Source organism: Pelomonas sp. Root405 (genome assembly GCF_001425165.1).
In the GTDB taxonomy this organism is placed as follows: domain Bacteria; phylum Pseudomonadota; class Gammaproteobacteria; order Burkholderiales; family Burkholderiaceae_C; genus Pelomonas.
In genome coordinates this window covers 273,659-386,704 of sequence record NZ_LMDU01000012.1, presented here as the reverse complement: position 1 = coordinate 386,704, position 113,046 = coordinate 273,659, and the positions used below count along the sequence as shown (strand labels likewise).

Below are 113,046 nucleotides of genomic sequence, written 5' to 3'. Positions count from 1 at the left end.
TCAGCAATCCGCCGCTCGGTCAATGATGAAGGCGCGCTGCCGATCACTGTCGTGAAGGTTGACGACCTGCGTCAGCAAGGCGTCACGAGCGTTGAAGGCATCATGGAACTGCTGTCCGCCAGTCAGTCCAGCACGCCCGGCACCAACTCCATCGGTTCGAGCACTGGCGGTGCTGCCTATGCCAATCTGCGTGGCCTGGGTAGCAACAAGACCCTGGTCCTGCTGAATGGCCGCCGCATGACGTCGTTCGCGTTCGATGCCAACGCAGTCGATCTGAACTCCATTCCTTTCGCCGTCATCGAACGCGTCGAAGTGCTCCGTGACGGGGCGTCCGCTGTGTACGGCACCGATGCGATCGGCGGTGTCATCAACTTCATTACCAAGTCCAACTTCCGCGGCGGCCAGATCGTGGCCGAGATGACCAAGCCCAAGAAGGAAGGCGGGCAGAAGGAAGGCGGCTCAGTCACCGTGGGATTCGGCGACCTGGAGAAGGACAGATTCAACTTCTGGGGCTCTTTCGACAGTCGTCGCCAGTCGCGCGTGCGCGCCCTGGACCGTGACTTCGCCCGGACCGGCATCATCCCAAGCCGAGGCGTGAACGGCAACTCGGGCACGACGTTTCCGGGCAATTTCACTGGTGACTTCGCGGTGCCGGTGTCGGCGAACTTCCCCAACGGCCGCGAGACGCGCGCTTTCAACCCGACCGCACCGAACTGCGCTGCGCCGCTGTCGCTGGTGAACCCGACGAACCCGAACGCCTGCGTGTTCGACTTCAGTTCGACCATCGACATCATTCCGGACACCAAGCAGAACACCATCTCCGGCCGCCTCGGCCTCAAGCTTGCTGACGACCATGTGCTGACGCTGGAAGGCCTTGCAACTGAGAACCGCAACGTCTCGCGCGTCGCGCCCGACCCGGTGAGCGGCATCACGATCAACCCGGGCAATCCGGCATATCCGACCGGGATCCCGGATCTCATCACCACCCGTCCGATCAACGTCGGTTGGCGCATGGTGCCCGCAGGTCCACGTACCAACGAGTCGAACTCAGCCGCCAAGCGCGTGGTGGCCGACCTGAGCGGCGTCCTTGCCAGCTGGGACTACCGTGTGGGCGCGATGCTGTCCCGCAGCACCGGCAATGACGCCGCTGTCGACGGCTATGTCAGCGCTCCTTTCGTTCGCCAGCAAGTAGCTGCCGGTAACCTGAACCCCTTCCGCGATGCGACCGCAGCGGAGCAGGCCGTCATCCAGCAGGCGAAGCGCAAGGGCGTGTTTGGCTTTGCCGTCGGCGAGACGCGCAGCATCGACATACGCGGCAGCCGTGACCTGTTCGCTCTTCCGGGCGGCACTGCAGCGGTCGCGCTGGCAGCCGAGTTCCGCAAGGAAGAGTACCGTTTCGACACCAACGACGATGTCGTCACCAGCATTCCATCGGCCGGCCGTTCGCCCAACCACAAAGGCGGCGACCGTGACGTGAAGGCCTACGGCGCGGAGCTGCTGCTGCCGGTCTGGAAGAACGTTGAAGTCCAGCTTGCCATCCGCACCGACGACTACTCGGACGCCGGCAAGTCAACCAACCCGAAGATCGGCATCCGCTTCCAGCCGATCAAGGAAATCGTGCTGCGCGGTTCCTACAACACGGGCTTCCGCGCGCCTGGCCTGGATGACCTTTACGCCCCGCAAACCGTGACCTTCTCGGCTGGCGCCAAGAACGACCCGCTGCTGTGCGACGCCGCTGGCAAGGCCATCGGCTCTCTCGGTGGCGTCCAGAGCCGTGACTGCGGTCTGCAGCCGCAGGTTCAACTCGGGGGCAGCACTACGCTCAAGCCCGAGAAGTCGAAAACCTTCACCATCGGTGCGGCTTTCGAGCCGATCAAGGACCTGACATTCTCGGTCGACTACTGGAACATCAAGCTGCGTGACCAGATCAATGTGCTGCCGATCGACACGATCATCGCGAACTCCGCTCGCTACGCGGCCAATTTCGTGCGCTGCAATGCCTTGCCCGTTGCGGTTCAAAACACGCTGAACCGCTGCGCCGGCCTGGACAACAACAGCCCGGCTATCGGCTACATCATCCAAACCAACGACAACATCGGCAAGATCCACACCAACGGCTTCGACCTGACTGCGGGCTACAACATGAAGCTCGGCGGGTGGGGTGGTTTGTCGCTCGCGTATGACGGGACGTATGTTCGTGGCTACCAGTACCAAACGAACCCGAGCGATCCGTTCAAGGAGAACGTTGGCATCTACAGCGACGGCAGTCCCGTCTTCAAGTGGAAGCACAACCTGAGCGCTGCGTGGGCTCTGGACAAGCTTGGCGTGCGCGCCAGCATGCGTCACCAGAGCGGCTACCGCGACCAGAACGACCCGTCTACGGTCGTTGGCGGCGCGTCCTTCTATGGCGATGTCGAGGCATACACCTTGGTAGACGTGTCGGCGACCTACAAGTTCAACAAACTGTCCTCCCTGACGGTCGGCGTCAAGAACTTGTTCGATAAAGACCCGTCGTTCTCCAATCAGTCGAATCGCTCACAGCGTGGCTATGACCCGCGGTACAGCGACCCATTGGGCCGCGCATTGTTCATTCGCGCAGCCTACGGCTTCTAAATCGGCGTAAGCGTCCGAAGCCGGTCAGTTTTTACTGACCGGCTTTTTTCTTGCGATTAACTGCGCAAGCTCGGCTCTTGAATGGTTTCCGACAGGTTTGCGTTTACGCGAACCATCTGTTCGTCGCATGGCAACAACAACGGCTCCCCCGAAGCAGGCGGCTTGAGCAAGCAAAAACCCTCGGCGAAGCAGTGGTTGAACGCGGTTTTCCAGCCAGCGGCGGCTCAATTGGGGGGAACCCCCAACGATCCCTAGAAAACTTTCCTCACACTCTGCTTTCTCTGCTACGCGTTTTTGCGTGGGCTTGGGCTTCACAGGGCCGCCTTCCCGGGCGGCCTTCCAATTTGTTCCGCGAGGAGTTTCCGGATGTTCAAACACAATGTGATCAACGTGGCAGTCTTGGCTGCTCTAAGCGCAACCGCGCTGTCAGCGACTGCCCAGCAAGCTCTGGAGCGCGTCGAGATCACCGGTTCCAGCATCAAGCGCGTTGCAAGCGAAGGCGCTTTGCCGGTGCAAACCATTTCTGCCGAGCAGATTCGGGCCACGGGCGCCACCAACGTGGCTGATGTGATCCAGCGCCTGCCGTCCATGCAGGGCTTCCAGATCGCCGACATTGCCATCGGTTCCAACTCCGGCGGCATCGTGACCGCCTCAATTCACGACATCGGTGCGGCTTACACGCTGGTGCTGTTGAACGGCCGCCGCATCGCACCGACCGGTTCTGGCTCGACGATCAACCTGAACGCCATCCCGATGAGCGCGATCGAGCGCGTCGAAATCCTGACCGACGGCGCTTCTGCGCTGTACGGCTCGGACGCTATTGCAGGCGTCGTGAACTTTGTGCTCAAGCGCAACAAGCAGGGTGGTGAGATCACGCTTCAGGCAGATGTGCCGCTCGAAGGCGGCGGCGAATCGGCCAATGCCAGCGTCACCTATGGTTTTGGCGACATCGAGCGTGACCGTTTCAGCGTCGTGGCCACCTATCGTCGTGACGAGCAAAAACAGATGAAGTCGGGCGACCGGGAGTTTGCCAAGAGCGCCTATGTTCCGTTCAGCTTCGCTGGCCGCAACTACATCTATGACCGCACCAGCACGTCTGCCATCCCGGCGAACGCGACGGTCCGCTTCACCACGCCGGCCGGCACAACGGCGCTGCCGACCTACGGCTTCAACCCCTATCGCAAGGCAAACGGCCAGTGCGGCCCCAACAACGTCTACAGCCTGAACAACACCGCTACTGCAACCGCAGTCAACGAGCTGTGCGCGTTCGACTTCGTCAGCACCATCGACATCTATCCCGAATCCACCCGCGACTCGGTTTACCTGTCCGGCGAGCTGAAGGTGGCAGAGTCCGCCAAGCTGTTCGCAGACGTGGCGTACTCGCGCTATGACCTCATCGCGCGCATTGCGCCGAACCCCGTGCCGGTGGCGATTTCGGTCGCGTCGCCGCTGTACAGCACCTACGTCCTGCCCTACCTGACGCCGCAGCAAGCCTCGCGCGTGCGTGACGTGACGGCCAACTATCGCGCCTCCGACTTCGGCACGCGGGATTCGCAAACCATCACCGATTCGAAGCACATCGTGATCGGCGGTGACATCGATATCGGCGCCAGCTGGAACGTCAACGGTGCGGTGACTTGGTCGCAGAACGCCATCGACGAGAAGTACGTCGGCGGCTACATGAAGGACGCCGAGTTCCGCTCGATGATCGCGACCAACGCTTTCGACCCCTTCAAGAAGGCCGGCGAACAAAGTGCTGCGGCGCAACAGCTGATCGCCAATGCGATCTTCAACGGCACGGTCCGGACCTCGTCCACGACGATGAAGGGCGCGGACGTCCGCATGTCTGGCGACCTGTTCAAGTTCGGCTCCCGCACGGTGTCCGGCGGTTTTGGTGCCGACTTCCGTACCTACAACTACAAGCAGACGCCGTCGGCCGCCGCACTGGCCGGCCAGATCTACAACTACGCTGCCGTTGCGCCGTACAACATGGAACGCGACAACGCCGGCGTATTCGGCGAGGTGCTGTTCCCTGTCCTCAAGGATCTTGAGGTGACCGCCGCCCTGCGCTACGACACGATCAAGCCGATCAAGGATCTGATCAACAAGCGCGACTTCGGTACGGAAGAAAGCGCCACGACCTACAAGCTGTCTGGCCGCTACCAGGCGACCAAGGCGCTGCTCCTGCGCGGCTCGATCGGCACCGGTTTCAAGGCACCGTCGATGCTGGACATCGCGCAGCCCGTGGTGCCGGCCGGCGTGACTGCGGCCAGCTACGACTGCCCCACCGCGCTGCCCGGCTTCGATGCCGACCTTTGCAAGCCGGGCCGCGCTCAATACAGCGTGCTGTCGGGCGGCAACGAGGCGCTAAAGCCGGAAAAATCCAAGCAGGCGAGCCTGGGCGTGGCTTTTGAGCCCACCAGCAACATGACCATGACGCTTGACTACTGGCAGGTCAACATTCGCGACGCGGTCAGCGCCGTGTCTGCCAACCAGGCTTTCGCAAATCCGGTGAAGTACGCGAATCTGTTCGCCGTGTACCGCACGCCGGCCGAGACGCAGGACTTCTACGCCTTCAAGTCGTCGTCGACCAACATCGGCCGCACGATCAACCGTGGCGTGGACTGGGACCTGACGGCTCGTTTCAATGTGGGCATCGGCCGACTGACGACCGGCCTGACGGGCACCTACATGATCCGGTCGTCTTACACGCGCCCTGGCACGGATAGCGACTTCACCGACAGCATGGGCCGCTACGGCGAAAACGCTGCGGTGACCTTCCGCAACATCTTCCGCGCGACTGCCAAGCTGGAAACCGGTGCCTTCAGCAACACGCTGACGATGAACTATCGCTCCCACTACAAGGACATCACCGTCAACGTGCGCGACGTGGTCACCAATGTCAACGTGCCCGTCTCGGTCAATGTGCCCGAGTACTTCACGTTCGACTGGCAAGGCACCTACCAGTGGAACAAGTCCTTGGACCTGCGCGCTGGTTTGAAGAACATCTTCAACAAGGCGCCTCCGTTCACGCTGCGTGACTCTTCTGGTCACCAAGTGGGTTACGACCCGCGTTACGCGGATCCGAAGCTGCGCACCCTGCAGCTGACCGGTACCTACAAGTTCTGATTTCGATCAGCAAACTGTGAAGGGGCTGCTTGCAGCCCCTTTTTCATGGCGCCAAGGCTTCCTGACGGGTCACAACAGGCAAACCCGCTACCGCGACATGGGTAGCTGAGGCGCTACACCCGTGTGCGGCGCTCGTGAACCTGTCTCTTTCCTGTCACACATTGGACGCCTTCGCAAAGCTTCACTCGCCTTTCCTTCGGCGCTGTTGAAGTTAGGGGGTGCCAAAAATCACAGCTGCAACAGCTACTTAGCAAACCAGGGATGCACGGGGCCGTCTGTTTTGCGGAGCGATCGCAGCGGGCTGGCGAGATTCCCCAGACTTTCCCTGACTGCCCGCTTCGACGCCCCCTTCTGACAATCCCACCCAGCTCCCTTTTTGGGAAGGCATGCAGGCGCCCAACGCGGGCGTCGGCGTGAAACAAGACCTATCGGTCAATTTGGAGTTTTCATGCATAAACGAACACTGCTCTCCTCGGCGGCCATCGCTGCCATGGGGCTCATGGCCCAGTCTGCCTTCGCGCAGGCACAGGCTCCTGCCCAGCAACTCGAACGCATCGAGATCACCGGCTCCGCCATCAAGCGCATCGACGCTGAAACGGCTGTCCCGGTGACCATCATCAAGATCGAAGACCTGAAGTCCCAGGGCGTGACTTCGGTGGAGCAGATCCTTGGCCTGCTGTCGTCCGTTCAAGCCACCCAGAACATGGCCTCGGCCATCGGTTCCGGCACCGGCGGCGTGACCTACGCCAACATGCGCGGCATCGGCGCTGACAAGACGTTGGTGCTGCTCAACGGCCAGCGGATCGCCAACAGCGCCACCGGCTCCGCAGCACCCGACATGAACATGATCCCGTTCTCGGCGATCAACCGCGTTGAAGTGCTGCGCGATGGCGCCTCGGCTCTGTACGGTACGGATGCCATCGGCGGCGTGATCAACTTCATCACCCGCAACGACTTCACCGGCGGCACGATCAGCGTCGGCTACGACGCCCCGCAGAAGGCAGGCGGCACCACCAACAGCGCCAGCATCGGTTACGGCATCGGCAACCTGGGCAAGGACGGCTGGAACGTCTACGGCACGCTCAGCTTCAAGAACCGCGACTTCATCAACGGCGACCAACGCGGATACAACAAGCGCATCGTCGGCGGCCTCTCCAACAGCACCTTCCCGGCCAACTACCAAGTGGCCAATGGCGGCGCCTACTACAGCCCGCTGGCTCCGACCTGCAATGCCCCCAACCTGATTCCGAACGCCGCGTCCAACGCGCCGGGTTGCCGCATCGTCACCCCACCCTTCGTCAGCCTCAGCCCCGCCAGCGAGACCGTTTCGGGCCTGCTCAAGGGCACGTTCGACGTGAACCCCGACCTTCGTCTCGGCGCCGAGGTGTTCTACGCCAAGAACGCGGTCGAAACCAAGATCGCACCCGTTCCCTATGGCGGCTACTGGATCAATCCGGGCACCACTTATTTCCCGACCGCTGCGCTGACCAAGCCCGGCTACAGCGCCACCTTCGACCCGTACGACTTGAATGGCCAGGCGTTCAACAACCCGTCGACCCAGTTCGCCAATCCCGTCAACCTGCAACAGGGTGGCGTGCTGGTCTGGTGGCGCGATCTGATCAACGGCCCACGTTCGGACAAGTCCACCGGCGAACAGTACCGCGGCATGCTGACCGCCCAAGGTACGGCCGCCAGCTGGGACTACAAGGTCGCCCTGGCCTACAACCACACGCAGAATGATCGCGAGCTGACCGGTGGCTACGCCAACGGCGATGTGATCGGCGAAGGCCTGATCCGCGGCATCATCAACCCGTTCGGCGACCAGACGCCCGCGGGCCTGGCGCTGATCCAGGGCGCTGCGCTGAAAGGCCTGCTGAGCACGAGCATCGGCAAGGTCACCAGCCTCACCGTCAATGCCGGCCGTGAACTGGGCGACTGGTTCGGCGCCACGCGCCCCGTGCAGATCGCACTGGGTGGCGAGTACCGCAGCGAGGACTACCGCGATTTCAACCATCGTGAATTCGCGATCGCGGTGTCCTCCAGCACGGGTGTGGACCCGGATGCCAGTTCGGCCGGCACGCGCAAGGTTTCGGCGGTCTACACCGAGCTGAACGTGCCGCTGACCAAACAGCTGGAAATCACGGCCTCTGCGCGTTACGACAAGTACAGCGACTTCGGCAACACCACCAACCCCAAGCTCAGCTTCCGTTATCAGCCGAGCAAGGAACTGCTGCTGCGCGGTTCGGCTTCGACCGGCTTCCGCGCGCCTTCGCTGTATGAGCTGAACGCCAGCACCGGCTTCACCAACACGGGCAGCGGCTTCAACAATCCGCTGAACTGCCCGGACGGCGTGCCCGTCGATCCCAACACCGCCGGTGCGAACTGCGATGCGCAGTTCCAGGCCTATTTCGGCGGCAACAAGGACCTGCAACCCGAGGAGTCCAAGAGCTTCACGCTGGGCTTGGTGTTCGAACCCATCAAGGGCCTCAGCACCAGCATCGACTTCTGGGCGATCAAGGTGGACAACCTGATCGGTTCGATCGCGGAAGAAACGCTGTTCGACGCCAAGAACTTCCCGGTCTTCCAGCAGTACTTCAAGTTCCTGCAGCCGGGCAACATCCTGCCGCTGAACACGCGTGCCTGCCAGGACGGCCCCACCTCGCCGACCTGCGGCTACGTCGACGAGCGCACCCAGAATCTGGGCGGCATCAAGACCAGTGGTATCGACCTGGGCGCGCAGTACCAGCTGAACACGTCGGTCGGCCGTCTGGGCTTCGAGTACCAGTCCACCTTCGTCAGCAAGTACGACTACCAGGACTACAAGAACGGCCCCTGGAACAAGAACGTCGGCATTTACTCGGGTAGCGGTCCGGTCTTTAAGTGGCAGCACAACCTGAGCGGAAGCTGGTCCAAGGATGGCTGGGGCGCCGGTCTGGCCGTGCACTACAAGTCGGGCTACAAGGACATGCTGCCTGGCAACAACGTGAAGGCCTACACCACGGCCGATGCCTATGTCAGCTTTGCTCCGCTGAAGGCCGTCTCCATGGTCCTGGGCGTGCGCAACCTGACGGACCGCGACCCGCCGTTCTCGAACCAATCCGCCCTGTTCCAGGGTGGTGGTTGGGACTCGCGCTTCTATGACGCGACTGGCCGCACCGTCTACGTGCGCGGCACCGTCAACTTCTGACGAGCGGCGCGTAGCCAAGCAAAGCGGGGGGCGCAAGCCCCCCGTTTTTTTTCGTCCGTCCGTCAGCAGGCGCAGCTGAGCCGTTCGGTGCGCCGGCCTACTTAGAATCGCGCGCGCTCCTTCATGTCATCTTGAACACCCTGACCGCCCCTTCCCCAGCACCGGCTTCCCGCTGCGACGTTTTGATCATCGGTGCCGGCCCTGCTGGCAGCGCCTGCGCGCGCATGCTGGCGCGTTCGGGCGTCGACGTCCTGCTGACCGACCAACACCCCCCCGGCCGCGACAAGACCTGTGGCGACGGGCTCATTCCGGACGCGCACCGTGCACTGGCCCGGCTGGGGCTGCTGGACGACGTGATGCGCCGCGCCCAGCCTGTCGCCCATGTCGGCTGCATCGGCCCGCACGGCGGTCGCATCGATGTACCGGGTTCGCTGGCGGTGCTGCCGCGGCGCGAGCTGGATGCGCTGATGCTGCGCGCCGCCCAGGATGCCGGCGCGCGCTTCGAGCAGGCGCGTTTCGAGGCGCCGTTGGAGGCCAACGGCCGCGTGGTCGGTGCGCGGCTCAAGCGGGGCGACGACATCGTCGAAGTGCACGCACGCTGGGTCGTGCTGGCCACCGGCGCGGTTCCCAAGGCGCTCACCGCTGCCGGCATGTGCGAACGCCACACGCCCAGCGGCGTCGCGTTGCGGGGCTATGTGAAGGCGCCGCAGATGGTCGGCAAGATCAAGGCGCTGGAAGTCGTCTGGGACAAGGCGGTGCGACCGGGCTACGGCTGGATATTCCCGGCGCCGGACGGCCACTTCAACATCGGCGTCGGCGTGACCGACTCGCACAAGGACCTTGGCGGCGGCAAAGGCGTCAAGAAGGACGTTAATCTGCGCGCCATCTTCGACGCCTTCGTCGACAAGTACCCCCCGGCAGCCGAGCTGATGCGCGTCGGTGAACTGGTCGGCGAGCTCAAGGGCGCGCCGCTACGCTGCACGCTGACGGGGGCGAAGTGGTCACGCCCGGGCCTTCTCGTCACTGGCGAGGCCGCAGGCTCGACCTACTCCTTCACCGGCGAGGGCATTGGCAAGGCGATGGAGACCGGCATGCTCGCCGCCGAAGCCATCCTGGCTCACACCGACGACGGCGAGGCGCGCGCCGCCTACGAGGCGGCACTGACGGCGCTCAAACCCAAGTTCGACCTTTACGAGCGGGCCAACCGCGTCAACGCCCATCCCTGGCTGGCCGACCTGCTGATCTGGCGAGCCAAGAAGAGCCCGCGCTTGCTCAGGCGCATGAGCGGCGTGCTCAACGAGACCAGCAACCCCGGCAACCTGGTCAGCTTCAAGGGCCTCTCCAGGCTGTTTTTCGAGTAAGGCGGTCCGACATCTATGCGGGCCGAGCGCCGGGCCGCTCCCAAGCCGGCCCGCCTTGGCCGATGTGCTTGTGGCTGAATGCCGCAAGCATCGCCGTCACCTCGGGGGACCGGCCAAGGTACGCCTTGGACGAGGGGCTTCAAACCCGCTCGACGATGAGCGCGATGCCCTGCCCAACGCCGATGCACATCGTGCAGAGCGCGTAGCGGCCATTCGTCACTTCGAGCTGGTTGATCGCCGTCGTCACCAGGCGCGCGCCGCTGGCGCCGAGCGGGTGACCCAGCGCAATCGCGCCGCCGTTCGGGTTCACGCGCGCGTCGTCGTCCGCCAGGCCCAGATCGCGCAGCACGGCCAGGCCCTGGGCCGCGAAGGCCTCGTTCAATTCGATGACATCCATCTGCGCCAAGCTGAGGCCCGTCAGCGCCAGCACCTTGCGCGTGGCCGGCGCCGGGCCGATGCCCATGATGCGCGGCGCGACGCCTGCTGTTGCCATGCCGACGACGCGAGCGCGCGGCTTCAGGCCGTGGCGTGCAGCCTCGGCCTCGCTGGCCAGCAGCAGCGCGCAGGCGCCGTCGTTGACGCCACTGGCATTGCCCGCGGTCACCGAGCCATCCGGCTTGACGACGCCCTTGAGCTTGGCCAACGCCTCGATGCTGGTCTCGCGCGGGTGCTCATCCAGCAGCACGCGCAGCGGTTCGCCCTTCTTCTGCGGCACCTCCACCGGCACGATCTCGCGCTCGAAGAAACCCCGCTTCTGCGCGGCGATGGCCTTCATCTGCGATGCCATCGCCATGCGGTCCTGGGCCTCACGCTCGATGCCGAAATCGGCGGCGACGTTCTCGGCCGTCTCGGGCATGGCATCCACGCCGTACTGCGCCTTCATCGCCTTGTTGATGAAGCGCCAGCCAATCGTCGTGTCGTATACGGCGTTCGTGCGGCTGAAGGCCGACTCGGCCTTGGGCATCACGAAGGGCGCGCGGCTCATGCTCTCCACGCCGCCCGCGATCATCAGCCCGACCTCGCCCGCGCGGATGGCGCGCGCCGCGGTGCCGATGGCGTCCATGCCCGAGCCACACAGGCGATTCACCGTGCTGCCGGGCACGTCCACCGGCAGGCCCGCCAGCAGCGCGGCCATGCGCGCAACGTTGCGGTTGTCCTCGCCGGCCTGGTTGGCGCAGCCGTAGATGACATCGGCGACCTGCGCCCAGTCGACGTTCGCATTGCGCGCCATCAGCGCCTTGATCGGCAGCGCGCCGAGGTCGTCGGTGCGGATGGAAGACAGCGCGCCGCCGTAGCGGCCGAAGGGCGTGCGGATGGCGTCGCAGATGAAGGCTTCAGTGCTCATTTGAGGTAAGGGCTCACGCGGTAGCGCTCGCCTCGGTAGTGTTGGTCGAGTCGGTCCAGCAACGTGATGACGGGCTCGGCGCCCCAGAAGGCGAGCCACTCGAACGGCCCGGCCGGGTAGTTGACGCCCAGCTTCATCGCCGCGTCGGCGCCGGCTTCGTCGCAGACGCCCTGGCCCACGGCGTCGGCGGCCTCGTTGATCAGCATCGCAATCGTGCGCGCGACGACCAGGCCCGGCAGGTCGGCGACGGCGCGCGGCACCAGGCCCAGCCGCGTCAGCCAGGCGGCCGTGGCCGCGTCGCCGGCAAAGGCGATGTCGCCCGCGGGAGCCAGCGGCAGGTCGAAGACCGCCGCGCCGGGGCCGAACTCGCGCGCGCAGCGTCCGTCGGTCAGGCGCAGCTGGCGGCCTTCGACGGCCAGGCCCACCCAGTCGCTGTCCAGCTCGCGCACGCCCTCCGGCACATTGGCCGCAAAGCGCTCGGCCAGCGCGCCGCGGCCATGCACCACCAGCCGCGAGGCCCGCGGCGGGCTGGTGTCGGCGGCCGGCAGCGCCGGTGCGCCCTCGGGATAGCGGTAGAAGCCGCGCCCGCTCTTGCGGCCGAGGAAACCGGCGTCGACGAGCTCCTGCTGCACCAGGGACGGCGTGAAGCGGCGGTCGAAGAAGTTGGCCGCGAACACCGAGTTGGTCACCGCGAAATTGGTGTCGTGGCCGATCAGGTCCATCAGCTCGCACGGCCCCATGCGGAAGCCCGCGGCGCGCAGGCAGGCGTCGATCAGCTCCGGCGCCGCCGCACGGTCCTGCAGCAGCATCAGCGTCTCGGCGTAATAGGGCCGGGCAATGCGATTGACGATGAAGCCGGGGGTGGAGCGCGTGTGCACAGCGGTCTTTCCCCAACGGCCGGCGAGGTCGAAGACCGCCTGTGCGATCTCGGGCGAGGTGCCCAGGCCGGACACCACCTCGACCAGCTTCATCAGCGGCACGGGGTTGAAGAAATGCATGCCGACGAGGCGACCAGGCTGCTTCATGCCGCGCGCCAGCGCCGTCACGGAGATGGACGAAGTGTTGGTGGCGATGACCGCCTCGGCCGGCAGCAGTGCCTCCAACTCGGCGAAGAGCGCGCGCTTGATATCCAGGTTCTCGACGATGGCCTCGATGACCAGATCGACCGGGACGAGCGCGGCCACCGGCTGGATGCGCGCCAGCGTGTCCTGTGCGGCTTCCAGCGTCAGCTTGCCTTTGGCCGCCAGGCCTTCCAGCGTCTGCGCCAGCTTGGCCTTGGCCGCCGTGGCGGCGCCGTCGCGGGCATCGAAAAGCAGCACGTCGTGACCGGCTTGCGCGGCCACCTGGGCGATGCCGGCGCCCATCAGGCCGGCGCCGACGACGAGGATGCGGGAGTCGTTCAGGTTCATTCGGGAGCGGTCCAGTTGGGCTTGCGTTTGCCAAGGAAGGCGTCGAAACCCTCGCGCGCCTCGGGCGTTGTGCGCACGCGGGCAATCGTCTGCGCGGTCAGCTCGCGCACATCGGCCGTAACCGGGCCGGGTGCGAGCTGCGCATAGAGCTGCTTGATCTCGGCCTGGGCTTGCGGGCCGCAGGCGAGCAGGTCGGCGACGAGGGCATCGACGGCCGTGTCCAGCCTGTCGGCCGGCACGACCCGCTGCACGAGGCCGACGCGCAGCGCCTCGTCCGCGCCGATGCGCGCGGCCGTCAGCGCCAGCCGCCGCGCCTCGCGCAGCCCGACGGCATTGACCAGGTGCGGGCCGATGACCGCAGGCAGGATGCCCATGCGCGCCTCGCTGACGGAAAAGCTCGCCGCCTCGGACGCAACGGCCATGTCGCAGGCCGCCACCAGCCCGACGCCACCGCCCAACGCCGCGCCCTGCACGCGCGCAATGGTCGGTTTGGGGCACCCAGCGATGCGCGCCAGCATGGCCGAGAAGCGGCGCGCATCGGCGAGGTTGTCGTCCTGCGAAGCGGCAGCGGCGCGCTGCATCCACTGCAGGTCGGCGCCGGCGCTGAAATGCTTGCCCGCGCCGGCCAGCACGATGACGCGCACGGCGGCGTCGCTGCCCAGCTGCGCGAAGGCGGCGTCCAGCTCGGCGATCAGGGTTTCGTCAAAGGCGTTGAACACGGCGGGCCGGTTCATCGTCAGGACGGCCACACCGTCGGCCAGGCGCTGCAGGTCGAGGGAGGTCCAGGACGGCATGGCCAGCATTTTGCACTTTCCCGACCGCTCGGTCGGGAAAACCGTTCATGCGGATAGAACTGCCATTCGCCGCACTGGGCCGCACGCTGCAACTGCGCCTCCTAGACTGCGCCCATGCCCCGCCTCGACGACTACGCTCAATGGTTCTACCCCGGCTCACGCCGCGTCTTCACACCCGAGGAAATGGCGCGCGGCGGCACTCAGCTTTGGCCGTCGGGCATCGACCAGTACGTCTTCGTCAACGTCGTGCTGCTGCTGGCCGCGTTCTCGCATCAGATGTCCACGGGCACACGGCCCGTGGCGTGGTTCCTGTCGCTGGTCATCACGTCCATTGCGCTGGCCGTGGCGCGCGGGCTGTGGCGCAACCCGAGTCGGCGCTGGCTCAACGTCGCCTGCTATGGCATGGCGACCGTCGTCGCAGCGGCTTTCGTCGTGCTGATCAAGACGGGTTGGCGCGAGGTCGCCATCGACCACGCGGCCCTGGCAGTGGTGGTGATGACGGCCATCCTGTCGGCCTGGTGGGGGCTGACCGTCTACCGGGTGGACCAGATCGAGGCCCGGCTGCGCGAGCTGGCCGATCAGGAGGCCGCGCTGCAACTGCAGACCCGCCTGGCCGCGGCGCAGATCCAGCCGCACTTCCTGTTCAACACACTGGCTTCGCTGCAGCACTGGGTGGACACCGGCGACGCCCGCGCCGCGCCGCTGTTGCGCGATTTCACGGCCTATCTAAGGGCCACGCTGCCGATGTTCGAGCGCGAGCTGCAGCCGCTGGCCGACGAGATCGAGATGGTGCGCCGCTATCTGGCCATCATGCAGGCGCGGCTGGGCGCGCGGCTGGCCTTCAGCATCGACGTGCCCGGCAGCCTTGACGCGCAGCTGCCGCCCGGCCTCTTGCTCACGCTGGTGGAGAACGCCATTGCCCATGGCATCGAGCCCCAGCTGCGCGGCGGCCATGTCGACGTCACGGCCCGCCGCGACGAGGAGCACCTGGTGCTGACGGTGCGGGACGATGGCCCTGGCCTCACGCCGGGCTGGACCGAAAGCGTCGGCCTGTCCAACACACGCCGCCGGCTCTTGAGCGCCTGCCCCACCGCCACGCTGACCCTGGCCGACGCCACGCCCGGCTGTATCGCCACACTCACCCTGCCCACGCCATGAACCTGACCGCCCTGATCGCCGACGACGAAGAAGCCCCTCGCGAGCAGCTGCGCGCCGCGCTGACCCGCCTGTGGCCCGAGCTGGCCATCGTGGCCGCCAGCACCAATGGCGTCGAGGCCTGGGACGAGTGCCTGGCCCATGAACCCGCCATCGCCTTTCTCGACATTCGCATGCCGGGCCTGACCGGCCTGGAGGTGGCGCGCCGCTTGTCAGCCCTGGCCGCGCCCCCGCTGATCGTCTTCGTGACGGCTTTTGACGACCATGCGCTCGCCGCCTTCGATGCGGGCGCCGTCGACTACGTGCTCAAGCCCGTCGACGACGAGCGCCTGGCGCAGACGCTGGCCCGACTGCGCGCGCGGCTCACCCAGCCGGCGCCGGACACGACGGCCCTGCAGCGCCTGCTGGCCGGCCTGGCAGCGCCCCGGCCCGCGCCACGCCCCATCCAGGCCAGCGTGGGCCGTGAGGTGCAGCTGATCCCGCCGGACGAGATCATCTATTTCGAGGCCGACCAGCGCTACACCCGCGTCGTCCACCAGGGCGGCGATGCGCTGATCCGCACGCCGCTGCGTGAGCTGCTGGCCCAGTTCGACCCCGACCAGTTCTGGCAGATCCACCGCAGCGTGCTCGTCAACAGCCGCTGCATCGCGCGGGCCATCCGCGTGGACGAGGGGACGATGGTCGTCGCGCTGCGCGGCCGTGATGAAAAGCTGCCGGTGTCGCGCCAGTTCCAGGCCCTGTTCAAGGGCCAATGAGCACGGGCAAACCCCTGGCCGCCGCGCCTGGGTCCGTTCAGACAATCCGCGCCACCAGAGAGGCCCCTGGTTCTTGGGCGCCTCCGCTCAAAGGACAAGCTCCCTCATGCCCACCCAGTTGCCCAATCCGCGCTTCGATCACTTCTACCGTTATGACGAGCTGACGGCCCTGCTGTTCGCCTATGCCGAGGCGCGCCCCAACCTCGTCTCCGTGCGCAGCATCGGCAAGAGCTATGAAGGCCGCGACATCTGGGTGGTCGTGGTGACCAACCTGGCCAGCGGCATGGACATCGACAAGCCGGCGCTGTGGGTGGACGGCAATATCCACGCGGCCGAACTGACGGCGTCGACGACCTGCATCTATTACCTGCACCAGCTGGTCAGCCAGCATGGCGGCAGCAGCGCCGAGGCGCAGCAGATCAACCGCCTGCTGGACACGCGCACCGTCTACCTGGTGCCGCGGCTGAATCCCGACGGCGCCGAGCTGGCCCTGGCCGACCGGCCGCGCCACATCCGCAGCTCAACGCGCCCCTACCCCTACACGGAAGAGGCCGTCGACGGCCTGACCGCGGAGGACATCGACGGCGACGGTCGCATCCTGACGATGCGCGTGCCCGACCCACATGGCGGCTACAAGAAGCATGTCGCCGACCCGCGCCTGATGGTGGCGCGCGAGCCGGGCGAGTTCGGCGGCGAGTACTACCGCCTGATTCCCGAGGGCTTCATCAAGAACCACGATGGGCTGACCGTCAAGGTCAACGCTGACCGGGAGGGGCTGGACCTGAACCGCAACTTCCCCGGCGAATGGCGCCAGGAGTTCCAGCAGCTCGGCGCCGGCCCCTACCCGACCAGCGAGCCCGAGGTGCGGGCCATGGTGGACTTCATCACCCAGCATCCCAACATCGGCGCCGCCGTCAGCTTCCACACACACAGCGGCGTCATCCTGCGCCCCTGCGGCACGCGCTCAGACAAGGACATGACGCCTGAGGACCTGTGGCTGTTCCAGAACTTCTCGGCGCTGGGCGAGAAGCACACGGGCTACCCGGCCATCAGCATCTACGAGGAATTCCGCTACCACCCCAAGGACGTCATCACCGGCACGCAGGACTGGGTCTACGAGCACCTGGGCGCGCTGTTCTGGGTCGTCGAGCTGTGGTCGCCGAACAAGGAGGCCGGCGTCGAGGCCAAGAAGTGGATCGACTGGTACCGCGAGCATCCCGTCGAGGACGACCTCAAGCTCTTGAAGTGGAGCGACGAACAGTGCGACGGCAAGGCCCATGTCGCCTGGACGCCCTTCCAGCATCCGCAGCTCGGCGCCGTGGAGATCGGCGGCTGGGACAAGATGAACTACTGGCGCAATCCGCCACCTGCCTTGCGCGAGCGCGAGGCGGCGCGCTTCCCAGGCTGGCTGTCGCAGATCGCGATGAGCCTGCCGCAGCTGGAACTGATCCGCACCGAGGTGCGTGCGCTCGGCCCCGACATGTGGCGCGTGCGCCTGGCCGTGGCCAATGCCGGCTACCTGCCGGCCTATGTGACCCAGCGTGCGCTGGAGCGCAAGACGGTGCGTGGCGTCATGTTCGAGATCCACCTGCCCAGCGGCGACCCGACCATCAGCCTGGTCAGCGGCAAGGAGCGCATGGAAGGCCCGCAGCTTGAAGGCCATGCGCCCAAGCAGAGCCAGCTCGCCTTCCTGTTCAACAAGCACCCGACCGGTGATCGCGCCGTGGCGGAGTGGGTCGTGCGCGCGCCGGTGGGCACGCGGCTGGCGTTGTCGGCGAGTGCTGAGCGGGCGGGGGTGATCCGTACCGAGGTCGTGCTCGACTAAGTCGCTCGAACGACGAGCTCGGTCGGCATGATCTCGCTGGCCGCAGCCTGGCCGGCGATCAGGTCCAGCACCTTGCGCGCCAGCAACACGCCGCCGTGGTGCCAGTCCTGGCGCACGCTGGTCAGCGGCGGCGCAAAGCTCTGGGCGGCGGGCGAGTCGTCGTAGCCGATCACCGACACCTGGTCGGGCACGGCCAGGCCGGCATCGGTGAAGGCGCGCACGGCCCCCATGGCGAGCAGGTCGCTGGCAGCAAACAGGCCGTCGGGCGCCCTGCCACCCTTGGCCAGATGCGCTTGCACCGCCGTGAAGCCGGCGCCGAAGGTGAAGGCCGCTGGTGTCAGCGTCTGCGCCTTCAGGTTGCCCTTCTTCAGCGCCTTGACGAAGCCCTGCTGGCGGTCGCGGATCTCGGCATGCCGCACATCGCCGAGAAAAAACAGTTCACGGCGCCCAAGCGCAATGAGGCGCTCGGCCGCGCAGGCGCCGCCATGGGCGTTGTCGCCGCCGACGACGACCGCATCCCCGCGGCCATGCTCGGCGCCCCAGACCACCATCGGCAGGCCCATTGCCCCAGCAGACTTCACCGCCGAACCATTGGCGCCCTGGCCGAGCAGGATGACGCCGTCCGCCGACGCGGCCATGCCCTGGCCGGGGCTCTGCATGGCCGACAGCAGCACGCTGTAGCCGCGCGAGGTCAGCTCCTGCGTGATGCCGCCCAACAGCTGCAGTGGATAGGCATCGGTCATCGGCCGGTCAGTGTCGGGCTGCATCTCCAGCATGACCGCGACCATGTGGCTGCGGCGCAGGCGCAGATTGCGCGCGTGGTGGTTGAAGCGGTAGCCCGCGGCCTCGGCCAGCGTCTTGATGCGCTCACGCGTGGCCGGGGTGACCGAGGCGCTGTCGCGCAGCGCGCGGGACACCGTGATGGTCGACACGCCAGCCAGCGCCGCGATCTGCTCCATCGTGACCGGCTTGGACTCCGTCGTCACTGGTGCACCCTTCGGCCTGCGGCCTTGCCTGGCCGACAGCGCGTCCAGGCGTTCGTCAGGCATGGGATGCCCACTGGGCATCCCAAGTCCGGGCTCACTCCCGCCTGGCGGGAGCGAGCTTGCTTGGGGCGGCCCGGCGCGGCGCTCATGCCACTTTCTGTTCCAGCACGAAGTTCGCGCCGTCGTACTGCCCAAGCTTTTCCACCAGCAGCGGCAGGCATTCGGCCAGCTCGTCGTGCAGCGTGTACGGCGGATTGACGACCAGCATGCCGCTGCCCAGCATGCCGAAGCCGTTCACGTCAGGCTGGGCGACCGTCAGGCGCACATGCAGCCAGCCCTTCTTGGCCATCGAATCTGCACTGGCCTTCAGGCGCGGCACCATCTGGGCAGACTCCAGCAGCACCAGCTGCGGGTACCAGATCATCACGACCGTGTCGGCCGCACGCTCCAGCGCCTCGCGCAGCGCGGCGAGCACCTTGCCGTAGTCGGTCTTGATTTCGTAGGACGGGTCCATCAGCAACGCGGCGCGGCGCGTGGGCGAGGGCAGCTCGGCCTTGATGGCGGCAAAGCCATCGGTGTCGCGCACCTGGGTCTGCGGGCGGCTTTCGAGATAGCTGGCCAGGATACGGTGGTCGGTGGAATGCAGTTCGTAGACGCGCAGCCGGTCGGTCTCGCGCAGCAGCAGGTTGGCAAGAGCCGGCGAGCCCGGGTACTGGCGCAGCTGGCCGTCGGGGTTGAAGGCCCGCACCAGGTCCATGTAGTCGGCCAGCGGCGCGGGCAGGTCCCCTTTGACGGCCATGTCATAGAGCTTGGCCACGCCTTCGCCGTACTCGCCCTTCTTCTGCGCATAGCGGCCCTCGACCGAGTAGCCGCCGGCGCCGGCATGGGTGTCGATCAGCGTGAAGGGCTTGTCCTTCTCGCACATGTAGCGCAGCACGCGGGTCAGCACCAGGTGCTTGAGGACGTCGGCATGGTTGCCGGCATGGAAGGCGTGACGGTAGGCGAGCATGGCGTGATTGTCGCTAACACAACCCCGATCAACCCCGCCGAACCAGGGAAAGCAAGCCAGGACTAGCCTTGCAGCCATCAAATCTGCCCCTATCTCCAAACCATGCCTACCCTTTTCGACCCCGCCCGCTTCGGCGACATCGCGCTTGCCAACCGCGTCGTCATGGCGCCGCTGACGCGCAACCGTGCCCGCCAGCAGACCCCGCACGACCTGCATGTCGAGTACTACCGCCAGCGCGCCGGCGCCGGCCTGCTGATCACTGAGGCGACGCAGATCCGCCCCGATGGCCAGGGCTATTTCGACACGCCCGGCATCCACACACCCGAGCAGATCGCGGCCTGGAAGCAGGTGACCGATGCGGTGCACGCCGAAGGTGGCAAGATCGTCGTGCAGCTCTGGCACGTGGGGCGCATCTCGCTGAACCGCCTGCAGCCGGGCGGCCAGGCGCCGGTGTCATCGACCAACCGCGCCGCCAAGACCAAGACCTACGCCGCCCATGGCGAACTGGTGCCGACCGACGTGCCGCGCGCGCTGGCCACGCACGAGATCCCGCAGCTGATTGCGGACTATGTGCAGGCGGCCAAGAACGCGATGGCCGCGGGTTTCGACGGCGTCGAGATCCACGGCGCCAATGGCTATCTGCTCGACCAGTTCCTGCGCGACAGCGCCAATGACCGGACGGACGAGTACGGCGGCTCCATCGAGAACCGCGCGCGGCTGCTGATCGAAGTGATGTCGGCGGTGGCCGGCACCATCGGCGCCGGCCGCACGGCGCTGCGCCTGAGCCCGGTGACGCCCAGCAACGACATCGGCCAGGACAGCAATCCGCAGGCGCTTTTCAACCATGTCGCCGAGCAGCTCGCGCCTTTGAAGCTGGCCTTCCTGGAAGTGGTGGAAGGCGCGACCGGCGGTGCACGTGACGTGGCGCCGTTCGACTACGCCGAGATGCGACGCCGTTTCAACGGGCCCTGGATCGTCAACAACGGCTACGACCGCGCGATGGCGCTGGACGCGGTCGCCAGCGGCCACGCCGACGCGGTGGCCATCGGCCGGCCCTTCATCGCCAACCCTGACCTCGTCGAGCGGCTGCGCGACGACCTGCCCTTGAACACGCCGCAGAAGGAGACCTTCTACGGCGGTGGCGCCGAGGGCTACACCGACTACCCGACCGCTAGGGCCGCCTAACCCTGAAACGCGCCGGGGTGCCGCGCCGGTCCGCTGAGGGCGGCGCTGGTGTGCGGGTGGTGGTACTCGCGTGAAGGACTCAGGCGCAGGCCTTCGGCCTCGCCCATGTCCTGCGCCTTGCCACGCAACGGCGAGCCGGGTGCGAGGCGGAAGTCATCGCGCGCGGCGCGCACGAATTCATGCCAGTCGGCGTTGAAGTTGGCCTTGCGTGTCCAGTAGCCATCGGCTGCCAGCTTGGGCGTGCCGACGAGCAGGTTGTTGGCCAGCATGACCTCGGTCTGCGCCGGCGTCACGCGCAGCCATATGCCGCCGCTGACCTTCTGGTCCACCAGCGTGTTGTGGACGAGCACGAGGCGCTGCCGCGGCCATTTGGCGCCCTCGACGCCGAAGGAGATCACGTGCGGGTTCTCCGTCGTCGAACTCTGCATGATGAGATTGCCCATGACGATGGCGACACCGCCGTTGGGGAACTCCAGCTCATAGCTGGCGCGGCCGCCGAACTCGTCGGACAGGCGGTTGTAGAGGATGTGGTTGAGCGCGGCGCGGCTCTTGAGCAGGTGGCCGTGCACGCCATGGTGGAAGTGGCTGCCGCTGACGGCCAGGCGCTTGATGGCGCCAGCGTAGAGGTTGTGGGTCTTGCCCTCCCGCGGCAGGATGGCGCCGAAATCGCAGTCGACGATGTCCAGCTCGATGCTGTCGTCATTGGCGGTCAGCACACCGTTTTCGTTGTCGCGGAAGGCGCAGTCCACCAAGGTCAGCGAGCCGGCCTCCAGCCGGATGCCGGCACCATTGCGGTCGGGCACCGCAGCGCCGATGAAGTCGAAGCCCTCGATGCGCTGGCGCCTTCCCGCTGTCACGAACAGGCCCTTGCCCTGCGTGTGGGCACCGGCAGCGATCAGGCGCACACGGCCGCCCACAGCACGCAGGGTCAGGTCTTGCTGCGGCCAGGCTGCGGCGTCGGCCATGTAGTCACCGGCGTCGACCTCGATCAGCGTGCCGTCCCGCGCCTGCCGCGCCGCCGCGGCCAGCGACTTGACGGCGCGCGTCGGGCCGACCTGCAGCACCGGCCCGGCGTGAGCGCACCAAGGCAACAGCGCCGCGGCGGTGAGCAGTTCGCGGCGCCGTGTCATCGCTGTTTCTTCATCTTGGCCTTGAACAGCTCGACGACGCCCACTTCACGCGGCCCCGGCAACAGCTCGAAGGCTTCACCGGCGGCGATCGTGCCCTCGCGCTTCACGGCCAGATAGAAACCGCAGTAACCGCTCTGGGCCATCAGCTTGGCGGCCTGGTTGAAACCCATGTGGGCATTGAACTTGAAGCAGGGATAGCGCGGCTCGGAGACGATGAGCTCGCAATCCGGAAAGCACAGCACATCGCCCAGCCAGACCTTGTTCTCCAGCAGGCCGGTGAGGGTCAGGTTCTCGCCGCAATCGCCTGGCTGAAGGTCGCCATTGACCTTGGCTTGGCCGCGGACCGTCTGCCAGAAGACGTAGTGCTCCTGCGGGTAGGCGTAGACGGCCTTGCTGAGGCCGCCATGCACGCTGGGGTCGGCCTGCTCGTCGCCTTCCAGGCCCAGCGGCCCGACGGCGACGCGGCCGTTGCGTGAGCGCTTGCGGATGGCCGAGTCGAGAGCCTGGCCCGAAATGGCGACGAAATGTTCGACGCGGGCGGTGTTGACGCTGAGGAGGTGCATGCCCCCATTCTGCGAGAGAGGGGATGCCGCAATTTGGCGTCTTCGCCTACAAGGCGACAGGCGAGGCGCATCTAGGCTTCGGGCCCAAAACTTTGAAGGGAGAGCGCATGACTGCACTCGACAGCGGCGCCAGGGTGTGGGCCGGTCTGGCCGTCACCCCACCCAGCGAACTGATGTTCATCGTGGGCGTGCTGTTGGCCGGCGCACTGGCCGGCGAGTTCATTGCCGCGACGACGCGGCTGCCGCGCGTGGTCGGCTACACGTTGGCGGGCTGCCTGGCGGCCGCCTTTGGCCATGGCGTGGCCATGCCGCTGAACGGCGCGGCGCAGACCGTCACGGACCTGGCGCTGGGCCTGCTGCTGTTCGAGATCGGCAGCCGTGTGCACCTGCGCTGGCTGCGCCGCAACCCCGGGCTGCTCGCCACCAGCCTGGCCGAGGCGCTGCTGAGCGCATTGGCTGTTGCGCTGGTGCTGCGCCTGTTCGGCGTTGGCTGGCAGACAACCGTGGCCTGTGCCATCCTGGCGATGCCGGCACCGGCCGCCGTGTCGGGCCGCGTGGCCATGGAGTTGGGCGCCGCGGGGCAGGTCACGCAGCGGGCCTCGCTGCTGACGGCGCTGAATACGCTGTATGCCGTCGTCGCGCTGATCCTGATGCGCACCTGGTGGGCCGCCGACGATGGCGGCAGCCTGCCGCAGGCCCTGGCCGGCTTGGCCATCTCGCTGTTGACGACGCTCGGCGTGGCCGCGCTGCTGGCGGGCGCGACCTATCTGGCCGCGCGGCGGCTGGACCTGCGAAACGAGAGCGCCGCGCTGCTGCTGTTCGGCTTGGTCGCGTTCGCCATCGTGGCGGCCAGGTCCATCGGCGTGTCGACCCTGTTGATGCCTTTACTTGCCGGCCTGCTGTTGCGCAACACCAGCGACAGGCCGTGGGTGTGGCCGCGTCACTTCGGCACCTCGGGCGGCGCGCTGGTACTGATGCTTTTCGTCATCGTCGGCTCGGCCTGGTCCCCCAAGATCCTGGTGGCCGGCGGCTTTGCGGCGCTGGCGCTGCTGGTGGCGCGCTTCATCGCCAAGACCATCGCCATCGTGGCGCTGGCGCCGATGGCCAAGGCGAGCTGGCGCCAGGGGCTGGCGCTGTCGATCACGATGACGCCGCTGTCGGCCACGGCCCTGGTCATGCTCAGCGAACTGATGCGGGCCGAGCCCGAACTGGCAGCGGGTGCTGTGCCCATCATCTTGGCCAGCATCGCCGTGCTGGAGTTGATCGGCCCCATCGCCGTGCAGTTCGCGCTGCGCCTGGCCGGCGAACTCCCCCCTGCAACTAAGCGCGAACGCAAGAAGGAGACGACGGAATGAGCCTCGGCGTTTTCTCCAAATCGCAGCCGCTGACGCTGGGCGTCGAGCTGGAGCTGCAGATCGTCAACAGCGACGACTACGACCTCGCGCCCGTGTCGGGCGACCTGCTGCGCCTGGTGAAGAAACGCAGCATCCCCGGCAACGTGACCCCCGAGATCACCAGCAGCATGATCGAGCTGTCGACCGGCGTGTGCACCGGCTTCAGCCAGGTGCTGTCGGAGCTCGGCCAGATCCGCGATGCACTGGTGGACTGTGCCGAACAGCTGGACGTGAGCCTGTGCGGCGGCGGCACCCACCCCTTCCAGCACTGGAAGCGCCAGCGCATCTTCGAGACGCCGCGCTTTCACGAGCTGTCGTCGCTGTACGGCTACCTGTCCAAGCAGTTCACCATCTTTGGCCAGCACGTGCACATCGGCTGCCCGAGCGCCGACGAGGCGCTGGTGCTGCTGCACGGCATGAGCCGCTTCATCCCGCACCTGATCGCGCTCGCCGCGTCGTCGCCGTTCGTACAGGGTGAGGACACCGGCTTCAACTCGGCACGGCTGAACTCGGTGTTCGCCTTCCCGCTGTCGGGCCGCGCGCCCTTCGTGCAGAACTGGGGCGACTTCGAAACCTACTTCACCAAGATGACCCGCACCGGCGTCGTCTCGGGCATGAAGGACTTTTACTGGGACATCCGCCCCAAGCCCGAGTTCGGCACCATCGAGGTCCGCGTGCTGGACACGCCGCTGACCATCGAGAAGGCCGCGGCCATCGCCGGCTTCATCCAGTGCCTGGCGCGCTGGATCACCGTCGAGAAGCCGTTCACGCTCAGCGAGGACGACTACCTGCCCTACACCTTCAACCGCTTCCAGGCCTGTCGTTTCGGCCTGGACGGCACTTTCGTCGACCCCGAAAGCGGTGAACACCGCGTGCTGCGCGACGACCTCAGCGTGGTGCTGTCACGCCTTGACAGCCACGCGGGCGACCTGCGCGCGGAGCCCGCGCTGCAATACCTGCGGCGCGAGATCAACGGCATCGGCAACGACGCGGCCTGGCTGCGCGGCGTCGAGGAAGAAAACCACCTGCTGCCCGAAATGGTGCGCCGCGCCGCCAAGCGCTGGCACGGCCGCTGACGACGCGCCGCGCGGGCGCAGCGCTCAGCCGAGGTGGCGCCGGCGCGCCCGCACGCACACCACGCCGAGGCCAGCCAGCAACAGGCTGTAGATGCCCGGCTCCGGCACGGCGGTGATGGAGACGTCCAGCACCGTGTCGCGCACGGCATTGCCGGTGGCTACCAAGCGATAGGTGCCCGGGCCGATGGGCCCGTCGAAGGTCGACACGGCAAAGCCAGCGAGCACGCCGGCGAAGGCGTCGCTGAGGACGAGGTTGTTGCCCGCGTCGAAGATGTCGATGTTGACGCCGACCAGCCGCGGGCCCGGCCCGGTGGCGGTGGAGATTTCCCATGCGGCACGCCCGGTGAGCGCGGTGACACCCGCGCCCAGCGTGAAGGTGATGCTCTGCGACAACGGGCCGGTTTCCTGCGTCACCGTGGTGTCGAGCAGCAACGTGTCGCCCGAGGCGAACGGCGTGGGCAGCATCGCTGTGGCATTGAGCACGTTGAACTCGACCACCTTGGTCACCGCGTGCGCCGGTAGCGCCAGCGCAGCGACCAATGTCGCAGCCGTTGCCAGTGTTGCCGTCTTGATCCCTGCAATCCGAGTCATCACGATCTCCTGTTGAGGACTGGCGCATGGCTCCTTGCCGTGCACCACCAGCAAACATAGGCAACGCCGTTGCGCGGGCAACTTCTCACCTAGGGATGCGGACTGTGGCACGACCGTAACTATTTTTCTCGGATTACATGCGAGTCTAGCGTAAACCCTATGTTCCAGTTCGGCGCCCGCGGCAGCACCTTCTCCCATGTCAGCATGGGTTTATTCCGGTTTTGCATGGCCCCACCGATCCCGGCGGTTACCGCGTGATTACATTGGATTCGACAATCCGCCTCCCGGCTGAGTGTGCTTGGGCCAGCTTGAAGGCTGCCCCAAACACATTCCCATGATTGGAGCTTTCACCATGAACCAACCTGCCATGCAGGGGCTGCGGCTGAACCTGCCCGCCTATGTCAAGAACGCCAAGCTGATCGCCTGGGTGGCCGAGATCGCGGCCCTGACCGAGGTGGCCGACGTCTACTGGTGTGACGGCAGCGCCGACGAGTACCAGCGCCTGTGCGGACAGCTGGTCGCCGCCGGGACCTTCAAGAAGCTCAACCCGGTGCTGCGCCCTGGCAGCTATCTGGCCAGTTCCGACCCCAGCGACGTCGCCCGCGTCGAGGACCGCACCTTCATCTGCAGCGCCAACAAGGAAGACGCCGGCCCGACCAACAACTGGATGGCGCCGGATGAGATGCGCGACCTGCTGCAGACCGGCGACAAGGCACTGTTCAAGGGTTGCATGCGCGGCCGCACGCTGTATGTCGTCCCCTTCAGCATGGGCCCGCTGGGTTCACCCATCGCCCACATCGGCGTGGAGCTGAGCGACAGCCCCTATGTGGCCGTCAACATGCGAACGATGACGCGCATGGGCCGCGCCGTCATCGAACTGCTGGGCACGGACGGCGATTTCGTCCCCTGCGTGCACACCGTCGGCGCGCCGCTGGAAGCAGGCCAAGCCGACGTCTCGTGGCCCTGCAACAAGACCAAGTACATCGTCCATTTCCCCGAAACGCGCGAGATCTGGTCGTACGGCTCGGGCTACGGCGGCAACGCGCTGCTGGGCAAGAAGTGCTTTGCACTGCGTATCGCGTCCACCATGGGCCGCGACCAGGGCTGGCTGGCTGAGCACATGCTGGTGCTGGGGGTGGAGAACCCCGCCGGCAAGAAGTACCACGTCGCCGCCGCCTTCCCCAGCGCCTGCGGCAAGACCAACTTCGCCATGCTGATCCCGCCCGCCGCATTCGCCGGCTGGAAGATCACCACCATCGGCGACGACATCGCCTGGATCAAGCCGGGCGCCGACGGCCGCCTGTACGCGATCAACCCCGAGGCCGGCTATTTCGGCGTCGCACCGGGTACCAATTCGCACACCAATCCCAATTGCATGGACAGCCTGCAGCGCGACGTGATCTTCACGAACGTGGCGCTGACCGATGACGGTGACGTCTGGTGGGAAGGCATGACGGACGCGCCGCCCGCCCACTGCATCGACTGGCAGGGCAAGGACTGGACACCGGCCATCGCCAAGGAAACCGGCGCCAAGGCCGCCCACCCGAACGCCCGCTTCACGGTCGCTGCCACCAACAACCCGGCGCTGGACGACAACTGGGACAACCCTGCCGGCGTCGCCATCGACGCCTTCATCTTCGGCGGGCGCCGCTCCACCACCGTACCGCTGGTGACCGAGGCGCGCGACTGGACCGAGGGCGTTTACATGGCCGCGACGATGGGCAGCGAGACCACGGCCGCCGCCGCCGGCCAGCAGGGCGTCGTGCGCCGCGACCCGTTCGCGATGCTGCCCTTCATGGGCTACAACATGGCCGACTATTTCCAGCACTGGCTGGACCTGGGCGCCAAGCTCGAAGCCTCCGGCGCCAAGCTGCCCGCCATCTACTGTGTCAACTGGTTCCGCAAGGGCGCCGATGGCAAGTTCGTCTGGCCTGGCTATGGCGAGAACATGCGCGTGCTGAAGTGGATGCTGGACCGTCTGGAAGGCAACGGCGGCGGCAGCGAGCACGTCTTCGGTGTGTCGCCAGGCTATGCCGACCTGAACTGGGACGGCCTCAACTTCTCGCAGGAGCAGTTCGACACCGTCACCCGCATCGACGCCGCCGAATGGCAGGCCGAGATGAAGCTGCACGACGAACTGTTCGCCCAGCTCGCCTTCCACCTGCCGGCCGAACTGCCGGCCGTCAAGGCTCGGATCGAGAAGCGCTTGGTTAAAGCGGCTGGCTGAGAGTTTTCTTCACCTGTCCGGTGAACCTTCAACGGGCGCCTTCGGGCGCCCGCTTTTTTTGACGCTCAGCGGCGGCTGCCGAACACCAGCAGCAGGCCGCCGATGGCGATGGCGCCGACGCCCAGCCAGACCGGCACATTGACCTGCTCCTTCTCCTTGGCGGAGACCTCCAGCGGGCCGAGCTTCACGACGGTGGTGTCCTTGGTGTAGCTGAAACCGCCGAACGCCAGGCTGGCCGCGCCAGCAACCAGCAGGACGATGGCGATGATCTTGGTGGCACCCATGGCGTTCTCCTTGTTTGAGGTGCGCTCAGCCTAGGGGTGCTGGCATGTGACAAACAGTGTCCGACAACGCGGCCCGCTGTCAGACAAAGCCGACAACGAGTCGTTTCACGGATAGGCCTTGAGCGTCGCCGTGTTGCTGCCGTCCTTGCAGCGCGCCGGGTCGCCTGCGTCGTTGATGACGCGCTCGATGCTGCCTTTGTCCACCAGGCAGACGGTGATCATGTGATGGAAACGCACGCCGGGCTTCGTGGGCACCTCGATGGCCCGGTCCAGCACGACGTCGGGCTTCAGGAAGACGCTGTAGACCCCCAGGCCCCAGGCTTCGTGCCGCGTCACGGTGTCGGCCACCTTGTAGGCCGCATAGCCCCGGCCTCCGGCCGCATTCGTCCACTCCGGCTGTGTGGGCGGGTCGTAGGGGATCTCGGACTGGTAGAAGTAGACGCGCCCGCCATTGCCTTGCCAGACGACCTGCTCCTTCTGGAAGTGCTCGGCAAACAGGCCGTAGATGGTCACGTCCTCGCCGTTGACCCACAGACCGTGGGCGGACGGGTTGCTCGTCCAGCTGACGCCCTCGCCATGGTCGGCGCGCCACAGCCAGGTGTGGTCGACGATGGTGTCGTGGGCGTTGATGCGCAACGCCGTGTCGACCTGGCCTGCCGCCGCGCCGCCGATGCGGAAGAACAGGTCGTGCAACACGATGGGCTCCGCCCTGTGACGTTTCCTGGCGCCCACCGGCGCCACTTCCATCAGCACGCCCGAGTCCTGCTTGCCGGCGTCGAGGAACAACCCGGCCACCGTCAGCCCATCCACATCCGCCGTCTTCACCAGCGGCTGGCCGTTGTCCGAGCGCAGGGTCGGAAAGCCGATGCCCAGCACGACCGTGCCGGCGCGGCGGACCTGCAAGGTCTCGGTCAGCAGGTACTCACCCGGCGTCAGCAGCAGGTGTTTGCCGGCTGCCAGCTGCGCGTTCATCGTCGCCGCCGTGTCGCCCGGCCTGGCAATGAAGAACTTGTCGATCGGCACGGTGTTGCCCGGAGTCAGGGCGCCGTTGGCCCAAGAGATGCCCACGCTGTCGCGCCGCAGCGCCGGGACGCGCACGGCATAGCGACCTTTTGCATCGATGAAGAGATAAGGCTTCTCGCGCACCAGCGGTGTCTTGGCGATCTTGGTGAAGCGCTGGCCCGGTGTCGGGAATTCGCCAGCCGGCGCGCCCTTCACGCCGACGAAGACCATGTTCCAGTTGGAGCCGGTCCAGCTGCCCCACTGGCTGTTGCGCGACAGCCATTGCTGCTGCGTGGCCGAGTTGACCTGGCCATCCACCAGTACGTCCGAGAACCAGCCACCGCTGGCCCAGCCCTTGTCCTTGTTCAGCCGGATGTTGCCGCGCACATGCATGCGTCGGAACGGGATGGCCTGCGACACGGCCCACTGCATGGTGTTGTCGCCAATGCCCAAGGTGGGTGTGACGGAAAAGTTTTCGGCGCCGCGCCAGAAGTTCTGCGTCGCGTTGTCGCTGTCGAGGAAGGGCGTGGAGCGCAGGTCACCGATGACGTGCACATCGTCCGGATTTGCGCCGAGGCCGAGCACATGGGTGTAGAAGCCGACGGGGATGCGCAGATCCCGGTAGGTGCCGGGCTTGAGCAGGATGGCGTCGCGCCGCGGGCCGAAGTGGTTGGGCTGCTGCGCGGCATAGATCTCGTCGATGCGTTGCTGCATCCCCGGCGTCGTGGGGTCGAAGATATGGACATTGGGGCCGAAGTCCGGCACCTCGGCGGCCATGGCCGAAGCCGTCAAACCGGCGGCGAGCACGCCACCCGCCATCACACGCGCCGCCACGCCGCCGAGGCGGCCGGGTTTTGTCTTGCACTGCATGTCTCGTCCTCGCCGGGCATCCGGTTGTCGTCATTGGAATCGGTTCCAGTTCTGCTATTGGAGCACGGCCGACGGACCGCTTGATTCAGGGTTATCGCGGCGGCCGGCGGGCACAATGGCCTCACTTGAGCAGCCTGAACCAGGCGAGGAGGCCCGATGAGCCAAGGCTTCGGTCATGAAATGCCGTCCCGGCACAACCAGCAGGAGCACCGCCAGGTGTCCCGCTATCTGGTCGTTATCGATTCGAGTGGCGGCGCGGTCGCCAAGCTCTTTTTGGACAGCCGCGAGCAGGTCGGTGAGTTCGACGCCAGCACCGAAGAAGTCGCCGTCATGACGCGGAACGCGTCGGCATCGTCGGGCGCCACCGGCGCCGAGTGGGACAAGGCCCTGGCGGGCCACAGCACCCAGGAACGGGCCGCGGCCACCGTCTACCAGCTTGACGTCTAGAAGCTCGACCCCGGCTGCTTGAGAAACTCCACTTCCTCGGCCGTCGATGCCCGGCCGAGGATGGCGTTGCGGTGCGGATAGCGCCCAAAGCGGTCGATGATGGCCTTGTGCTTGAGCTCGAAGTCGTAGGTGCCGCGCGCGGCGCGCTCCTTCATCAGCGGCTCGCCCGCCGCGTGAATGGCCGCGGACTCGCTGTGCATGTAGGGCATGTAGAGGAAGGCCCGTTGCTCGATGGGCAATGCCAGGTCGGCTCCGTCACTGACGGCCTCTTGCGCGAGGGCCAGCGCCAGCGGGTCGGCCGCAAACGCCCCGGGCGTGCCGCGGTGGATGTTGCGGGCGAACTGGTCCAACACAATGACCTCGGCGAGCCGGCCTTCGGGCGTCGCCCGCCAATTGAAAAGCTCGCAGCACCGAGCCTGCTCGTGCAGCGCGCCAAAGCGGCTGCGGACGAGTTCGTCAAAGGCCGGGTCGACCTTCCACCACTGGGCGGGCTGGATCTCGTCGAACCAGAAACGCAGGATGTCGCTGGCCTGGGCCATCACTTGCGCCCGCCGAACACCAGCAGCAGGCCGCCCACCGCAATCGCCCCCACGCCCAGCCACACCGGCAGGTTCACTTCTTCCTTCTGCTTGGCCGACAACTCCAGCGGCCCCAGCTTCACGACGGTGCTGTCCTTGGTATAGCTGAAGCCCCCCGTGGCGAGGCTGGCGGCACCGGCGATGAGCAGCAACACGCCGACGATCTTGATGATGTTCATAGCTGCAGGTTCATGAAGTGAAGACCTGCAGCTTAGAGCCTCACCACGCGTAGCTCGCCCCCAGCAACCCGTAGTTCGCCCCCTCCCCGTTGGGTCCCCGGCTGCGGCCGATGCCCGGCGTCAGCGTCCAGCCGGCACCGGCGGCAATGGCGGCCTTCATCTGCACGCTGCGCAGGTTGCCGCCGTGGTGCAAGCGGTCCTGCATCAGTTCGCCGTTCAAGGCCACGCGCTCGCTGGCGCGCCAGGTCGCGCCCAGCTGCGCGCTGCGGTCGAACGCTGCCTCGTCACGGTTGATGGCCGTGACACGCTGGCCCAGCAGCGGCACGCCGGCCAACAGGCCACCCCCGCCGCCCGCGTTGCCCGTCGCCTGCGGCGTGGTCGTCCTGTAGCGGTTGCGCATGGCGGCGCCGTAGACGCTGACGCGCGGGGTCACCGCCACCGCGGCACGCAGGCCGACGCCATGGCCCCTGACGCGCTGTTCGATCGGTGTGGTTGCGCCAGCTGAAGACGCCAACGTGCCGCGCGCCCGGGCCTGGCGCCTGAGCGCATCCACGCCGATGCTGACGCCGTCCATCGGCCGCCAGTCCGCCGCGGCCGCCCAGTCAGTCTGGCGCAGGCGCTCGCCGTCGCGGCGCTGGCTGGCGTTCAGGCTGGCCTGCCAGGCCTTGCCCGCCACGCCACCACCGACCGACAGCTGCCCAGGCTTGTAGCGCTCGCCGCTGACCGCGTCGCGGCTGCGCGACTGGCCGGCGCCCACCTGAACCCAGGCGGCCCGGCCCACCGGCAGGCTCACCGCGGCTGCGGCGCTCTGGTTATGCCGGCCATCGCGCTGCACGGCGAGGTTGAGGGCGCGCTTGTCGGCATTGGCCGCGGTGTCATCCGCCTGTGCGGTGGTGACGGCCAGCAGGGCAGCGGCGATGAGACGGGGTGTGAGCAGGTTCATGGGTCGGTTCCGCGAGGCCGGCAGACCCGACCTCTTCAAGCCGACAACGCCCGCCGCCCGTCAGGACTTCCACCGCGGTTGTAAGCAAGCGCAGCGCACGCCGTCCTACAAGCCCACAGGGCTTCGTCTGCCGAGCGTCGCTCGCAGCGCTGCATAAATTGCCGTCTGGCGGTGCGCAAGGGGCGCTACCGCATCCGCTTGAGAAGGAACTGCCATGAAGATTTCCAAACTCGCTTCCCTCGTCATCGTCGGCGCCCTGGTCACTCCACTCGCCAGCTTTGCCGCTGACAACAAGCCCGAGGGCAGCACCCGTACCTGGGTCAAGGACTCGGTCGTGACGACCAAGATCAAGGCCCAGTTGGCCGCCGACAAGATGTCCACGCTGTCCACCGTCAACGTGGACACCGACGCCAACGGCTGGGTGCAGCTGACCGGCAAGGTCGCCACGCAGGCCGAGAAGGACCGCGCCGAGGCCGTGGCCAAGGCGACGGAAGGCGTGAAGTCGGTCGACAACAAGCTGACCGTCACTCCCAAGTAAGCCGGCCTTCCCGGTCGCGCTGCCCGCCAGGTCCGCCTGGCGGGCAGTTTCGTTTTTGCCGCCAGCCCATCCGTCGCGCTCGCCGTCCGCCGCTGCGGCTGTCGATTCGTCGCCCCGCCGCTGACGGCAACCACGCTGCTGGCCAAACTGCGTCCATCGCATCCAAGGAGAGACCGATGAGCACGCTAGACCAAGAACTCGCCCTGTTCCGTCAACGCCGCTTCCTGGCCATGCCGCTGGCCGGCACCCTCGCGTGGGGCGCGGTCGCCATCGCAGGCACGCTGTTGCCGCCGCAAGCCGCCTATATGGCGCTGTTCATCTGCACCGGCTGCATCGTCTACCTGGGCATGGCGCTGTCCAAGCTGACCGGCGAGAACTTCATGGACAAGTCCCGCCCAAAGAACCGCTTCGACAGCCTGTTCATGACCGGTGTCGCCCAGGCCGTGCTGGTCTATGCGATCGCGCTGCCCTTCTATGCGCTGGACCGCAGCTCGCTGCCGCTGACCGTCGGCATCCTGACCGGGCTGATGTGGCTGCCCTTCGGCTGGATCATCGGCAGCTGGGTGCCAGCCGCCCATACCGTCGTGCGCACCGTCGCCATCCTCGCGGTCTGGCTGGCCTTCCCGGCCCAGCGCATGGTGCTCGTGCCCCTGGTCATCATCGCCGCCTACCTGCCGACCATGTGGTGGCTGGAGCGCCGCTGGCGCGGTGCTGCCAAGACCACGCCGGTTCTGGCGACGGCCTGAACCCAGCGAGTCTGCGGGGCTTGCGCCGCTAGAATCCGCGCCGTCCGAAGTCGCGGGCCTGCCACGTGCAGGCCCGTTCTTTTTGCCCCATGTCCACGCCATCCCGCCTGCCGCACATCGACGCCCTGAAGGCCTTCGCCGCTCAGGTCATCGTGCTGCACCATCTCGTCAGCTACGGCCCCATCGCGCAGGCCGCGCACGACGCCCTGCCGCTGCTGGCGGGCCTGATGCACGACTACGGTCGCATGGCGGTGCAGATCTTTCTTGTCGCCGGCGGCTACCTCAGCGCACGCGCCCTGTCGCCGCGCGGCGGCAGCTTGAAAGCCGGCGTGCCGGCGCTGCTGTGGCGGCGCTATCTGCGCCTGGTCCTGCCCTTTCTGGCCGCACTGGCGCTGACGCTGTTTGCCTGCGGCCTGATCGCCTCATCCCTGCCCGAGCTGCTGCCTGCCAGCATCAGCGCCGCACAGCTGCTGGCGCATGCGCTGCTGCTGCACGATGTGCTCGGCTTCGAGGCGCTGACGGTAGGCGCCTGGTACGTGGCCATCGACCTGCAGCTATTCGCCTTGCTCACCGGCCTGCTGTGGCTGGCACGCGGTCTGCCGGGCGGCGGCCTCGCCGGGCCGTTGGCAGTCGCTGCCTTCACGCTCGCCTCGGCCTTTGCCTTCAACCTCGACCCGGCGCTCGACGACTGGGCGCCGTACTTCTTTGCGGCCTATGGCCTGGGCGCGCTGGTGCACTGGCTGGGCCTGTGGCGCCATCGCCGCGCCGGCCTGGCCCTGCTGGCCGTGGCCCTGATCGCCGCGTTGACTCTGGAGTGGCGCGACCGCCTCGCGCTGGCCGCGCTGACGGCGCTGTGGCTGGCCTGGGCCGATGGCCGCCGCGCAGCCGGCCGGCCGGCCCTCCCCGCGGCCTGGGCACCGGCGCTCGCCGCCTGGGCCACGCCGTCCTATGCCGTCTTCCTGCTGCACTTTCCGGTGCTGCTGCTGACGAATGCGTTGCTGGCGAATGCCGACGTCGCCACGCCGCAGCTCGGCTTGCTGATGTTCGTGGTCACCTGGGCCCTGGCGAACTGGCTGGCCTTGCCGTTCCACCGCTGGGTCGAGGTGCCGGCCGCGCGCTGGGACCCGCTGGCCCGGCTGCCCCGCCTTCACCGCGCCTGAAGCACCCAGAAAACCACAAGGCGCCCGGCCCTGGCTGCGTGCTAATGTCGATCACGGCTTCCCAGTCCGAGGACGCGCTTCCATGACGACCCCTGCCCAGGCCGCGCCACCGAGCCGAGAACAACTGCTGCACAGCCTCTACGAGGCCGCCGAGCTGGAGCACAACCTGATGTGCACCTATCTCTATGCGGCCTTCAGCCTCAGGCAGGGCGAGGCCGAGGGCCTGGGCTCCGCCGAGGCCGACGCCGTCGAGCGCTGGCGGCGCGAGATCGTCGCCGTGGCCGTGGAGGAGATGGGCCACCTCGTGGCGGTCTGGAACATCACGGCGGCGCTGGGCGGCGCGCCGCGCATCGGCCGCGGCAACTTTCCGCTCGACCCCGGCAACCTGCCGGCGCGCGTGGTCGTCAAGCTGGCGCCCTTCAACGACGCGACGCTGCAGCACTTCATTTACCTGGAGCGGCCCGACGGCAGCGCCGAGCAGGACGGCGACGGCTTTGCCGCCGAGCGCCTCTTCAAGCGTGGCACCAGCGTGCCGCGGGTCACGCCGATGGCGCGCGACTACGACACGGTCGGCCACTTCTACGCCACGCTGAGCGCCGACCTGCGCGCCTTTGTCGATGCGCATGGCGAGGCCGAGGCCTTCTGCGGCAACCGTTGGCTGCAGCTCGGGCCGGACGAGCTCAACCTCGGCGGCGCCCGCCATGTGCTGTGCAGCAAGACGGCGCTGGCCGCCTTCGACGCCATCGTGCGTCAGGGCGAGGGCGCGCAAAGCGACAGCGACACGTCCCACTACCACCGCTTTGCCGCCATCCGCACCGAGCTGGCCGCGCTGCGCAACGCCAACGCCGGCTTCGCGCCCGCCTGGCCGGCGGCGACCAACCCGGTGCTGCGCCGGCCGCCGCGGCCCGAAGGCCGGGTCTGGCTGGAGAACGAGGTGGCCGCTGCGACCGTGGACGTCGCCAATGCCAGCTACGGCCTGATGCTGCGACTGCTGGCACAAAGCTATCTGCTGCCCGGCCCCTCGGCCGAGAAAAGCCTGCACATCGACCTGGCGCTGGGCCTGATGCGCGCCTTCACGCCGCTGGCCGAGCAGGCGGCGCGCCTGCCGGCCGGGCCGACCCACCCGGGCTGCAACGCCGGCGTCAGCTTCACGGCGCTGCGCGACGCCGCGGCCATGCCGCCGGGTGCCGCCGCGCGCCGCTTCGTCGTCGAGCGCCTGGCCGAGCTGGCCGACGCGGCTGCCGGGCTGCATGCCGCGTTGAACGCCGAGCGCACCGAGCGCGCCGCACGCCAGCTGCAGGCGCTGCGTGAGCGAGCCGACCGCGGGCTGGACCTGGACGCAGTGGCTGCCGCGCCAGCCCCTGCCGTGGCCGCGCCCCCGCCCCCGCCCCCGCCCGCTCCAGCACCGGCACCGCTCACCGAGACCATTGACGGCATGGAGGTCGTGCAGGGCGACAAGCTGGCGCTGACCTTCGAGGCCCGGCGCTGCATCCACGCGCGCTTTTGCGTGACGGGTGCGCCCAAAGTCTTCCTCGCCAATGTGCAGGGCCCCTGGTTGCACCCGGATGCGATGCCGGTCGAGCGGCTGGTCGAAATCGCCCACGCCTGCCCGTCGGGCGCCATCCAGTACCGCCGCAAGGACGGCGAGGCGGATGAGGCGCCGCCGCCGGTCAACCTCCTGTCGGTGCGCGAGTCGGGCCCCTATGCCATCCGCGGCGCGCTGACCCTGCGCGGCCAGGCCATCGGCATGCGTGCCACGCTGTGCCGCTGCGGCGCCAGCAAGAACAAACCCTTCTGCGACGGCAGCCACCATGACATCCAGTTCTCCGCCACCGGCGAGCCCGCAACCGGCCTGCTCGGTTTTTCCACCGACATGCCGGCCGTGCGCGACGGCGCCGTCGCCATCGAGCCCGAACCCAATGGCCCACTGCAGGTCCGCGGCCAACTCGAAGTGCTGAGCGGCACCGGGCGCATGGTCTGCCGCGTCACGCAGGCGCGGCTGTGCCGCTGCGGCGGCAGCCAGACCAAACCCTTTTGCGACGGCACGCACACACGCAATGGCTTCAGTGCCGACTGACGCCGCCACCACCCGGGGCGCGCTGCAGCAGATGGCGGCGCGCACGCTGATCTGGATCGTCGGCGTCGTCGGCGCCGTGGCCGCGCTGATCGGCGTCAGCGAAAGCGCCCTCGGCCTGCGCGCCATCTGGGGCAGCCAGCGCTTCAACGTCGGCCTGGCGCTGATGGCCGTCGCGGCCGTCGGCTGGCTGCTGTGCCGCGCCGGCCGCGCACGCGTGGCGACGACGGTCATCCTCGGCGGCACGCTGCTCGCGCTGGTGGCCCATGCCGCCCACATCGGCCTGGGCGTGCACACCGTCATCCTGGCGACCGGCGCCCTCGTCATCGCGCTGGGCGGTGGCGTGGCCGGCAATGCGGCGGCGGTGGTGCTGACCGTGCTGTACCTCTGCGCCATCGGCATGCTTGCGACGATGGAGGCCCAGGGCCTGCTGCTGGGCCTGAGCGCGCCGAGGCAGCCGCAGCTGCTGGACCGCCTTGTCGCGCATTTCCTGATCGCCACCAGCGGCCTGGCCTCGGCGCTGCTGCTCAACCGCATCCTCGGCGCGGCCCTGACCCGCTCCATTGAAGAGGAGGCCCGGCTGGCCCACCTCGTGCACGCCGCCTACAACTGGGCCTGGGAGGCCGACGCCAAGTTCCGCGTGACCATGCTGTCCGACGAGTTCGAGGCGCTGTCGGGCCACAAGCGCGAAGACTTCCTGCGCATGGGCGAGCCCGGCGGCGCCGTGCTCGTGCGCGACGCCGACTACCCGGCCCTGCTCGAGGACATCCGCGCCAAGCGCGCCTACCGCGACCGCATCAACGGTTTCCGCGTGCCCGATGGCCGCCTGCTGTGGACGCTCAGCTCCGGCGAGCCCGTCTTCGACGCGGCCGGCCAGCACATCGGCTGGCGCGGCGTCAGCCACAACATCACCGGCGAGCGCCTGGCCCTGCAAACGCACCAGCGCACCGCCAGCATGCTGGACCGCGTGCTGCGCGCCAGCCCCGACGCCATCTGCGTGGCGCACATCGAAGACGGTCGCATCCGGTTTGCGAATTCGGGCTTCTGCAAGCTGGTGGGCCTGAGCCGCGAAGAGCTGATGGGCCGCTCGGGCCGCGAGCTGGGCCTGTGGCCCGACAGCCATGAGCCCAGGCGACTGGCCGCCGAGCTGGCCGAGACCGGCCTGGTGCGCGACTTCCGCTCAGCCATCCTCGTGGGCGAGCAATGGCGCGACCTGCTGGTGTCGGCCACGTCGCTCGACTGGGACGGCGAGCCGGCGACCATGCTCATCGCCCGCGACATCACCGACCGCGAACGTGCCCGCATCGAGGCCGAGGCCATCCTGGAGCACGCCAGCGTCGGCATCGCACTGACCCGCGGCGAGGGCTTCGAGCGCGTCAACCGCCATTGGCAGGAGATCTTCGGTGGCACCGAACCCGAGCTGGCTGCGGGCGCGCCTGGCCTGCCCGCAGCCCAGCAGGTGGCCAGCGCCGCGCTGGCCTTCGAGCGCGACTGCATCCGCCCCGACGGCAGGCGCGTCACCGTGCAGTTCAATGCCCGCGGCCTGCCGGCCACGCTGGCGGGCCGCAGCAACACGCAGGCCGAGCGTGCCACGCTGTGGGTGGCCGAAGACGTCACCGAGCGCCGCCGCCAGGAGCGCGAGCTGCAGGCCGCCAAGCTGCAGGCCGAAGGCGCCAGCCACGCCAAGAGCGCCTTCCTCGCCACCATGAGCCACGAGATCCGCACGCCGCTCAACGGCGTGCTCGGCCTGGCGCGGCTGCTGCAGCAGGCTGGTCCCGACGAACGCCGCCCGCAGTACCTGGCCCATCTCGTGGCGGCGGCCGAGTCGCTCAACGAGATCGTCTCCAACGTGCTGGACCTGTCCAAGATTGAGGCGGGTCACCTGGAGCTGGAGAAGATCGAGTTCGACCTGCACGCGCTGGCGCAGGCCAGCTTCGAGGGCTGCGCGGCACTCGGCCGCGAGCGCGGCCTGGACATGCAGATCGAGCTGGCCCCCGGCCTGCCCCGCCTCGTCATCGGCGACCCGCTGCGGGTGCGCCAGATCATGGCCAACTTCCTCGTCAACGCGCTGAAGTTCACCGAGCGCGGGCACATCCGGCTGAAGCTGGCCGTGGCCGACCACGACCGCGTGCGCATCGTCGTTGCCGACACCGGCATCGGCGTGTCGGCCGCCCTGCAGGACCGGCTCTTCCGCCCCTTCGCCCAGGCCGACGACTCGACGACGCGGCGCTTTGGCGGCACCGGCCTGGGCCTGTCCATCTGCCGCGAGCTGGCAATGCGCATGGACGGCCGCGTCGGCGTGCAGAGCGACGGCCACAGCGGCTCCAATTTCTGGGCCGAGCTGGCGCTGCCGACGGCACTGACCATCGACGACACCGCCCAGCGCAAGCGCATCACGCTGCGGCCGCGCGAACCGCTGGCCGGCCAGCGCCTGCTCGTCGCCGAGGACAACCCGGTCAACCGCCTCATCATCACGGCGCTGTTGCAGCGCCTGGGCGCCGAGGTCGTCGAGGCCGAGGACGGCGAGCAAGCCGTGCGCCTGGCCCGCGAGCAGGCCGGGCGCCTGGACGGCGTGCTGATGGACCTGCACATGCCCAAGGTCGACGGCCTGGAGGCCACGGCCCTTCTGCGCGCCGACCCGGCCACGGCCGCGCTCCCCATCCACGCCTTCACCGCCGCGGTGCTCGACCAGGAACGGCAGGCGGCGATGGCGGCAGGCATGAACGGCTTCATCGCCAAACCGGTGGCAGAGGACGAGGTCATCCGCGTGCTGGGCCGCCGCTGACCGACGCGCTGGCAGGCGCGGCGATTGCCGCGCTGGTCTCCCCTCTCGACCAAGGAGACCGCCATGTCCAAGCAACTCGATCAGGCCTGCATCGAAGCCTGCAACGCCTGCGCCGCCGCCTGCGACCACTGCGCCACCGCCTGCCTGCAGGAGACCGACGTCAAACCGATGGCGCGCTGCATCGCGCTGGACATCGACTGCGCCGCCTACTGCCGGCTGGCCGCCGCCGCCCTGGCCCGCGGCAGCGAGTTCGCCAAGCGCATCTGCAACCTGTGTGTGCTGCTTTGCGAAGCTTGCGGCGAAGAATGCGGCAAGCACCAGCACGACCATTGCCAGGCCTGCGCGCAAGCCTGCGCGCGGTGCGCCGAGGCTTGCCGCCAGATGGCGGCGGTGTAGCGCCTACAACGCGGCCTGGCGGCTTCTCGGGCCGAGCGCCGGGCCGCCCCAAGCCGGCCCGGCGGGCGATGTGCTTGCGGCCTGATGCCGCAAGCATCGCCGTCGCCTCGGGGGACCTGCCAGGATTGCCGGCGTCCAGCGCGGCGAGCCTGGAGGAGCCTCATTTCACGCGCCGCCGCACTCCTGCGCTTCACGCTGCCGGTTCATGTCCGCCAGCGTCTTGCCTGGCTCGTCGCGGAAACCATCCAGCGTCTCCAGCGTCTCAACGCGGTCGACGCGGAAGCTGCGGAAGTCCTCGCGCAGTTCGCACCAGGCTGACAGCGTCCAGACCGGGCCCCAGAACAGGCAGGCCAGCGGGCGCACGATGCGTTCGCTGCGCACGCCGCCCAGGTCCAGATAACCCACCTTCAGCTTGCGGCGCGCCTCGGTGGCCTCGCGCATGGTCGTCAGGTGGGCGCTGGTCTGCGGGTCCAGCGCCGGCAGCGGCGCGTAAAGGGCCAGGCTCTCGGCAGCGGCGCGGGCGTCCAGCGGTAGCACGGCGAGGATCTTGGACAGCGCGTTCTCGGCCTGGCGGGCCAGCACGGCGTCCAGGCGCGACTCGGCCAGGCGCACGGTCGCGACCAGGGCCTGGGCTTCCTGCTTGCTGAACATCAGCGGCGGCAGGTCGAAGCCGGCCCGCATGCGATAGCCCACGCCGGCCTCGCCCTCGATCGGCACGCCCTGCTGGCCGAGCGCGGCGATGTCGCGGTAGACGGTGCGCATCGACACCTCAAGCCGGTGCGCGAGGTAGTCGGCCGTCGTGAGGCGACGGCCGCGGATGAGCTGGACGATCTGGAAAAGGCGGTCGGCGCGGCGCATAGGCGGGCATTGTGAAGCCCAGATGCGGTGGCCGGGCTCGGCGGGCACGGCCCTTGCGAAAGGAGGCAGTCCACGACAACGACGTCGAACATCATCATGGCCATCTACGCCTCCTTCCAGGCCCGCGGCACCCGCGGCGCCGAACTGGCCACGCTGGGCGCCATCAGCGCCCCGCTGGCCTCTCTGGCTCAGGATCAGCTCTTCACCGCGCGCGCCGCCACAGGGCAGCGGCGCCCTGGCAAAGGGCAGACTCAACCCATCGCCGTGCAAAGCTCCACCAGCGTGCCGTCCGGGCAGCGCACATAGGCGACCGTCTGGCCCCAGGGCTTGGTGAGGGGCGCGGCCAGCGCACGGGCGCCGGCGGCGATGGCCCGGTCGTAGGCCGCCTGCACATCGGTCACGGTGAAGCCGATCTCCATGCCCAGCGGCTGCGGGCTGGCGTCGGCCGCCACGTAGTCGTGCTGGACGCTGTCGCGCGCGGTCGCGTGGTCGACGAAGGCGAGCTTCACGCCGCCCGTGCCGGTATCGACCTCACCGTAGGCGCCGCTCTCGTGCAGGAAGCGAGGCTTCAGGCCAAAGGCCTTGTCGAAGAAGGCGAGTGACGCGGCAACGTCCGCGACATAGACGAGGGTGTAGGCGAAATTCATGCGGTCTCCCGGTTGGCAATGCCCGCATGCTGCGCCGTCCCGGCTGTCAGCGCGTGTCAGTAGCGGCGGGCGAAAATGACCCGCGATGCAAGCCTTCCTGATTGCCACAGGCCTGGTGGCCCTCGCCGAGATCGGCGACAAGACCCAACTCCTTGCCTTCATGCTCGCGGCCCGCTTTCAGCGGCCATGGCCCATCGTGGCTGGCATCTTCGTCGCCACCGTGTTGAATCACGCAGCCGCGGGCGCCCTGGGGGCATGGCTGACCAGCCTCATCAGCCCGACGGCGCTGCGCTGGGGCCTGGGACTGTCCTTCATCGCGATGGCGGGCTGGATGCTGATTCCCGACCAGCTCGACGAGGACGACACGCCCAAATCGGGCCACGGCGTCTTTGTGACGACGCTGATCGCCTTCTTCCTGGCCGAGATGGGCGACAAGACACAGATCGCCACCGTGGCGCTGGCAGCGCGCTTCCCGGCGGATTTCATCGGCGTGGTGGCCGGCACGACGGCCGGGATGATGGCGGCCAATGTGCCGGCCGTGCTGGTGGGCGGCAAGCTGGCGCAGAGGCTGCCGGTGACGCTGGTGCACCGCGTGGCGGCAGGGATTTTTGCGGTGCTGGGGGTGGCGACACTGGTGGCCGGAGACGGCTTGTTGGCCTGAGGCTCAAACCTCAGCCACGACCGACAGCAGGGCCGCCAGCAGACAACCTGCGGCCAGCGTCGCCCAGACTAGGAAGACGGTGTTCAGCGAGCCCACCTTGCGGCGAAAGGACTTTTGCCGTTCACGCTGCTCCCATAGCGGCAGGCCGCCCAGACTTTCGCCTCGGACCGCCGCCTCGATCTCGTAAGGCACGTTGCGCGATGGCCCGCGCATGCGCCACGCGTCCAACGCCAGGCCCACGAAAACGGCGGCAACCAGCAGGAGGAGCCAGAAGCGCATGCTCATTCCGCCAGCACCTGCCGCACCGCCCTGTCCCACTGCGCCAGCCTTGCTCCCGCCTCGTCGCGCGACATGCGCGGCTCGAAGGCGCGGTCGAGTTGCCAGATGGCGCCGATCTCTTCCGCGGACGCGTAGAGGCCGCATCCCAGACCGGCCAGCAGCGCCGCCCCCAACGCCGTCGTCTCGATGACCTTGGGACGCAGCACCGGGATGCCGAGCAGGTCGGCCTGAAACTGCATCAAGAGGTCGTTCGCTGACGCGCCGCCGTCCACGCGCAGCTCGGTCAGGCGCGCCGCCTCGCCGACGTCGGCGTTCATGGCGGCCAGCACCGCTGCGCTCTGGAAGGCGATGCTCTCCAGCGCGGCACGCGCGATGTGTGCCTGTGTGGTGCCGCGTGTCAGGCCGAGCAGCGCGCCACGCGCGTCGGGCCGCCAGTAGGGCGCGCCGAGGCCGGCAAAGGCCGGCACGAACATGACGCCGCCGGCGTCGGCCACGCTGCTGGCCAGGGCCTGCACCTCGCCGCTGCCACCGATGGCACGCAGCCCGTCGCGCAGCCATTGCACGACGGCGCCGCCGACAAAGACGCTGCCTTCCAGTGCGTACTGCGCGTCGGGGCCCACCTGCGCGGCGCGGGTGGTGATGAGCCCTTGCGTGGAGGTGCGCGCCTGCGCACCCGTGTGCATCAGCAGGAAGCAGCCGGTGCCATACGTGTTCTTGGCCTGCCCTGGCTGCAGCGCCGCCTGGCCGAACAGCGCGGCCTGCTGGTCACCCGCGATGCCGGCTACCGGGACGCCGAACTCGCTGGCTTGGCCATACATGCCCGCCGACGGACGCACCTCGGGCAGCAGGCTGCGGGGAATGTCGAAGGCGCGCAGCAGCTCGTCGCCCCAGTCGCCGCGGTGGATGTCGAACAGCAGGGTGCGTGAGGCATTGCTGACGTCGGTGGCATGCACGGCACCGTCGGTCAGTTTCCACAGCAGCCAGCTGTCGACGGTGCCGAAGGCCAGCTCGCCCCGCGCGGCGCGCTCGCGGGCACCGGGGATGTTGTCGAGCAGCCAACACAGCTTGGTGGCGGAGAAATATGGGTCCAGCAACAGGCCGGTGCGGGCGCGGATCAGCGGTTCCAGGTCTTGCCTGCGCATTTCTTCGCACAGGGCCGCGGTACGCCGGTCCTGCCAGACCAGGGCCTTGTGCAGCGGCTTGCCCGTCTGGCGGTCCCACAGCACCGTGGTCTCGCGCTGGTTGGTGATGCCGATGGCGGCGACCTTCACGGCGGCCTTGACCAGCGCCTCGCGGGCGCATTCGATCTGACCCGTCCAGATCTCCTCGGCGTCGTGCTCCACCCAGCCCGGTTGCGGGAAGTGTTGCGTCAGCTCGCGCTGGGCCGATGCGAGCAACCGGCCATCGCGGCCGAACACCAGCGCGCGCGAACTGGAAGTGCCTTGGTCAAGCGCCAGCAGGGCATCCATGCTTGTCCCTTAGAGTGAGTGCATGGACCATTTTGACGTCGTGGTGGTGGGAGGCGGCATCAACGGCACCGGCCTGGCACGCGACCTCGCCGGGCGGGGCTGGCGGGTGCTGCTGGCCGAGCGCGACGACCTGGCACAGCACACTTCGTCAAGCTCCACCAAGCTGATCCACGGTGGCTTGCGCTATCTGGAGACCTACGACTTCGGCCTGGTGGCCAAGGCGCTGCAGGAGCGCGAGGTGCTGCTGCGCAGCGCGCCTCACATCATCCGGCCACTGCGCTTCGTGCTGCCGCACGCGCCGCATCTGCGCCCGGCCTGGATGATCCGCATCGGCCTCTTCCTGTACGACCACCTGGCCAGGCGCGAACTGCTGCCGGGCTCGCAGGGCATCAAGTTGGCCGGCTCGGTCTACGGCGCGCCGCTGCAGCCGCAGTTCACGAAGGGCTTCGTCTATTCCGACGGCTGGGTGGACGACGCGCGCTGCGTAGTGCTGAACGCGATGGACGCGCGCGGCCGCGGCGCCGAGGTGCTGACGCGCTGCGCGGTGACCGAGGCAAGACCTGGCCCCGACGGCTGGCAGCTAGCGCTGGCAAATGGCCGCAGGGTGCGCAGCCGCGCCCTGGCCAACGCGGCCGGCCCCTGGGCGGAGAGCTTCCTGCGCGGCCAGCAGCTGCCGGCACGCGGGCTGCGCCTCGTCAAGGGCAGCCACATCGTCGTCAAGCAGCGCTTTGCGCACGACCACGCCTATATCTTCCAAAACCCAGACGGCCGCATCATCTTCGCCATTCCCTACGAGGGTCGGTTCACGCTGATTGGCACGACGGATGTGGACCTGCCCGAGGACGCCGCGCCGCCGGACCGCGCCGAGATCGGTGCCGACGAGGTCGACTACCTGTGCGAACAGGCGAGCCGTTATCTGACCGAGCCGGTGCGGCCGGCCGATGTCGTCTGGAGCTATGCCGGCGTGCGCCCGCTGCTTGACGAAGGCGGCGCGGCCTCGTCGGTGACGCGGGACTATCTGCTGGAGGCAGGCAGCAGCGGCGGCGCGCCCCTGCTCAACATCTGGGGCGGCAAGCTGACGACTTACCGCAAGCTGGCCGAGGACGGCGCGACGCAGCTGGGCGGGATGCTGGGCGACGCGCGCAAGCCTTGGACGCGCGAGGCCAAGCTGCCGGGTGGCGACCTGGGCGCGCTTGGGGTGGACATCGGCGGCTTCATCGCCGCGCTGCAGGCCCGGCATGCGGGCCGGCCGCCCCCGCTGGTCGAGCGGCTGGCGCGCGCCTACGGCAGCCTGGCCGAGGCGCTGCTGGCGGCGCCGCAGGGCAGCGAGGTCGCGCCGGGCCTGTTCGAGGCCGAGCTGCGCCACCTCGTTGAACAGGAGTGGGCCACCTGCGCCGAGGACGTGCTGTGGCGGCGCAGCAAGCTCGGCCTGCACTACACGCCGGGCGAGCGCCAGGCCGTGGCGGACTGGTTCAGTACGCGAGCTTGAAGCCCAGCGTGGCCAGCCGGGCACGGCGGCCGCCGGACTGACGGCGGAGCTGGGTGCCCGCCGATCCATCCACGAAGACCCGCTCGGGCAGGAGCGCCACGCGCAAGGCCGCATGGGCCCAGGGGCGGCCACGGTCGTCGCCGACGACCTCGGCCATCGGTTGCCAGCGGCCGTCCTCACCCAGGCCGTTGTGTTCGGCCGCCAGGCCCCAGGTGGTGCTGCGAAGGCGCGCGACTTCATCGCGCTGATGGCCGAGGTTGGCATGCATCAGCCAGTCGCCATTCAGCGGCGCACTGGCCACCAGCACGAGGCCGGAGGCACTGCGGCGCCAGCCGGCCTGCACATGCCGCTGCGCCAGGCTCCAGGCCAGCGTGAGCTGGGCGTCACCGTCGCGCACAGGGTGGGTCGCCAGCCGGGTCTTGCCCGACAGCACCAGCTCGCGCGGCCGCAGCGCCTGCAGCGCGATCTCGCTGCGCCAACCGATGCCGCAACCCAGCTGCAGCCCGGTCTGCCGCTGGCGCTCGCCTCCCTGACGGGCCGCGGCGCGCAGACCCTCGATCTCGCAGGCACCGCGTTCCATGACCGGGGCGTCCTCGGTCTGCAGCGGTCGCGCGGCCTGCACGGCACCGGCCAGCAGCAGCGCAAGCGTCGGGAGGGCGGCGGGCGGTCGGCTCATGGGCGGCCAGCTTAGCGGCAGCACATGACGGACGGCGCCGCAGCGCATCGACGCAAGCGGCGGTCACCCTGCGGCATGATGCCGCCCCATGCTTGCAGGTGTACTTTTTGCCCTCACGGCGGGGTTGATGTGGGGACTGGTGTTCGTCGCGCCGCTGATGCTGCCCGACTACCCGCCGGCCCTGCTGACGACGGGGCGCTACCTGGCCTTCGGCCTGATCGCGCTGCCGCTGGCGCTGATGGACCGCGGCAGCCTGCGCGGGCTCACACCGGCCGACTGGTGGGCCGCCGTGCGGCTCAGCGCCGTCGGCAACTTCCTCTACTACCTGACGCTGGCTGCCGCCATCCAGCGCGCGGGCGCGCCGCTGCCGACCATGCTGATCGGCACGCTGCCTGTCGTCATCGCGATCAGCGCCAACCACCGCAACCGGGTGCGTGACGGAAAGCTGCCGTGGGCGCGGCTGCTGCCGGGGCTGCTGCTGATCGCCGCCGGCCTGCTGCTGGTCAACCGCAGCGAGCTGGCGGCGCTGCAGGCCGCAGGTGCCGGGCCCGACGCACTTCGCCGTTATGTGGAAGGCGGCCTGCTGGCCGTCATCGCGGTGGCTTGCTGGACCTGGTATCCCATCCGCAATGCCGACTGGCTGCGCGAGCACGCCGACCGCAGTCCGCGCGCATGGGCCACGGCGCAGGGCCTGGTCACGCTGCCGATGGCGCTGATCGGCATGATCATCGTCGTGGAGTTGCAGGCACTGTGGCCGGGGCTGCTGATGCCGGCGGGCTTTGACTGGCCGCTCGGCCCGCAGCCGCTGAACTACATCGGCCTGATGCTGGCCATCGGCCTGTTCTCGTCATGGCTGGGCACGCTGTGCTGGAACGAGGCCAGCCAGCGCCTGCCGACCTCGCTGTCGGGCCAGCTCATCGTCTTCGAGACGCTGGCCGCGCTGGGCTATGCCTTTGCGTGGAAGCAGCAGATGCCGCCGGCAGCGACGCTGGCGGGCATCGCGCTGCTGGTGGCGGGGGTGGTGTCGGCGCTGCGCATCAAGACCGTGGCGCACGCCGCCTGAACTGCGCTCGCAAGGTCAGGCGGAGAACACCTCGAACACCCGCTGGCCGTCGAAGCCGTCCGCCTCGCCCTTGCGGACATGGCCGCGCGCATTGCTGACGATGCGGGTGGCGCCCAGCCGATAGTCCTGCCGGCAGTGCAGGTGACCGTGGATCCAGAGCTGGGCGCCGGGCAGCAGCTCCTCGTCGTTGTTGCAGAAGCTGGCCGTGCCGGGCTGGCGGCCGTAGCGCGGGTCGGCGCTTTTCAGGCTGGGCGCGAAGTGGGTGATGGCCACGGTGGCGTCCCAGTCACCTTCACGCGCAAGCTCGCCGGCCAGCCAGGCACGGCTCTCCAGCGCCAGCGCGCGCACGGCGTCCACGCCGAAGACCTCGCCCTGCCGCGTGGCCTGCATGACGTTCTGGAAGTAGCCGCCGGCACGCATCGCGCGTTCACGACCGGCCGGGCCGAAGGCGTCGAAATCGCACCAGCGCGTGCAGCCGATGAAGCGCACGCGGCGGCCCTCGCCATCGCGCATGACGACCGATTCGTCGTCCAGCATGCGCAGGCCCAGCGGCGTGACGTGGGCACGCAGGGCCTCGCGCGCCGCGTCGACATCGCGGCGGTCGAACTCATGGTTGCCCGGCACGAACAGCACCGGCACCGGCCAGCCGCGGAACAGCTCGAAGCTGCGCCAGGTCGTGTCGATGTCGCCGGCCAGGACCAGCAGTTCTGCGCCCGGTGCGGGCACGGGCTGGTAGGACTCGGTTTCGAGGTGAAGGTCCGAGAGCAGCTGTAGCTTCAAGTCAGTCGAGAACCGTCGTTAGTTACTGCCGTGGCAGACCTTGTACTTGCGCCCCGACCCGCAGGGGCAGGGGTCGTTGCGCCCGACCTTGGGCGCGTCGCGCTTGATGGTCGCGACGCGATAGCGCTCGGCCTCGGTGAGGTCGGACAGGTCGGCCACGGTGGCCACCAGTTCCTCGATGGCATCGTCCAGGTCCTTGAGCGGGTGCTCGCGGTCCAGCGTCGCAACGACCTCCTTCTCCTCGGCGGTTTCTGCCGGCAGGTGGCGGTACAGGCGCGCCAGGGCCGCAGCGACATCGTCGTTGGGCACGTCGGCCAGGTCAGGGAAGCACAGGGCCGCATGCTGGAAGCCCGCCACCCAGGGCATCAGCGCGCGCGAGATGCTGCCGAGTTCGTCGTAGCTGGCGCGGGCCGAGCGCTCTTCCTCGCTGGCGTCTTCGGGCAGCGGGTCGGGTTGCTGGTCTTCCTCGATCTCGAGGATGACGGGGTCGAACCAGCCGTCTTCGGCCAGGCTGCGGTTCAGCGCGGCGTGGCGGCGCTCGACGAGCTGGGTCAGCTTGTCCAGCCAGCCGGCGTCCACCGTCTCGGGCAGCAGGCCACCGTCGTAGTCAAAGATGTTGGGCAGCCACTCGTCGGCCTCGATGAGGCGGGGCTGCACGATGACACCGCACAGATAGCCGTCCAGCATGGAGGCGTCCAGCGGCTGCAGCGGCTCGGGCGTAGCGGCGAGGAGTTCGTCGAGTTCGGCGAACTCGGCGTCGGTGAGGTCTTGGGTGCTCATGGGCCGGGATTGTCGGGGTTTGGCTTCGCGCGCCAACGACTTTTGCGGCCGGCGAGGCCGCCCGGCAGCTCTAGGCAAACCCGCGTCAATGCCATCGATGTCACCACTTCACCACATTGGTATTAACCCAAATGACATCGATAACATTTGCCATCAAAGTCCGCTCCATCGAAAGTGGCGACGGCCGCGCTGGCTTTCGGGATCAAGAACAACCATCGGAGACACCATGCCCAAGTCCCATGCCACGCCGCACAGCGGCACCGTCCTCCCGCGCAGCTTGCGCCCGCAGCTGATCGCCCTGGCCGCCGCTGCACTGTGCGTTGCGGCGCAAGCCCAGGAGGCCGCCAAGCCGGCCCCGCAGGCCCCCGAAGTGCGTGAACTCGAAGCCGTCGTCGTCACCGGCACCGCGCGCCGCGAGGGCGTGCGCAAGCTTGAGGCCGGCTTCTCGATCACCACCGCCACCGAGGAGCAGATCAAGCAGGCCGCGCCCACCAGCACGGCCGACATCCTCAAGACCGTGCCCGGCATCTTTGTCGAGACCTCGGGCGGCCAGGCCGGAGCCAACATCCGCGTGCGCGGCTTCCCGACGCCGGGTGACGGTCCTTATTCGACCTTCCAGCTCAACGGCGCGCCGCTGTACCACCTACCAACGCTGAGCTTCTTCGAGCACTCGCAGCTCTTCCGTCTGGACGACACCATCGACCGCATGGAAGTGCTGCGCGGCGGCCCCAGCCCCATCTTCGGCAGCGGCCAGCCCGGCGTGACGGTGAACTTCATCCAGAAGGACGGCCGCAGTGCCGAGTCCAGCCTGCGCGTGACCACGGGCACCGGCAGCCTGAAACGCGTCGACGGCGTCTATGCCGGCAAGCTGTCGGCTGACTGGAACATCATGGTCGGCGGCTTCTGGCGCCAGAGCCAGGGGCTGCGCGACACGCAATTCCCCGCCGACGAGGGCGGCCAGGCCAGCCTGGTGCTGAGCCGCAAGCTCGACGCCGGCAGCCTGCAGCTCTACGCCCGCGCGCTGCGGGACCGCAATGCCTTCTTCACGGCCATCCCGGTGGTCGGTGGCAGCGATGGCAAGAGCGTGTCCAGCTACCCCGGCTTCAATGCGCTGAAGGACTATTTCTACGGCAACGAGCTGCGCAGCATCGTGCTGGAGACCGGCCGCGCCACCGGCCGGACTCTGCCAAACGGCCGGCCCGAGATCCAGCGCAGCACGATCACCAAGGATCTCGCCGACGGCCGCGGCGCCGACGTGCAGACCTTCGGCGCCAACCTTGACACCAAGCTGGGTGACTGGACGCTGACCAACAAGCTCAGCCACACCTCGGGCGACACGCCGACCTATGCGCTGTTCTCCGGCGCCAACCCGCAGACGCTGGGGAGCTATATCGCCTCGCAGGTCACGGCGGCCAACGGCGACGCAGCGGTCGTCGCTGCGGCCGGGCGCGCGGCCACCACCGGCACGGCCACGTTCACGAACGGCGGCGGCGCCGTTGCGGCCAGCACGCCCGTCATCGTCAACGGCATGTGGGCGGTGGACAAGGCGCTGCGCTCGACCAGCAACGAGACGCGGCTGTCGCGCGAGATCGCGCCGGGCAACAACCTGACCGTCGGCCTCTATCTGGCCGGCTACAGCTCGCATGACGTCTGGGCGTTGGGCCAGGCGCAGCTGATGACCGTGCAGTCGCACGCGCGGCTGATCGACGTGCAGCTGGACAACGGCGTGCGCGTCTCCCGCAATGGCTTCGTGCCGCCGCCCTTTTCGTTCAATCTCGACGCGAACTACAGCGGCAACACGCACGCCTTCTTCATCGCCGACGAGTGGCAGGTCAACAAGCAGCTGCGCGTGGACCTCGGCGCGCGCCGCGAGACGCAGCGCATCACCGGCACGATCGCCAACGTCACCAATGGCGACCTGGATGCCGACCCGCTGACCCTTCACAACAACAACCTCGCCTACTTCAACGGCAGCAACACGCTGATCGACAGCAAGCTCAGCCGCTCGTCGTTCACCGCGGGCGCCAACTACGCCTTCAGCCGCGACTTCAGCGCCTTCGTTCGCGTCAACAAAGGCCACCGCATGCCCGACTTCGACGTGCTGCGCGGCCGCGGCGCCAACGAGACCAAGGACTCGGTCGAGGACATCACCCAGTTCGAGATCGGCCTGAAGACCGCCACCAAGCTCTACAGCGCCTTCCTGACTGCCTATGCCAACAAGCTGACGAACTCGCAGACGCAGCAGTTCACGAATGCAGGCAACGTCGTGCTGCGCCCCAACAGCGAAGCCAAGGGTGTCGAGTTCGAGTTGGCGCTGCGCCCGGGCTATGGCTTCGAGATCGCGGCGACTGGCAACTTCCAGAACGCCAAGTACAAGGACTTCCAGCAGTTCACCGGCAACCGCGTCGAGCGCGCACCCAAGTTCCAGGCGCGTTTGACGCCGAGCTGGCAGACGCAGACCGGGTTCGGCCAGCTGCGTGCGTTCGCGACCTTCAGCCATGTGGGCGACCGTTTTGCGGATCAGACCAACACGCTGACGCTGCCGGCTTATCGCACGGTGGATGCGGGCGCGGTGTTCTCGATGGACAACGGGGTGGAGGTGCGGCTGACGGGGACCAACCTGACCAACAAGATCGGGTTGACGGAAGGGAACTTCCGGGTGCCGGGGCAGGGGGTTGGGCAGGATGGGGTGTTCTTGGCGCGGCCGTTGTTTGGGCGGGCGTATGAACTGTCGGTCGGTTTTCAGTTCTGAGTCGTGAGCTGCTCGATGCGTTCTGCTACACCCCAGTGGGCGGGACGCACCTCGTTGCTTTTGCGTCTTGCCGAGTATGGTGCCGCGAGTCCCGCCCGGCGGCGGGGTAACTTTCTTCTGCGGGGCCAGAAGAAAGTCACCAAAGAAGAGGCCCTGAACCGCACACCAGCACCATGTGCACGAGCTTCTCCGTGCAACAGCCGTTCGGTGACTGGGCAGACGCGAACCGCTGCGCTCTCGCTGCTGTCCTTGTCACCAGCACCATCCATCGCACCACCCGCCCGCTTAACGCGCGGCTGCACGCCGTGCTCACCAAAACAGCCAATACAGCGTCGCTCGGGCGACGCGAACGCTGCGCAGCATCCACCGGGGCGTCGCCCCAGCGACGCCGCATTCGCATTTGCTCGTGAGCCCGGCGTGCAGCCGGCGTTAACCGGCATGAAGCGGCGATGGCTGGTGCTGGTGACAAGGACAGCAGCGAGAGCGCAGCGGGTCGCGTCTGCCCGCAAAGCCGGTGGCTGTTTTCGCGCGCCGCTGATGGCGGCGTCGCGCTCGTGTGCGGTTGAGCGCCTCTTCTTTGGTGACTTTCTTCTGGCGCCGCAGAAGAAAGTTACCCGCCCGCCGGGGCGGACTCCCGGCACCACACTCGGCAAGACGCAAGCGCAGCGAGGTGCGTCCAAAGAATCGCCCGCTCAAAGCACCCCATGACGACCCAACTCCACTCACCGCCAGCAGCCGCGACAGCCAGCACCCTGCCCATCAAGCTCGCCATCATCCTCACCTACATGCTCTTCGGCGCCCTGCTGAACAGCGTCGGCGCGGTGAACCTGATGGTCGTGCAGACCCTTGGCGTTGCACGCGCTGACGCCGCGCTGCTGGACGCCTGGAAGGACCTGCCCATCGCCATCACGTCCTTCCTGGTCGCCTCCCTGCTCCCCAGGCTAGGCCTGAAGAAATCGATGCTGCTCGCCGTCGCCGCCGTCGGCGCAGCCTGTGCGGCCATGCCGGTGCTGTCGGCCTTCTGGGCCATCAAGCTGCTGTTCTGCACCCTCGGTGCCGGCTTTGCCCTGGTCAAGGTGTCGGCCTATTCCATGATCGGCCTGGTCACGCACGACAAGGCCGACCATGCGCGGTTCACCAACCTGCTCGAAGGCCTTTTCATGGTCGGCGTGCTGGGCGGCTTCCTGCTGTTCAGCAACGCCGCGCATGCAGAAGGCACCGGCTGGCTGGGCATCTACCCCTGGCTGGCCGGCATCGCCGTGGCGGCCTTCGTGCTGCTGCTGATCAGCCCCCTCGACGAAGGCCCTATCCAGTCGCCCGGCACGACGGTCAGGCAAGACCTTGTCGCGATGGCGCCGCTGCTCAGGATGGCCCTCGTCGTCGTCTTCCTGCTGTCGGCCTTCCTTTATGTGCTGATCGAGCAGGGCATTTCGACCTGGTTGCCCAGCTTCAACAACGAGGTGCTGCACCTGCCCACCGCCATGAGCGTGGGCCTGGCGGTCATCATGCCGGCGACGACGGCGCTGGGCCGCCTGACCAGCGCGGCCATCATCGGGCGGCTCGGCTGGTTCGCCGTCGTCATGGGCTGCCTGGTCGGCATCACGGTGCTCATCCTCGTCACGCTGCCGCTGTCGCGCAACATCGCGCCGCTGGGTGCCGATGTAGGTTGGCTCAACGCACCCCCGGCCGCCTATCTGCTGCCTCTGACCGGCCTGCTGCTGGCACCCATCTACCCGGCCATCAACTCCGCGATGCTGAGCGCGCTGCCGCAGCGCCAGCATGCCGCCATGACCGGCCTCATCGTCGTCTTCTCGGCCCTGGGCGGCACCCTGGGCAGCTTTGTCACCGGCCGGCTTTTCGTCGCCTTCGACGGCGCCACCGCCTTCGGCCTTCTGCTCGTTCCCACCGCGGCCCTCGCGCTTGCCTTGACCCGCCTGCGGCGCGGCCTGAACCATGTCTGACCCGACCCCCCACGAGCTCTACGGCGAGCTCTTCATCGCCGTGCAGATGGGCGGCGTCTGCGGCGACGGCAAGAGCTTCGTCGATGCCTTGCCACGCTCTGCACCCGCCGCGATACGTGCCCGGTTCGACGCCGAGCGCTCTCGACCCGGCTTCTCGCTGCGCGACTTCGTGCACGCCCACTTCGAGCTGCCCGGCCACGGTGCGCCCGCCGGGCCGCGCTTGGGCATTCGCGATCACATCCGCGCGCTGTGGCCGCTGCTGGTGCGCGAGCACCGTCACCCCGTCGAAGGTGACAGCCTGCTCGCCCTGCCACAGCCCTATGTCGTGCCAGGCGGCCGCTTTCGCGAGCTCTACTACTGGGACAGCTATTTCACGATGCTCGGCCTCATGGCCGATGGCCGACGCGAGCTGGCCGAGGCCATGCTGGCCAACTTCGCCCACCTGATCGCCACCTACGGCTTCATCCCCAACAGCAGCCGCAGCTACATGCTGAGCCGCTCGCAGCCGCCCTTCTGCTTCAAGATGGTCGAACTGCTGCACGCCGACGACCCGGCAGCCGGCTTTGCGCAGTACCTGCCGGCGCTCAAGGCCGAGCACGCCTTCTGGATGGACGGCGAGGACGAGCTGGCGCCGGGCCAGGCTCATCGCCGTGTGCTGCGCACCGCGGACGGCGCGCTGCTCAACCGTTACTGGGACGACCGCGACAGCCCGCGCGAGGAGAGCTGGCGCGAGGACGTCGAGACGGCCGAGGCCAGCGGCCGGCCGCATGCCCACGTCTGGCGCGACCTGCGCGCCGCGGCCGAAAGCGGCTGGGACTTCTCCGGCCGCTGGTGCGCCGACCCTGCGGACATCGCCAGCATCGAAACCACGTCCCTTGCGCCGGTGGACCTGAATGCGCTGCTGGCCGGCCTGGAGGCCGCCATCGCGCTGGGGGCCGCGCGCAGCGGCGACCCCGCCACCGCTCAGGCCTTCGAAGCGCGCACCGCCAGACGCCGGCAGCTGCTGCAAACGCGCTTCTGGCGCGCCCAGGATGGCGATGAAAGCGGCCACCTGGCCGACCTGAACTGGCGCCACGCCACCGACCCGCGCCCGCTGACGGCCGCCGCTCTGGTACCCCTCTACCTCGGCATTGCCACGCCGCCCCAGGCCGACGCAATGGCCGAGCAGGTGCGGCGCCATCTGATGGGCGCCAACGGCCTGCTGACCACGGCGCTGGCCACGGGCCAGCAATGGGACGCCCCCAACGGCTGGGCGCCCCTGCAATGGATGGCGGCGCAAGGCCTGGCTCGATACGGCCACGCCTCGCTGGCCCGCGACATCGCCGAGCGCTGGTGCGCCAGCGTGCACCGCGTCTACCTGGCCACCGGCCGGCTGCTGGAGAAATACGACGTGGCCGAAGACCGCGCCGGCGGCGGCGGCGAGTACGAAACCCAGGACGGTTTCGGTTGGACCAACGGCGTCTTTGTCGCCTTCCAGGACGGCTTGCTGCAAGCCTAGGGGGCAGTGACGTCCAGGACGGTCACAGGCTCGGGCTAAGCTGAGGGCCGACATGCCCGCCCAGATGCCCTCCGAAACGCCCACGCTCAGCCCCGCGGCCCTTGCCCGCTGCATTCCGTTCTTCGTTTTCATGGCGCTGCTGGCGCTGCGGGGCTATCTGCCCGCCGACGCCGGCCTGGACCCGCGCTGGATCTACGGTGCGCAGACCTTCATCGTCGGCGGCCTGCTGGCCTGGTATTGGCGCGGCTACGGCGAACTGGTGCGCCAGAACCTGCCCGACGCGCGCGAGACCGGCTGGGCGGTCGTCGTCGGCATCGCCGTCTTCGCGATCTGGGTGCAGTTGGACGCGCCGTGGATGCAGCTCGGCACCCCGACCGCCAGCTTTGTGCCGCTGGATGCCGCAGGCCAGCTGATCTGGCCACTGGTCGTGCTGCGCCTCGCGGGCGCTGCCCTGGTCGTGCCTGTCATGGAAGAGCTGTTCTGGCGCAGCTTCCTGATGCGCTGGGTGCAGCACCCCGGCTTCGAACGCGTCGACCCGCAGGCCGTCGGCATACGCGCCATCGTGCTGTCGACCTTCGTGTTCACGCTGGCACACACCTTGTGGCTGGCCGCCGTCGTCGCGGGCTTGGCCTATGCGTTGCTCTACCGCAAGAGCGGCAAGCTGTGGACGGCCGTCATCTCGCACGCGGTGACGAACGGCCTGCTCGGCATCTGGGTCATCTGGACCGGGCGTTGGGAGTTCTGGTGAGTCCGAGCCCCGGTCTCTCAAGATCCCGAAACGCCTCGAAGACCCATGACCGCAGCCCGATGACGACGCTGTAGGGCCGCTTCTCGGACGACGGCAGCTTCTGGTCCAGCAGATGCTGGCGCGCGAAGTCGTCGGCCGCGCGCTGCAGGCGCTCCGCCAGCTCGCGCGCATGGCCGGCGCCGAACTCGCCGTGCACCAGCGTCAGCAATTCGCCCTCGCCGTCGAAGCCTCCGGCAAAGAAGTCGGCCATCACGCGTTCGCGGAAGAAGCTCATCACCGGCCCCTGCGGCCGCCAGCGCAGCGTCTTGGCGACCTTGAGCTTGTAGCGGTTGTGCGGCCGCAGCTCGATGACACCCAGGCGGTCCAGCTGTGCCAGCGCCGCGACGGCGTCGGCCTCGGCGATGCGGTAGCGCGACAGCACGTCCTCCACCGCCCAGTGGCTCAGGCAGCAGATCGCGATCAGCAGCAGCTTGGGGTCGGCCACGACGGCCTTCTCCTGCTCCAGGCTCAGCACGCGCAGCTCGGGCGCCTGCGCGGCCAGGCGCGCAGCCAGCTCGGCGAAATCGAGCTTGAGCACGCGGCAGATCTCGTCCACGCGTGACAGCGGCATCTCGCCGCCCGGCGCCAGCATGCGCTTGACGCTGGACTCCGACAGGTCCAGCGCCTCGGCCAGCTCGGCATAGCTCAGGCCCTGGCTCTTCAACTCGGCCTTGATCAGGGCCACCAGCGATTGCGTGCTCGACATGGGGCGAGACGGTAGCGCATGACGGCACCACCGGGCGCAAGGCCCGCCCCGCCACGACAAAAACGCCGGCTTTGCGGCGCGGCGTCGCGAAGCTGGCGCCCCTCGCCACTCCTGCCACCTCGACATGCTCACCCGACGCCACCTGCTGTGCTGCGGCGCAGCCGCCGGCCTGTTCACCGCCCTTGCCAGCCCCGCCCGCGCTAGCTTGCTCAACCCCTGCCGCAGCGGCATTCCCGACACGCTGCGACCGCTGATCGAGCGCACCTTCGACGGCATCGACCCCGCTCAGCTGTGGGACGTGCACACGCACCTGCTCGGCACCGGCGACTCCGGCTCGGGCTGCACTGTCAATGCGCAGCTGAGCCAGTGGTGGCACCCGGTGGAGGTGCTGCGCAAGCGATTCATCCTCAACGCCGCCTGCGTGTCGGCCGATGCGACCAGCGTCGACCGCGCCTATGTCGAGCGGCTGCAGGCGCTGGCCGAGGACTTCCCCGCCGGTGCGCGCTGGATGCTGTTCGCCTTCGACCATGCCTGCGACACCGGCGGCCGGCCGGTGGCGGCGCACACCACTTTCCACGTGCCGAATGCCTACGCGGCCGGCGTGGCCGCGGCGCGACCGCAGCGCTTTGCCTGGGTCGCGTCCATCCACCCGCATCGGCCCGACGCGCTGGCCCGGCTGGACGAAGCCCTGGCCCAAGGCGCCGTCGCGCTGAAGTGGCTGCCGTCAGCCATGAACATCGACTTGCGCGCCTCGCGGCTGCGCCCCTTCTATGACCGCCTGGCCGCCGCGCGCCTGCCCGTCATCGTCCACTGCGGCGAGGAGCGCGCCGTGCCGGGCGCCGGCCGCGACGAGCTGGGCAACCCACTGCACGTGCGCGCCGCACTGGCGCAGGGCGTGCGCATCGTCATCGCGCATTGCGCGTCGCTCGGCAACGCGCTGGACTTGGACCAGGAACGCCCGCGCCAGGCCAGCGCCTTCTCGCTGTTCACGCGGCTGATGGACGAGGACTGGGGCGGCCGGCTGATGGGCGACATCTCCGTCACGCTTCAGACCAACCGCAAGCCCGACGTGGCACGCACGCTGCTGACGCGCGAGGACTGGCACCCGCGGCTGCTGCACGGCTCGGACTACCCGCTGCCCAGCATCCCCGCCGCCGTCCGCTTGCCCACGCTCGTCAGCGCGGGCCTGCTGGACGCTGCCGACGCGCCGCCGCTGCACGTATTGCGCGAGCACAACCCGCTGCTGTTCGACCTGGCGTTGAAGCGCCTGGCCCGCTGGCGCGGCGCGCGGCTGTCGCCGAGCGTTTTCGCGACTCGTCCGCACTTCGAACGCCAAGCGGTGTCATGAAGCGCTACTTCGCGGCGCTTGCCACGCGCCTCGGAACTATTCCCGAGGCCACCCCAGCCGGCTTCGCGCAAGATCGCGCCCATCGCAACATTCACTCACAAGCAGACAACACCATGGCCCAAGTCCCCCACATCCGCCGCGACAGCGGTGCCTGGCGCATCCAGGTCTGGATCTCCTTCGGCCTCAGCGTCATGCTGTGCGGCTCTGGCTTGGCCTGGCTGCCGGGGCAAGACCTGGACCGCGCCTTCATGGTGATGGGCTATGTGTTCTGCCTGTCCACCGCTTTCGCGCTGGCCAAGTTCATCCGCGACAACCAGGAGCGCACCGTCGACACGCCGATGTGGCGCATCGTCGTCTGGGCCGGCTTTGCGCTGGCCATGGGCCTGACGGGCTGGGGCCTGTGGCGCATGGAGGTGCAGCCCGTGTGGAAGGCCTATCTGCTGGTCTGCTGGCTCTACCTGATCTCCAACGTCTTCACGCTGGCCAAGATGCTGCGTGACGCGCACGAGGCCGACCTGCTCGAAGCCCGCCTGCATGGCCGCCGCGAAGCTGCCATGCAGCCCGATGCCAGCGCTCAATAACTTCCGGAGTCCGAGAACATGAAACGCCTGCTTGCCGTCACCAGCCTGTCCCTCGCCCTCGCGACGCTTGCCGTTCCCGCAACGGCCCAGTCGGAGATCAGCCTCGCCGTGTCAGCCGCGCCCGTGGTGCTGTCGGTCGGCGCGGTCAGTGCCACCGGCGTTGCGCTGAGCGCCATCCCCGCCGGCATGCTGTCGGTCGGCGTGACGCTGGCCGTCGTCAGCGTCGAGGTCGTCGGCGGTGCGACCGTTTGGGTGCTGGAGCGCGCGTCAGACGGCGCCCGCATCAGCCTCAAGACAGCCGGCAAGCTGGCCGAGGGCGTCGTCGTGTCCACCGGCGCAGCCGTCGTGGTGTCGGTCATCGCCGCCGGCACGGTGCTGTCGGCCGCGGGACACGTCATTGCCTTCATCCCCAACGAGGTGGGCAAGGCCCTGCTCTACAACGAGCAGGTGAGCCGTTGAAGCGCCTGCTTGTCATTGCGGCGCTCGCGCTCGCGACATCCGCGCATGCCGGCCGGCCTTGCGAAGAGAAGGCCGGCACGGCGCGGCAAGTGGAGCAAGGCCTGACCCTGGCGCTGGCCACCGCCCGCCAGCTTGACGCCAGCGGCGCGCAGGTCGCCCTCCTCGCCCGCGCCGGGCAGGATCTGTCCAAGTACGACCTCAAGTGGTCGCATCTGGGCTTTGTCTACAAGGACACCAGCCAGCAACCCGCCGTCTGGCGCGTCATGCACAAGCTCAACCACTGCGGCACCGATCACGCCGCGCTGTACCGCCAGGGCCTGGGTGAGTTCTTCCTCGACAACCCGCACCGCTACGAGGCTGCGTTCGTCGCGCTCAAGCCGGAACTGCAGCAGGTCCTGCTGCCGGTGCTGGCCGACAACGCCCGCGTGGCGCGCTTCAACGAGCGCCGCTACAGCATGGTGGCCTATGCCTTCGGCACCACCTACCAGCAGAGCAACCAGTGGGTGCTGGAGACGCTGGCCGCTGCCGCTGCACCCGGCATCGTCAGCCGCCGCGCCGCGCAGGATTGGCTGAAGGTGCAGGGCTATCAGCCGACCGACCTGCGCCTGTCCGCGCTGACGCGCCTGGGCGGCCGCCTGACCCAGGCCAACATCGCGTTCGACGATCATCCGACCGCGCGCCGCATCGCGCGGCACATCGACACCGTCACGGTGGACTCGATGTTCGCGTGGCTGCCACGCGCCGGCCTCTCCGAATCACCGCAACTGGTCAAGCAATGAGCCAAGAGCATCCGAATCAGTTCGCCCTGCTGGGCCAGCGCCGCTTCGCGCCCTTCTTCTGGACGCAGTTCCTCGGCGCCGCGAACGACAACGTCTTCAAGTTCGCGTTCACGCTGATGATCACCTACCAGCTGCAGCTGGACTGGCTGCCGCCCAGCCACGCGGGCCTGGTCATCGGCGCGCTGTTCATCCTGCCCTATGTGCTGTTCTCGGCCACCAGCGGTCAGCTTGCCGACAAGCACGACAAGGCCAGGCTGATGCAGCTCGTCAAGAGCCTGGAGATCGCCATCATGGTGATCGCGGCCTGGGGCTTCTACGCGGCCAACGTGCCGGCGCTGCTGGCCTGCGTCTTTTTGATGGGACTGCATTCGACACTGTTCGGTCCCGTCAAGTACGCCTACATGCCCCAGCACCTCAGCGAGCGCGAACTGACCGGCGGCAACGGCATGGTCGAGATGGGGACCTTCGTCGCCATCCTGCTCGGCCAGCTGCTCGGCGGCATCCTGGTCGACACGCCCGTCGTCGGCCCGCAGCATGTGGCGTGGGCCTGCCTGGCACTGGCCGTGCTGGGCCGCGTGACGGCACAGGGCGTGCCGCCCAGCCCGTCGACCGACCCTAACCTCGTCATCAACTGGAACCCCTTCACCGAAACCTGGCGCAACCTGAAGCTTGCGCACGAGGGCCTGGCGGTGTTCCGCTCCCTGCTCGGCATCTCGTGGATGTGGTTCTTCGGCGCCGTGTTCCTCAGCAATTTCCCGGCCTTCGCCAAGGAGGTGTTGCACGGCAGCCCGCAGGTCGCCTCGCTGTTGCTGGCGGTGTTCTCCATCGGCATCGGCGTTGGCTCGCTGTTGTGCGAGATGCTGTCCAAGCGCCATGTAGAGATCGGCCTCGTGCCGCTGGGCGCCATCGGCATGAGCGTGTTCGCCATCGACCTCTACTTCGCCGCCAGCGGCCTGCCCGCGAGCGAGCCCTACAGCGTCAGCGCCTTCCTCAGCATCGGCGTGCACTGGCGCGTGCTGGCGGACCTGACGCTGCTGGCACTGTTCGCCGGGCTGTACAGCGTGCCCATGTATGCGCTGATCCAGCTGCGCGCCCAGCCCAGCCACCGCGCCCGCATCATCGCGGCCAACAACATCCTGAACGCCATCTTCATGATTGCCAGCTCGGTCATCGCCGGCGCGATGCTGAGCGCGGGGCTGACGATCCCGCAGGTCTTCCTGGCTGTGGGCATCGCCAACGCGGTGGTCGCGTTCTACATCTTCCTGATCGTGCCGGAATACCTGCTGCGCTTCGTCGCTTTCGTGCTGACGCGCATCGTCTACCGCTTCAAGGTCGTCAACGACGAGCGCATCCCCACCACCGGCCCGGCCGTGCTGGTCTGCAACCACGTCAGCTTCGTCGACGCCGTGCTGCTGATGGCCGCCAGCCCGCGCCCCATCCGCTTCCTGATGGACGCGCAGATCTTCAAGACGCCGGTGCTGGGCTGGATGTTCAAGCTCGCCAAGGCCATCCCCATCGCGCCGCAGAAGACCGACCCGGCCACCTATGAAGCCGCCTTCGCCGCCGCCCGCGCGGTGCTGAAGGACGGCGAGATGGTCTGCATCTTCCCCGAGGGCGGCATCACCCGCGACGGCACGCTGCAGCCCTTCAAGGGCGGCGTCATGAAGCTCATCGACGGCCTGCCCGATGTGCCCGTCATCCCGATGGCACTCGGCAATCTGTGGGGCAGCTATTTCTCGCGCGTCGAAGGTGGCAAGGCGATGAGCAGGCCGCTGAGGCGCGGGTTTTGGAGCCGGGTGTCGTTGAACGTCGGCAGCGCGCTGCCGGCAGCCACCATGTCGCCGGACGCATTGCGCGAGCGCGTGGCTGGACTGCTTGGCACCGACTCGCCAGCGGCTACCTGACGCGATTCAAGCAGCGCGCATTCAAGGCATGCCGAAAGGAGGTTTGCAGACTTGCGCCAGCGCGGTGCGCAACTCCAGCGGCTGCTCCTCAATCCCACTCGACGAGCCGCTGTCCGTGAGCGCGCTCGCCAGGATCACCGGCGCCGGTGTCGGCCCAGCGGGCATTGGCGACAGCGCCAACGGCACGCTGGACCACGTCAGCAACTGCGCTTTGTCCAGCACCACACGACGGTAATGAACAGGCTTGTCTCTTTGCTCCGGGATGGATTGCCACGCCAGCGACGCGTTCGTGCCGCTACGTTCGATGCTCATCGCCGCGAACTCGAGGAGCGCCTGTGAACCGATGCGCGATCGCAGGACGGCAGGGCAAATCACGGTTGCGTCTTCATCCGCCGTCTCACGGCAGACGGCCTGCCCGAGCGCCAAGTTGATTTGTCGGCATGTTTTTCCGCTGACGACCGCGCGAACGGCGGTGTACTCGCCCAGGCCAAGCTTGCCCACCACCATCACCGAGGCCGCCGAGAAGCTCCCCGTAGCCGCGAACACCAGGAACAGCAGCAGTGCGGCAAGAAAGGCCGCCGTCCGAATGCGGCTACCTGACTGGGACAGGCTGATGAAGACGGTGGAGGCTGCCAACACCAACAGCACCAAGCGGCCAATCGCCTGGGCGTTGCTCGCGTAAACGATGTCTCCCCGCAAGCCAAACGCGAAGATGAACGCCACGGGCGTAACCATCAAAAGCGCGCTGAAGGCCGCAGGCAACAGCCATCGAGCCCCAAGTCTGTTCAATGCGTGCCGGTAAAAACCAGACGCGCGCGGTTGGCGTGAAGCAATCCAACGAACCCACAGAACCATGGAAGCACACCAAAGGGCCGCCGTGATGCACAGCGCCGTGATGCCGCCCAGTTGCCCGAACAGCCAAGACAATGCCACGCCCCATGTCAGCGCATTAAGTGCTGCGGCGATGAGGACGTCACTGAAGTGGCTTTCCGCTGCATCGTCGCGCCAGTACGCCAACAACAGCCCTGGCATCACCATAGATGCGGCAGCAAAAGAGACGATCAGCAGCCCCATCAATGCTGTGGCGTACAGCAACGATGGGGCTGCCTCTAGATTGATGTCCGGCAGAAATTCGATGCGCGCGAAGTAAACCAACAGCAGCAGCCCGCCGAAAAGCAAGGCCGCGACCGACAGCACCTTGATGGGGTTGGCCGCCGCGTGATCCAGCAGTTTGGCCACGAGCCCGTTGGTAGCCGATCTCGGCCGCCGCATGCCATAGCGCAAGGAAGTTGAGTCCACTTTGATCCGCATTGCTCCTCCTGCGAGGTCGACTGTCAAACGGCACCATAAATACCGCTCGGCGATCTCGTTAGCAGATTGTCCTTCCGCCGTGAGACGCAACAATGGATTTCGCGTCAAAGGGGCCGCGACGGCTCCCGTCCCCGCCTGAACAGCCGCTTCACCCGCAGCTTGACCGCTCGCGCCCAACGCCATGCTGCGCTGGCGCGCACCCAGGCCAGCAGCTCGGCCTTCCACGCCGTCCAGCGCGCATGCACACGCGCGAACCAGCCGAGCTGCATCAACGCCGGCTGGATGATCTGGAACAGCCAGGCCAGCAGCGCCGTGCCGATCAGCTTGGCGGCGACGATGACCGCAACACCCAATGTCACGCTGCCTTCGGCCACCAGCCACAGCGCCAGCAGCTTGATCGGCAGGATCAGCAGGCTGGGCAACACCAGCACGACCAGCGCCCAGCGTGGCGGCAGACGGCGCAGCAGACCTTCGAGCTGCCGTATGACCGGCAGACTGGCCAACAGCGCGAAGGCGCGCCGCAGAGGCTCCCAGCCCCATTCCTCGAAGAGGATGAGGACGGCGAATACAAACCGCAGCAGCCAGCGCAGCGGCGCGAGCAGGGCTTTCAGCATGCCGTCGTCTTGGGACCGCCAAAATCGGACACGTCGGGCCGAGCGCTGGGCCGCTCCCGAGCCGGCCCGCTGGGGCGATGTGCTCGCGGCTCGATGCCGCGATCATCGCCGTCCCCTCGGGGGCTGAGGCTGGACACGGTGCGCCCCAATGGGCGCTGCGTGCCTGCCGAAGAGCTGCGGCACTGCCGCAGCGCGGTCTGCAAGACCGACCAGGCTCGCCCGCGTTCAGCGGAGCGAGATTGGGCGAGGGGCAGTTTCACACCCCGCGCGCCCGGTCCGCGTGGAACTGCGCCCGCCAGGCCTCGAAGCGTCCGGCGTCCAGCGCGTCGCGCATCTCCTGCATCAGGGCCAGGTAGTAGTGCAGGTTGTGCACGCTGGTCAGCATAGGGCCCAGCATCTCGCCGCAGCGGTCCAGGTGGTGCAGGTAGGCGCGGCTGAAGCCCTTGCAGCATTCGCAGCTGCAGGTCTCGTCGACCGGCTTCTCGTCGGTCTTGTAGCGGGCGTTGCGCAGGCGCAGGTCGCCGAAGCGCGTGAACAGGTGGCCGTTGCGCGCATTGCGGGTGGGCATCACGCAGTCGAACATGTCGATGCCCTGGGACACGCCTTCAACGAGGTCTTCCGGCGTGCCCACGCCCATCAGGTAGCGCGGCTTGTGGGCCGGCAGCTGGTGGCCAGTGTGTGCCAGGATGCGCTGCATCTCGGCCTTGGGTTCACCCACTGACAGGCCGCCGATGGCATAGCCCGGCAGGTCCAGTTCGGCCAGGCCCGCCAACGAGGCATCGCGCAGATTCGTGAACATGCCGCCCTGCACGATGCCGAACAGCGCGTTCGGGTTCTGCAGCCGGTCGAATTCGCTGATGCAGCGCTTGGCCCAGCGCAGGCTCAGCTCCATCGACTGCTTGGCCTCGCGCTCGGTCGTCAGCACGCCCTTGCTCTCATAGGGCGTGCATTCGTCGAACTGCATGACGATGTCGCTGTTGAGCACCGTCTGGATCTGCATGCTGACCTCGGGGGTCAGGAAGAGCTTGTCGCCGTTGACGGGCGACGCGAACTTCACGCCCTCCTCGCTGATCTTGCGCATCGCGCCGAGCGACCAGACCTGAAAGCCGCCGCTGTCGGTCAGGATGGGCTTGGTCCAGCTCTCGAAGCGGTGCAGGCCGCCGAACTGCGTGACCACGTCCAGGCCCGGCCGCATCCAAAGGTGGAAGGTGTTGCCCAGGATGATCTGCGCACCCATCTCCTCCAGCGACCGCGGCGTGACGCCCTTGACCGTGCCGTAGGTGCCCACCGGCATAAAGATGGGCGTCTGCACGACGCCGTGGTTGAGCGTGAGCGTGCCGCGGCGGGCGCGGCCTTCGGTCTTGAGGAGGTCGAACTTCAGCATGGGGCGTGGATTGTCGCAGCGGCCGCCGACAATCCCGCGCCATGCCCCTGACCCTGGCCACGCCGGCCGCCCACGAACTGGTCATCAAGAAGAGCCGCTTCCTCGGCCGCGTCGAACCCTGTGCCGACCGCGCCGCAGCGCTGGCCCGCGTTGCCGAGCTGCGCGCCGAACACCCCGGCGCCGCCCACGTCTGCTGGGCGCTGCTGGCGGGCGGGCATTCCGCCGCGAACGATGACGGCGAACCCGGCGGCACCGCCGGCCGGCCCATGCTGGACGTGCTGCGCCACCAGGGCCTGGACGGCGTGCTCGCGACGGCCGTGCGCTACTGGGGCGGCGTCAAGCTGGGCGCGGGCGGCCTGGTGAGGGCGTACACGGACTGCATCGCGCAGGCGCTGCTGACGGCCGAGAAGGTTGAACGGGTGGCCCAGGTGGTAGTGGGTTGCGAGCTGCCGTATGAGTTGGAAGGGCGGTTGCGGCGACTGGCGGAACAGCACGGCGCGCAGCTTGCCGACGTGTCGCACGCAGCGCGCGTGCACATGCGCTTCATGCTGCCGGTCACTTCACGCGCCGCCTTCGTCGCCGCGGTCGACGAGGCCGCTCAAGGGCGCGTGGCCTGGGTGCGCGACAGCAGCATCGCGTCGCCATAGCTGAAGAAGCGGTAACGCTGCGCGATGGCGTGGCGGTACAGCGCCATGACCTTGTCGTAGCCGGCGAATGCGCTCACCAGCATCATCAGCGTGCTCCTGGGCAGGTGGAAGTTGGTCACCAAGCGGTCGACGACCTGGAACTGGAAGCCCGGCGTGATGAAGATGTCGGTCTCGCGCGAACCAGCCACAAGTTCTCCACCGCGCGCCGCCGATTCCAGCGCGCGCAACGTCGTCGTTCCAACGGCGACGACGCGGCCGCCACGCGCACGGCAGGCGGCCACGGCATCCACCGTCGACTGCGGCACATCGAACCATTCGCTGTGCATCTTGTGCTCGGACAGCTGCTCGACACGCACCGGCTGGAAGGTGCCAGCGCCGACATGCAGCGTCACATGCGCGCGCTCGACACCACGCTCCGCCAGGCGGGCCAGCAGCGCCTCGTCGAAATGCAGGGCCGCCGTCGGTGCGGCCACCGCGCCGGGCTCCTTGGCGAACACCGTTTGATAGCGGCGCACATCGTCTTCGCCATCGGCATGCGCGATATAGGGCGGCAGCGGCACATGGCCGTGGGCTTCCAGCAGCGCGAAGGGGTCGCCGTCGAAGCGCAGATGGAACAGGCCGTTGTCCGGCCCGCAGCGGCCCAGCATCTCGGCATCGAAGGCGTCGGCGAAGCGCACCCGGCCGCCGGGCTTGGGCGACTTGCTGGCACGCAGGTGCATCCAGACCTCTTGCGTGCCGGGCAGCACGCGCTCGACCAGGGCTTCCACCGCGCCGCCGCTGCTCTTCACGCCGTATAGCCGCGCCTTGATGACGCGCGTGTTGTTGAAGACGAGCAGGTCGCCGGCCTGCAACAGCGTGGGCAGCTCGCGAAAGACCCGGTCCGCGGCCTCGGGGCCGCTCGCGTCCAGCAGGCGTGAGGCGCTGCGTTCGGCCGCGGGGTGCTGGGCGATCAGCTCGGGTGGCAGTTCGAAGTCAAAGTCGGCGACGGTATGGGTGGACCCAGCGGAAGTAGTCATGGACGCGTTTGAGGGCCGGACGGACCCGTGCCAAAGGGCTGGCGATTCTCCCATCGGCCTTCACTTGACCCATCTCAAGGTCGTGCTCGGGACGTAGTGCCAGCATGAAACCAGCCCTTGCGCGGCCGCCGTCCAAGCGGGCGGCTGCCCCCTTTTTGGACCGGAGAACGCCGATGTTCCACGCCGTCATCTACCTCGACCACCACCACGCCCAGGTGCTGCATTTCGACGCTCACCAGGTGCACGCTGCCTGCATCGAGCCCCACCACCCGCGCGCCCACGGGCACGACCTGCGCGTCGAGCACGCGCTGTTCGCCGCCATCTGCCAGGCCTTGCAGGACACGCGGGAAGTGCTGGTGACCGGCTCCCATCCGGTCATCGGCGAGTTCCGCCACTACGTCGAGGCGCGCGAGCCAGCGCTAGCCTCGCGCATCGCCGACTATCGGCCGGCAGCCGAGCTGAGCCAGGGGCAGATGCTGGCGCTGGCACGCCAGTTCTTCGTTGCCTTTGACCGCATGGCGGGCGTGCCCACGCCGAGCTGAAGCGACGCGCTGCCCGGCGGCGCGCGATATTCCACACGCAGGCTCTTCACGTGCATGGGGCTGTCACGCCGGCGACCTAGACTCGCCGCGCCCAGAGCCCACCCCGTGAAGCGCCGCACCAGTCTTGCCCTGCCCCTGCTCCTCGGCGCGCGCCTGCCGGCAGCGGCGGCTGACGACGTGCTGCACGGCTTCACAGAGAACCTGCCGCCGCTCAACTACCAGGACGAGAACGGGCCGCAGGGCTTCGCCGTCGATCTGCTGCGGCTGATGGCTGCCGGCGCCGGGGTGAAGCTGTCGCTGCAGGTGCTGCCCTGGGTGCGCGCCATGCAAGTGGCCGAGGCCGAGGCCGCCAGCGTGCTGTTCTCGCTGACACGCACGCCCGAGCGGGAGGCGCAGTTCCAGTGGGTCGGGCCCATCGCGCAGCGCCGCATCCTGATCTATAAGCTGACAAGCCGCACCGAGCTGACGCTGAGCCAGCTCAGCGAGCTCGGCGCGGCGCGCATCGGCGTCGTGCGCGACTCGGCCGCCGACCGGCAATTGCAGGCGGCCGGCCTGAGGCCCGGTCAGCAGCTCGAACACGGCCTGGACGACGCCACCAACCTGCGCAAGCTGCTGGCTGGTCGCATGGAATACGTGACGCTGCTGGACTGGGCCGCGGCCTGGAACCTGCGTCAGCTGAACCTGCCCTACGACACATTGCAGGCCGTCATGGAGCAGGACACGGCCAGGTCCTACTGGTACGGGCTGCGCCTTGGCGCCGACCCGGCCATCGTGCGCCGCCTGCAAGCCGCGCTGGACGCGCTGCGGCGCGACGGGCGCTACGAACGGCTGAGGCAGCGCTACTTCCGCTGAAGCGCAGATGCGGCCGGCACAATGCCGGCCATGCCCGAGGCCAGTGCCAAATCCGCCCCGCAGAAAGCGATGGAAAAGCTCGGTCTGCTGCGCGACATCGACCTGGCTTTGCACCTGCCGCTGCGCTATGAGGACGAGACCCAGCTGATCCCGATTGCCGCGCTGCGCGAGAACGAGGCGGCGCAGGTGGAAGGCGTCGTCGTCGACTGCCAGGTGGAGATGCGCAGCCGCCGCCAGCTGCTGGTGCGGGTGAAGGACGAGTCCGGCAGCTTGCTGTTGCGCTTCCTGCATTTCTACCCGTCGCAGCAGAAGCAGATGTCGGCGGCCACGCGGCTGCGCATCCGCGGCGAAGCGCGTGTCGGCTTCTTCGGCCGCGAGATGGTGCACCCGGTCGTCAAGGTGGTGGACGACGACACGCCGCTCGCGCAAAGCCTGACCCCCGTCTATCCGGCATCGGCCCAGCTGCCCCAGGCCTATCTGCGCAAGGCCGTCGCCTCGGGGCTGGCGCGCGCGGACCTGCGCGAGATCCTGCCGGCCGGCGTCGTGCCGAGCGGGCTGCCGTCGTTGAAAGACGCTCTGCACTATCTGCACCACCCACCGCCGAATGCGTCGCAGGTGGCGCTGCACGAGCACAACCACCCGGCCTGGCACCGGCTCAAGTTCGAGGAGTTGCTGGCCCAGCAGCTGTCACAGCTGCAGGCCCAGCGCGAACGGGCGCTGCTGGCGGCACCGGCCCTACGCGGCCGGCCGGGTGGGCTGCACGAGAAGCTGCTGGCGGCGCTGCCATTCCAGCTGACCGGCGCGCAGCGGCGCGTGGCCGAGGAGGTGGCGCAAGACCTGGCCCGGCCGCAACCCATGCACCGCCTGCTGCAGGGCGACGTGGGGTCCGGCAAGACGGTGGTAGCGGCGCTGGCGGCGGCCGTCGCCATCGACGCCGGCTGGCAATGCGCGCTGATGGCGCCGACCGAGATCCTGGCGGAGCAACACTTCCGCAAGCTGATCGGCTGGCTGGAGCCGATGGGGCTGAAGGTCGCGTGGATCACCGGCAGCGTGAAGGGCAAGGCGCGGCAGAAGATGCTGGACGCGGCCGCCTCGGGCGAGGCCCAGCTCATCGTCGGCACGCATGCTGTCATCGAGGACAAGGTGAAGTTCGCGCGGCTCGGGCTGGCCGTCATCGACGAGCAGCACCGCTTCGGCGTCGCACAGCGGCTGGCGTTGCGCAACAAGTTGAAGGCGATGGACCTGGAGCCGCACATGCTGATGATGAGCGCCACGCCCATCCCGCGCACGCTGGCGATGACTTACTTCGCCGACCTGGACGTGTCGACCATCGACGAGCTGCCGCCCGGCCGCAGCCCCATCGTGACCAAGGTGTTCACGGATTCCAAGCGCCACGACGTGGTCGACAAGATCCGCATGGCCGTGGCCGATGGCGCCCAGGTCTACTGGGTCTGCCCGCTGGTGGAGGAGAGCGAAGCGGTTGACCTGCGCAACGCGACCGAGACGCACGCGGAACTGAGCGCGACGTTGACCGGCACCAGCGTGGGCCTGCTGCACGGCCGCATGTCGCCCGCCGACAAGGCCGCCGTGATGGCGCAGTTCTCGGGCGGGCAGATGAGCGTGCTGGTGGCCACGACCGTCATCGAGGTCGGCGTGGACGTGCCCAACGCCAGCCTGATGGTCATCGAGCATGCCGAGCGCTTCGGCCTGGCGCAGCTGCACCAGCTGCGCGGCCGCGTGGGGCGGGGCTCGAAGGCCAGCGTCTGCGTGCTGATCTACAGCGCGCCGCTGTCCGACACCGGCAAGTCGCGGCTGAAGGCGATGGCCGAGACGACAGACGGCTTCGAGATCGCGCGCCGGGACCTGGATATCCGCGGCCCGGGCGAATTCATGGGCTCACGCCAGAGCGGCGCGGAGCTGCTGCGTTTTGCCGACCTGCAAGAGGACGCGCCGCTGCTGGTGGCCGCGCGCGCGCTGGCACCCCGGCTGCTGGACGAGCACCCCGAGGCCGCGCGCCGACAGGTGGCACGCTGGCTCGGGACGAAGGCGGAGTTCTTAAAGGCCTGACGCCCGCTTCACTTGCAGCTGAAGCTTTTCGCGTTCACTTCCTTGACATTGCCGGCGCCGCAGGTGGCCAGCGCCTGCTCGCTCATCTTGGTCACGTCAGACGGGTTGGTGCTGGTGTGAACCGGCGGCGCGAAGACGCAGGCGCTGAGCGACACGGCCGAGGCCAGGGCGAGGGAGAAGGAGGCAAAGCGGTTCATTCGTGTCCCGGGGTCAGGTGTTGAGAGGCGCGAATGCTCGCAGAGGCTGACGGGCCGGTCGCCGGGCAGGCGACAGACTGCAGATCGCCGGGGACAGGCTGCACGGGCGCCGGCGCGTCACAGCTCCAGCCGTTCGCGCAGCAGCTTGGCCTGGCGGCGCGATACCTCGACCTGGTGACCGTCGCGCAGCGTGACGCGGTAGCCATCGTTGCGCCAGGGCTCGATGGCCTGCACCCAGCGCAGGTTGATGAGGTGGCTGCGGCTCGCGCGGAAGAAGAGCTGCGGGTCCAGCCGCTCCTCCAGGCTGGTGAGCGTTCGCGCCAGCAGCGGGCGCTGGCCGTCGAACCAGGCCTGGGCGTAGTTGCCGCAGGCCTCGAAGCCGGCCACGTCGCCCAGGCGCACGAACCAGCAGCGCTCACCGTCGCGCAGGAAGACCATGTCGTCGGCGCCCTTCAATGCCGCTGAAGGCCTCGCGGCCGGCGTGGGCCGCAGCCGTTGACGCGCCTTGGCCAGGGCCGCGGCCAGCCGGTCACCGTCGATGGGCTTGAGCAGGTAGTCCAGTGCGTTGCGGTCGAAGGCCGCCAGCGCATGCTGGTCGTAGGCGGTCGTGAAGACGACCAGCGGCAGGTGCTCCAGCTGGTCGAGCAGGTCGAAGCCAGTGGCACCGGGCAGCTCGACATCCAGCAGCAGCAGCTCGGGCCGCAGCGCCTCGATGGCGTCGCGCGCCGGTGCCAGCTCGGCGGCCTCGCCGACGATGTCGGCGTCAGGGATGGTGGCCAGCAGCGTGCGCAGTTCCTGGCGCGCCAGCCGCGAGTCCTCGACGATGTAGATCTTCATGCAGCCAGCTCCACGCTGATCCGGACGCGGCCGTCAGCCGCGGCGATCAGGCAGTCCGCGCCGGCGCCGCCGGCCCGCGCCAGGCGCTCGCGCAGGTGCACGAGGCCAAGCCCGATGCCCGCCGGGGCAACCGGCGCGGGCTGCCACTGGCCGGGGTTGCCGACAACGATGCGCAGCCGGTCGCCATCGCGCGCGATGCGGATGTCGACGACGCCACCGCCGGGCGTGCGCGCCACGCCGTGCTTGATGGCGTTCTCCACCAACAGCTGCAGCAGCATCGGTGGCACGCTGGCGTTCGCCGTTGCCGGGTCCACCTGCCAATCGACGCGGAGCCGCTCTTCGTGGTGCAGCTGCTCCAACGCCACGTAATCGCGCACGACGGCCAGCTCGTCGGCCAGCGGCACGCGCTCCTTGGCGCTGTGCTGCAGCGTGTGGCGCAAGGTGTTGGACAGACGGCTGAGCATCTCGCGGGCGCGGGCTGGGTCTTCGTTGATGAGGGCGCGCAGGTTGTTCAGCGCGTTGAACAGGAAATGCGGGTTGATCTGGGCGCGCAGCACCTGCAGCTCCAGCTCGCGGGCGGCGGCCTCGGCCTGCCATTTGTCGATCTCGCCGCGGCGCCAGCGCTGCAGCATCTGCAGGCCCATCCACACGGCCATCCACAGCCACAGCATGATGGTCGTGTTCAGCGTGTAGCTCAGCAGCACCAGCCAGCCCTGCGGCATGGCCGGCGGGAACTGCAGCAGGCCAAGCGACAGACCGACCTTGTTGACTGCAAAGAGCAGCAGTTGCACGACGAACGCGAATGCCGGCGGCATGAACGCCAGGCAGAACAGCAGCGAGCGGGGCGAGCGGTCCAGCCAACGCTGCCACAGTGCCAGCGCCCGCAACCCCTCGCTGGCCGCCCAAAGCCCGGCGCCGACGCAGGCCATCACGAAGACCAGCGAGCCGGTCAGCGGCTGGAAGCTCGCCACCATGGCCAGCGAGACGGCCACATAGCCGCCCCACAGCAAGGCCTGCACCGCAGTGCGCCTGCGCGTCTCCATGCCTGTGTCTGCTCGGGTTTAGCGGGCGGCAGCGATGAAGCCCTTGACCTCGCCGACCAGCCAGTCAGCATCGTCCCACATGAGGAAGTGGTAGCCGCGCTGGCTCATGGACACCTTGACGCCATTGAGGCCGGCGTACTGCGTCTCGAAGATCTTCTTCGTGCTGTCCAACGTCGAGCCCATCGGCTCGAAGGCCGCCCAGGCGCCCAGCACCAACGTCGGCGTGGTGATCCTGGGCAGCAGCGGCCGCAGGTCCTCGCTCCAGAGTTCGGACATGGCCTGGGCCGAGGTGGCGCGGTCGCTGGCCAGGCTCCAGGCGACGACACGCTCGGCGTTGGCCGGCGTGCGGCTCATGCCCATGGCGCCCTGGCGGGCACCGGCCTCCCACTGCGCCGGCGTGGCTGACTGCATCTGCTGGCGCATCGCGGCCGCGGCGCCCTTGGCCGCCTCGGGCGTCATGCCACGCAGGCCGGCCAGGAAGGGCAGACTGTCGACGATGACCAGGCGCTCGATGCGGCCGGGCTTCTCGGCCGCCATCTGCAGAGCCAGCGTGCCGCCCAGGCTGTGTCCGATGACGATGGGCTTGGCCAGCTGGCGGTCGTCCAGGTAGGCCAGCAGACGGTCGCGCATGCCGGTCATGAAGTGATCGGTCGCCACGGCCGGCGCGCCGGCAAAGCCGGGCAGCTGCACGATGTGGCATTGCACGCCGGGTTGCAACGCGGCGCAGGTCTCGGTCCAGGTGCTGGCGGCGCTGTTCAGGCCCGGGATCATCAACACCGGCCGGCCCTGGCCGACAACGTCAACGCGCAGGTCGCGGAACTCAGTCGCGGCGGCCTCGCTGTTGCTGACGTACAGGGCCGTGGCGATGGCCACGGCGGCGCCGAACAGGCCCATCCAGGAACGCTTGCGAATCGCCATGCTTGTCTCCATCGAATTGCGATGGACGCATGTTGCCCATGTTCGCCCGCGTAACCGTGGGCCGGATGACAAACGGCGAGCCGGGCGGACGAATGGCAAGCCGACCTGATGGGAGGCCCACCACCACCTGGCCGTCGTGCCTTCTTGCGGGCCTGGCGACGGGCCGCCCCAAGCCGGACCGCGCTGGCGATGTGCTTGTCGGTCGATCCGGCAAGCATCGCCGTCCCCGCGGGGGCTGAGGCCGGACACAGGGCGTCCAGTGGACGGCCTGTGCCTGCCGAAGCTCTGCGGCCGCCGGCCGCAGAGCGGTCCCGGCCAAGGTACTCCCTGGACGAGGGGCCTTATTTCAGCCGTTGCGCCCAGTAGATCAGCACTTCGGTGCGCGGCTGGATGTCGGTCGAGCTGTAGCTGTAGACCGGCACGACGTTGATCGCGTCCAGCGTGTTCAGGCCGGAGATGATGCGGCCGAAGACCGCATAGCCGGGGTTGGCGGCACTCTGGTAGTCCAGGCTGGTGTTGTCCACCACGTTGAAGAAGAACTGGCTGGTGGCCGAGTCGGCGTCGCTGCGGCGCGCCATCGCGATGGTGCCGCGCAGGTTGGAGAGGTCGTTGTTGCTCTCCAGCTTGATCGGCGCGTACAGCGGGGGCTTCACCACCATGCCGGTCGTGTAGCCGCCGCCCTGGACGACGAAGTCGCGGTCGACACGGTGGATCAGCGTCTTGGTGTAGTAGCCCGCCGCAACGTACTTGTAGAAATTGGCGACCGTCTGTGGCGCATAGGTGTCGTAAAGCTCGACAACGATCTCGCCGCTGCTGGTCAGCATGCAGACCGTGCCCCAGGTCGACGCCGCCGATGCGGCCAGGCCGGCGGCGCTGCAGGACAGCGTCGATGGATTCGGGTTGGGATTGGGCTGCGGGTTTTGTGTACCGCCACCGCCGCCACCCCCACCGCCATGGCCACCACCCACCTCGACGTAGGCACCGCCACCGCAGGCGGTCAAGGCGCTGACAAGCAGCAAGGCGGCGATTATTCTGAGCATGGCTGGGCCCCAGTGTCTGAGGCCTGCCTAACGAACGGGTCCGCCGTCGCGACGACAGGCGGACGCAGCTTGTTACTGAATCACCTTGGCTTCGGTGATGGTGACGTCGACCAGCGGCACGTCCTGCGCATTGGTGTTGACCGCGCGAATCTTGTCCACCACGTCCATGCCCACCGTGACCTGGCCGAACACGGCGTAACCGGGATTGGCTGCGTTCACGTAGTTCAGGTTCAGGTTGTCCACCACATTGACGTAGAACTGACTGGTCGCACTGTCGGCCACTGCGGTGCGGGCCATGGCCAGCGTACCGCGCACATTGGAAAGGCCGTTCTGGCTCTCCAGCGTGATGGCGGGGTATGTGGGCGTTTTTTCGCTCAGCCCGGCATTGGTGCGAATGACGCCGCCGCCCTGGATCACGAAGTTGCTGATGACGCGGTGGAAGACAGTGCCGTTGTAGAAGCCGTCGTTGACGTACTTCAGGAAGTTGTCCACGGTGACGGGCGCGTGGTTGCGGTCCAGGCCCAGCTCGATGACGCCTTGGTTGGTAGTCAGACGCACCTTGTGGGTGACGGTGATCGCAACAGGCGGCGTGGGCGGTTGCACAGGCGTGCCGCTGTCGCCACCGCCGCCGCCACAGGCGGCCAGGGTCAGTGCGACGGTGGTGGTGGCAGCCAGGGCCAGCAGGAGGCGACGGCGCGGTCGGAGCAATGTCATGTTCAGATTTCGAGGTTGTCGATCAAACGGGTGCTGCCGAGTTTCGCAGCTCCTAACGCCACCAGCGGCTGGCCTTCAACAGCCGGTCCCAGGTCGTGCTGGCGGCGCAGCGTGATGTAGTCCGGCACCCAGCCGGCATCACGCAGCGACCGCAGCGCGTCGGCCTCCATCGCAGCCACATCACGCTCGCCGGCCTGCCAATGGGCGATCAGGCTTTTCAGTGTGCGAGACAGCCTCAGCGCCTCGACCTTCTCGGCCTCGCTGAGATAGCCATTGCGAGACGACAGCGCCAGGCCTTGGGCGCTGCGGCGCGTCTCACCGCCATGGATCTCGATGGGCAGTGCCATCTGCGCCACCATGCGGCGCAGCACCATCAGCTGCTGGTAGTCCTTCTTGCCGAACACGGCCAGCGTCGGCTGCACGATGTTGAAGAGCTTGTGCACCACCGTGCAGACGCCGGTGAAGAAGCCGGGGCGGAAATGGCCTTCCAGGATGTCGGCCAGCTCGGCCGGCGGCTGGACCTTGTAGCCCTGCAGCTCGGGGTAGAGCTCGTTCTCGCTCGGCGCAAAGACGATGTCGCAGCCGGCGCCTTCCAGCAGTTCGCAGTCGCGCGCCAAAGTGCGCGGGTAGGTATCGAAGTCCTCGTGCGGTGCGAACTGCAGACGGTTGACGAAGACGCTGGCGACCACCGCACCGGCGGGGCCGACCAGCTCCCGCGCCTGCCTGACCAGCTGCAGATGGCCGTCATGCAGATTGCCCATCGTCGGCACGAAGCCGCGCTGGCGGTGGGTGGCGAGCGCGTCGCGCAGCTCGCTGATCGTGTGAATCACTTGCATTTGACGTTCCAGGAAATGCAACCACAGAGGCACAGAGACACCGAGGATTCCAGTTCAGCTTCTCTGTGCCTCAGTGGCTCTGTGGTTGCATTTGGCATTGGCATTCAAAATCCATGCACCGCGTCGACCGGGAAGGTCTTGGCCTTGACCTCGTCCACATAGCCCTTCACCGCGGCCAGCACCGAATCCTTGCCGGCCATGAAGTCCTTGACGAAGCGCGGCTTGCGGCCCGGCGTGATGTTGAGCATGTCGTGCAGCACCAGCACCTGGCCCGAGGTGCCGACGCCCGCGCCAATGCCGATGACGGGCACCGGCGACGCGGCGGTGATCTCGGCGGCCAGCACAGCCGGCACCATCTCGTAGAGCAGCATGGCCGCACCGGCGTCGACCAGCTCCATCGATTCGCGCTTCATGCGCGCCGCGCCGGCCTCGTCGCGACCCTGGACCTTGAAGCCGCCCAAGGCATTGACCGTCTGCGGCGTGAAGCCCAGGTGGGCGCAGACCGGGATGCCGCGCTCGCTGATGAAGCGCACGGTCTCGGCCGTCCAGCCGCCGCCTTCGAGCTTGACCATGTGGGCGCCGGCCTTCACCAGCGCGGCGGCGCTCTTCCAGGCCTCTTCCTTGCTGACGTGATAGCTGTCGAAGGGCAGGTCGGCAATGATCCAGGCCCACTTGTGGCCGCGCGACACGCAGAAGGTGTGATAGACCATGTCCTCCAGGCTCACCGGCGCGGTCGAGCCGCGGCCCTGCAGCACATTGCCCAGGGAATCGCCGATCAACAGGATGTCGACGCCGGCCTCGTCCAGCAGGCTGGCGAAGGCCGCGTCGTAGCAGGTCAGCATGGCGATCTTCTCGCCGCTGGCATGCATCTGCGCCAGGCGCGGCAGGGTCATCGGCTTGCGGTCTGTCATGGCTGGCGTCTCCTGGAAAACCCTGGGGCACCCCTCGGGGCGGCCGCAGTGTAGCGTTCGGGCCTATGACCCTGACCGAGCTCCGCTACATCGTCGCCGTCGCCCGCGAGCGGCATTTCGGCCGCGCGGCCGAAGCCTGCTTCGTGTCGCAGCCGACGCTGTCCGTCGCCATCAAGAAGCTGGAGGAAGAACTCGACCTGAAGATCTTCGAGCGCGGCGGCAGCGAGGTGTCGGTCACGCCGCTGGGCGACGAGATCGTGCGCCAGGCGCAGTCGGTGCTGGACCAGGCGGGCGCCATCAAGGAGATCGCCAAGCGCGGCAAGGACCCGCTGGCCGGTGCGCTGCGCCTCGGGATCATCTACACCATCGGCCCCTACCTGTTGCCCGAACTGGTCAGGCACACCATCGAGCAGTACCCGCAGATGCCGCTGATGCTGCAGGAGAACTTCACGGTCAAGCTGCTGGAGATGCTGCGCACCGGCGAGCTGGACTGCGCCATCATGGCCGAGCCCTTTCCCGAAGCCGGCCTGGCGACAGCCCAGCTCTACGACGAGCCCTTCGTCGTGGCCCTGCCGGCCACGCATGCGCTGGCCACGCGCGAGAGCATCAGCGCCGAGGAACTCAAGCGCGAGACCATGCTGCTGCTGGGCACCGGCCATTGCTTTCGCGACCATGTGCTGGAGGTCTGCCCTGAGTTCGCGCGCTTCTCCAGTGAAGCCGAGGGCATACGCCGCAGCTTCGAGGGCTCGTCGCTGGAGACCATCAAGCACATGGTCGCCTCGGGCATGGGCGTGACGGTGGTGCCACTGCTGTCGGTGGCGCGTGAGCCTTCGACCCACCTGCGCTTCGTGCCTTTCAGCGAACCCGTCCCGACGCGCCGCGTCGTGCTGGCGTGGCGGCGCAGCTTCACGCGCTACGAGGCCATCGCGGCCTTGCGCAATGCGATCTACGCCTGCAAACTGAACGGCGTCAACCGCCTGAGCTGAGCCCCGCCGGCACGAGGCTCGTGCCATTGCCAGATGATTTTGGCTATCAATCGCGTTGATCTATTCAAAACACAGCCTAGAGGGCCGTCACTAAGCTCCGGTGAGCCGCAAGCCATGCGAGCAAGGAGCAGACATGAACGACACGACCGAAGCCAAATGCCCGTTTTCCAGCGGCGCGCCGAAGCGCCCCGTGGGCGGCAACCAGCGTTGGTGGCCCAACCAGCTCAACCTCGGCGTGCTGCACCAGCACCCGCCGCAGTCCAACCCGATGGGCGAGTCATTCGACTACGCCGAGGCCTTCAAGCGCCTGGATCTTGATGCCGTCGTCAAGGACCTGCATGCGCTGATGACCGACTCGCAGGACTGGTGGCCGGCCGACTACGGCCACTACGGTCCCTTCTTCATCCGCATGGCCTGGCATGCCGCCGGCACCTACCGCGTGGCCGATGGCCGTGGCGGCGGCGGCACCGGCGCGCAGCGCTTCGCGCCGCTGAACAGCTGGCCCGACAACGGCAACCTCGACAAGGCGCGCCGGCTGCTCTGGCCCATCAAGCAGAAGTACGGCCGCAACCTGTCCTGGGCCGACCTCTTCATCCTGACCGGCAATGTCGCGCTCGAATCCATGGGCTTCAAGACCTTCGGCTTCGGCGGCGGCCGCGACGACATCTACGAACCCGAGGACATCGACTGGGGTTCCGAGGCCGAATGGCTGGCGCTGAGCACCGCCCCCAACAGCCGCTACAGCGGCGAGCGCGAGCTGGCCGAGCACCTGGCCGCCGTGCAGATGGGCCTGATCTACGTCAACCCCGAGGGCCCGGACGGCAAGCCCGACCCGCTCGCCTCGGCGCATGACATCCGCGTCACCTTCGCGCGCATGGCGATGAACGACGAAGAGACCGTGGCCCTGGTAGCTGGTGGCCACACCTTCGGCAAGGCCCACGGCGCGGGCGACCCCAAGCTGCTGGGCAAGGAGCCCGAAGGCGCCGACCTCTGGGACCAGGGCCTGGGCTGGCGCAGCAGCTACGAGAGCGGCATGGCCGGCCACACCATCACCAGCGGCCTGGAAGGCGCCTGGAAGCCGAAACCCACGACCTGGGACAACGGCTATTTCGACACGCTGTTCAAGTACGACTGGGAGCTGACCAAGAGCCCGGCGGGCGCGCAGCAGTGGCGGCCCAAGGGCGGCGCGGGCGCCAACGACGTGGTCGATGCGCATGACCCCACCAAGTTCCACGCGCCCATGATGTCCACCGCCGACCTGGCCCTGCGCATGGACCTCGCCTACGAGAAGATCTCGCGCCGCTTCCACGCCAACCCGGCCGAGTTCGCCGACGCTTTCGCCCGTGCCTGGTTCAAGCTGACCCACCGCGACATGGGCCCCATCGCGCGCTACCTTGGCCCCCTGGTCCCCAAGGAAGAGCTGGTCTGGCAGGACCCGATTCCCAAGGTCGACCATGCGCTCGTCGACGCGCAAGACATTGCAGCGCTGAAAGCCCGGCTGCTGAACGCCGGGTTGACGATCTCGCAGCTCGTCTCGACCGCCTGGGCTTCGGCCTCGACCTTCCGCGGCAGCGACAAGCGCGGCGGTGCCAACGGTGCGCGCATTCGCCTGGCGCCGCAGAAGGACTGGGAAGTCAACCAGCCCGCCGAGCTGGCCCGCATGCTGGCAACATTGGGATCGCTTCAGGAGGAGTTCAACGCCGAGGCTCCCGGCGGCAAGAAGATTTCGCTGGCCGACCTCATCGTGCTCGCCGGCGGCGCGGCCGTCGAAGCGGCTGCGAAGAAGGCCGGCTTCGACATCACCGTGCCCTTCCGCCCCGGCCGCATGGACGCGACGCAGGAGCAGACGGACGTCGAATCCTTCGCCGTGCTGGAGCCGCAGGCCGACGGCTTTCGCAACCATCTGCGCCAAGGCCTGCCGCTGGCCGCGGCGGCCGAGCGCCTGGTCGACAAGGCGCAGCTGCTGACGCTGTCGGCGCCGGAAATGGCGGTGCTGGTGGCGGGGCTGCGGGTATTGGGCACCAATGCCGGCGGCAGCCCGCACGGCGTGCTGACGAACCGCCCCGGCACGCTGTCCAACGACTTCTTCGTCAACCTGCTGGACATGCGCACCCAGTGGCGCAAAGCCGCCGCGGGCGACGTGCTGGAAGGCGTGGACCGCAAGACTGGCGAGCGCCGCTGGACGGCCACCGTGGCTGACCTGGTGTTCGGCTCCAACGCGCAGCTGCGCGCCCTGGCCGAGGTCTATGCGGCTGCCGATGCACAACGCAAGTTCGTCGACGACTTTGCCGCTGCATGGGCCAAGGTCATGGAGCTGGACCGCTTTGACCTGACGTGACGACTGCCGGCACCGGCTGACACGCGGGGCGGGCCGAATCCGTTAGGCTCGCCCCGTCTAGTTTTGGAGCCTCGCATGGCCAAGAAATCCGCCGCCCCATCCAGTGCCATCAGCATCGGCATCAACGAGAAAGACCGCGCCGCCATCGCCGCCGGCCTGTCCAAGCTGCTGGCCGAGACCTACACGCTCTACCTGACGACGCACAATTTCCACTGGAACGTCACCGGGCCGATGTTCAACAGCCTGCATGCGATGTTCATGGCGCAGTACACCGAGCTGTGGAATGCGGTCGACCCGATCGCCGAGCGCATCCGCTCCCTGGGCCACCCTGCGCCCGGCAGCTATGCCCAGTTCACCAAGCTCAGCGGCCTGCCTGACGCGCCGACCGGGCCGCCCAAGGCGCTCGAGATGGTGCGCATCCTGAAGGAGGGCCACGAGGCCGTGGCGCGCACAGCGCGGCAGCTGTTCCCCGCTGTCGAGAAGGCCAGCGACGAACCCACCGCCGACCTGCTGACCCAGCGCATCACCGTGCACGAGCAGACGGCATGGATGTTGCGCAGCCTGCTTGAGGAGTGACATCTCCGCGCGCCGAGCGCCACCTCGCAGCGTGCGCGCGCTGCTCTCGTTGACGCTGCGGCAGCTGCTGCGGGCCACGCTATGGACAGCAGGCATCGTCCTGCTCGCGACAGTGGTCGCCATCGCGTTGGCCGTGCAGACGTCCCCGCGCTGGGCGCCGCCGTCCCAGGTGTCCGCGGCCGATGTGGCGCGCGCGCGGGACTTCCTGCGCCGCAGCGACCCACGCCGCCTGCCTGCAGGCAACGCCCACACCCTCGTCGCCTCGGAGCAGGAGGTCAACCTGCTGGCGGACCAGCTCGTCGCACGCGTGGCACCCGGTGGCGCCGCGCGGCTGACGCTGAGCCGCGGCAGCGCACTGTTGCAGGCCAGCCTTCCGCTGCCCCGCAGCCCGGCGGGCGGCTGGCTCAACGTAGAGGCCACGTTGCAGCAAACCAGCGGCCTGCCCCGGGTGGAGGCCTTGCGCATCGGCCGCCTGCCGGTGCCCCGCTGGGTGGCCGAGCGGCTGCTGAGCCGGCTGGTGGCGCAGCTGGGGGCCAGCGCCGAAGGCCAGCTCGCGCACGACATGGTGCAGCGCGTGGGCATCACCCCCGGCCGGCTCGAACTCGTCTACGCGTGGCGTGACGACAGCTACCAGCGCCTGCTCGGCACGCTGGTGCCGCCCGCCGACCAAGCCCGGCTCAAGGCCTATGCCGAGCACCTGGCCGATCTCACGCAGGCCGCGCCGGCGGAGGGGCTATCGCTGGCGCAGCTGCTGCCGCCGCTGTTCGAGCTGGCGCGCCAGCGCAGCGCCGGCGGCGACGGCAAAAGCGGCGACGCGCTCGCGGAGAACCGCGCCCTGCTGTTGACGCTGGCGGTGCATGTCAGCGGCCGCGGCCTGGCAACGCTGGTGCCTGCGGCCAGGCATTGGCGACAGCCGAGGCCGGTGCGGGTGACGCTGGCCGGTCGGGACGACTTCCCGCAGCACTTGCTGATCTCGGCGGTGCTGGCGCTGGAAGGTGGCGGGCCGCTGGCCGACGCCATCGGCGTCTACAAGGAAGTGGCCGATGCCCGCCATGGCAGCGGCTTCAGCTTCAACGACATCGCCGCCGACCGGGCCGGCACGCGGCTGGGCCTGCTGGCCCGGCGCGCGCCGGAACAGCTGCAGGCGCAGCTGGCGCGCGGCATTCGCGAGAGCGACTTCATGCCCGACGTGGCTGACCTGCCGCAGTTTCTCAGCGAGGCCGACTTCCTGAGCGCCTATGGCGGCGTGGGCGCACCGGCGTATCGGCGCATGCAAGCCGACATCGAGCGCCGGCTCGACGCCTTGCCGTTGTTCAGGGGCCCCCTCGGATAATCTCGGGCGTTCAACCGCGTCTGGAGCCGCACGCATGAAAGTCGCCATCCTGACCTTTGACGGCTTCAACGAGCTCGACAGCTTCATTGCGCTGGGCCTGCTGAACCGGCTGTATGCGCTGGGCTGGTCCGCCCAGATCACCAGCCCGACCGCGCAGGTGCGCTCGATGAACGGCGTCACCGTCGCGGCTCAGCAACCGCTGGAGTTCGCCAACGAGGCCGACGTCGTGCTCTTCGGCAGCGGCATCCACACACGCGCCATCGCGGCCGACAGCGCGCTGCTGGACCGGCTGCAGCTGGACCCGCTGCGCCAGCTCATTGGCGGCCAGTGCTCGGGCACGCTGCTGATGGCCCGGCTGGGGCTGTTGGCTGACATGCCCGCCTGCACCGACTCGACCACCAAGCCCTGGGTCGTCGAAGCCGGCGTGCGCGTCGTCGAGGAGCCCTTCCACGCCCGCGGCCCCATCGCCACCGCCGGCGGCTGCCTGGCCTCGCAATACTTGGCCGCCTGGGTCATGGTGTCGGGCGCCGGACTGGATGCGGCGCGCAGCGCGCTGCACTACGCGGCGCCGGTCGGCGAGAAGGACGCCTACGTCGACCGCGTGCTTGGCGTCGTCAAGCCTTTTCTGCCGAAGGCCTGACCGCTCGCGTCGCCTGGCGCAGTCGGCCGATGCCTTCGGCCACCGAGCGCACCGTCACCTGGTGGTACTCCGAGCCGGCCGGCAACTGCGCCATCAGCCGGCGGTGCGCCGTCGGCATCGCGTGATAAGGCAGGTAAGGTGCGACGTGGTGCAGCGCGTGGAAGCGCAGGCCCACGGGGCAGAGCAGTACCGAAATCGGGCCGTTGGAGTCGACGTTCAGCGAGTCCAGCAACTGGCCTCGCGCATCCCGCCCCTCCAGTTCCTCGACATAAAGATGCGTGCCGCCCATCGCGCGGATGGTGTTCAGCGTCGCGATCAGCACAACGAGCAGCGCCCACGCGGCCACCCACACCCAGCCTGCGACAACTCCGATGGCCACCAGCGCCCAGGCCCAGCCGCAGCACCACCATTCGATCTTCAGCGCCTCGTCGCGGGCACTCTCTTTGATGGCCGGCGCGCGAAACGGCATGCGCAGCGCCATGTGGACGAACTCCGGGATCATCTTTTCGCGGATGGGCGGCAGCAAGACGGCCAGCGGGGTCAGGATGGCGAAGCGCACCCACAGCGCCAGCGGCAGCGCCAGGTTGAGCGCGAACAGCTTGGCGCTGGCGATACCGGCGCGGCTGTGGAACTGGTCGTATTCCCCGTCCTCCTTCGTGCCATAGGTCGCCTTGTTGTGGTGACCCTGGTGGATGGGCAGGTAAAGCATGAAGGGGATCAGCAACGGCACGCCCGACACCGCGTGCCAGGTCAGGCGGAAGGTCTTCATGCCCTGCTGGTGGAAGATCTCGTGGATGAAGGCCAGGCTGCGGTAGAGCAGCAGCACGGCCGCAGTGAAGGCCAGCACGCGCGGCCAGCCGGGGCCAGGCAGCACGGCCCAGACGAAAGCGGCCCAGCCCAGGCCGGCGCTGAGCAACAGGTCCGTATAGAAGATGCCCGGCCGCGGCTCGCGCAGGTCGGCCACCAGCTCCTGCACCCGCTTCATGTCCACCTGCTTGTTCATCACACCCCCGTCGAGCAAAGCCCCCCAACGATAATCCAGGGCTAGCTCCTGCCCCAGCCCTCGCAATGTCCGAATCCAGTCGCATCGAGACGGAAGTCCGTCGCCGCCGTACTTTTGCCATCATCAGCCACCCCGACGCCGGCAAGACCACGCTGACGGAGAAGCTGCTGCTGTTCTCCGGCGCGATCCAGATCGCCGGGTCGGTGAAGGCGCGCAAGGCCAGCCGGCATGCGACGTCGGACTGGATGGAGATTGAGAAGCAGCGGGGCATCTCGGTGGCGTCGTCGGTCATGCAGATGGAATACCGCGACTGCGTCATCAACCTGCTGGACACCCCCGGCCACCAGGACTTCTCGGAAGACACCTACCGCGTGCTGACCGCCGTGGACGCGGCGCTGATGGTCATCGACGCGGCCAACGGCGTGGAGCCGCAGACACGCCGCCTGCTGCAGGTCTGCCGCGCCCGCAACACGCCCATCCTGACCTTCGTCAACAAGATGGACCGCGAGGTGCAGGAGCCGCTGGCGCTGATGGACGAGATCGAGCGTGAGCTGGGCATGACGGTCGTCCCCTTTACCTGGCCGGTCGGCATGGGCAAGGCCTTCCACGGCGTGATGGACCTGCGCCAGCAGCGCATGCGGGTGTTCGCCCCCGGCGAGGACCGCGCGGCCGGCACCGAGGAGGTGCTGGATGGCCTGGACAACCCGGCCTATGCCGAGCGCTTCGGCATGCAGTACGACCAGGCCAAGGGCGAGATCGAGCTGGTGCGCGACGCCGCGCCCGAATTCAATCGCGAGGAGTTCCTGACCGGCCGGCAGACGCCAATGTTCTTCGGCTCGGCCGTCAACAACTTCGGTGTGCAGGAGGTGCTGGACGCGCTGGTGGAGCTGGCCCCCGCGCCCGACTCGCGCGTGGCCATGCAGCGCACCGTGCAGCCGGAGGAACCCAAGTTCACCGGCGTGGTCTTCAAGATCCAGGCCAACATGGACCCGGCCCACCGTGACCGCATCGCCTTCCTGCGCGTGGCATCGGGTCATTTCGAGCGCGGCATGCGGCTGAAGGTCGTGCGCTCGGGCAAGGAGCTGCGGCCCAACACGGTGGTGAGCTTCCTGTCGCAACGCCGCGAGCTGCTCGACGAGGCTTTTGCCGGCGACATCATCGGCATCCCCAACCACGGCGTGCTGCAGCTCGGCGACACCATCACCGAAGGCGAGGCGTTGCAGTACACCGGCCTGCCCTTCTTCGCGCCCGAGATGTTCCGCGCCGTGGAGGTGGCCGACCCGCTGAAGACCAAGCAGCTCAAGGCCGGCCTGCAGCAGCTGGGCGAAGAAGGCGCCATCCAGGTCTTCCGCCCGATTGCCGGCAGCGTGCTGCTGCTGGGCGCCGTCGGCCAGCTGCAGTTCGAGGTCGTCGCCCACCGGCTGGAGCATGAGTACGGCTGCAAGGCCCGCATCATGCCCAGCCGCTTCCAGGTCGCGCGCTGGGTCACCTGCGCGCCCGAGGACGGCGGCGAGAAGGAGCTCAAGCGCTTCATCGACGCCAACGACCACCGCATGGCCTACGACGCCGTCGACGCGCCGACCGTGCTCGTCGAATACGCGCCCGAGCTGCGCGCCATCGAGGCCAACTGGCCCAAGATCAAGTTCCACGCGCTGCGCGAGCATGCGGGGCTGGTGTTCCAGCAGCGGCTGGACGGCTGAACAGCGCACCGTCCGAGCGATGCCGACGCCCGCCTCCCGACCCTGCCCCTCCTGTGGCGATGCGATGCAGGTGCACGCGCTGCCGGCCCAGTACAACGGCGCCGTCGAGATCGATTTCTGCTTCGGCTGCCACGGCATCTGGTTCGACCATCTGGAGAACCTCAAGCTGGCGCCCGAAGCGATTGCGACGGTGTTCAAGGAGATGCACCGCCACCGCGACTCGGCCCAGCTGCCGCTGGGCAACCGGCTGAATTGCCCGCAATGCCGCACGCAGCTGAGGCAGGGCTTCGACCTCGTGCGCAGCGGCCGCTTCATCACCCACCGCTGCGAGAACCGGCATGGCCGCTTCAGCAGCTTCGCGTCCTTCATGATCGAGAAGGGCTTTGTGCGCCAGCTCACCCGGCCCGAGATCGCCGACATCGCCAAGAAGGTCGGCGTCATCCACTGCAGCAGCTGCGGCGCGCCGGTGGACCTGCGCAAGGAAGACGCCTGTTCGCACTGCCGCTCGGCGTTGTCGCTGCTGGACCCCCAGGCCGTCGAGAAGGCGCTGCAGACCTATGCCAAGGGCAGCGCGCCGCGTGAGACGGCCAGCACCGACATCGCCGACACCATCGTGGCCATGGCGCGCGAGCGCTCGCGCGTGCAGCGCGAAGACCCGCGGCTGACCCGACCCGACCTGCTCGGTGCAGCCTTCACGGTGGACCTGCTCAGCGTCGGCCTGACCCTGTTCCACAACCTGTGGGATGACTGAGCGGCGCGACGACTTCGCGCGCGGCCTGGCCCTGCATCAGCAGGGCCGTCTTGCCGACGCCGAGCCGTTGTACCGCCGCGTGCTGCGCAAGGCGCCCAGGCACTTCGATGCCCTGCACCTGCTGGGCGTCATCTGCGGCCAGACCGACCGCTTCGACGAGGCGCACCAGCTGCTGACCCAGGCGCTGCAGCAACGCCCCGACAGTGCGCCGGCGCTGAACAACCTGGGCAACACGCTGGGCAGCCTGGGCCGCCACCAGGAAGCCGTGCAGGCCTTTGAGCGTGCGCTGGCCGTGCGCCCCGGCGATGCCAAGGCGCTGCGCAACCGCGGCACCAGCCTGCGCGCGCTGGAGCGGCCGGTGGAGGCACTGGCCAGCTTCGACGCCGCGCTGGCCCTGCAGCCCGACTACCCGGACGCCCTGATCGGCCGCGCCGAAGCGCTGCTGACGCTGCACCGCCGCGCCCAGGCCATCGAGACCTTCCAGCAGGCGCTGGCGCTGGGCAAGGATGTCGACCAGATCCGCTATGCGCTGGCTTCGCTGGGCGTCGGCAGCGCGCCGACCGCAGCGCCGGCGGCGTATGTCGAAGCCCTGTTCGACATGTATTCCCACAACTTCGACAAGCACCTGACGGAGCGCCTGGGCTATCGAACACCCGAGCTGCTGTTCGCCGAACTGCAGCGCGCCAACCCGCCCGCCGGGGTCGATGTCATCGACCTCGGCTGCGGCACCGGCCTTTGCGGGCCGCTGCTGCGGCCGCTCAGCCGCCGCCTCGTCGGCGTGGACCTGTCAGGCCTGATGCTGGCCAAGGCCCGCGAGCTGGGCCACTACGACGAACTGCTGCAGGGCGACCTCGTCGATGTGCTGGCCGCGCGGCCGCAGCCCTTCGACATCGCCGTGGCGGCCGACGTCTTCGTCTACATCGGCGACCTGGACGCCGTCTTCGCCGCCACCAGCGCGGCGCTGCGGCCCGGCGGGCTGTTCGCTTTCTCGGTCGAAGCCTGCGAGGACAGCGACTACCGGCTCGGCCCGACGCGCCGCTATGCCCACTCGCCGGCCTATCTGCAGCGGCTGGCCAGCGCGCACGGCCTGGGCATTGAGTCCTCGCGGCGCTGCACCATCCGCAAGGAAAGCGACGAGGGCGTCGAAGGCCTGCTGCTGGTCATGCGCCGGTCCTAACGCAAACGCTTGGCGTAGTTCTGCCGCACCGCGCGGCTGATGTAGCTGCTCAAGCCCCGGCCGGCCTGGGCCAGGCGCTGCATCTCGCCCACAGCCGCGGCGCCGGGCTTGCCCTGGTCATACAGGTAGACGTGGCCTTCGGCGAACTCGACCGTGATCCAGCCCGGCCCAAGACCATAGGCGACGACGCCTGAATCGCCGCTGCGATTGGCGTAGCGATGCATCCTTGTCCTGACGCTGGCCATGGGTTGACGGGGCAAGCGAGATGCCTGAGGCCATATGCGCCGAAGCCGACGCGATGCCTCACACGCTGCGATGATGCGGGCCCGTTTTTCCGTCCATCCGCACCCGATGAACAAGCGCCTTCTTCCCCTGCTCGTCGCCCTGGGCTGCACCGCTGCGCAGTCGCAGGCCCAGTCGCCCCAGCTCGAAACGGTCGTCGACGCCCTGAAGACGCCCTGGGCCGTGGCCTTCCTCCCGGGCGGCCTGCTCTTGGTCACGGAGCGCGAGGGCCAGATGCGCACGGCGCAGCCGGGCGGCAAACCCAGCGCGCCCATCCAGGGCGTGCCGGCGGTGGACGCGGTCGGCCAGGGCGGCCTGCTCGACGTCATCACCGACAGCGACTTCGCCCGCAACCGCACCCTCTACTTCTGCTACGCCGAGCCGGGCGAGAACAAGACCAACGGCACGGCCCTGGCACGCGCCAAGCTGAGCGCCGACAACAAGCGCCTGACCGACGTCAAGGTCATCTTCAGCCAGCAACCCAAGATGGAAAGCCGCCTGCACTTCGGCTGCCGCATCGCAGAGACGCCGGACGGCAAGCTCTTCCTCAGCCTGGGCGACCGCTACAAGGGCATGGACAAGGCGCAGACGCTGGACAGCCACGTCGGCAAGATCGTGCGCGTGGGCAAGGACGGCAGCGTGCCGGCCGACAACCCCTATGTGAAGACAGCCGGCGCCCTGCCGGAGATCTGGAGCTACGGCCACCGCAACTCCCAGGGCCTGACGCTGGATGCGCAGGGCAAGCTCTGGCAGCACGAACACGGCCCGCAGGGCGGCGACGAACTCAACCTGATCGCCCCAAAGTTCAACTACGGCTGGCCCGTCATCACCTATGGCGAAAACTACGGTGGCGGCAGGATCGGCGAAGGCCTGGCCGCCAAGACCGGCATGGAGCAGCCCGTCGTCAAGTGGGTACCGTCCATCGCGCCGGCCGGCCTGGTGCGTTTGAAGAGCGCCAAGTACGGCCCCGCCTGGCAGAACAGCTTCTTCATCGGCTCGCTGAAGTTCGGTCACGTCGAGCGCGTCAAGCTCGACGCCGACAACCGCCCCGCCGAGCAGGAAAAGCTGTTCCCCGATGCCGGCCGCGTGCGCGATGTGCGCGAGGGCCCGGACGGCCTGCTTTACCTCGTCCTCGAAGGCCACGGCCGCGTCGTGCGGGTCAAGCCGACGACCCCGTGACATGAACGGTGAGCCCCTCGCCCGGTCCTGCACCGCTGAACGCGGGCAGGCCCAGTCGGTCTTGCAGACCGCGCAGCCGCCAGCGCGGCTGCCCTTCGGCAGGCACGGCAAGTCCACAGGACTTGCCGTGTCCGGCCTCAGCCCCCGAGGGGGCGGCGATGCTTGCCGGTTCGACCGGCAAGCACATCGCCTACCGGGCCGGCTTGGGGCGGCCCGGCGCTCGGCCCGAAGAGGCTTGCATGCGTCGCGAGTGCTGCGAATGCGGAACGGAAAATTGACATGAGCTTGCTGCTTGCCGCTCTCGCGCTGGCCGGCGAGCCGGTGCAGCTCGACACCGTCGTGCTCAACGGTCGCGCCGCGGCGCCGACATTGGCGCTGGAGCGCATCGACGCCGCCACCCTCGCCCGTGACGCCGAGGCGCAAGACCCGGCGCAGGCGCTGGCCCGTACGCTGGCGCGGGTGCCGGGCCTGTACGCCGCCAACCGCGGCAACGACGCCCAGGACCTGCAGATTTCCAGTCGCGGCTTCGGCGCCCGCGCCAGCTTCGGCGTGCGCGGCCTGCGGCTCGTCGCCGACGGCATCCCGGCCAGCACGCCCGATGGCCAGGGCCAGCTCGGTCACTGGCTGATCGCCGACGCGGCCTCGCTGGAGGTGCTGCGCGGGCCGTTCTCGGCGCTGTACGGCAGCGCCAGCGGTGGCGTTGTCGCGCTGCAAAGCCGCTGGCCGACACAGGACCAGACGCAAGCGAGCGTCGCCCTCGGCGCCTTCGGCCTGCGCCAGGCCAGCGTCAGCCTGGACCGCCTGCCCGCCGAGGGTCAGGCCCTGAGCCTGGCGGCGCAGGTCACCCACCGCGACGGCTGGCGCGCCCACAGCGCCAGCGAGCGCCGCCTGGCGCAGGCGCGCTGGCAATTGCGTACGCCCGGGCAGCAGTTCATGGCCGTGCTGCAGCTGCAAAGCCAGCCGGCCGACGACCCGCTGGGCCTGACCGCCGAGCAGTTCGCCGCCGACCCGCGCCAGACGGCCGCACCGGCAGAGGCCTTCAACACGCGCAAGACGGCCGAGCAGCAGCAGCTGGGCCTGCGCTGGCAGCGCGACATGAGCGAGCAGCTGCGCGTGCAGGTAGCCGGCTGGTACGGCCACCGTGCGGTGGATCAGTGGCAGTCCATCCCGCTCAACGTGCAAAGCACGCCGACCCACCCCGGCGGCGTCATCGAACTGCGGCGCCGCTTCGCCGGCATGGACGCGCGGCTGAACTGGTCACTTGCGCCCGCGCATGAGCTGACCGTCGGCTGGGCCATCGAAACCCAACGCGACGCGCGGCGCGGCTACCTGAACCAGGCCGGCGAGACGGGCGCCCTCAAGCGCGACGAGACCAACCGCGCCCGCAGCAGCGAGCCCTATGCCCAGTGGCGCTGGACGCCGGCTCCCGAATGGGAGTTGCTGGCGGGCCTGCGCGCCACCGACCTGCGTTTTGACAGCGCGGACCGCTACCTCGCCAACGATGACGACAGCGGCGCGCGCGACTTCAGCGGCCTGCAGCCGGTGGCCGGCGTGGCCTGGCGGCCGACCCAGGGCCAGGTCTTGCGCCTGGCCCTGGGCCGCGCGGCCGAGTCGCCCACGCTGACCGAGCTGGCCTACCGCGCCCAGGGCAGCGGCTTCAACAACGAGCTGCGCGCGCAACGCAGCAAGCAGGTCGAGCTGGGCTGGGAAGCTCGCGAAGGCGAGCGCCGCCTGGCCTTGACCGCCTTCCACGCCGAAACGCGCGACGAGATCAGCGTGCTGGCCAGCAGCGGCGGCCGCACCGTGTTCACCAACGCCGCGCAGACCCGCCGCCGCGGCCTGGAAGCCGCAGCGCAGCTGCCGCTGTCACGCGACTGGCGCCTGGACCTGGCCGCCACGCGGCTCGTGACCCGCGTGACCTCCACCGGCCAGCCGCTGCCCGGCGTACCCGCGGCGCATGGCAGTGCCGAACTGCGCTGGCAGGGCGCCACGCTGGACGCCGCGCTCAGCCTTCAAGGCCGCGCCCGGCTACCGGCCGACGACGCCGGCACGGCTGCCGCCGCGGGCGGCGCGCTGTGGGGCTTCAACATCGGCGGCCAGTTGGCGCCCGACTGGCGCTGGCGCCTGCGCGCCGACAACCTGCTCAACCGCGCCACGGCGGCCAGCGTCATCGTCAACGACGCAAACCGGCGCTACTTCGAGCCAGCCGCGCCGCGGGGGTGGGCGGTGTCGCTGAGCTGGCAGCCGCGCTGACAACTCGACGCACAGGCTCTAGTCGCTGCCGTCTTGGGCAAGCGCAGCAAGGCGCTTGCGCAGCAGCGGCAGATGCTCCGTGATGACCAGCCAGACCGTCTCCGGTTCGATCGACAGATAGGCATGGATCAACCGGTTGCGCAGGCCGATGATCAGCCGCCAGGGAACGTCGGGCGCCTGCTCGCGCATGTCGGCGGGCACATGCGTGGCGGCTTCACCGATCAGTTCAAGGTTGCGCATGGTGGCGTCGAAGCGCATGCGGTCGGCGCTCAGGCTGGCGAGGTCGTGGCCATCGGTGTACAGCAGGACCTGGTCTCAGAACTCGACCATGTCGCGCACGAAAAGGCGCCAGTCGCGCTCAGGCAACGGCGATGGCGTCACGCTCGACATAAGGCCTGAACTGCGAGCGCAATGCGCGCTCGGTAACGAGATCGACGGCGCAGCCGAGCAGATCCTCCAGATAGAACTGGGCACCGAAGAGGGCGTCGGGCGTGGCCGGCTCGCCAAAGTCCACCAGCAGGTCCACATCGCTGCCAGCCTGCGCCGTGCCCCGGGCGACGCTGCCGAACAGGCGCAGGCGCTGCACGCCGAAGCGCTCGCGCAGTACCGGCAGGTGCTCGCTCAACAAGGTCAGAACTGCATGGCGATCCATGGGACGGATGATGCCGCAGCCACACGCAGCGGCCAAGCGACCATGGCCCTCGCGTCACTTCTGCGAGCATCCGCCCCCGGGAGGCACCATGTCATTGAGTCACTTCATCCGCCTGATCTCCGTCGCCGCACTGTGCTTGGCTCAGCCCTTGGCCCACGCCGCACCGCTGTCCCCCGCCGAGCTGCCCGCCGCACTGCGCGACTGGCTGCCCTGGGCGCAGCAAGGTCAACCGCCGCTGGGCTGCCCGGCGCAGGCGGAGGGCGAGGCGTCGTGCGTGTGGCCGGGCCGGCTGCAGCTGGGCGCCGGTGCGCGTGACGCAAGCTTTCGGCTTGACGTGCAGGTGTTCGGCGCGCCAGCGCGCGTGGCGCTGCCGGGCGAGGCGGGCGCGTGGCCGCAGGACGTCAAGGCCGGTGGCCGGGCGCTGCCGGTCACGGAGGCTGAGGGCCACCCGGCGGTGTGGCTGGCGCCTGGCACGCATGTCGTTGAAGGACGCATTGCCTGGGCGGACGGCATGCCGCAGAACCTGGCGGTGCCGCGCAGCCTGGGCGCCATCGTCGTGACCAGCGACGGCGCCACCCAGGCGCGCGCACCCGATGGCGACGGGCGGCTGTGGCTGCGTGCCCTGGTCAATCCCGAGGCCGCCAGCGACAGCGTCAGCGTGCAGACCGTGCGCCTCGTTGACGACGAATTGCCGTTGACCGTGACAACCGCCTTCGAACTGCGCGTGGCCGGCCGCGCCCGCGCGGTGGAGCTGCCGCTGGCGCTGCTGCCGGGGCTGCGCGCGATGCAGCTGGACAGCCCGCTGCCCGCACGCCTGGCCGAGGACGGCCGCCTCATCGTGCAGGCGCGGCCCGGTGCCTGGCACATCGAGCTGCGCGGGCGGCTGAACGCGCCGGTGCAGGCGCTCAAGCTGCCGGAGGGCGCACCGGCCGAGGAGGTCTGGGTCGTCCAGGCGCAGCCGGCCTTGCGCCTGATCCGCCCCGAGGGCCCGGCCAGTGTGGACCCGCGCCAGGTCGAGATGCCCGAGACCTGGCGCGCGCTGCCGGCCTTTCGCCTCAAGCCGGGGGAGACGCTGAAACTGACCGAGCTGCAGCGCGGCAATGCGAAGCCGGCGCCCGATGCGCTGACGCTGACACGGCGGCTGTGGCTGGACTTTGACGGCCGCGGGCTGACGGCCAATGACCGCTTCGACGGTGTGCTGTCCGCCAGCTCGCGCTTGGCGATGGCCGCGCCGGGGCAGCTCGGCCGCGCGGCACTGGCGGGCCAGGACCAGCCCATCACCCGGCTGGCTACCGACGGCCCGGCCGGCTTCGAAGTGCGCCAGAGCGCCGCCCGCATCGAGGCCGACAGCCGCTGGCCGCGCGACGGTGCGCTGCCCGCCAGCGGCTGGAGCGCCAGCGTGGATCAGCTGAATGCGACGCTGCAGCTGCCGCCCGGCTGGCGCCTGCTGCATGCTCAGGGCCCGAGCCGCGCCGACGGCGCCTGGGTGTCGATGTGGACGCTGTGGGACTTTTTCTTCGTGCTGCTGGCCGCGCTGGCCGCCTTCCGGCTGCTGGGCTGGCGCGTGGGCGTGCTGGTGGGCGTGGCGCTGGCGCTGACCTGGCACACGCCGGGCAGCCCGCCGGCGGCGCTGTGGTTCGCGCTGCTGGCGCTGACGGCGCTGGCGCAGGTGCTGCCGGCGGGGCGGGCGCAAGCCGCGTTTGCGCGCGGGCGGCTGGCGGCGGCGGTGCTGCTGGCGCTGGTGCTGCTGCCATTCGCGGTGGACGAGATCCGGCAGGCGATCTACCCGAGCCTGGAGCAGCGGGGCATCGTCTTCGCGGAAGCTCATGAAGTGGCCGCACCTGCCGCGGCGCCCGCCGTTGCGGAGATGAGCGACACATTGCGGCTCGAGAAGAAAGCGCCACCGCCACCCGCCGAGCCCACATCGCCCTACGCCAGCAGCGACCTCGCTCGCGTGGACCCCGGCGCCCGCGTGCAGACCGGTCCCGGCCTGCCGTCGTGGACCTGGCGCGCCCACCGGCTGAGCTGGAGCGGCCCCGTCACTGCCGATGAGACGCTCGATCTGTGGTTGCTGCCGCCGTGGGCGACGGCGCTGCTCAAGCTCGTCGGCCTGGCGCTGCTGGCGCTAGCCCTGGTTGTGGTGGCCGGCGTGAAGTCGCCCCGCCTGCCGCTGCCGCGCACCGGCGTCGCTGCGGCCGCCTTGCTGATGGCGCTGAGCCTGACGCCCCAACCGAGCGAAGCCCAGGCCTCGACCGCGGCACCTTGGCCAAGCGACGAGCAGCTGAAGACCCTGCGCGGCAAGCTGGCCGCGCCGCCCGACTGCCTGCCACGTTGCGCTGAGCTGGCGCGGCTGCTGGTCAGCGCGTCGGGCTCGTCGGTGCAGCTGCGAGCGGAAGTCCATGCGCAGGCGCTGGTTGCCGTGCCCCTGCCCGGCCAGGGTACCGGCTGGCAACCGGCCAGCGTGACGCTGGACGGCCAGCCTGCGGCCACGCGGCGCGACGCCCAGGGGCAGCTCTGGGCCGCCGTGCCGGCCGGCGTGCATCAGCTGGTGCTGGCCGCCGACATCGGCAATGCCAGTGGGCTGGACATTGCGCTGCCCTTGCCGCCGCGTGTGCTGCAGGCCGAGCTGACGGGCTGGACGCTCGCCGGCCTGGACCCGCGCGGCCAGAGCACCGGCGCAATCTCGCTCAGCCGCGAGGCCGTGGCCGGCAGCGCGCGGGCCGAGGACGCCGGCACGCAGCGCGACGCGCTGCCGCCGTTGGTGCGCGTGGACAGGCGGTTGGAGCTTGGCTTGCGCTGGCAGGTGGCCACACGCATCGAGCGCCTGGCGCCCAGCCGCGCGCCGCTGCGGGTGCGCTGGGCGCTGCTGCCCGGCGAGGCCGTGGGCGATGCTCGTGTGACCGTGGAAGACGGCTTTGCCAGCCTGCAGCTCGGCGGTGAGGAGGCGGCCGAGGTGGCGAGCAGCCTGCAGCCGAGCGCGGCGCTGACGCTCGTTGCCGGCAAGGAGCCGAACCAGGTCGAGCGCTGGACGCTGGCCGCATCGCCGCAATGGCATGTGGAGCCGACCGGGCTGGCGGCAACGGCGCTGCAGCAGGGCGGCGAATGGCTGCCCGAATGGCGGCCTTGGCCCGGCGAGACGCTCAAGCTGGCCATCAGCAAGCCGGCCGGCGTGGGCGGCCAGACGCTGACGCTGGACAGCGTGCAGACCGAGGTGACGCCGGGCGAGCGCAGCAGCGACGTGCAGCTGCGGCTGATGCTGCGCAGCAGCCTGGGCGGCCCGCATGCGCTCAAGCTGACCGCGGGCGCCGAGCTGCTGGGCGTGACCATCAACGGCGCCACACTGGCGCTGCAGCTGCGCGATGGCACGTTGAGCCTGCCGCTGACGCCCGGCACGCAGGACGTCGTGATCCGCTGGCGTGAACCGCAGGGCATGGACGCGCTGTGGCGGCACGAGGGCCTGGCGCTCGGGCTTCCCGGTGTCAACGACATGCTGAAGTTGAATGTGCCGCAGGACCGCATCGTGCTCGCCGTCGGCGGGCCGCCGATCGGGCCGGCCGTCCTGATCTGGGGCGTGCTGGCGGTGGTGCTGGTGCTGGCGTGGTTCATGCCGCGCGGCCTGCCTGGTGTCATGAGCCGGCCGGCGTGGCTGGTGCTGGCGCTCGGCGTGGCGCCGGTGTCGTTCGGTGCGCTGGCCGTGCTGGCAGCGTGGTTCGGCGCGCTGGAGGCGCGGCTGCGCTGGGGCGGCGACAGCCGCCGACGTGGCCTGCGCATCGCCGTCCAGTTGTTGCTGGTGCTGTTGACGTTGTTCGCCATCGGCGCGTTGCTGGACGTGCTGCGGACCGGCCTGCTGGGCTACCCCGACCTGCTGGTTGCCGGGCCGGGGTCGGGCAGCCATCTGCTGAGCTGGACGAGCGACCGCTTCACCGAGCACACCGCCAGCGCGTGGGTCCTGAGCGCACCGGTCTGGCTCTACCGCGTGCTGATGCTGGCCTGGGCGCTGTGGCTGGCGGCGTCGCTGCTGCGCTGGGTCAGCTGGGCCTGGGCCGCGTTCAGCGCTGGCGGGGCCTGGCCGGCGAAGGTGGTGACGGTGGAGCCGGTGGAGCCGGTGGAGCCGGGAAAGGCGAGCGAGGGGACGGATCGCTAACGGCACCACCGCCGTGACGGCAGCGACCAGCGTTTGGCGACTCTAGAATCGCCCTCGCCACGCCGGTCGCCATCGTGCGGCTGGCGTAGTCAACCGCTGGGGGTGTTGTCGCGACCGCAAGGCCGCGGCGACTGAGAGAGTCCCTTTGAACCTGATTGAGGTAATCCTCGCGCAGGGAAGCACGTTGCAGGTCCACCGGCTTCGCTCTTCTCGCGCCGGTACCGTGGCTTCAACGATCGCCGACCTGCCATCTGCATGAGCTGCACATGGCACATCCATCGTTCTCCCGTTCACGTCGTTTCCGGCTTGCCCTGCTGGCCTTGCCCTTGCTGAGCTGCGGCGCCGCCTGGGCGCAGCAGGCGCCAGCGCCGGCACCCACCGCGGCAGCCACGCCGGCCGGGGCCGGCCACATGATTGCCGAGATCCAGGTGATCCCCCGGCCCGCCGGCACGGCCACCGACCGCTACAAGCATGTCGACGCCGCCATCGCCGTCATCCAGGCCTCGGGCCTGCGCTACGAGGTGCACGCCATGGGCACCGTCGTCGAAGGCCCGCCCGAAAAGGTCTGGACGCTGCTCCAAGCCGTCCACCAGGCCACGCTCGAAGCCGGCGCGGAGCGCACGCTGAGCGTCATCAAGGTGTCCAGCGCGGCCCAGCCCGGCGGGCCGCGTGTAGAGGACCTGGTGCGCAAGTTCCGCAAGTGATGGACCGGGTGCGCGCGGCAATCGCTGCGCGCACCCGACCATTTCGGCTATTCATTCCGCGTTCGGCCGGCGTTCAGCGCGCCGAGACTGAGCGAGAGGCCTCACTTTCACGACGTGGCGATGTCCGCCGGGCGACCCGTACTCCGTAAAGCTCTTCAGCAACCGGCTGAAACGATGCCTTGCGAGGTTCCGGTCATCCCGAAAGGAAATCCATGTCGACTCATCTGCATGCGCGGTCTCTCCGCTTCACGCTGGCTGCCTTGTCCCTGTGCTGCTTCACCGCCACCCACGCGGTGGTGGTGGTGGAGGCGACTGGCAACGGCTATGTGTCCGGTGACAACGCCGGCACGCGCCTGCCCATGACGGTGATCGAGCAACCGCTGGCCGGCGGGCGTTCCGCCAGCGGCGCTCGGGACATGGTCATAGGCAGCGCTACCCGCGCCTTCGCGGGTGCCGCCATTTCCGGTTCATCCTTCGCTGCACCTGGCGTGTTGAAAGCCAAGGTCGACGGCTTGTCCTTCGTGAACGCCGTTGCGCCCGGCATCCCGACAATCTCGAACGGTACGCCGGTCGCTGTGGGCAGCTTCGGCGGCAGTTTTGTCGACACGGTGTTGCTGAGCAGCGCCACGCTGGCGGCAGGCACCCCCGTGCAGTTCGTCTACACCGTGAACCTGCACGCGACATCGAACGGCGCCGGTCACGTGGGACCGCAGTTCAGCGGCTACGACTCTGGCACGTTCTACTTCGACTACTTCATGCGCGGCAGCGGTGGCGGCGTGAACATCGACACGATGTACCACTATCCGAACGGGCTCTACCAGAAGGTGCCGAATTCCTCCTTCAGCCACCCGATCACCGTCAACGGCGTGATCGGCGAAGTAATGACCCTGGGCGCCCAGCTCAGCGTCAGTGCCGACGACCGCGCCGGCTGGTACGGGGATGGTGCCGGCAATCTCAGCTGGTACGGCGACTTGCAGCAGACGCATCTGGATGCGTCCAACACAGCCCGCTTCTATCTGGACGCCGTCACGCCCGGTCTGGACCTGATCGCGGAAAGCGGTCACGACTACGCCACCACGGCCGTCCCCGAGCCGGGCAGCTGGGGCCTGCTTGCGCTTGGGCTCGGCATGGTTTGGCTCAAGCGCAAACGCGCGGGCAGTACCGCATCAAACGCCCGCAGGTGAATGGGTCCGGTGGGTCTGGAGAAACGTGAGATGAGCATCGCCAGAAGTCGCTTCTATTCTGTTTTCGCCCTTGCTGTGGCCTTATTGACCCTGGTCGGGTTCTTCAGGACGTTCTACGCGCGGCCTCTGTTCAGCCTGCCGCCACTGCCGTCGATGTTGACCTTGCACAGCGTCGTTTTCACCGCTTGGGTCATCGTGTTCTTCGTGCAGGTGCGGCTGATTGCGGCGCGTCAGGTCAAGGCTCACATGGCTTTGGGCTTGGCTGGCACCGCGCTGGCGGTGCTGGTCGTGGTGGTGGGCTTGGTTCCAGCCATCGACGTTGCGCTGAGCAACCGCCGCAGCCCCATGGGGCTGACTTCCCAACAGTTCTTCATCGTTCCCATCTTCAGCATCGGAACGTTTGCAATATTTTTTGCGCTCGGCGTGGCGTTGAGACGCAACGCTGCGTATCACAAGCGGCTGATGATGCTCGCCATGGTCGCGGTGCTGGGCCCGGCTGTGTTTAGAGTGCTAAAGCTGCTCAACGGCGCGGGCTACTTTCTCGTCGTCGAGACCGCGATTGCCGCGGCCCTGGTGTTGTGGTGCATCGCCCATGATTGGCGCAAGCATCACTGTGTTCATCCGGTCTATGCCGTGGGCGGAAGCTTGCTCGTGCTTTCCTGGCCATTGCGCATGGCAATTGCGCCGACGCAGGTGTGGACCAACATGGCGGCACGGTTGCTCACCTAAAGGTACGACTGCGGTGTGGGGAATCCAAGGCTGACTTTCGGGCTGCGGGGTATTGCCATCTGCCGTGCAAGCATGTCCGCATGCGCAGCACGGCGCCGTAATACAGGACAGGAGCGTTCCTGCTTCGGCCTCTTCAAGGATTTGTGATGACCCATTCACATTCGACGAGCGCACGCCAATACGGTTGCCTGTTGTCCGCAGCGGTGCTGTTCATGGCCATGCTCGGCCCAGCCCTGGCGGGCAGCAAAGACGCACAGCCAACAATCAAGTCCGTCGATGCAAGCACAGTGCACGACCGGCTCTATCTGTGCACAGGTTCGGCGGAACCTCGGCGTCAGTTCATCGTGCAGGTGGATACCGCGAAGCGGCGGATGCAAGCGCAGGCGACGCGCACCGGCGCCCAACTGCCGCCTGGGCTCAACGCCGGCGCCATTGAACTGGATGATCGCAACTGGCTGACCACTCCTGACGCCGGTGACACGCGAAAGGAACTTCGATTGAACGGTCGGCGGTACGCCTGCGAAGCCACTCACAACGATTGATACGCACCCCATCACAGCGTTGGGGTTGCGGCAACTCGGGAGAAGCTGAATGCTTCATCGAATGCTCGTGGCGGGGGCTTTGATTGTGCTGGGCGGCTGCGCGGGCTTGCCCCCCGACGTGTCATCCAGCACACCCGCGCCGATGTCTCCCGCGGAGTTTCAGGCACTGCCAAGCGACCCTGCCGACTACCGCAGCACCTACGGCGACGACCCCAGCCAGTTCGGCGAGCTGAGGCTGCCTAGCTCGCCAGGCCTGCATCCGGTGGTCGTCCTCATCCATGGTGGGTGCTGGAAGGAGAGGTACGCCGGCCTGCGCGATATGGCGCCCATGGCTGACGCACTGAAGGCGGCCGGCGTCGCCAGCTGGAACATCGAATACCGCCGGCTGCCGCAGCCGGGCAGCGGCTGGCCCGGCACCTACCAGGATGTCGGACGCGCCGTCGACCACCTCCGCTCCATCGCGCCGAGGTTTCAGCTCGATCTGGGCCGCGTCATCGTGCTCGGACATTCCGCGGGCGGGCATTTGGCGATGTGGGTTGCCGGGCGCCATCGTCTGCCAGTGCAAAGCGCACTGCACGCGGCGCAGCCCTTGCCCGTCAAAGGCGTCATCAATCTGGCTGGGGTGGGCGACATGGCGGCGTTCATCCCTGCGCAGGCCACCGGCTGCCGTGATCCTGCGGTGGTCGAAACCTTGCTGGGAGGATCGCCCGCCGTGGTGCCTGAGCGCTATGCGCAGGTATCGGCGGCGAAGCTGCTGCCACTCGGCACACCACAGATCCTGATCTGGGGACAACGGGACGCCATGACACCGCTGCAGTTCGGCCAGGACCATTTGAACGCGGCCCGCAAAGCCGGCGACGACGCCAAGCTGATCGTCATCCCATCCCTCGGTCATTTCGAGATCGCGAATCCGTCATCTCCGGCGGGGCCCATCGTGCGCAACGCCGTTCAAACGCTGCTGGGCAAATAAAAGTAGCGGAACAAGCCCGGCGCGGCATGAGCTTTGCTTCTGCGAATCAAGGGTTGATGTCCGGATTCGGTGCGGTGGCTCGTACAGGTTGCTACGAGCTCTTCATCGCGCGCCGGTCCGCCCGTGTTCTGCCGCGCGGCGTTTGCGTCGCCCTGAGCCGAGGACGCTGCCTAAGAGCAAACACTGACAGGGATGGGAATGATTTCTTCTGCGTTGGTACTGCCGCGATTCGCCTGGCTGCTGGGCGTTCCACTGGCATTGACGGTGCTGCTAAGCGCCTTCCTGCTGTTCCAGGTGCAGCCCCTGATGAGCAAGCAGATCCTGCCTTGGTTCGGCGGCAGCCCGTCGGTCTGGACGACGGCCATGCTGTTCTTCCAGTGCCTGCTGTTTGCCGGTTATGCCTATGCGCATGTGTTGGCGCGCTACCTGACTTTGCGCCGTCAGGCGGTGCTGCACGGCCTGCTGCTGGTGCTGGCGGCTGCGCTGGCCTGGTCCATCCTGCCCGGCGCCACGTTCAAGCCGCAGGGTGGGCAGGCGCCGGTGGCCAGCATCCTGGTGCTGCTGCTCGCCTGCGTGGGCCTGCCGTACTTTTGCCTGTCCACCACCGGGCCACTGATTCAGCACTGGTTCGGCAAGGCCTACCCGGGACGCTCGCCCTACCGGCTGTATGCGCTGTCCAACCTGGGCTCCTTCCTGGCGCTGCTGACCTTTCCGTACTGGTTCGAGCCGCTGCTCACGCTGCAGGCGATGGCGGCATTGTGGTCGTGGGGCTTCGGACTTTTCGCCCTACTGTGCGCGCTGGTGGCCTGGGCGATATGGCGCATGCAGGCAGCGCCGACCGCGGCGGTGGCGTCGACCGCAACCACGGGGCCTGGCTGGCTCCGCCGTTTGATGTGGGTCGGCCTGCCGGCACTGGCCTCGCTGGCCTTCGTGACCACCACTGACCGGGTCAGCCACGACATCGCGCCCGAGCCACGCCTGTGGATCACGACGCTGAGCCTTTATCTGCTGACCTTCATCATCTGCTTCGACCACGAGCGCTGGTACCGGCGCCGCCCGGTTGCGCTGGCCTGCCTGCTGGCCGTGCTGTTGCTGGCCGCCAGCCGCGACCTGCCCGGCTGGTTGGGGCTGGACTGGGACATCGGCGTGACCGAGCTGCGTTGGAGCCACTTCGCGACCATGTTCCTGGTCTGCCTGCTGTGCCACGGAGAGCTGGTGCGCGCCCGGCCCGCCGAACACCGCCACCTCACTGACTTCTACCTGTGCATGTCGCTGGGCGGCGCCTGCGGCGGCTTGTTCGTGGCGTTGGTCGCCACGCCGCTCTTCAACGAATACCACGAATGGCCACTGTGCCTGGCCGCCGCCATCGCCTTGGCGCTCTGGGTGCTGCGACCGGCCCGTGCGCCGCGCCTCGGCGATGGGCTGATGGCGGCTGTGGGCCTGGCGCTGGCCGGCGGCGTGGCGGTGCTGGTCACGCCCGAGCTGCAGGCCAGGACCGCGTCGACCGACTACCGCGACGGCTACCTCTACCGGGGGCGCAACTTCTACGGCACCGTGTCGGTGAAGGAGCGCATCGACCTGCAGGACCCGGCCATGAGCTACCGCGTCTTCTACAGCGGCCAGATCACGCATGGCGTGCAGTTCATCGCACCCGAGAAGCGGGGCCTGGCGGTGTCTTACTACGCGCCGGCCAGCGGCGTGGGGCTGGCGCTGAACTATGCCAAGAGCCGCAAGCCGAGCGTGCGTGTCGGCATCGTCGGCATGGGCATCGCAGCCTTGGCCAATTACGCACGCGATACCGACAGCTACGACTTCTACGAGATCAATCCACAGGTGATCGACGTGGCGCACACCATGTTCGACAACCTGGCCCGTTGTCGGGCGATCAGCCAGCGCGTGATCCTTGGCGACGCCCGGCTGCAGCTGGAGCAAGACACCAACAGTCAGCAATACGACGTATTGGTGCTGGACGCCTTCTCTGGCGGCTCGGTGCCCATCCACCTGCTGACGCAGGAAGCGTTTGCGACCTACCGTCGCCACCTCAGGCCCAACGGCATCATCGTGGTGAACATCACCAACGGCTACCTGAACCTGCACCCGGTCGTGAAGCGCCAGGCCGAGGCGATGGGCATGGGCTACCGCTTCCGCTTCTCGGACTCGCAGCCCGAACAGCTGATACGCAAGGCGCACTACGCGCTGATCACGCAGGACGAGACCTTCCTGCGCCTGCATGGCAACGCCTACCGCCAGTTCTTCGATGCTGACGGCCGGTTGCTGCGCACCGAGGACCCTGAGCTGCCCGACGTGCCGCTGTGGACCGACAGCTTCAGCAGCATCAATGCCATCGAGATCCGGGATTGAAGGAAGAGAATGACGACGACTGTGCGCTCTCTCGCGCACCCGGCATGGGCTAGCGATGTGACGATTCGCTACTTCGACAGCCCTGTCGGTGCACCACCCAGCGCATTCAGGTTGCCAGTAGGGCGGCCGGCCACCCGCACCACCGTCTGGCCGCGCACGCAGTCGACATGTGCCGTCCGAGCCGCAGCGACGTGGGGGCTCTGCGCGCCCAGGCTGGACTGGCGCAGCGCGACGGCGCGATCAAGTGCCGGGCAAGCCGTATCGAACCGGCCCTGCCGCTGCAAAGCCTGTCCCAGCGCGAACAGGATTTCGGCTTCAATCTGCTGATGGCGATCCGCGAGGCCGGAAGCCGCAAGAGCGCCGACTGCAGCCTGTGCCGCGGCCACGGCGTCGGCTTCACGCCCTTGCAACAGCAACGCCCTCGAACGCAGCGCCTGCGCCGTCAGACCGTCCGGATCGAAGGCGCTGCCGGCCATGGCAGCGCGGACCGGCATGCGGGCCAGCGACGCCAGCGCGACGTCAGGCTGGCCCTGCGCCAGGGCCAGCCGTGCGCTGCTCAATACCAGCCCGCTGACCGCGAGACGCTGCTGCTCCGCCGGCAGCGGCTCATAGCTGGCCCAGGCCTGGGCCAGTGATTCACGGGCCTGATCCGCGTTTCCTCGGCCGAGGTGCTGCTCGGCTTGCAGACGCAGAAACAGCGGAAGCAACCAATTGCGGCCGTTGCCAACGGTGCGGAACTCGCCAATTGCCCAGTCGATCAGCGGCAGGGCCTCATCGTGCCGGCCTTCGCTGCTCAGCCCGTAGATCAGATGCATCTTGACGGTGCGGGTGATGAAAGGCGAGAACCCGCCTTGCTCCAACGTCGAGGCAGCGGCTCGCAGAATCGACCACCCTTCATCACGCCGCGAGGTCCGGAGCAGGAACCAGCCGAACCAGGCCTGGGTATAGAGCGTGTCGATGTGCGCGGCGCCATTGCGTTGCAACGACAGCGCCAATGTGTTGCGGTAGGTGCGCTCAGCCTCGGCGATCCTGTGCTGCTTGGCCTGAGCGCCAGCGAGCATCAGACCGCCTGTGATGATCACGCTGCCCTTGGTGCCTGAGATTCGCTGCAGCAGTTGCAACGACTCGGCGAAGGCCGCTTCGGCACCGGCATGGTCTTCAAGCTGCGTCAGCGAAATGCCGAGGCGGTTGAGCGCCCCAGCCAAGCCGTCCGACTGCGGATGGGCGCGATAGATGGCAACGGCCTGGGCGGCCCATTCGACGGTTTGCCGGCCGGCAAACGGGTGGGCTTTGGACATCGCTTCGAGCAGGTGCGCGCGCGCCACGGATTGGGTGTCGCCGAGCGCATCAAGGATGCGCTTGGCTTCTGCCAAGGCCGCCTTCTGCTCGGCATCCATGCCAAGCTGATCGATCTTCTGCGCGTATTCCGACAGCGCAATGGCAACGCGTCGATCCATGGGGCCGAGAGCCTGCTTCAGCGCTTCGCCATGGCGGCGATACAGCTCGGCGGATTCAGCGTCCAGGCCCAGGTCGAAGTACATCTTGCTGAGCAGCTCCAAGATCTCGGCGCGACCTTCGTGATCGGCTTGCAAATTACTGTCGATGCGCTTTGCGCCGATGTCGAGCAACTGACGCGCGCTGGTCTCGCGGGCCTTGAGCGGGTCGTCCTGTTCGATGCGATTGGTAAGGAAGATGTCGGTCAGAAAGGCCTGCACCGCCAGCGCCCGCTCTGCTTGTTGCCGCGCGATGCGTGCCTGCCACAAGGAAAAACCGCTGGCTGCAATCAACGCCGCCAATGCGGCTGCGGCCGCCCCCACCGGCAGCCGGTTCCGCAGCACAAACTTGCGCAGCCGGTACCAGCGGCTGTCGGGCCGCGCCTGCACCGGCAGCCCGGCGAGGTACTGGCGGATGTCGTGCGCGAAGGCGTCGACGCTGCCGGTGCGCTGCGCCGGGTCCTTGCGCAGCGCCTGCTGCAGGATGGCGTCGATGTCGCCGCGCAGCTGCTTCTTCAGCTGCGGGTTGCTCGCGGCAGCACTGGCCGGCGGCGGGTCGATGGAGGCGATGGCGTCTTCCAGCAGCGCCGCACTGGCACGCTTGAGCACATAGGGCTTGCAGCCGGCCAGCAGCTCATAGGCCACCACCGACAGGCTGTAGACGTCGCTGGCAGTGCCCAGCGGCTCACCGCGGATCTGCTCGGGGCTGGCGTAGTCCAGCGTCAGCGCGTGGCCGGCCTGGCGGGTTAGCGCAGTCTCCGCGGTGGCATCACCGTCCATCAGCTTGGCGATACCAAAGTCGAGCAGCCGCACCTGGCCGTCGGGCGTGACGAGGATGTTGGCCGGCTTCAAGTCCCGGTGCACGACCAGCTTTGCGTGGGCATGCGCCACCGCCGCGGCCACCTGCAACAGCAACTGCAGTCGCTCACGCAGAGGCAGCGTGTGGCCGGTGCAGTAGGCATCGATGGGTACGCCGTCCACCAGCTCCATGGCGATGAATGGGCGACCCTGGTCGTCGACGCCTGCGTCATACAGGCGCGCGATGTTCGGGTGCGCAAGCGTGGCTAAGATGTCACGCTCGCGTGCCAGCCGCTCGGCGACCGCGCCGCCCCAGGCCAGCCGTGGCAGCTTCAGTGCCACCTCGCGGCGCAGGGGGCCATCCGCCGGTTCGGCACGCCACACCACACCCATGCCGCCGCGGCCGAGCGGCGCCAGCAGCCGGTAGTTGCCGACGAGGTCGCCGGCAGTGGGTTCGCTGCTGTCGATGCGCGTGGCTATCGGCGCGCCTGGCAGCTTCGGCAAGGTGCCCATGAAGTCACCGCTCTCGGCCCAGGCATGGCCGGCAAGCAAGGCCTGCAACGCGCTGCGCACCGCGGTCGGCGTGTCGTTCAGGCTGTCCAGCCAGGCCTGCCGCGACGCCGCCGGCAGCGTCAGCGCCTCGTCCAGCAAGGCGCTGATGGTCGGCCAGCTACTTGCCAGGTCGTGAATCGCGTTCATATTGTGATGTCCGTCGGCAGCGGCGTCATGTTTGCAAAAAAGGCGTCCGCCGCGCGAAGCGGACAAGGTGATATTCCCATGTGCCAGCTCTGCGGCCTCACGCCCCAAGCCGCTCACGCTCCAAGCCGGCGCCGAGCTACTCCGAGCGTCATCAGGTGGTCAGCGCATGCCCTGACCCGACGGGCTGCATGCAGAAGCGGGGATGGGTATGCACTCCGCGGCATGGCCGCGCTTCGGCATCCGAAGACATATGGAGTCTGTCCTATATGCTTGAAACGGTATAATGACAACGCAGGTGGCATTCTTGTCACCGCGCCCAGGGCAACGGCAGTTCCCGCCGTTTGTCCCGCTTGGAAGCAACCGTTGCTTCTGACGAAGCGCCCGGTTGTTCGCCGTCACTCAGGGCTGGTCGCGAGTGCATGTCGCATCCCCGCGTGCAGACGATCTGGTCCGCCAGATCAGTTCAAGCGCCCTACTCGTTGCGGACTCCCCAGTCGCAGATTCGAAATTCGCATCCTGACGGTGCGGCAAACACAGAAAGGCTCATCAATGAGCAGCAAGATTTATGTGGGCAACCTGCCCTATTCCGTGACCGATGCCAGCCTGAAAAGCAACTTTGCTGAGTTCGGTACCGTTACTTCTGCCAGGGTCATGATGGACCGTGAGACCGGTAGCTCCAAGGGTTTCGGATTCGTGGAAATGGCGTCTGCCGAGCTTGCCCAGGCCGCCATCTCGGCACTGAACGGCATGTCCGTGGACGGCCGCGCCATCGTCGTGAGCCTGGCCCGTCCTCGCGAAGCCAGCGGAGCGTCGACTGGCTATAGTGCCGGCGGGTTCACCGCGACCAAGCGTACGGATATCGGCTACGGCACGGGCGGCTTCGGCGGCGGTCGCTACTGAACCCGTGGCACCGTGCATGACCGGCTCTCCTGAGCCGGTTTTTTTTCGCCTTGGCCGCGGTGCTTCAGCGTCAAAACGCGCTTCACGCGTCGCCCAACCGCTCGAACTCCGCAATCACCTGCGCCCCGAACAGCAGCAGCGCGGCCGCCACCTCCAGGCTCAGCAGCACGGCGATGGCGGTGGTCAGCGAGCCGTAGACGGTGCCGATGGCCGACAGGGTGCCGAAGTACCAGACCAGCACGTGGCGTGACAGCTCCCACAGCAGCGCCGCCGCCAGCGCGCCGATCAGGGCCAGCGGCAGCGAAGGCCGGCCGACCGGCATGACCATGTAGACCGAGGCGAGTACGAAGACCTCGCCGGCGAAGCCGAGCAGGTAGAGCATGACGCCCGACAGGCCGTCCAGCGACCAGCTGTAGCCCAGGAACTCCACTTCCCGTTGCCCCAGCGCCTGGAAGCTGCCCGCCACCAGCGTGACCAGCAGGAGGCCGACGCTGAGGCACAGGATGTACAGGTAGGGGATCAGTACCGAGACCATGAAGTGCCGGCTGTGCGATTTGCGGCGGTGGTGGAAGATGGCCAGCATCGCGCTCTCCAGCACCGAAAAGGCCAGTGAGCTGAAGAACAGCATACTGATCAACAGCACCCAGCCCATCACCTCGCGGTGGGCCAGGAAGCGCGCCAGCTCGGCCACCACCGCCGCGGACTGCCCCGGCACCAGCCAGGCCAAGTAGCGGCCGACAGTCTGCAGCAGCTGATCCTGCGGCACCCAGTGCGACAGCGCGATGACGCTGAGGATGAGCAGCGGCACGATGGACAGCAGCGCGTAATAGGCCACTGCACCGGCCAGCAGCAGGCCCTGGTTGGCACGGAAGGCCTTGAGGGTGTGCCAGAAGAAGCCCCAGGGGTCCTGCAGGAGCCGGGCGGTCTGGTGCGCGAACTGGCGGGCGAGGAAACGCATGGTTGGGAGCCTACCGCGGGGCCGGCGCGCAATCACCGCGTGGCCGGCGTACTTCCGGCGTGCGGCCGATGCGCTGACAGCCGCGCAGAATCTCCGCCGACAGACGAAGCCGCGCGCTACAGCGACCCTCCAGCATGGACCACCCGCCTCTCCAGACCTTGACGCCCGATCTCCCGGCCACCCTCGCGCCCGAGGCGGTGCCGTCCGCGGCGGCTACGGCGGCGGTGCCGATGTCGGTGCGCATCCGCAGCTTTTCGCTGGCGGTGATCGCCTTCCTTGCCGTTGTCTACATGATGCGCTGGGCCAGCACGATCATCGTGCCGGTGCTGCTCGGCTGGATGCTCAGCCATGCTTTGAAGCCCGTGGTCGACCGCCTGGAGCGGCTGCGGCTGCCCCGGGCGCTGGCAGCCGGCGTGCTGCTGCTGAGCCTGGTGGGCGGCTTCGGGGCGACCGGCTACTCGCTTGCCGACGACGCCAGCGCGCTGCTGCAGACGCTGCCCGTGGCGGCGCAAAAGGTCAGGAAGGCCGTCGCCGCGCATCGCGCTCAAAGCGGCGGCGCTCTCGAACACGTTCAGAAGGCGGCGTTGCAGTTGGAGCAGGCGGCAGCGGCCGGCGGGCCGGCAGCCTCGCCGCCGCGGGGTGCCACGCGGGTCGTCATCGAGCGGTCTCATTTCAACCTGCAGGACTACCTCTGGACAGGCACGGTCGGCGCCCTCACATTGATCGGGCAGGTCGTGGTGGTGCTGTTCATCACCTTTTTCCTGCTCGCCTCGGGTTCGCACTTCCGCCGCAAGCTTGCGCACCTGGCCGGGCCGACGTTCGCGAAGCGGCGGCTCACCGTGCAGACCATGGACGAGATCGGGCTGCAGATCCAGCGACACCTGATGGTGCAGGTGATGGTGAGCGCCACGGTCGGCCTGACGGTGTGGCTCGCCTTCACGCTCATCGGCCTTGAACACGCGGCCGTCTGGGGCGCAGCCGCCTTTGTGCTGGACTTCATTCCCTACGTGGGCGCCAGCATCCTGGCCGTCGGCTCGGGGCTGATGAGCTTCGTGCAGTTCGGCAACGTCGACATGGTGATGCTCGTGTCCGGCACGGTACTGGTCGTGCACACCATCTCGGGCAACCTGTTGATGCCCTGGCTCAGCAGCCGCAACACGCGCATGAACGCCGTGACCGTGTTCATCGGCGTGCTCGCCTTCGGCTGGCTGTGGGGCCTGCTGGGGCTGCTGCTCGCCGTGCCCATCCTGGCCAGCGTCAAGGCGGTGTGCGACCGCGTCGATGAACTCAAGCCCGTCGGGGAGTTGATGGGCGCCTGAGACCCGCCTCAACCGCCCCGCCGCTGCAGCTCGTAATCGCGCAGCGAACGCAGCAGCGCCTGTTGGCGCACGCCGGGCTGAAGCTGGCGCGCCACCTGTTCAAAGCGGCCCACATTGCCGGCGTTGAGGAAGGGTCCGATGTTCTCGGCCACCGATTGCGCGGCCTGCCAGCCGCCGGTGTGAACCAGCCCGATAAACATGTCGTCATAGCCGCTGGTCAGGCCCAGCTGCTGCCATTGCTGCAGCACCGGATAGGCCTTGGCGAGCAGCACGGCGTCATAGGTCCTGGCCAGGGCCGCCACGGCCGCGCCTGTGGTTTCGGCCGACGGCGGCAGCCGGGCGGCCAAGGCGAGCGCCGCGGCCTGCACATGGCCGTCCGGGAAGGCCAGCAGCTCGCGCGCCCAGGCGGCCTGCTCGGCCTGCGTGCCCTGCGCAGCGAGGCGGTCCAGCTGGCCGAGCAGCAGGCGCACCACCTCGAAATGCTCGTCCATGCCTTCGCCGCGCGTCAGGCGGCAGCTGTTGGCGGCGTAGCACTTTGTCAGCGTGCGCAGCGCCTGCGCGGGCGCGACGGTGGTCAGTGATGCCACGGCGGCCGGCTCGACCGCAGCAGAAGCCACCTCCGACGCCCTTGGCTGGCTCCAGCCCAGCGGCGAGTCGCTGGCGGGCAGGACTGGTGGGCGCGCGGCCGCAACGGCATCGGCCGGGCCCTCGCGTTGGGCCCACCAGAGCCCGGCCGTCAGCGCAGCGGCCGCGGCCAGTGCCAGCGCAAGCTTCATCGCCTGAATCCGGTCAGGGCTGCAAGGCCAGGAAGGTGGCCGCGGGCCAGCGGTTGGTGCGGCAATGGGCCGCATTGCCGGTGCGCGCCAGACAGGCGTTCACCAGCGCCGTGCCGAAGGGGCCGTAGACATCGGTCTCGGCCGCGCCGTTGCGCGTGACGGTCTCCGTGCAATGGAAGCGGTGCGCCGCGGAGCGCGCCGCGCCGCGCGGGCAATCGCCGTTGCCGTTCGCAGCAGCGGCGAGGGCCTTGCTCCAGATCGGCATCGCGACCGCCACACCATCGACGACTGTGGCGCGGTTGGCCGTGCAAACCGCACCGCCGCCGGCGTCCACGCAGGCCTGCATGGCGGCCAGCGTGAACGGACCATAGGCCTGGCTGCCACTCAGGCACTGGCGCGCGTGGTGGTCGTAACGGGTGGCGTTGGGGCAGTGGGCATGCTTGTGTGTCGATGGCGCGGAGGTGGGCACGGCCCAGTTCGCCAGCGTGGACGCCGGATAGAGGTTGCCGGCAAAGATCCAGCCCTCGCGCAGCACGCCGTCGTTGTGCAGGTATTCGACGCGGTAGTAGAGGTTGTTGGCCGAGGCTGTGCCGTACACCTCCTTGACCTGCACCGGCGTGCCGGCCGGGATGGCGATGAGCAGCGCACCGCCGGGCGTGGCGCGCATGTTGAGGTTGGGCACGACCTTGACCCAGTCGCCCGCGTAGGCAATGGCGCCAGCACCGGCCGATGCGGCACCGGCAGCCAGCGCGGCATGCGTGGCCGCGGTGCCGGCGTCGATCCAGCCGTCGGTCAGCACGCCGTTAACGAGCGCGCGGATGCGATACAGGCGCCTTTGCGTCTGCGCACCGCTGACCATGAAGTCCAGCACCTGGTAGGTGCCTGCCGCGGCCTGGCCCAGCACCATGCCGTCGGGTGCGGAGCGCAGCTCCAGCGGCTTCAGCGTCGCGATCGCGCTGGCCAGCGACTGGAGGCCCGGCACCTGGGCGCGACAGAGCTGGTGGCGGTTGTGGTCGATGCGGGCATAGCTAGCCGTCTGCGCCACATAGACCTGCGTGACGGTGCTGTCGTCAAAACTCGCACGGCCGGCCAGGCAGGCGGCGTCGCGCATGTCGTCGACGCACTCCAGCGTGCTGCCGTTGAGCACGCAGGCGGCCGCACCCACCTGCAGCAGCTTGCCGGCCTCGACGTTGCCGCCCGTTGGGACGGGGCATTGCGGGCCGTTGTCCATCAGGCAGTTGACGTCGATGCCGGCGGGCTTGCCGAGGTCGGCGATGTCCACCAGCCACAGGCGGGCGTCGTAGTTGTCGCGATAGCCGTTGTCCTTGGCCACGTTGACGTCCGCGGCGTTCTGCCAGCGGCACACCTTGGTCGGGCCGCCGTTGTAGGCGCTCCAGGCCGAGCGCGCGCGGCTGCGCCAGTAGGCGTCGACCTCGGCCGTGGTGCCGGTCGGCGTCGTCACCCCGCCGAGGCAGGCGTTGGGTGCAGCTTCCCACGCGTCGTAGTAGATGTCGATGGCGTAGGTGAAGTTCTGCATCATGTTCCAGCCCTTGCCTTCCTGGAGCTGGACGAAGTGATAACGGTCGTCGACCTGCATCATTCCGTGGCCATGGCCGCTGTCACCGCGCATCATCTTCAGCGTGTAGGGCTGGCCGGCGCCGAGCTGCGCGTCGCGGTAGTGCGACCAGAAGGTCTCCTGGCGCAGCGTGGCGTAGGTGCCGCGCTGGAAGGCCTCCAACTCGCGCGCCGACACGGCCGGCTTGCGTGAGCGCAGGTAGCGTTCGCTGGCGTCGCGGATGACCGGGTACATGGCCTGCATGTAGCGCTTGCGTTCGTCGACGAGGCTGGTGGACGCATCGCTGAAGATGACGCCCGTGTAGTTGCCGCGCACGAAGCTGTCGGGGCCGAAGGCGTTGGCGTCGCAGCCCGAGGGCGCGCGGCCATGCGTCCAGGTGCCGCCGACCTTGTTGGTGCAGGCCCAGTCGGCGGGGGTGGGCGTGTAGGCCGCCTGAGCCAATCCCGTGAAGGACGCAGCCAGGCTCAGGGACAGGGCGATCAGCAGTTGTTTCATGACGGCCTCCTTCAGCGTGAACGGCGACGGGCGGCGATGGCGAGCAGGCCGGCCAGCATCAGCACGACGCTGCCGGGCTCGGGCACGGCGGCCACGTCGCCAACGCGCACGGCCCAGGCCTGGCCCAGCGTGTCGGTGGCGAGCGCCTCCTGCGCGCCCATGCCCATGAAGAAGCTCAAGGCCCAGCCCGGCTCGGTGGCGGTGCCGGTCCAGAACACCGGGCCGACGGGGTTGCCCGGGTCGACGAGGCCGCTGAAGGAGCCGGTCTGCGTGAGCCCCGCCGCCGTGTTGCCCAGGCTGGCGTAGTACAGGTGGCCCAGCTCGGTGTTGGCACCGGCGTTGTTGATGCCGATGTCGGTGGAGCCATCCTCGGAATAGTCGAGCTGCAGCGCCAGGCCGTTGACCGGCGCCACCGTGGGCAGCCGCCAGTCGCTGACGCCGCCGAAGCTCAAGCCCTCGGCCCACTGAGCCGCATCCGCCTGCGTGCGCAGGCCGCCCAGGCCGGCGTCGGCCAGCCAGGTCAGGTTGGTGGCGGTGTCATAGACCATGCTGCCGTTGGCGCGCAGCTGAAGCTCGGCTCGGGCCGGCATGCCGCTCAACAGTCCCGTCAGGGCCAGGGCGGTGAACAGCGTCTTGTTGAGGGTCATGGCGGGAGCGAGCGCGTCGCGAAGCTGAGGCGGGTCGGATGGTCTGCAAAACCGCTATGCACCGAACAGCGGGTTAGTCCGCGGCGGCCTTGCCAATTCGATCGGGCCGCATAACCGACGGGAATGCGGCGCGGCGGCGCGCGAAGGCCGGTTTCTCCAGCGTCGGCGGGGACAATCGCCAGCCCGCTCCAGCGCCCCCCTAGTTTTTGGGCCACCCACGTTCCGCGCACTCTCCGCATGCTCGCCACCGACTGGTTCTCGCCCGCCCAGCTCTTCGGTTATGCCGCCTTCGTGCTCGGGGTTGGCTGCTTCCTGCAGACCGACGACAGGCGCTTCAAATGGTTCATGACGGGCGAGTGCATCGCCTACATCGCCCACTTCGCGCTGCTGGGCAACCCGACGGCGGTGGCGAGTTCGTCGCTGTCCATGCTGCGCTCGCTGCTATCCCTCTGCACGCGCTCGGCCTGGGTGGCCGTGCTCATCGTCGCCGCCAACATCGGCTTCGGCCTGGCCATCGCGGACAAGCCCAGCGACTGGCTGCCATTGGCGGCGTCCTGCCTGGGCACCATCGCGCTGTTCACGCTGCACGGCATCCCGATGCGCCTGCTGATGCTGTGTGGCACGGGCCTTTGGATCGCCAACAACCTGATCGTCGGCTCCATCGGCGGCACGGCGCTGGAGATCGTCATCGCGGCCATCAACCTGACCACCATCCTGCGGATGACCCGCGCCGGGCGAGCCGCGCGCTAAGGGAACAGACGCGCGCACCTGCCGCTGCGCGGGACGCCGTGAAGGCGCCCCTAGCTTGTCAGGCACTGTGGCGGACCCGTCCTACACCGGCTCGCTCGGCCGCGCCCTAACGTCGACTCCGCCGGGCATGGTCAAGTCCGGCGCGTTGTTGCGGTGGGCTCGGTGCAGGACGCACCGACGGCGGCACATCGTTTGCCAGCCATGACCGGCCTCACGAAGTCGTCCCCGAAAACCGCCATGGATTGCACCGCCCTCCTGACCGAACAGCTCACGAAGATTCAACGCCTCATCCATCAAGCCGCCGATGGCACGGCCGCGCTGGTGCAGCGGCAGCTGGCGCATCGTGAACTGTGCGACCGCGGCGCCCTGCATGCCCAGACGCGCGAAGAGCTGGTGCTGCCACTGCTGGAGGACGTCGCCTGGGGGGATGTGGCCGTCGAGCCGACGGGCCATCACCGCCAGTTTCGGGACGCGCTGGCCTTGTGCCTGATCCGCCCCCCGCCGCATCCTGACTGTGCCAACGCGCTGGACGGCTTGCTGGTTGCCGTGCAGCGGCAGCTTGCCGACGATGCGGCAACGCTGGTGCCGCTGCTGCGCCACGTCAGCGATCTGCCCGAGCGGCGCAGGCTGTGCGGCCGGATCGAGGTGCGCTACGGCAGGCTGGCCCCGCTGCATGGCGATGCACTTGCAGCGGCCCGGGCGACGTCCCATCCGGCGCCAGCCGCTGGTCCCGGCGCCTGGCTGATGGAGATTGCCAGCGTGGCCGCCTCGGCGCCCAACGCCATCGCTGCGCGGCTGCAACCGCCGCGCAGCGACGAGGGCCCGCCGGCTCAGCGATTCGCCGAGTAGTTCACCGGCAACCAGTCATAGCCCTTGCCGTCGGCGCGCAGCCGGCCGATGCCCGGGAAGGACACATGCGTCACCGCGACGTAGTAGCCGTCCTTGGCCGCGGCCGCATAGGCCTTCTCGCGCGCGGGCGCGGCGGCCTT

Annotated in this window: 99 protein-coding genes and 1 riboswitch (2 of these 100 only partly in view); of the genes, 55 read left to right on the top strand and 44 right to left on the bottom strand. The window is 68.4% G+C overall.

Translation table 11 applies throughout. The features are described 5' to 3' along the window. Positions 1-2,613: the 3' portion of a TonB-dependent receptor gene (locus ASC81_RS14665; RefSeq protein WP_056268488.1), read on the top strand. Its footprint begins 105 nt before the window's first position; only the last 2,613 of its 2,718 coding nucleotides appear in the window; its start codon lies beyond the left edge, outside the window; the stop codon is at positions 2,611-2,613. Between the two features lie 24 nt (positions 2,614-2,637). Here the strand turns inward: ASC81_RS14665 and ASC81_RS27075 are convergent, their stop codons facing one another. Continuing rightward, a complete protein-coding gene (locus ASC81_RS27075) occupies positions 2,638-2,928 on the bottom strand; it encodes a hypothetical protein (RefSeq protein WP_156392139.1) in 291 nt (96 codons plus the stop codon). Between the two features lie 51 nt (positions 2,929-2,979). On the opposite strand from ASC81_RS27075, the gene ASC81_RS14660 reads away from it, so the two are divergent. The 3 genes from ASC81_RS14660 (at position 2,980) to ASC81_RS14650 (ending at position 10,290) form a co-directional block, all read left to right on the top strand. Next, on the top strand, positions 2,980-5,742 hold the full coding sequence (locus ASC81_RS14660) for a TonB-dependent receptor (protein ID WP_056268484.1): 2,763 nt from the start codon (positions 2,980-2,982) through the stop codon (positions 5,740-5,742). A gap of 448 nt (positions 5,743-6,190) precedes the next feature. After that, positions 6,191-8,929: a TonB-dependent receptor gene (locus tag ASC81_RS14655; RefSeq protein ID WP_082536528.1), complete on the top strand. Its 2,739-nt coding sequence runs from the start codon at positions 6,191-6,193 to the stop codon at positions 8,927-8,929. A 131-nt stretch (positions 8,930-9,060) separates the two neighbouring features. Continuing rightward, positions 9,061-10,290, top strand: coding sequence for an NAD(P)/FAD-dependent oxidoreductase (locus ASC81_RS14650; RefSeq protein WP_369820858.1), 1,230 nt, complete (start codon positions 9,061-9,063; stop codon positions 10,288-10,290). A gap of 139 nt (positions 10,291-10,429) precedes the next feature. Here the strand turns inward: ASC81_RS14650 and pcaF are convergent, their stop codons facing one another. Genes pcaF through ASC81_RS14635 form a run of 3 tightly spaced genes read right to left on the bottom strand, consistent with a single transcriptional unit; the run spans position 10,430 to position 13,838 of the window. Next, positions 10,430-11,635: a 3-oxoadipyl-CoA thiolase gene (gene pcaF / locus ASC81_RS14645; protein ID WP_056268478.1), complete on the bottom strand. Its 1,206-nt coding sequence runs from the start codon at positions 11,633-11,635 to the stop codon at positions 10,430-10,432. Beyond that, on the bottom strand, positions 11,632-13,044 hold the full coding sequence (locus tag ASC81_RS14640; RefSeq protein WP_056268475.1) for a 3-hydroxyacyl-CoA dehydrogenase NAD-binding domain-containing protein: 1,413 nt from the start codon (positions 13,042-13,044) through the stop codon (positions 11,632-11,634). The genes pcaF and ASC81_RS14640 overlap by 4 nt, the downstream gene beginning before the upstream one ends. Further along, positions 13,041-13,838 carry an enoyl-CoA hydratase-related protein gene (locus ASC81_RS14635; RefSeq protein WP_056269060.1) on the bottom strand — a complete coding sequence of 266 codons (798 nt, stop codon included), beginning with the start codon at positions 13,836-13,838 and terminating at the stop codon, positions 13,041-13,043. Before ASC81_RS14635 ends, ASC81_RS14640 begins: the two co-directional genes overlap by 4 nt. Positions 13,839-13,952: 114 nt before the next feature. On the opposite strand from ASC81_RS14635, the gene ASC81_RS14630 reads away from it, so the two are divergent. The 3 genes from ASC81_RS14630 to ASC81_RS14620 all read left to right on the top strand — a co-directional run bounded on the left by ASC81_RS14630 (position 13,953) and on the right by ASC81_RS14620 (position 17,573). Further along, positions 13,953-14,996, top strand: a complete 1,044-nt coding sequence (locus tag ASC81_RS14630; RefSeq protein ID WP_056268472.1) for a sensor histidine kinase — start codon at positions 13,953-13,955, stop codon at positions 14,994-14,996. Beyond that, positions 14,993-15,748: a LytTR family DNA-binding domain-containing protein gene (locus ASC81_RS14625; protein ID WP_056268469.1), complete on the top strand. Its 756-nt coding sequence runs from the start codon at positions 14,993-14,995 to the stop codon at positions 15,746-15,748. Before ASC81_RS14630 ends, ASC81_RS14625 begins: the two co-directional genes overlap by 4 nt. Before the next feature lie 106 nt (positions 15,749-15,854). Continuing rightward, the gene (locus ASC81_RS14620; protein ID WP_056268466.1) at positions 15,855-17,573 is read left to right on the top strand and encodes a M14 family metallopeptidase; all 1,719 of its coding nucleotides are present in this window, start codon (positions 15,855-15,857) and stop codon (positions 17,571-17,573) included. Here ASC81_RS14620 and ASC81_RS14615 read toward each other — a convergent pair. Together ASC81_RS14615 and ASC81_RS14610 are read right to left on the bottom strand one after the other, a co-directional pair. Further along, the gene (locus ASC81_RS14615; protein WP_235533664.1) at positions 17,570-18,622 is read right to left on the bottom strand and encodes a substrate-binding domain-containing protein; all 1,053 of its coding nucleotides are present in this window, start codon (positions 18,620-18,622) and stop codon (positions 17,570-17,572) included. The two genes, ASC81_RS14620 and ASC81_RS14615, sit on opposite strands and share 4 nt — an antisense overlap. An 82-nt stretch (positions 18,623-18,704) precedes the next feature. Continuing rightward, the gene (locus tag ASC81_RS14610) at positions 18,705-19,568 is read right to left on the bottom strand and encodes a 23S rRNA (adenine(2030)-N(6))-methyltransferase RlmJ (protein WP_056268463.1); all 864 of its coding nucleotides are present in this window, start codon (positions 19,566-19,568) and stop codon (positions 18,705-18,707) included. Between the two features lie 102 nt (positions 19,569-19,670). Here ASC81_RS14610 and ASC81_RS14605 point away from each other — a divergent pair, with 102 nt between their 5' ends. After that, positions 19,671-20,753: an alkene reductase gene (locus tag ASC81_RS14605; protein WP_056268460.1), complete on the top strand. Its 1,083-nt coding sequence runs from the start codon at positions 19,671-19,673 to the stop codon at positions 20,751-20,753. Here the strand turns inward: ASC81_RS14605 and ASC81_RS14600 are convergent. Then, positions 20,750-21,883 carry a hypothetical protein gene (locus ASC81_RS14600; RefSeq protein ID WP_056268457.1) on the bottom strand — a complete coding sequence of 378 codons (1,134 nt, stop codon included), beginning with the start codon at positions 21,881-21,883 and terminating at the stop codon, positions 20,750-20,752. The two genes, ASC81_RS14605 and ASC81_RS14600, sit on opposite strands and share 4 nt — an antisense overlap. Next, positions 21,880-22,446, bottom strand: coding sequence for an MOSC domain-containing protein (locus ASC81_RS14595; RefSeq protein WP_056268454.1), 567 nt, complete (start codon positions 22,444-22,446; stop codon positions 21,880-21,882). Before ASC81_RS14595 ends, ASC81_RS14600 begins: the two co-directional genes overlap by 4 nt. A 107-nt stretch (positions 22,447-22,553) precedes the next feature. On the opposite strand from ASC81_RS14595, the gene ASC81_RS14590 reads away from it, so the two are divergent. Together ASC81_RS14590 and ASC81_RS14585 are read left to right on the top strand one after the other, a co-directional pair. Then, positions 22,554-23,801, top strand: coding sequence for a cation:proton antiporter (locus tag ASC81_RS14590; RefSeq protein ID WP_056269056.1), 1,248 nt, complete (start codon positions 22,554-22,556; stop codon positions 23,799-23,801). Continuing rightward, the gene (locus ASC81_RS14585) at positions 23,798-24,916 is read left to right on the top strand and encodes a YbdK family carboxylate-amine ligase (RefSeq protein ID WP_056268450.1); all 1,119 of its coding nucleotides are present in this window, start codon (positions 23,798-23,800) and stop codon (positions 24,914-24,916) included. The genes ASC81_RS14590 and ASC81_RS14585 overlap by 4 nt, the downstream gene beginning before the upstream one ends. Positions 24,917-24,940: 24 nt before the next feature. Here the strand turns inward: ASC81_RS14585 and ASC81_RS14580 are convergent, their stop codons facing one another. After that, positions 24,941-25,507: a PEP-CTERM sorting domain-containing protein gene (locus ASC81_RS14580; RefSeq protein ID WP_156392135.1), complete on the bottom strand. Its 567-nt coding sequence runs from the start codon at positions 25,505-25,507 to the stop codon at positions 24,941-24,943. A gap of 352 nt (positions 25,508-25,859) precedes the next feature. Between ASC81_RS14580 and ASC81_RS14575 the strand changes: the two genes are divergently transcribed. Continuing rightward, a complete protein-coding gene (locus tag ASC81_RS14575; RefSeq protein WP_056269053.1) occupies positions 25,860-27,734 on the top strand; it encodes a phosphoenolpyruvate carboxykinase (GTP) in 1,875 nt (624 codons plus the stop codon). A 65-nt stretch (positions 27,735-27,799) separates the two neighbouring features. Here the strand turns inward: ASC81_RS14575 and ASC81_RS14570 are convergent, their stop codons facing one another. Both ASC81_RS14570 and ASC81_RS14565 read right to left on the bottom strand, forming a co-directional pair. Beyond that, complete coding sequence (locus ASC81_RS14570) at positions 27,800-28,018, bottom strand: hypothetical protein (RefSeq protein ID WP_056268445.1); 219 nt, start codon at positions 28,016-28,018, stop codon at positions 27,800-27,802. A 105-nt stretch (positions 28,019-28,123) separates the two neighbouring features. Beyond that, positions 28,124-29,890, bottom strand: a complete 1,767-nt coding sequence (locus ASC81_RS14565) for a hypothetical protein (RefSeq protein WP_200946858.1) — start codon at positions 29,888-29,890, stop codon at positions 28,124-28,126. 156 nt (positions 29,891-30,046) lie between these two features. Between ASC81_RS14565 and ASC81_RS14560 the strand changes: the two genes are divergently transcribed. After that, positions 30,047-30,337, top strand: a complete 291-nt coding sequence (locus tag ASC81_RS14560; RefSeq protein WP_235533663.1) for a hypothetical protein — start codon at positions 30,047-30,049, stop codon at positions 30,335-30,337. Here the strand turns inward: ASC81_RS14560 and ASC81_RS14555 are convergent. Genes ASC81_RS14555 through ASC81_RS14545 form a run of 3 tightly spaced genes read right to left on the bottom strand, consistent with a single transcriptional unit; the run spans position 30,334 to position 32,037 of the window. Next, complete coding sequence (locus tag ASC81_RS14555; RefSeq protein WP_156392133.1) at positions 30,334-30,876, bottom strand: DUF924 family protein; 543 nt, start codon at positions 30,874-30,876, stop codon at positions 30,334-30,336. The two genes, ASC81_RS14560 and ASC81_RS14555, sit on opposite strands and share 4 nt — an antisense overlap. Next, positions 30,876-31,094, bottom strand: coding sequence for a hypothetical protein (locus tag ASC81_RS14550; protein ID WP_056268440.1), 219 nt, complete (start codon positions 31,092-31,094; stop codon positions 30,876-30,878). Before ASC81_RS14550 ends, ASC81_RS14555 begins: the two co-directional genes overlap by 1 nt. A gap of 40 nt (positions 31,095-31,134) precedes the next feature. Further along, a complete protein-coding gene (locus ASC81_RS14545) occupies positions 31,135-32,037 on the bottom strand; it encodes a hypothetical protein (protein WP_056268438.1) in 903 nt (300 codons plus the stop codon). Positions 32,038-32,251: 214 nt separating this feature from the next. On the opposite strand from ASC81_RS14545, the gene ASC81_RS14540 reads away from it, so the two are divergent. The 6 genes from ASC81_RS14540 to ASC81_RS14515 all read left to right on the top strand — a co-directional run bounded on the left by ASC81_RS14540 (position 32,252) and on the right by ASC81_RS14515 (position 39,736). After that, entirely contained in the window at positions 32,252-32,575 is a 324-nt protein-coding gene (locus ASC81_RS14540; protein WP_056268434.1) for a BON domain-containing protein, read from the top strand. 176 nt (positions 32,576-32,751) lie between these two features. Beyond that, positions 32,752-33,321, top strand: coding sequence for a hypothetical protein (locus tag ASC81_RS14535; RefSeq protein WP_056268433.1), 570 nt, complete (start codon positions 32,752-32,754; stop codon positions 33,319-33,321). A gap of 89 nt (positions 33,322-33,410) precedes the next feature. Beyond that, positions 33,411-34,481 carry an acyltransferase gene (locus tag ASC81_RS14530; protein WP_056268430.1) on the top strand — a complete coding sequence of 357 codons (1,071 nt, stop codon included), beginning with the start codon at positions 33,411-33,413 and terminating at the stop codon, positions 34,479-34,481. 82 nt (positions 34,482-34,563) lie between these two features. After that, positions 34,564-36,558 (top strand): ferritin-like domain-containing protein, encoded by a 1,995-nt coding sequence (locus ASC81_RS26605; RefSeq protein ID WP_082536526.1) that lies wholly within the window; start codon positions 34,564-34,566, stop codon positions 36,556-36,558. Further along, positions 36,548-39,340, top strand: a complete 2,793-nt coding sequence (locus ASC81_RS14520; RefSeq protein WP_056268427.1) for a PAS domain S-box protein — start codon at positions 36,548-36,550, stop codon at positions 39,338-39,340. Before ASC81_RS26605 ends, ASC81_RS14520 begins: the two co-directional genes overlap by 11 nt. A 63-nt stretch (positions 39,341-39,403) precedes the next feature. After that, positions 39,404-39,736, top strand: a complete 333-nt coding sequence (locus ASC81_RS14515) for a four-helix bundle copper-binding protein (RefSeq protein WP_056268425.1) — start codon at positions 39,404-39,406, stop codon at positions 39,734-39,736. Positions 39,737-39,901: 165 nt separating this feature from the next. Here the strand turns inward: ASC81_RS14515 and ASC81_RS14510 are convergent, their stop codons facing one another. Together ASC81_RS14510 and ASC81_RS14505 are read right to left on the bottom strand one after the other, a co-directional pair. Further along, on the bottom strand, positions 39,902-40,594 hold the full coding sequence (locus ASC81_RS14510; RefSeq protein ID WP_056268422.1) for a YafY family protein: 693 nt from the start codon (positions 40,592-40,594) through the stop codon (positions 39,902-39,904). Between the two features lie 251 nt (positions 40,595-40,845). Then, complete coding sequence (locus ASC81_RS14505) at positions 40,846-41,241, bottom strand: VOC family protein (protein ID WP_056268419.1); 396 nt, start codon at positions 41,239-41,241, stop codon at positions 40,846-40,848. A gap of 85 nt (positions 41,242-41,326) precedes the next feature. Between ASC81_RS14505 and ASC81_RS14500 the strand changes: the two genes are divergently transcribed. Next, entirely contained in the window at positions 41,327-41,902 is a 576-nt protein-coding gene (locus ASC81_RS14500) for a TMEM165/GDT1 family protein (RefSeq protein WP_056268416.1), read from the top strand. Between the two features lie 3 nt (positions 41,903-41,905). Here the strand turns inward: ASC81_RS14500 and ASC81_RS14495 are convergent, their stop codons facing one another. Together ASC81_RS14495 and glpK are read right to left on the bottom strand one after the other, a co-directional pair. Then, positions 41,906-42,181, bottom strand: coding sequence for a hypothetical protein (locus ASC81_RS14495; protein ID WP_056268413.1), 276 nt, complete (start codon positions 42,179-42,181; stop codon positions 41,906-41,908). Between the two features lie 2 nt (positions 42,182-42,183). Then, positions 42,184-43,650 carry a glycerol kinase GlpK gene (gene glpK / locus ASC81_RS14490; RefSeq protein WP_056268410.1) on the bottom strand — a complete coding sequence of 489 codons (1,467 nt, stop codon included), beginning with the start codon at positions 43,648-43,650 and terminating at the stop codon, positions 42,184-42,186. Between the two features lie 22 nt (positions 43,651-43,672). Here glpK and glpD point away from each other — a divergent pair, with 22 nt between their 5' ends. Beyond that, positions 43,673-45,139, top strand: coding sequence for a glycerol-3-phosphate dehydrogenase (gene glpD / locus ASC81_RS14485; protein ID WP_056268407.1), 1,467 nt, complete (start codon positions 43,673-43,675; stop codon positions 45,137-45,139). Here the strand turns inward: glpD and ASC81_RS14480 are convergent. After that, on the bottom strand, positions 45,123-45,815 hold the full coding sequence (locus ASC81_RS14480; protein ID WP_156392131.1) for a hypothetical protein: 693 nt from the start codon (positions 45,813-45,815) through the stop codon (positions 45,123-45,125). The genes glpD and ASC81_RS14480 overlap by 17 nt on opposite strands. Before the next feature lie 88 nt (positions 45,816-45,903). Here ASC81_RS14480 and ASC81_RS14475 point away from each other — a divergent pair, with 88 nt between their 5' ends. Further along, entirely contained in the window at positions 45,904-46,878 is a 975-nt protein-coding gene (locus ASC81_RS14475; protein ID WP_056268398.1) for a DMT family transporter, read from the top strand. A 15-nt stretch (positions 46,879-46,893) separates the two neighbouring features. On the opposite strand, the gene ASC81_RS14470 is transcribed toward ASC81_RS14475, so the two are convergent. Both ASC81_RS14470 and ASC81_RS14465 read right to left on the bottom strand, forming a co-directional pair. Then, positions 46,894-47,658: a metallophosphoesterase gene (locus tag ASC81_RS14470; protein WP_056268395.1), complete on the bottom strand. Its 765-nt coding sequence runs from the start codon at positions 47,656-47,658 to the stop codon at positions 46,894-46,896. A gap of 18 nt (positions 47,659-47,676) precedes the next feature. Continuing rightward, positions 47,677-48,438, bottom strand: coding sequence for a YecA family protein (locus ASC81_RS14465; protein WP_056268392.1), 762 nt, complete (start codon positions 48,436-48,438; stop codon positions 47,677-47,679). A 226-nt stretch (positions 48,439-48,664) separates the two neighbouring features. Between ASC81_RS14465 and ASC81_RS14460 the strand changes: the two genes are divergently transcribed. The 4 genes from ASC81_RS14460 (at position 48,665) to ASC81_RS14445 (ending at position 55,397) form a co-directional block, all read left to right on the top strand. Continuing rightward, positions 48,665-51,190, top strand: coding sequence for a TonB-dependent receptor (locus ASC81_RS14460; protein ID WP_056268389.1), 2,526 nt, complete (start codon positions 48,665-48,667; stop codon positions 51,188-51,190). Between the two features lie 704 nt (positions 51,191-51,894). After that, the gene (locus tag ASC81_RS14455; protein WP_056268386.1) at positions 51,895-53,151 is read left to right on the top strand and encodes a sugar MFS transporter; all 1,257 of its coding nucleotides are present in this window, start codon (positions 51,895-51,897) and stop codon (positions 53,149-53,151) included. Next, entirely contained in the window at positions 53,144-54,649 is a 1,506-nt protein-coding gene (treF, locus tag ASC81_RS14450) for an alpha,alpha-trehalase TreF (RefSeq protein WP_056268382.1), read from the top strand. The genes ASC81_RS14455 and treF overlap by 8 nt, the downstream gene beginning before the upstream one ends. A 52-nt stretch (positions 54,650-54,701) precedes the next feature. Then, positions 54,702-55,397 (top strand): CAAX prenyl protease-related protein, encoded by a 696-nt coding sequence (locus ASC81_RS14445; RefSeq protein ID WP_235533662.1) that lies wholly within the window; start codon positions 54,702-54,704, stop codon positions 55,395-55,397. On the opposite strand, the gene ASC81_RS14440 is transcribed toward ASC81_RS14445, so the two are convergent. Beyond that, positions 55,366-56,142, bottom strand: a complete 777-nt coding sequence (locus tag ASC81_RS14440) for a helix-turn-helix transcriptional regulator (protein ID WP_056268377.1) — start codon at positions 56,140-56,142, stop codon at positions 55,366-55,368. The genes ASC81_RS14445 and ASC81_RS14440 overlap by 32 nt on opposite strands. Positions 56,143-56,266: 124 nt before the next feature. On the opposite strand from ASC81_RS14440, the gene ASC81_RS14435 reads away from it, so the two are divergent. From ASC81_RS14435 to ASC81_RS14415, 5 genes are all read left to right on the top strand, one after another. Beyond that, a complete protein-coding gene (locus tag ASC81_RS14435) occupies positions 56,267-57,490 on the top strand; it encodes an amidohydrolase family protein (RefSeq protein ID WP_056268374.1) in 1,224 nt (407 codons plus the stop codon). A gap of 113 nt (positions 57,491-57,603) precedes the next feature. Beyond that, positions 57,604-58,071: a YiaA/YiaB family inner membrane protein gene (locus tag ASC81_RS14430; RefSeq protein ID WP_056269044.1), complete on the top strand. Its 468-nt coding sequence runs from the start codon at positions 57,604-57,606 to the stop codon at positions 58,069-58,071. Positions 58,072-58,089: 18 nt separating this feature from the next. Then, entirely contained in the window at positions 58,090-58,530 is a 441-nt protein-coding gene (locus ASC81_RS14425; RefSeq protein ID WP_056268371.1) for a hypothetical protein, read from the top strand. Next, complete coding sequence (locus ASC81_RS14420; protein WP_056268368.1) at positions 58,527-59,309, top strand: DUF2145 domain-containing protein; 783 nt, start codon at positions 58,527-58,529, stop codon at positions 59,307-59,309. The genes ASC81_RS14425 and ASC81_RS14420 overlap by 4 nt, the downstream gene beginning before the upstream one ends. Further along, entirely contained in the window at positions 59,306-61,213 is a 1,908-nt protein-coding gene (locus ASC81_RS14415) for an MFS transporter (RefSeq protein WP_056268365.1), read from the top strand. Before ASC81_RS14420 ends, ASC81_RS14415 begins: the two co-directional genes overlap by 4 nt. Positions 61,214-61,234: 21 nt before the next feature. Here the strand turns inward: ASC81_RS14415 and ASC81_RS14410 are convergent, their stop codons facing one another. From ASC81_RS14410 to tgt, 3 genes are all read right to left on the bottom strand, one after another. Beyond that, positions 61,235-62,452, bottom strand: coding sequence for a hypothetical protein (locus ASC81_RS14410; protein WP_156392129.1), 1,218 nt, complete (start codon positions 62,450-62,452; stop codon positions 61,235-61,237). Between the two features lie 176 nt (positions 62,453-62,628). After that, positions 62,629-63,138, bottom strand: a complete 510-nt coding sequence (locus tag ASC81_RS14405; RefSeq protein WP_056268361.1) for a hypothetical protein — start codon at positions 63,136-63,138, stop codon at positions 62,629-62,631. A 256-nt stretch (positions 63,139-63,394) separates the two neighbouring features. Further along, complete coding sequence (gene tgt, locus ASC81_RS14400) at positions 63,395-64,522, bottom strand: tRNA guanosine(34) transglycosylase Tgt (RefSeq protein ID WP_056268358.1); 1,128 nt, start codon at positions 64,520-64,522, stop codon at positions 63,395-63,397. 41 nt (positions 64,523-64,563) lie between these two features. Between tgt and ASC81_RS14395 the strand changes: the two genes are divergently transcribed. Further along, on the top strand, positions 64,564-65,169 hold the full coding sequence (locus ASC81_RS14395) for a YigZ family protein (protein ID WP_056268353.1): 606 nt from the start codon (positions 64,564-64,566) through the stop codon (positions 65,167-65,169). Here the strand turns inward: ASC81_RS14395 and queA are convergent. Further along, positions 65,121-66,185: a tRNA preQ1(34) S-adenosylmethionine ribosyltransferase-isomerase QueA gene (gene queA / locus ASC81_RS14390; RefSeq protein WP_056268350.1), complete on the bottom strand. Its 1,065-nt coding sequence runs from the start codon at positions 66,183-66,185 to the stop codon at positions 65,121-65,123. The genes ASC81_RS14395 and queA overlap by 49 nt on opposite strands. Before the next feature lie 173 nt (positions 66,186-66,358). On the opposite strand from queA, the gene ASC81_RS14385 reads away from it, so the two are divergent. From ASC81_RS14385 to recG, 3 genes are all read left to right on the top strand, one after another. Further along, a complete protein-coding gene (locus ASC81_RS14385; RefSeq protein ID WP_056268347.1) occupies positions 66,359-66,727 on the top strand; it encodes a hypothetical protein in 369 nt (122 codons plus the stop codon). A gap of 105 nt (positions 66,728-66,832) precedes the next feature. Then, on the top strand, positions 66,833-67,579 hold the full coding sequence (locus ASC81_RS14380) for an ABC transporter substrate-binding protein (RefSeq protein ID WP_056268344.1): 747 nt from the start codon (positions 66,833-66,835) through the stop codon (positions 67,577-67,579). A 30-nt stretch (positions 67,580-67,609) separates the two neighbouring features. Then, the gene (gene recG, locus ASC81_RS14375; protein WP_369820857.1) at positions 67,610-69,646 is read left to right on the top strand and encodes an ATP-dependent DNA helicase RecG; all 2,037 of its coding nucleotides are present in this window, start codon (positions 67,610-67,612) and stop codon (positions 69,644-69,646) included. An 8-nt stretch (positions 69,647-69,654) separates the two neighbouring features. Here the strand turns inward: recG and ASC81_RS14370 are convergent, their stop codons facing one another. From ASC81_RS14370 to panB, 8 genes are all read right to left on the bottom strand, one after another. After that, positions 69,655-69,843, bottom strand: coding sequence for a hypothetical protein (locus tag ASC81_RS14370; RefSeq protein ID WP_056268339.1), 189 nt, complete (start codon positions 69,841-69,843; stop codon positions 69,655-69,657). Positions 69,844-69,960: 117 nt separating this feature from the next. Continuing rightward, positions 69,961-70,680: a LytTR family DNA-binding domain-containing protein gene (locus tag ASC81_RS14365; protein WP_056268337.1), complete on the bottom strand. Its 720-nt coding sequence runs from the start codon at positions 70,678-70,680 to the stop codon at positions 69,961-69,963. Further along, positions 70,677-71,723, bottom strand: coding sequence for a sensor histidine kinase (locus ASC81_RS14360; protein ID WP_056268334.1), 1,047 nt, complete (start codon positions 71,721-71,723; stop codon positions 70,677-70,679). Before ASC81_RS14360 ends, ASC81_RS14365 begins: the two co-directional genes overlap by 4 nt. Before the next feature lie 18 nt (positions 71,724-71,741). Beyond that, complete coding sequence (locus ASC81_RS14355) at positions 71,742-72,641, bottom strand: alpha/beta fold hydrolase (protein ID WP_056268331.1); 900 nt, start codon at positions 72,639-72,641, stop codon at positions 71,742-71,744. A 341-nt stretch (positions 72,642-72,982) separates the two neighbouring features. Then, the gene (locus tag ASC81_RS14350) at positions 72,983-73,681 is read right to left on the bottom strand and encodes a peptidylprolyl isomerase (protein ID WP_082536523.1); all 699 of its coding nucleotides are present in this window, start codon (positions 73,679-73,681) and stop codon (positions 72,983-72,985) included. Between the two features lie 72 nt (positions 73,682-73,753). Then, the gene (locus tag ASC81_RS14345; RefSeq protein ID WP_082536522.1) at positions 73,754-74,395 is read right to left on the bottom strand and encodes a peptidylprolyl isomerase; all 642 of its coding nucleotides are present in this window, start codon (positions 74,393-74,395) and stop codon (positions 73,754-73,756) included. 2 nt (positions 74,396-74,397) lie between these two features. Further along, positions 74,398-75,231: a pantoate--beta-alanine ligase gene (gene panC / locus ASC81_RS14340; protein ID WP_056268325.1), complete on the bottom strand. Its 834-nt coding sequence runs from the start codon at positions 75,229-75,231 to the stop codon at positions 74,398-74,400. A 104-nt stretch (positions 75,232-75,335) separates the two neighbouring features. Then, positions 75,336-76,142, bottom strand: a complete 807-nt coding sequence (gene panB, locus ASC81_RS14335) for a 3-methyl-2-oxobutanoate hydroxymethyltransferase (RefSeq protein WP_056268323.1) — start codon at positions 76,140-76,142, stop codon at positions 75,336-75,338. A 65-nt stretch (positions 76,143-76,207) separates the two neighbouring features. On the opposite strand from panB, the gene ASC81_RS14330 reads away from it, so the two are divergent. The 5 genes from ASC81_RS14330 (at position 76,208) to ASC81_RS14310 (ending at position 82,015) form a co-directional block, all read left to right on the top strand. Then, positions 76,208-77,128 carry a hydrogen peroxide-inducible genes activator gene (locus ASC81_RS14330; protein ID WP_056268320.1) on the top strand — a complete coding sequence of 307 codons (921 nt, stop codon included), beginning with the start codon at positions 76,208-76,210 and terminating at the stop codon, positions 77,126-77,128. 133 nt (positions 77,129-77,261) lie between these two features. Continuing rightward, positions 77,262-79,466, top strand: a complete 2,205-nt coding sequence (gene katG, locus ASC81_RS14325; RefSeq protein WP_056268318.1) for a catalase/peroxidase HPI — start codon at positions 77,262-77,264, stop codon at positions 79,464-79,466. 75 nt (positions 79,467-79,541) lie between these two features. Beyond that, a complete protein-coding gene (locus ASC81_RS14320; RefSeq protein WP_056268315.1) occupies positions 79,542-80,042 on the top strand; it encodes a Dps family protein in 501 nt (166 codons plus the stop codon). A gap of 31 nt (positions 80,043-80,073) precedes the next feature. Beyond that, positions 80,074-81,375: a hypothetical protein gene (locus tag ASC81_RS14315; protein WP_056268312.1), complete on the top strand. Its 1,302-nt coding sequence runs from the start codon at positions 80,074-80,076 to the stop codon at positions 81,373-81,375. Between the two features lie 34 nt (positions 81,376-81,409). Continuing rightward, a complete protein-coding gene (locus ASC81_RS14310; RefSeq protein WP_056268309.1) occupies positions 81,410-82,015 on the top strand; it encodes a DJ-1/PfpI family protein in 606 nt (201 codons plus the stop codon). Here ASC81_RS14310 and ASC81_RS14305 read toward each other — a convergent pair. Next, entirely contained in the window at positions 81,990-83,018 is a 1,029-nt protein-coding gene (locus ASC81_RS14305; RefSeq protein WP_056268307.1) for a fatty acid desaturase, read from the bottom strand. The genes ASC81_RS14310 and ASC81_RS14305 overlap by 26 nt on opposite strands. Before the next feature lie 65 nt (positions 83,019-83,083). Between ASC81_RS14305 and ASC81_RS14300 the strand changes: the two genes are divergently transcribed. From ASC81_RS14300 to ASC81_RS14290, 3 genes are read left to right on the top strand one after another with little or no spacing between them, the layout of a single operon-like run. Then, a complete protein-coding gene (locus tag ASC81_RS14300; RefSeq protein WP_056268304.1) occupies positions 83,084-84,718 on the top strand; it encodes a peptide chain release factor 3 in 1,635 nt (544 codons plus the stop codon). Positions 84,719-84,737: 19 nt separating this feature from the next. Then, on the top strand, positions 84,738-85,469 hold the full coding sequence (locus ASC81_RS14295; protein ID WP_082536521.1) for a zf-TFIIB domain-containing protein: 732 nt from the start codon (positions 84,738-84,740) through the stop codon (positions 85,467-85,469). Then, positions 85,462-86,646 carry a tetratricopeptide repeat protein gene (locus ASC81_RS14290; protein ID WP_056268298.1) on the top strand — a complete coding sequence of 395 codons (1,185 nt, stop codon included), beginning with the start codon at positions 85,462-85,464 and terminating at the stop codon, positions 86,644-86,646. The genes ASC81_RS14295 and ASC81_RS14290 overlap by 8 nt, the downstream gene beginning before the upstream one ends. On the opposite strand, the gene ASC81_RS14285 is transcribed toward ASC81_RS14290, so the two are convergent. Then, entirely contained in the window at positions 86,643-86,870 is a 228-nt protein-coding gene (locus tag ASC81_RS14285; RefSeq protein WP_056268295.1) for a hypothetical protein, read from the bottom strand. The genes ASC81_RS14290 and ASC81_RS14285 overlap by 4 nt on opposite strands. 127 nt (positions 86,871-86,997) lie before the next feature. On the opposite strand from ASC81_RS14285, the gene ASC81_RS14280 reads away from it, so the two are divergent. Both ASC81_RS14280 and ASC81_RS14275 read left to right on the top strand, forming a co-directional pair. Beyond that, positions 86,998-88,107, top strand: a complete 1,110-nt coding sequence (locus ASC81_RS14280) for a PQQ-dependent sugar dehydrogenase (RefSeq protein WP_082536520.1) — start codon at positions 86,998-87,000, stop codon at positions 88,105-88,107. 279 nt (positions 88,108-88,386) lie between these two features. Further along, positions 88,387-90,360, top strand: coding sequence for a TonB-dependent receptor domain-containing protein (locus tag ASC81_RS14275; RefSeq protein ID WP_056268293.1), 1,974 nt, complete (start codon positions 88,387-88,389; stop codon positions 90,358-90,360). An 18-nt stretch (positions 90,361-90,378) separates the two neighbouring features. Here the strand turns inward: ASC81_RS14275 and ASC81_RS14270 are convergent, their stop codons facing one another. Both ASC81_RS14270 and ASC81_RS14265 read right to left on the bottom strand, forming a co-directional pair. Further along, positions 90,379-90,663, bottom strand: coding sequence for a DUF86 domain-containing protein (locus ASC81_RS14270; RefSeq protein ID WP_255354433.1), 285 nt, complete (start codon positions 90,661-90,663; stop codon positions 90,379-90,381). Between the two features lie 55 nt (positions 90,664-90,718). Next, positions 90,719-91,012: a nucleotidyltransferase family protein gene (locus ASC81_RS14265; protein ID WP_056268288.1), complete on the bottom strand. Its 294-nt coding sequence runs from the start codon at positions 91,010-91,012 to the stop codon at positions 90,719-90,721. Between the two features lie 88 nt (positions 91,013-91,100). Between ASC81_RS14265 and ASC81_RS14260 the strand changes: the two genes are divergently transcribed. The 7 genes from ASC81_RS14260 (at position 91,101) to ASC81_RS14230 (ending at position 101,646) form a co-directional block, all read left to right on the top strand. Next, entirely contained in the window at positions 91,101-95,156 is a 4,056-nt protein-coding gene (locus tag ASC81_RS14260) for a hypothetical protein (RefSeq protein WP_056268286.1), read from the top strand. Positions 95,157-95,244: 88 nt separating this feature from the next. Further along, a riboswitch (TPP riboswitch) is annotated at positions 95,245-95,351 on the top strand. A gap of 71 nt (positions 95,352-95,422) precedes the next feature. Next, positions 95,423-95,860, top strand: a complete 438-nt coding sequence (locus tag ASC81_RS14255; RefSeq protein ID WP_200946855.1) for a thiamine-binding protein — start codon at positions 95,423-95,425, stop codon at positions 95,858-95,860. A gap of 212 nt (positions 95,861-96,072) precedes the next feature. Then, positions 96,073-97,044 carry a PEP-CTERM sorting domain-containing protein gene (locus tag ASC81_RS14250; RefSeq protein WP_056268282.1) on the top strand — a complete coding sequence of 324 codons (972 nt, stop codon included), beginning with the start codon at positions 96,073-96,075 and terminating at the stop codon, positions 97,042-97,044. Positions 97,045-97,074: 30 nt separating this feature from the next. Beyond that, positions 97,075-97,773, top strand: a complete 699-nt coding sequence (locus ASC81_RS14245) for a hypothetical protein (RefSeq protein WP_156392125.1) — start codon at positions 97,075-97,077, stop codon at positions 97,771-97,773. 146 nt (positions 97,774-97,919) lie between these two features. After that, the gene (locus ASC81_RS14240) at positions 97,920-98,315 is read left to right on the top strand and encodes a hypothetical protein (RefSeq protein ID WP_156392123.1); all 396 of its coding nucleotides are present in this window, start codon (positions 97,920-97,922) and stop codon (positions 98,313-98,315) included. A 49-nt stretch (positions 98,316-98,364) separates the two neighbouring features. Continuing rightward, positions 98,365-99,285 carry an alpha/beta hydrolase gene (locus tag ASC81_RS14235; protein ID WP_369820856.1) on the top strand — a complete coding sequence of 307 codons (921 nt, stop codon included), beginning with the start codon at positions 98,365-98,367 and terminating at the stop codon, positions 99,283-99,285. Between the two features lie 192 nt (positions 99,286-99,477). Continuing rightward, positions 99,478-101,646, top strand: coding sequence for a fused MFS/spermidine synthase (locus ASC81_RS14230; RefSeq protein WP_156392121.1), 2,169 nt, complete (start codon positions 99,478-99,480; stop codon positions 101,644-101,646). Positions 101,647-101,714: 68 nt separating this feature from the next. Here ASC81_RS14230 and ASC81_RS14225 read toward each other — a convergent pair whose 3' ends face one another. Beyond that, positions 101,715-104,636: a serine/threonine-protein kinase gene (locus tag ASC81_RS14225; protein WP_056268271.1), complete on the bottom strand. Its 2,922-nt coding sequence runs from the start codon at positions 104,634-104,636 to the stop codon at positions 101,715-101,717. Between the two features lie 549 nt (positions 104,637-105,185). Between ASC81_RS14225 and ASC81_RS14220 the strand changes: the two genes are divergently transcribed. Continuing rightward, positions 105,186-105,536, top strand: a complete 351-nt coding sequence (locus ASC81_RS14220) for an RNA-binding protein (protein WP_056268268.1) — start codon at positions 105,186-105,188, stop codon at positions 105,534-105,536. Positions 105,537-105,618: 82 nt separating this feature from the next. On the opposite strand, the gene ASC81_RS14215 is transcribed toward ASC81_RS14220, so the two are convergent. Continuing rightward, complete coding sequence (locus tag ASC81_RS14215; RefSeq protein WP_056268266.1) at positions 105,619-106,494, bottom strand: YihY/virulence factor BrkB family protein; 876 nt, start codon at positions 106,492-106,494, stop codon at positions 105,619-105,621. Between the two features lie 158 nt (positions 106,495-106,652). On the opposite strand from ASC81_RS14215, the gene ASC81_RS14210 reads away from it, so the two are divergent. Further along, positions 106,653-107,813, top strand: a complete 1,161-nt coding sequence (locus tag ASC81_RS14210; RefSeq protein WP_235533661.1) for an AI-2E family transporter — start codon at positions 106,653-106,655, stop codon at positions 107,811-107,813. Positions 107,814-107,821: 8 nt separating this feature from the next. Here ASC81_RS14210 and ASC81_RS14205 read toward each other — a convergent pair whose 3' ends face one another. From ASC81_RS14205 to ASC81_RS14195, 3 genes are read right to left on the bottom strand one after another with little or no spacing between them, the layout of a single operon-like run. Continuing rightward, positions 107,822-108,589: a hypothetical protein gene (locus ASC81_RS14205; RefSeq protein WP_056268260.1), complete on the bottom strand. Its 768-nt coding sequence runs from the start codon at positions 108,587-108,589 to the stop codon at positions 107,822-107,824. Positions 108,590-108,602: 13 nt separating this feature from the next. Further along, positions 108,603-110,660 (bottom strand): hypothetical protein, encoded by a 2,058-nt coding sequence (locus ASC81_RS14200; RefSeq protein WP_056268257.1) that lies wholly within the window; start codon positions 110,658-110,660, stop codon positions 108,603-108,605. Positions 110,661-110,671: 11 nt separating this feature from the next. Beyond that, complete coding sequence (locus ASC81_RS14195) at positions 110,672-111,307, bottom strand: PEP-CTERM sorting domain-containing protein (RefSeq protein ID WP_056268255.1); 636 nt, start codon at positions 111,305-111,307, stop codon at positions 110,672-110,674. Positions 111,308-111,544: 237 nt separating this feature from the next. On the opposite strand from ASC81_RS14195, the gene ASC81_RS14190 reads away from it, so the two are divergent. Beyond that, complete coding sequence (locus ASC81_RS14190; protein ID WP_056268253.1) at positions 111,545-112,057, top strand: YgjV family protein; 513 nt, start codon at positions 111,545-111,547, stop codon at positions 112,055-112,057. A 237-nt stretch (positions 112,058-112,294) separates the two neighbouring features. Beyond that, a complete protein-coding gene (locus ASC81_RS14185; protein WP_056268251.1) occupies positions 112,295-112,906 on the top strand; it encodes a hypothetical protein in 612 nt (203 codons plus the stop codon). Here the strand turns inward: ASC81_RS14185 and ASC81_RS14180 are convergent. Further along, positions 112,888-113,046, bottom strand: the final stretch of a protein-coding gene (locus tag ASC81_RS14180; RefSeq protein ID WP_056268248.1) for an MBL fold metallo-hydrolase. Its footprint extends 771 nt past the window's final position; only the last 159 of its 930 coding nucleotides appear in the window; its start codon lies beyond the right edge, outside the window; it ends in the stop codon at positions 112,888-112,890. The two genes, ASC81_RS14185 and ASC81_RS14180, sit on opposite strands and share 19 nt — an antisense overlap.

Excerpts from the sequence above, each read along its gene's own strand:
- ASC81_RS14590 (WP_056269056.1), top strand. The coding sequence starts at position 22,554 with ATGACTGCACTCGACAGCGGCGCCAGGGTGTGGGCCGGTCTGGCCGTC.
- ASC81_RS14245 (WP_156392125.1), top strand. The coding sequence starts at position 97,075 with ATGAGCATCGCCAGAAGTCGCTTCTATTCTGTTTTCGCCCTTGCTGTG.
- ASC81_RS14215 (WP_056268266.1), bottom strand. The coding sequence starts at position 106,494 with ATGCGTTTCCTCGCCCGCCAGTTCGCGCACCAGACCGCCCGGCTCCTG.
- ASC81_RS14345 (WP_082536522.1), bottom strand. The coding sequence starts at position 74,395 with ATGACATTGCTCCGACCGCGCCGTCGCCTCCTGCTGGCCCTGGCTGCC.
- ASC81_RS14350 (WP_082536523.1), bottom strand. The coding sequence starts at position 73,681 with ATGCTCAGAATAATCGCCGCCTTGCTGCTTGTCAGCGCCTTGACCGCC.
- ASC81_RS14250 (WP_056268282.1), top strand. The coding sequence starts at position 96,073 with ATGTCGACTCATCTGCATGCGCGGTCTCTCCGCTTCACGCTGGCTGCC.
- ASC81_RS14405 (WP_056268361.1), bottom strand. The coding sequence starts at position 63,138 with ATGCTGAAAGCCCTGCTCGCGCCGCTGCGCTGGCTGCTGCGGTTTGTA.
- glpD (WP_056268407.1), top strand. The coding sequence starts at position 43,673 with ATGGACCATTTTGACGTCGTGGTGGTGGGAGGCGGCATCAACGGCACC.
- ASC81_RS14465 (WP_056268392.1), bottom strand. The coding sequence starts at position 48,438 with ATGAGCACCCAAGACCTCACCGACGCCGAGTTCGCCGAACTCGACGAA.
- ASC81_RS14260 (WP_056268286.1), top strand. The coding sequence starts at position 91,101 with ATGTCATTGAGTCACTTCATCCGCCTGATCTCCGTCGCCGCACTGTGC.
- ASC81_RS14320 (WP_056268315.1), top strand. The coding sequence starts at position 79,542 with ATGGCCAAGAAATCCGCCGCCCCATCCAGTGCCATCAGCATCGGCATC.
- ASC81_RS14585 (WP_056268450.1), top strand. The coding sequence starts at position 23,798 with ATGAGCCTCGGCGTTTTCTCCAAATCGCAGCCGCTGACGCTGGGCGTC.
- ASC81_RS14205 (WP_056268260.1), bottom strand. The coding sequence starts at position 108,589 with ATGAAGCTTGCGCTGGCACTGGCCGCGGCCGCTGCGCTGACGGCCGGG.
- ASC81_RS14435 (WP_056268374.1), top strand. The coding sequence starts at position 56,267 with ATGCTCACCCGACGCCACCTGCTGTGCTGCGGCGCAGCCGCCGGCCTG.
- ASC81_RS14455 (WP_056268386.1), top strand. The coding sequence starts at position 51,895 with ATGACGACCCAACTCCACTCACCGCCAGCAGCCGCGACAGCCAGCACC.
- ASC81_RS14305 (WP_056268307.1), bottom strand. The coding sequence starts at position 83,018 with ATGAACAAGCAGGTGGACATGAAGCGGGTGCAGGAGCTGGTGGCCGAC.
- ASC81_RS14500 (WP_056268416.1), top strand. The coding sequence starts at position 41,327 with ATGCAAGCCTTCCTGATTGCCACAGGCCTGGTGGCCCTCGCCGAGATC.
- queA (WP_056268350.1), bottom strand. The coding sequence starts at position 66,185 with ATGACTACTTCCGCTGGGTCCACCCATACCGTCGCCGACTTTGACTTC.
- ASC81_RS14540 (WP_056268434.1), top strand. The coding sequence starts at position 32,252 with ATGAAGATTTCCAAACTCGCTTCCCTCGTCATCGTCGGCGCCCTGGTC.
- ASC81_RS14445 (WP_235533662.1), top strand. The coding sequence starts at position 54,702 with ATGCCCGCCCAGATGCCCTCCGAAACGCCCACGCTCAGCCCCGCGGCC.
- glpK (WP_056268410.1), bottom strand. The coding sequence starts at position 43,650 with ATGGATGCCCTGCTGGCGCTTGACCAAGGCACTTCCAGTTCGCGCGCG.
- ASC81_RS14275 (WP_056268293.1), top strand. The coding sequence starts at position 88,387 with ATGAGCTTGCTGCTTGCCGCTCTCGCGCTGGCCGGCGAGCCGGTGCAG.
- treF (WP_056268382.1), top strand. The coding sequence starts at position 53,144 with ATGTCTGACCCGACCCCCCACGAGCTCTACGGCGAGCTCTTCATCGCC.
- ASC81_RS14560 (WP_235533663.1), top strand. The coding sequence starts at position 30,047 with ATGAGCCAAGGCTTCGGTCATGAAATGCCGTCCCGGCACAACCAGCAG.
- ASC81_RS14555 (WP_156392133.1), bottom strand. The coding sequence starts at position 30,876 with ATGGCCCAGGCCAGCGACATCCTGCGTTTCTGGTTCGACGAGATCCAG.
- ASC81_RS14655 (WP_082536528.1), top strand. The coding sequence starts at position 6,191 with ATGCATAAACGAACACTGCTCTCCTCGGCGGCCATCGCTGCCATGGGG.
- ASC81_RS14220 (WP_056268268.1), top strand. The coding sequence starts at position 105,186 with ATGAGCAGCAAGATTTATGTGGGCAACCTGCCCTATTCCGTGACCGAT.
- ASC81_RS14360 (WP_056268334.1), bottom strand. The coding sequence starts at position 71,723 with ATGGAGACGCGCAGGCGCACTGCGGTGCAGGCCTTGCTGTGGGGCGGC.
- ASC81_RS14385 (WP_056268347.1), top strand. The coding sequence starts at position 66,359 with ATGTTCCACGCCGTCATCTACCTCGACCACCACCACGCCCAGGTGCTG.
- ASC81_RS14300 (WP_056268304.1), top strand. The coding sequence starts at position 83,084 with ATGTCCGAATCCAGTCGCATCGAGACGGAAGTCCGTCGCCGCCGTACT.
- ASC81_RS14545 (WP_056268438.1), bottom strand. The coding sequence starts at position 32,037 with ATGAACCTGCTCACACCCCGTCTCATCGCCGCTGCCCTGCTGGCCGTC.
- ASC81_RS14185 (WP_056268251.1), top strand. The coding sequence starts at position 112,295 with ATGGATTGCACCGCCCTCCTGACCGAACAGCTCACGAAGATTCAACGC.
- ASC81_RS14515 (WP_056268425.1), top strand. The coding sequence starts at position 39,404 with ATGTCCAAGCAACTCGATCAGGCCTGCATCGAAGCCTGCAACGCCTGC.
- ASC81_RS14570 (WP_056268445.1), bottom strand. The coding sequence starts at position 28,018 with ATGGGTGCCACCAAGATCATCGCCATCGTCCTGCTGGTTGCTGGCGCG.
- katG (WP_056268318.1), top strand. The coding sequence starts at position 77,262 with ATGAACGACACGACCGAAGCCAAATGCCCGTTTTCCAGCGGCGCGCCG.
- ASC81_RS14225 (WP_056268271.1), bottom strand. The coding sequence starts at position 104,636 with ATGAACGCGATTCACGACCTGGCAAGTAGCTGGCCGACCATCAGCGCC.
- ASC81_RS14580 (WP_156392135.1), bottom strand. The coding sequence starts at position 25,507 with ATGACTCGGATTGCAGGGATCAAGACGGCAACACTGGCAACGGCTGCG.
- ASC81_RS14610 (WP_056268463.1), bottom strand. The coding sequence starts at position 19,568 with ATGCTCGCCTACCGTCACGCCTTCCATGCCGGCAACCATGCCGACGTC.
- ASC81_RS14605 (WP_056268460.1), top strand. The coding sequence starts at position 19,671 with ATGCCTACCCTTTTCGACCCCGCCCGCTTCGGCGACATCGCGCTTGCC.
- ASC81_RS14430 (WP_056269044.1), top strand. The coding sequence starts at position 57,604 with ATGGCCCAAGTCCCCCACATCCGCCGCGACAGCGGTGCCTGGCGCATC.
- ASC81_RS14280 (WP_082536520.1), top strand. The coding sequence starts at position 86,998 with ATGAACAAGCGCCTTCTTCCCCTGCTCGTCGCCCTGGGCTGCACCGCT.
- ASC81_RS14620 (WP_056268466.1), top strand. The coding sequence starts at position 15,855 with ATGCCCACCCAGTTGCCCAATCCGCGCTTCGATCACTTCTACCGTTAT.
- ASC81_RS14265 (WP_056268288.1), bottom strand. The coding sequence starts at position 91,012 with ATGGATCGCCATGCAGTTCTGACCTTGTTGAGCGAGCACCTGCCGGTA.
- ASC81_RS14600 (WP_056268457.1), bottom strand. The coding sequence starts at position 21,883 with ATGACACGGCGCCGCGAACTGCTCACCGCCGCGGCGCTGTTGCCTTGG.
- ASC81_RS14480 (WP_156392131.1), bottom strand. The coding sequence starts at position 45,815 with ATGAGCCGACCGCCCGCCGCCCTCCCGACGCTTGCGCTGCTGCTGGCC.
- ASC81_RS14355 (WP_056268331.1), bottom strand. The coding sequence starts at position 72,641 with ATGGCGATTCGCAAGCGTTCCTGGATGGGCCTGTTCGGCGCCGCCGTG.
- ASC81_RS14475 (WP_056268398.1), top strand. The coding sequence starts at position 45,904 with ATGCTTGCAGGTGTACTTTTTGCCCTCACGGCGGGGTTGATGTGGGGA.
- ASC81_RS14630 (WP_056268472.1), top strand. The coding sequence starts at position 13,953 with ATGCCCCGCCTCGACGACTACGCTCAATGGTTCTACCCCGGCTCACGC.
- ASC81_RS14495 (WP_056268413.1), bottom strand. The coding sequence starts at position 42,181 with ATGCGCTTCTGGCTCCTCCTGCTGGTTGCCGCCGTTTTCGTGGGCCTG.
- ASC81_RS14565 (WP_200946858.1), bottom strand. The coding sequence starts at position 29,890 with ATGCAGTGCAAGACAAAACCCGGCCGCCTCGGCGGCGTGGCGGCGCGT.
- ASC81_RS14625 (WP_056268469.1), top strand. The coding sequence starts at position 14,993 with ATGAACCTGACCGCCCTGATCGCCGACGACGAAGAAGCCCCTCGCGAG.
- ASC81_RS14190 (WP_056268253.1), top strand. The coding sequence starts at position 111,545 with ATGCTCGCCACCGACTGGTTCTCGCCCGCCCAGCTCTTCGGTTATGCC.
- ASC81_RS14235 (WP_369820856.1), top strand. The coding sequence starts at position 98,365 with ATGCTTCATCGAATGCTCGTGGCGGGGGCTTTGATTGTGCTGGGCGGC.
- ASC81_RS14440 (WP_056268377.1), bottom strand. The coding sequence starts at position 56,142 with ATGTCGAGCACGCAATCGCTGGTGGCCCTGATCAAGGCCGAGTTGAAG.
- ASC81_RS14510 (WP_056268422.1), bottom strand. The coding sequence starts at position 40,594 with ATGCGCCGCGCCGACCGCCTTTTCCAGATCGTCCAGCTCATCCGCGGC.
- ASC81_RS14370 (WP_056268339.1), bottom strand. The coding sequence starts at position 69,843 with ATGAACCGCTTTGCCTCCTTCTCCCTCGCCCTGGCCTCGGCCGTGTCG.
- ASC81_RS14285 (WP_056268295.1), bottom strand. The coding sequence starts at position 86,870 with ATGCATCGCTACGCCAATCGCAGCGGCGATTCAGGCGTCGTCGCCTAT.
- ASC81_RS14415 (WP_056268365.1), top strand. The coding sequence starts at position 59,306 with ATGAGCCAAGAGCATCCGAATCAGTTCGCCCTGCTGGGCCAGCGCCGC.
- panB (WP_056268323.1), bottom strand. The coding sequence starts at position 76,142 with ATGACAGACCGCAAGCCGATGACCCTGCCGCGCCTGGCGCAGATGCAT.
- ASC81_RS14395 (WP_056268353.1), top strand. The coding sequence starts at position 64,564 with ATGCCCCTGACCCTGGCCACGCCGGCCGCCCACGAACTGGTCATCAAG.
- ASC81_RS14575 (WP_056269053.1), top strand. The coding sequence starts at position 25,860 with ATGAACCAACCTGCCATGCAGGGGCTGCGGCTGAACCTGCCCGCCTAT.
- ASC81_RS14230 (WP_156392121.1), top strand. The coding sequence starts at position 99,478 with ATGGGAATGATTTCTTCTGCGTTGGTACTGCCGCGATTCGCCTGGCTG.
- ASC81_RS14425 (WP_056268371.1), top strand. The coding sequence starts at position 58,090 with ATGAAACGCCTGCTTGCCGTCACCAGCCTGTCCCTCGCCCTCGCGACG.
- recG (WP_369820857.1), top strand. The coding sequence starts at position 67,610 with ATGCCCGAGGCCAGTGCCAAATCCGCCCCGCAGAAAGCGATGGAAAAG.
- pcaF (WP_056268478.1), bottom strand. The coding sequence starts at position 11,635 with ATGAGCACTGAAGCCTTCATCTGCGACGCCATCCGCACGCCCTTCGGC.
- ASC81_RS14505 (WP_056268419.1), bottom strand. The coding sequence starts at position 41,241 with ATGAATTTCGCCTACACCCTCGTCTATGTCGCGGACGTTGCCGCGTCA.
- ASC81_RS14290 (WP_056268298.1), top strand. The coding sequence starts at position 85,462 with ATGACTGAGCGGCGCGACGACTTCGCGCGCGGCCTGGCCCTGCATCAG.
- ASC81_RS26605 (WP_082536526.1), top strand. The coding sequence starts at position 34,564 with ATGACGACCCCTGCCCAGGCCGCGCCACCGAGCCGAGAACAACTGCTG.
- ASC81_RS14330 (WP_056268320.1), top strand. The coding sequence starts at position 76,208 with ATGACCCTGACCGAGCTCCGCTACATCGTCGCCGTCGCCCGCGAGCGG.
- ASC81_RS14595 (WP_056268454.1), bottom strand. The coding sequence starts at position 22,446 with ATGCACCTCCTCAGCGTCAACACCGCCCGCGTCGAACATTTCGTCGCC.
- ASC81_RS14550 (WP_056268440.1), bottom strand. The coding sequence starts at position 31,094 with ATGAACATCATCAAGATCGTCGGCGTGTTGCTGCTCATCGCCGGTGCC.
- ASC81_RS14365 (WP_056268337.1), bottom strand. The coding sequence starts at position 70,680 with ATGAAGATCTACATCGTCGAGGACTCGCGGCTGGCGCGCCAGGAACTG.
- ASC81_RS14460 (WP_056268389.1), top strand. The coding sequence starts at position 48,665 with ATGCCCAAGTCCCATGCCACGCCGCACAGCGGCACCGTCCTCCCGCGC.
- ASC81_RS14535 (WP_056268433.1), top strand. The coding sequence starts at position 32,752 with ATGAGCACGCTAGACCAAGAACTCGCCCTGTTCCGTCAACGCCGCTTC.
- ASC81_RS14255 (WP_200946855.1), top strand. The coding sequence starts at position 95,423 with ATGGCACATCCATCGTTCTCCCGTTCACGTCGTTTCCGGCTTGCCCTG.
- ASC81_RS14195 (WP_056268255.1), bottom strand. The coding sequence starts at position 111,307 with ATGACCCTCAACAAGACGCTGTTCACCGCCCTGGCCCTGACGGGACTG.
- ASC81_RS14660 (WP_056268484.1), top strand. The coding sequence starts at position 2,980 with ATGTTCAAACACAATGTGATCAACGTGGCAGTCTTGGCTGCTCTAAGC.
- ASC81_RS14200 (WP_056268257.1), bottom strand. The coding sequence starts at position 110,660 with ATGAAACAACTGCTGATCGCCCTGTCCCTGAGCCTGGCTGCGTCCTTC.
- tgt (WP_056268358.1), bottom strand. The coding sequence starts at position 64,522 with ATGCTGAAGTTCGACCTCCTCAAGACCGAAGGCCGCGCCCGCCGCGGC.
- panC (WP_056268325.1), bottom strand. The coding sequence starts at position 75,231 with ATGCAAGTGATTCACACGATCAGCGAGCTGCGCGACGCGCTCGCCACC.
- ASC81_RS14295 (WP_082536521.1), top strand. The coding sequence starts at position 84,738 with ATGCCGACGCCCGCCTCCCGACCCTGCCCCTCCTGTGGCGATGCGATG.
- ASC81_RS14635 (WP_056269060.1), bottom strand. The coding sequence starts at position 13,838 with ATGCCGTCCTGGACCTCCCTCGACCTGCAGCGCCTGGCCGACGGTGTG.
- ASC81_RS14530 (WP_056268430.1), top strand. The coding sequence starts at position 33,411 with ATGTCCACGCCATCCCGCCTGCCGCACATCGACGCCCTGAAGGCCTTC.
- ASC81_RS14640 (WP_056268475.1), bottom strand. The coding sequence starts at position 13,044 with ATGAACCTGAACGACTCCCGCATCCTCGTCGTCGGCGCCGGCCTGATG.
- ASC81_RS14240 (WP_156392123.1), top strand. The coding sequence starts at position 97,920 with ATGACCCATTCACATTCGACGAGCGCACGCCAATACGGTTGCCTGTTG.
- ASC81_RS14310 (WP_056268309.1), top strand. The coding sequence starts at position 81,410 with ATGAAAGTCGCCATCCTGACCTTTGACGGCTTCAACGAGCTCGACAGC.
- ASC81_RS14615 (WP_235533664.1), bottom strand. The coding sequence starts at position 18,622 with ATGCCTGACGAACGCCTGGACGCGCTGTCGGCCAGGCAAGGCCGCAGG.